Below are 115,343 nucleotides of genomic sequence, written 5' to 3'. Positions count from 1 at the left end.
TTGTGCTGAACACAGACGCTGTTCCTTTTGTGTCCACTTTATACACAGCATAAGCATAACTATCCGTGATATAAGCATTCCCGTCTTTGTCAAAAGCCAGGTCATTAGGAAAATGTTCTCCAGCAATAAGGCCGGCCAGATCAATATCATTTAATTTCTTACCTGTTTTAAGGTCAAGTATAAGAAGCCTTGCCATTTTCTTTTTGGTATCAGGCGTGCTGAATTTGCTATAGTTGGCATCGCCTGCACAGACAAACAGCCTTTTTCCGTCGGGATGTACTTTAAGCCCATAAGTTGATTTCAGGGTTTTATCGGCATATAATTCCGAATACCTGCCCTCTTTGGTAACTTTTCCAACGGTACCCAGTCTTGCCGAGGATACATAAAACACATCGGCAGCCTTATCGAAAGCCACTCCCTCGGGATAACTTTCAGGCGCTTCAAATTCAATGCGTTTTGTCGGCTGCTGAGCCCATGTTAACTGAGCTGCTAACAGTAGTATAATATATTTTTTCATCTTTATTTTTGTTTGAGTGCGTAAATAATACCATTTGCATCATCTGATATATAAACCACATCAGAACCGATCGCCAGTCCGGCGGGTCTGCCAAATCTTTCGTTGCCAATTAGAAATCCCGTTAAGAAATCTTCGGACCCTGTGGGATTACCCTTGCTGTCAAATTTGATGCGTTCCACTTTGTAACCGCTCGGATTTTGCCTGTTCCATGAGCCGTGCCAGCACACCAATGCATCTCCTTTATTTCTGCCGCTGTCGAAAAATGCAAAAGCAATCGGGGCACTGTGCGCCGGGAAATCCAGTATAGATCCCTGGGTCGGTTTGACCCAGCCCTCCTTTGTATTGCCCACAGGGTCTTCCCTGCTCTGGTCCACTACCTTTTTACCGTAAGCGAAAGGAAATCCATAATTGCCTCCCATAATAATCTTATTTAATTCTTCAGGTGGCCAGTCGTCTCCTTTAGTGTCTCCTCCGTTGTCCACACCCCACATTTCTTTGGTCTGCGGCTGCCAGTCAAAACCGATCGTATTACGAAGCCCTGAAGCACAAAGCGTTCTTTTCCAAGTCTGAGGGTCCACCTGCAGCATGGCGGCAGTTTCCTTATCGCTTTCCTTACAGTCGTTGCAGACGCTTCCCACTGAGATATACAATTTGCCGTCAGGTCCGAAATCCATCGTGCGGTTCGCGTGCTGCCCGCCGCTCGGCAGATCTTTAATCAGCGTATCGGCGACTTTGCCCAAAGTTCCATCAGCATTTAATGCATATCTAAGCACTTTGTTGTTATTGCACAGGTACATAAAATCATCTTTGGCCGTAATGCCGTGTACTCCTGGAAAATCAGCTACACGTGTCATATCGTCAAACCTGCCGTCTTTGTCTGTATCGGTCAGCATCAGCACATCTCCAGCATCACGTCTTGTAACATAGAGCTGGCCTTTTTTGCCGATATACAGCATCCTTGGTTTTCCAAGTCCAGTCGCAGCAGGCGCTGCCTGCCAGCCATTTGCCGTTTTAAGGTCCGATGCGAGCGAGGAACTGTACTCAAGATGGGTAGGGAAATTGGTAATGGTCACTTTCTTTGTATCTTCTTTAGGAGGTATGCCTTTCTGGCCGTAGGAAAGCAGCCCCATCACACATAGAAACGCAGTAAACTGGTATTTCGTTTTCATATAGCGTAAATTAATTAGTTGTTAATAGTTACACAAATACTTCAAAATGAGAATATTATACGTTATTTACGTATCCAAAAGTATTACCAATAAATAGTAATCAATTACAAGATATGCTCTAATACTTATAGGATTTACAGCAGATGGGAAAATTCAAGTAGGACTGGAATGGGTAAAATGGTCTGGCAGGCAGAAATGAGTCCTCACCGGCAGTACTAGATAGTGAGACAGGACAAAAATTTTTACAAACTAAATTTCCTCGTCGGTTATTGGATGTATTTAATTTTTGATTTAGCAAATTCGTCCAAAATCAGCTGTACAGATCTTTCCACATCTTTTGCGATAAGGGAAGATTCCAAAAGGTAATTGTCGACGTAATCACAGACAGTCTTTTCTGTTTCGTCCAACTTTCTGATCGGATCTTCCCCATTGGACGATGCAAAAGTACTTTCTAGATGTATTTTCAAATCCTTTTCAAATTTTTCTAATAAATCTTTCATTTAATCTTGTAATTTTTAAATGTTGCATAATAAAAATAAGTATAATATCATATATGGAAAAATACAGTACTCCAAAACTTGCATCAGCTGGACATCTCTTATAAGTTTTTAATACAAATACTATAGGCTAACTGCAGGCCTGACCTGTAAATTTCACCTTCATTTCGATGAGCTGTAGATTATATTATAACCTGCGAGGTTCTGGATTTGTATTTATTAACCGGATTACAACACCTAATCTGAACTTCAGGTAATTTGCATATTAGTAACGCTTATAAAAAAAGCCCGTACTCACAGTACAGGCCAACTTTTATATTATCGTCATTAGTGATATTATTCCTAGGCCTAATCTTCCTCGTTTGCATCAAAATTGATGGTATTATAGGCTGCCTCGGTAAGCAGTGTATCTGCTTCTTTTTCCTCCGCCAATGTTTTCTCCAGCAGCAGTACCGCATCATCTTCGCCAAGTGTAGTAGCAAAAGCTGCCAATGTACCGTATGTTGCAATCTCGTAATGCTCTATTTTCTGAGACGCTGCTATGATTCCTGCGTCACGAACAGGTCCTGCTTCGGTTTCTTCCATAATGCTTTCTCCTTCCTTGATAAGTCCTTCCATTGCATCGCATTTCTTGGCCGTAGCCTTCTCGCCAATTAAAGAAAAAACCTGCTCCAGTCTTTTAACCTGTTCTTCTGTAACGCTAAGATGATCGTTGATAGCAGTTATCAGGTTCTCGGAAGTCGAATTCTTAGCCATTTTTGGCAATGCTTTAGTCAGGGCTTTTTCTGCCCAGTAAATATCTTTCAATGAATCTACAAATAGTTCTCTTAGTCCATCGGCAGCAGTCGATTTTGCTTTTACTTTTCCGTCTGCGCTCTTAGATGCTGTTTTTGCAGTATTTCTTGATGCAGTACTTTTGGATGCCGTACTTTTTACTTTATTCGCCGTAGTTTTTTTTGCTGTAGTTGCCATAATTTTTTAATTTAAGATTATATCCAAATTTACAAAGCCATCAACAGAGAGCCTTACATAATGATGCGTTATATCTTACAGTATTCAAACCTCATAGTAATAAAAATCAGCAGGTTACAGACGCGAATTAATACATCGGCAACAAAAGCTGCCAATAATTATTCGAAACTATTACACTTAAAAACACTAAAGGCTGCTAGTATTTTGAAGAACCAGTTTGCTTGAAACCGCCATCGCGCTTACTACGAATGAGAAAAACTATAAGAAGCATAAAATGTAGCAGCAGGCACCAAGGATGCACGGTTTTTTAAACGTTTAAATTCCAAAAGATAGAAGGATTGTGCACAAAAAAAAAATCTGCATCCAAACAGGATGCAGGTTTAAAGAGAAATATAAATAAAATCAACCTTGGCAACTAGTTACTGCCTTTACTGGTAGATGTCGAATCTTTGTTTATGGTTGTAGTCCCTTTCTGCGTAGTTCCATCCGAACCCGAACCAGTCGAACCCTCGCCGGTAGCACCAGTTGTTCCATTTGTACTTGTACGGGTCGTATCCGAGTCAGCTCCAATACTGTCAACAGCTGCCTGTGTTGAATCTGTTTCATCTGCGTATGGATCTGTGCTGGAATTCTGATTGTTTTTACAAGATAGTACCAGGGCAAAGATCAGTGTAAGGAATGAAGTTTTTAATATCGTTTTCATAATGTACTATTTTAGTTTCAATAAGCTCAAAGTTAATATCTTAGAAGTCGAGATCGTTATATCATTAAATGAAGTATTTACAGATTTAGTACTTTAAACAATTAATAACCAGAGCGATAATTATATTTAACGCAATCGGTTTTTAAATATAATAAGCATGACGCGTTGAAGAATTATTTCTATTTCCATGGATCAAGTACTACTTTTACACATCCGTCTTCACGTTTTTTGAAAATATCGTAAGCATGTGAAATCTCACTCAACGGCAGTCTGTGCGTTATAATGTCATCTAGCTTCACCTTTCCCTGAACCACATATTCTAAAAGTTTATCAATGTGTTTGTGAGCCGGAGCCTGCCCTCCTTTTAGGATTATCCCTTTATCAAAAAACTGTCCTATCGGAAAATTATCATAGTTGACAGGATAAACACCCAAAACAGAAACAATTCCGCTTCTTCTTACGGCGCTCATGCAGGCTTCTAAAACTTTTGTTGATCCTTTTTCGAAATTGATGGTTGCCTTTATACGGTCCGCTAAATTACGGTCCGGTTCAAATCCAACCGCGTCAATGCAGACATCTGCGCCGCGGCCATTTGTTAGAGAACGAATCTGTTCAACAACATCTTTAGGCCCATCCTGCCATTGAATTGTGGTACAGCCCGCTGTAGCTTTAGCTTTATCGAGTCTAAACTGAAGTGTGTCAACTACAATGACCTGCGCCGCGCCTCTAAGCCAGGCGCTTTTGGCCGCCATGATACCAACAGGTCCCGAACCAAATATCGCTACGGTTTCCCCGCCCTTGACTTCCCCCCAGTCGACCCCGGTATAGCCTGTCGGGAATATGTCGGTTAGAAAAAGAAGCTGCTCATCACTTAGGTCTTCAGGAACAACTCTAGGCCCATAATTGGCATATGGTACGCGCACATACTGTGCTTGACCTCCGTCATACCCGCCATAGAGGTCTGTATAACCGAAAAGTGCCCCGCCTTTCTCTGTGAGAATTCCACCCTCAGGACCGTAATGTTCCGGGTTGCTGTGCTCACAGTTGCCCGGAACATCGTGATTGCAGAAAAAACAATTCCCGCAGGCAATCGGGAAAGGCACCACAACGCGGTCCCCTCTTTTCAGGTGTGTGACAGCCGAGCCCGTTTCCTCCACGATACCCATAAATTCATGGCCAAGCACCATGGGAGCTGTTGGCATGGCACCAGAATAAATATGCAGATCCGATCCGCATATTGCCGTGGAAGTAACTTTTAGAATAATATCATCCTGTGCTATGATTTTTGGATCTTCTACCGTATCATATTTAATCGAACCAGGTCCGTGAATAACTGCTGCTTTCATGATGTCCTTTTTAAAATTAATAGACAGCTAAGTAACTATAATTTAAGGCATTAATTTTACAGGATCAGTTGCAATTCTTACAGATAAAACACTGTTGTGCAGGTATGATCCCCGCTCCGCATCACGTATTGGCAATAACCTGCAGACAATTTTATCTTAGTGAATCAGCCTAGAGGGCCCGTCATTGGCACGCGCAAGAAAGCCCAATAGGCATAGTATGTTTCCAATTTCCTTCTACAAGATTTTTATTTTACTGTCTCCGTTCTTTTTCTTGAGACCAGCTTTGGTCCAGATCTATTTCAGGAGAGTAATCATTTATCATGACCAATTCTCGGTCTTTGGAAAATCTTGTAAAAACAAGTATAAATTATGTAAGAAGAAAAATGAGCGATATGCCGAAATTTGATATAAACCAATTGGATGATGGATGCCTTTTTTAGAAATTACGGCCTATTAACTTATTTCCTTCTGCTCTCTGTAGGAGCGGTTGTTACTGGTTTTGTTCTCTTTACTGGGAATAATTTTAATGTGCCTCTAAAAACAGGCTGAATCTCTCATTCGTTATTCACTGGATATCACTTTTTATAAACTAAAAATGATCAATATGCATACAGTTACACCATGGAGCGCAACTGCCCAGGCAGATATTGAAAATAGTGAAATACTTTTGGAGAAAAAAATTCTTTCTTCCATTTATCAACTTTATAATACGGGCGATTCGCTTTGGATTGTTGCTATAATGCCCGGTAATGGGAAAATAGCCTTTCGTGCCGCATTTGCCATGAACAGCTGTTTTGAAGTTATCAATCTTTTTGAAGACCATGATATTGTAATCGTAGTACTGAATTCCAGACTTGGCAATTATGAGGTCCGTATTGAATTTCCCTCTGCCGAAGCACCAGTTTTGCATTACACCACATCCTTCAATGCTAATATTCCTCTTTTGATGCCATTTTGGCCGAGGGACATAATTCCGCTGACGCAAAGCGGGAATATTGCTAACACTTCCGGGAAAATTCACATGGAACAGTTCGGATCCCGCTCCGGACTTCTTTTTGCGAGCATTACAAAACCGCAGACAGGTTCGTTTTTTTATTTTCAAAACCTTACATCCCTATCCGAGTATTGTGAAGCTACGGAAACGGAATCCAAAAATACTGTAGGCGGAATCTGGCCCGAAATCGGGTTTCAACTCCCGACCACTGATAAACTGCCTCTTCCGGCGGGAAAAGCCTTCACTATCTCGAATGCCTATGTCGTTTTTAATACTGAGATATTTGATCAGACAACAACAATATGCGAGCATTTTTTAAATAACCTGGTCACGATATATAAACTGCTTGAACAGCCGCGGATCGAATACCACAACTGGCCGGAAATTGCCCAGAAAGTGGTTTCAGATTTAAAGACTAATAAGGGTTCTTGGACACAAAAGCAAGGAATCCCCTATTTAAATGCCTACTTATGCGGCTACGAAACGCCGCCCGAAAGTATGGTCCAGCTTGCCGTATTGGCTCCTTTTAAAGAATATGAAAAATGGGGCGGCGAAAAACTGCCTATCTGCGAAGATTTAATTAACGGATTACCTGCATTTTATGATGAAAAAATAAACTGCATAAACCGCTGGCTTCCCTCGATGGTTGACAAACTGGATCAGTCCGAAGAGCAGAAAAAAGAAATGGTGATGGATTCCTGGTATCTGCATCATCCATTGATGAATCTGGCCAGACTTGCCTTATGGGGTGATAAAACTTCAGAAAAACTTGTGCTTGACTCGATAGAATATGTTATAAGAACGGCGCACCATTTCAATTATGAGTGGCCTGTATTTTATAATATGGAAACCCTTGAGGTCATCAAAAAAGAAACGGCACCAGGCGCTGGAGGAGAAAGGGATGTTCCAGGGGCATACGCGCATTTAATGCTGCTGCTTTTTAAAATAACTAAAGAAAAACGATACTTGAACGAAGCAGAAAAAGCGGCAAAAAAACTGGAAGGACTCGGATTAAACATTCTGTATCAAGCCAATAACACTGCTTTTGCAGCCGGGGCTTTATTGGAATTATACAAAATTACCAATAAAAAACTTTACCTCGATTTAAGTTACACATGTCTTACGGGATTATTTAAAAATATTCAGCTTTATGACTGCAGATACGGATTTGGTAAAAATTATACCAATTTCTTCTCCATTTTTCCCTTGAATGATGCCCCTTATACCGCCGCATATGAGGAGATGGAGGTCTATGCTGCCTTGTCAGAATATATGGTTCAGGCAGAAGATATTGAGATTCTCCCAGCGCTGAGAACACTAATTCCCGAGTTTATAAAATATGCTGTCGGCAGGATTGCCTATTACTATCCCGCTATGCTCCCTTTTGATATGATTTCTCAAGAAGTTAAAACCGGAGAAGTTCAGGCTGATCTGTGGATTCCACTTGAAGATTTATACAACGGCTGGGAGAAAAGCGGTCAGGTCGGTCAGGAAGTCTATGGCGCCGGAATGGCCTTTGGTGTCGTGCCAAGGCAGTACATCAAAATTGGCGATGAGTTTCTACTTTTTGTTGATTATCCCATTATTCACCAAAGTAAAAGGGGAAATACAGTCACCATAAAATTAGATGGTGATAAAGACTTGAACTGCAATTTAAAAATTATAAAAATTAAAAACAGCAGCATTAAAATGGAGGTCTTGCAGGATAAGCAAACACAAAAACCTTTTACAGCAAATGCGAATATACACGAGTATAAAATTTCAGGCCGGGGTACCGTAAAAATTCAGTGGTAATTTTTGATCCTGCAGTTTAAAGGTCCAGAATGTAAAAATGAACATAAAGATCTACAGGAAAGAATGATCGCAGATATGTTTTTTTTTAGTATGTGCATCAGTATATAGTAATATGGCATAGATAAAACCAGATTTGCGCACCAATTTCATACTATGACACTGTATTACCGTGACATTTCAATTTGGTATGCCGGACAGAATAGATAATAATAACTTTAAAAAAAACACTTATGGAAAAATTAACAAATTACTTTGGACAGAACATCAGGGATAAAAAAATAGTTATAACGGGTGGAACAACCGGAATAGGAAAAGCAATTGCCGATGTCTTGGTTTCTCTCGGCGGGCGCGTACTTATTTTTGGAAGGGATAAGGAAGATTTTGATAAAGCCGTTGCAGATATAAAAAAGCAGTTCCCCGACAGCGAACTTTACGGTACTCCCGCCGATGTTACCAAAAAGGAGGACATTGACAAAATACTGTCAATAGCAGATACCAAGCTCGGTGGAATAGACATCCTTATTAATAATGCGGCCGTTGCAGCCCCGGGACTAACAGAGGAAACTTATGAGGATTACAAATATGCGATCGATACCAACATTACCGGCTATCTTGCCTTTGCTCAGGCAGCTGCTGCACGAATGAAAAAGCACAAATCAGGACATATCATCAATATCGGGTCAATGAGCGCAGAGAGCCGCACGGCGGAAAGCACCATTTATGTAGCCACAAAAACAGCCATTCGCGGATTCAGCACCTCACTTCGCAAGGAACTAAATCCTCTTGGGATCAAGGTTTCCCTTATTGAACCGGGCGCTGTGACAAGCGACATGCAGACCGATCCGAAGAAAGTGCAGCACGAGAAAGTTGAGAAACTGGAGATGCTGGAAGCTTACGATATTGCAATGAGCACTTTGTTTTGTCTCTCGCAGCCAAAAAGATGCGATATCGTTACGATGCAGATCCGTCCGCACCTGCAGATCATTTAATAGAAACGCATTTATTCAAGCTTTTGATAAAGATCCGTAAATATACATTTTATGGATACAGCAGTTTTTTTAATCCGTTCTCAATAATTTCCTCCAATCACCTTGGCACATTCTTTTTGAAATTAAATTTGGCAAAATCAAGTTTAAATAAATATGGTTTCGAATATTTCCAGATTTGGAGTTGCCTTCAATTTTGCCACAAAAAGTTAAGGCGGTTTTTAAAGATATTTCACCGGTCTAAGTTCTGTGGCAAAATCGTGGCGTATTGCCTTTCCATAAAATAGGAATCCAGGAAAATCAATTGCTAAAAAGCTTAGGTTTGAAACTTATACAAATATTTACAAGGCAATGGCTAAGCTGGAAAAAATTAAAAAGCCTGCAGAAATTATATTTCTGCAGGCTTTTCGAATTAATAATCACCATTTATTTTAATTAAGAACCTACTTTGCTGGCGGCGGAGTCATGGTATTAGAGGTATCGGTCCCAACAGTATCGGCTGGAACCGTACTGATGGTATCAGCCACAACAGCAGAGCTGTCTGCATAAGTATCATTGGTTTCAGCAGGAACTGTCTCATTTTTTTTACACGAAATGGAAAGCCCTGCAAGCACCAGCAGAACTGCAAACCCAGATTTAAGATTGATTTTCATAACAATATATTTTTTTAGTTTGAAATCCCAAGTTAAAAGAAAACCTGCTTATATTCTTACATAATTTAAGTGTTTTATTACAAAACTTTATGGTAAAATCTAAAAATCAGCAAGTTTTTTTTAAATAGACCGCCGTTACACTATTACTGAAACCAGCAGCACGGCAATAAAGAATACTATTGAAATGACCATTGCATTTATTATAGCTCCTTTTCTCTTCTGTGATTGCTGTGCACGGTCGATGATGTGCTTTTTATTGCTTTTAAATAGTTTCATTACGCTGTGGTTTTATAATTTTTAAAGAAAAAGTAAAAATACTGCCCCATGATTTAAAAAGCTTACAGCTTTAAAATCAGGTTTTTCATAATTGGAACATCCTGCATTCCTGTTTTATAAAATAGCCAGCTGGGAAAGAAAGCCCTATTTTTTTGACAGAATGCTTACATAATTAAAAATCAATAAATTAAATCCTTCCGTATGTGCAGAAAAAGATCCTTGTTTCAATGAAAGGCCGAAAATTGAAAACAAAATATTTAATCGGCTCTAAAACTGCTGTTTCTGCAGAGCATCAGAACAAGTGTTACCACAATACACGAAGCGCTTCCTTCAAATAAAAGGCAAAGGATATAGATGGGAACCGAAGGTTCCGCTCCGAACATAAAGGTCTGGGACAAGGATTCAACGTAATGGTCGCCTCCCCGGGCATAACTGTAGATCATAAGTGCAGCAAGACTAAGCACTACGCCTATAAAGGAAGTAATCATGGCTGATACCGCATTAAAAAGAAAATTATTCTGTCCTTGGGCAAGGTTAATGTTTAAAATCCTGTTTACGCCGTAAAATATAAAAAACACATTTAATAAACGCAGATAAAATACATGGGAGAGATTCAAAAACTCCATGAGTAAAAAGAAAAGCGCAACTCCTGCAAAAATGATCAGGCCGCTGCTTAATTCCTTAGGAACAGTGGATGAGTATGCTGTTTTCATAATAATTAAATTTTATTCATATAAACTTCAAATTTAACACAGCTTTTCCCCGCTGCGTTATAAAATTAAAATACAGCTCTTACAAAATACACAGCAATAAACCACTGATAATCTAATAATTGCACTTGAAATAAATACAATACTAAAATAAAAAAAATGAAAGAATTGCAGTTTTCTGATTTTCTTTGATGCGCATAAAGTTTACAGCGCACGTCCGCCGACAAAAAAAGCCCCTCAAAATTCAAGGAGCTTTCTGGCAGCCGGCGGGTGCCTGAAATGGTATGCGGTAACTAACTAAATCATTGTACAGAACCTTCAGACGAACCCCGCCGGTCCCCTGTTTTTTTTCTGACTGATTAAATTGCTGTTTACCTTTACCAGTATATAGCAAATTTACCAAAACCTAAGGCAGATCACTTACAGTATATCCTTTTAGAATTACAGCTTTTTAAGGCTTAAGCCCATTCTTTTGACAATTTGATTTAATCATTCTCCGGATCTGGCGGCGTACAAATGGTATTTATACGTCCTTAAAAAAAAAGGCAGCACGCTTTGGCCTTAACGATATAAAACCAAATCATTCTGGCAAAAAAGTACAGGTCAAATACGGGCAAAGGGCTGGGCTCCAGAATAGTGAAAAACCCTGATCGAAAATAGAAGCCCGGCGGGCTGTAAAAGCAATGCCTGCCTTGTCTGTTATATGGTTTTGGATTATTTTTGCAGCATGAATTACGAAGATATAAAAAGACATTTTGAAGCGTTTCCTCCTCCCCTTGAGGTGGAATGGAAGCCCTGGGCAAAGATTACAGATACGCAGCTTTTTTTGAAGAGCTGCTACATCGGCATCCGCAATTTCAACGGTCCTGTAGAGAGATGCCCGGCCTGGTGGCATCTCAAGGATTTTTACCTGCACATCAAACGCATCATGCCCAGTCAAGGGAGCTCTGAAAAAGAAACTGTACCTCAAGAATAAACCCCCGTCCTGTAAGATCTTGTCTGATTAAAGATCCGCAAGCATTCAGATCCCTCATCATTATTTTTATCTTTAACAGGCTGGCAGTTTTTTTTCCATCTCTTTTCTTAAGGTCTTAAGGTCCCTGTCCAAAATCCCCTTTAAAAGATCTTTCAATTCCATAAAGGTAGGCGGTTTTACGGCATAATAATCCGCCCCGAGATTATAGGCGGTCCGGATATGCATCGCACTGCTGCTGGTGGATAGCATGATAATCTTTATATTTTTGAAATCGCTGCCGCTGTTTCGAATTTCTTTAAGGCATTCAAATCCGTTTTTTCGGGGCATATTGATATCCAGAAATATCGTTTCAGGAAGATGCTTCGCCTTTTCAAGGGTTTCCAGCAGTTCGCAGCCGTCTGCCGTCTGCACTACCAGAACAGGCAGGTTTAATTCTTCGACAGCATCAGCAAACAGCAGTCTGTCATCTTCGTCATCTTCGGCCAGATAAATAATCTTCTCCCAATTCTGCTTTTGTGACATAGCTTTTAAATTTATAGTGCGGCAATTAAAAATAGATCTGAAAGCCGCAGCGGTTAAAAAAACTTAGGTCTTAGACTATTGAAAATAGAATTACATTTTTTGGTGGTAACTGTAAAGATAATTCTTTTTTTCTAAAAGAAAAAACTTTCAAAAAAAGATGATTTCTGTGGGCTGAAATGCCTGTTTGGAAAAATCAAAATATGCGGCGCCGGTTTAAAAAAATCCAAAATAAAGACCTGCCGTAAATTCTGAATAAAGTCTTTCTGCTTAATTGCAGCATAATCCAGACCGCCCGTAAAATCAGTATTTTGATTTTTTGTTACTATTTAGAACATAATATTTTTAAAAATTGTTATCATCTGTACTAATTTTGACAGGTATAAATGATAAAGATTATGAACCGGGCTATTGTGCACATTGATATGAACACCTTTTTCGTCTCCTGCGAAAGGCTTACCAATTCAGAGCTTAATGGGATTCCGCTGATTATCGGCGGGGGCGAGCGCGGCGTTGTGGCTTCCTGCTCCTATGAGGCGCGCCGTTTCGGGGTGCGCTCGGCCATGCCCATCCAGATGGCGCTCAGGCTCTGTCCGCAGGCCAAAGTCATGAAAGGCGATATGGAACTCTATTCAAGGCTTTCCCATGATGTGACCGAAATCATTCAGGAGAAAGCTCCTGTGGTGGAAAAAGCTTCCATTGATGAATTTTATCTGGACATCACCGGAATGGACAGATTCTACGGCAGCTACAAATGGACCGATGAACTCGCACAGCGCATCACAAAGGAAACCGGCCTTCCCCTCACCTTTGCCCTTTCAGTCAATAAAACCGTATCCAAGATCGGAACCGGTGAAGGAAAACAGAAACAGAACCTCGAGATCCCCGAACATCTGGTGCAGTCTTTCTTGAACCCGCTCTCAGTGCGCAAAATACCGATGGTGGGCGACAAAACCTTCCAGCTGCTCTCCCGCATCGGGATACGCACCATCAAGACCCTTTCTGAAATGCCCGCCGAAGCGCTCCAGCGCATGATCGGACAGAACGGGATCGAACTATGGAAAAAAGCAAACGGCATTGACAACAATCCCGTGGAGCCCTACACGGAAAGAAAGTCGATTTCCACAGAACACACTTTTTCTCAGGATACAATCGATATAGATAAACTGGGAAGGGTTATCCTTGGGATGGTCGAGAAGCTTTCCTATCAGCTGCGCTCCGAGCAGTGGCTGACCTCAACGGTTACGGTCAAGATCCGGTATGCCAACTTTGATACAGAAACAAAGCAGTGCAGGGTGCAGTATACCTCAGCAGATCATATCCTGACCCAGACCGCAATGGATCTTTTTGGCAGGCTCTACCAGCGCCGGATGCGCCTGCGCCTGATTGGGGTGCGTTTCAGCGGACTGGTGCGGGGGACCTATCAGATCGACCTTTTTAACGATACCCAGGAAATGCTGGCGCTCTATCAGGCTATGGACCGGATGAAAAACCGTTACGGCTTTGATGCGGTGATGCGATGCGCCGGCGCTTCCTTCAAACCCAATACCAAAAATGAAATCTTAAAACGCAAAAAATAAATCATGTATCTCAACTGCCATTCCTTCCACTCCCTGCGTTATGGCACCATACCGCTTGAGGATCTGATATCCAAGGCTGCTGCCCTAGATGTCAAAGCTATGGCATTGACTGACATCAATACAGTAACAGATATCTATGATTTTATAAAACAATGCCAGAAAGCTGGCATTAAGCCTATTGTGGGGATCGAATTCCGCTCACAGCATGAACTGCGCTATATCGGACTGGCGAAAAATGCAGCAGGTCTTGCTGAGATGAACCGTTTTCTGACCCATCATAATTTTGAGAATACCCCGCTTCCTTTGTCGGCTCCGGACTTTGAAAATGTTTTTGTGGTTTATCCCTTGGAGAATGTGCCCGCCGTTCTAAAGGGACATGAATTCATCGGCCTGCGCCCCGAACAGACCCCTATGCTGATTCTCAGTGACTGGAAGACCAAAACAGACAAGATGGTCGTGCTCCAGCCGGTAACCTTCCGCACCAAAACGGAATACAAGCTCCATAAGATACTGAGGGCTGTTGACCTGAATGTGATCCTTTCGCGCCTTTCTGCTACAGACTATTGCAGGCAGACGGAGGTTATGGTGGATCCCGGCAGGGTCCTTAAATGTTACGAAGGATATCCGCAGATTATTTCCAATACGGAAATGATTATTGAGCAGTGCAATTTTGAGTTTGATTTCAAAACGCCGAAAAACAAGAAATACTACACCAACAATAAAAAAGACGACTTGCAGCTGCTCACAACCCTTGCCCAGCAGGGGCTGGAATGGCGCTATGGAAAAAATAATGCAGAAGCAAAATTAAGGATGTTCCGCGAGCTCAAGGTGATTGACCAGCTGGAATTCAGCGGCTATTTCTTAATCACATGGGATATCATCCGTTTCAGCAACTCTCAGGGGTTTCTGCATATTGGGAGAGGAAGCGGCGCCAACAGCATCATCGCCTACTGTCTAGGCATTACCGATATCTGCCCTCTGGAGCTGGATCTGTATTTTGAGCGTTTTCTGAACCTGAACCGAAAAAGCCCTCCCGATTTTGATATCGACTGGAGCTGGAAGGAACGCGACGTGATCCTCGAATACATCTTTTCCCGCTATGGCTATGAGCATGTGGCTTTCTGCGGCACCAATGTGGAGTTCAAATACCGATCTATCTTCCGTGAGGTCGGCAAGGTTTTCGGGCTTCCAAAGGAAGAGCTCGATGCCTTGGCCAAAAACCCGATGACGCTGCATCCGACAAATGAAGTGGTCCGAGAGGTGCAGCACTATGGAATGATGCTGGAGAAATACCCCAACCAGAGAAGCATGCACTCCTGCGGGATCCTGATTTCCGAAGAGCCCATCACCAATTATTCCGTACTGGAGATGCCTCCCAAGGGATTTCCAATAGTGCTTTTTGATATGCATACGGCCGAAGATATCGGCCTTGAAAAGTTTGATATCCTGAGCCAGCGCGGCATCGGACATATTGACGACAGCGTAAAACTGATTGAGAAAAATCGCGGCATAAGGCTCAATATTCGTGACACCACGATTTCAAAAGATGAAGCCAGCTGCAACAGCTTTCTTTCAATGGGAAAAACCATAGGCTGTTTTTATATCGAGAGCCCTGCCATGAGAGGGCTGCTGCGGCGCCTGAAATGCGACAATTATAAAACCCTTGTGGCTGCCTCCTCCATTATCCGTCCCGGTGTGGCGCAGTCGGGAATGATGAAGGAATATATCTTCAGGCACAATCATCCCGACAGGTTTGAATATTTCCATCCGGTGTTCGAAGAGCAGCTCGGGGAAACCTACGGCATTATGGTATATCAGGAAGATGTCATTAAAATTGCCCTGCATTACGGCGGGCTTCCGGCCGCCGACGGGGATATCCTGCGCCGTGCCATGTCTGGAAAAGGACGCTCCAAAGCCGCATTGCAGAAAGTAAAAGACAATTTTTTTGCATCCTGCGCGGCCCAGGGGCACCCCTTGGCGCTCAGCCAGGAAATATACCGCCAGATCGAGTCCTTTGCAGGCTATTCTTTCTGCAAGGCGCACTCAGCCTCCTATGCCGTGGAAACCTACCAGAGCCTGTATCTGAAAGTGCATTATCCAATCGAATTTATGGTGGCGGTAATCAACAATCAGGGTGGTTTCTACCGCACCGAAGTGTATGTCCACGAAGCGAAGATGTCAGGGGCGGCAGTGCACAATCCCTGCGTGAACAAAAGCGAGTTGGAAACCACTTTGTATGGTTCTGATGTCTATCTGGGGTTCATGCACCTGCAGAGCCTTGAATCCAAAACAGCTGTTTTGATCCAGCAGGAACGGGAAAAAAACGGGCTTTACAAGTCATTGGAAGATTTTATCAACCGCATACCCATTGGAATTGAAGCCATACAGATTCTGATTTTCATCGGCGCATTCAGGTTCACCGGGAAAACAAAAAACCAGCTGCTGGTCATTGCCCGTCTAATTCTGGTAAACTTCAAGCCCGAGAACCGCGCACCGATGCTGCTTCATGAGCCTGTAAAGGAATTTGTTCTTCCCCAGCTGGAACGTTCTGCTTTTGAAGATGCCTTTGATGAGATTGAACTGCTGGGCTTTCCGGTCTCCTGTTCCCCCTTTGACCTGCTTCAGACTCCTTTCAGGGGCAGTGTCATGGCAAAAGACCTTTTGGACCATCATAAAAAACAGGTGCGAATGCTGGCCTATCTGATCTCGCGAAAGCATGTGCCCACAAAGATGGGCGCCATGTATTTCGGAACCTGGATTGATGCTGAAGGGCAGCTTTTTGATACGGCGCATTTTACCGACAGCCTGGCTCTATATCCTTTTCAGGGAGGAGGGTGCTACCTGCTGCTGGGCAGTGTGGAAGTGGATTACCATTTCCCCACCATAACGGTTACCAAGATGGCTAAAATGCCCTTTATACCGGATCCGCGCTATGAACAGGAGAACGACTGGAAATACAGGGCGCAGCAGAGAATACGCGAAGATGTGAGCATGACCCATCGCGCTCCCTATCCGCAGGAACATGAAATCAATATTCCAAGGCTTAAAATGAGCAATTAACAGGCTTCTTTCGGCTTTAGGCCTGCACTGAGTATGAACTAAAAAAATAAAGAACATGATGCTTTTTAATGACACCGAAATTTTTTCATCAGGCAATGGCGGCAGGAGAATATTTGACGTCCCTGATGCCGACCTGCTGTTGATTGATAATTTTTTCAGCAAAGCTGAATCTGATCATTACTACAATGTTTTATACCACGGCACACGGTGGAGGGAATATGAAATGCCCATGTATGACAAAGTGGTTACAGCCCCCCGCATGATCTCCTGGTACGGGGACAGCAGCAGGCCGGAGCGAAAATCCAATCCGGATTGGCCTTTGGAACTGCTCCAGATCAGGGAGCGCGTGGAAAAGGAAACCCGCATAAACTTTAACGGCGTACTGCTCAATTTGTACAGAGATGGCACCGATGGTGTAGGATGGCACAGCGACAAGACCTCATCGAGCAATAAGAATATGAACATCGCTTCTGTGACTTTCGGAGAAACGCGTTTGTTCCGTCTGCGCCATAAAATGCTCAAAGATATGGCGCCAATCGAGATTCCGCTGCACCACGGAACCTTTCTTCTCATGGCAGGCAGCACCAATACCTACTGGGAGCACCAGGTGCCTAAGACAGCCCGTCCCGTACTGCCTAGGATCAACCTTACCTTTCGTCAGGTCAGGTAAATATAAAATAACGACTCCTTTCTAACCAACTGAAAACCATAGCAATCCTATAATAATAGGGGCTTAAAATATAACAGCTTTATTTTTCTGTCATGTTAACTTTGGAATTAACTATTAAATTTTAAAAATCATGGAAAATCTACATAATAACGGACAAGAGCAGAACGCTCATATTGATATTTCACAGCAGGCTGAAATCCAGCAATGGGCTGAAAAGTTAAATGTGCCTGAAGAGATATTAAAAGATGCAGTAAGGGCAGCAGGCACTACTGAGGAAGAAGTAACCGGGCACTTGAATGAAACACCTCCTTCCAGAGAAAGCGCCTCAGAAACCGTCCGTTTGAAAGACGGTCCCTGGCATGATGAAAAGGAGAATAGTGAACATCACAATCAGGAAGGAAAAAGCATTGAAGAGGCAACAGACCCTTCAAAACTATCACAGCTTTAAGTTGCAAAAAACGTATCGGCATCCCTATTAATCATTGCTTTATAAAAAGTAAAAACAAGAAGATGGAAAAGATCCTGAAGGGCATTTTTTTGATTAAGCAGTCAAATGATGCTCTTCAGGATTTTATTTTAAGATAACCGCTTACCGCATTGAAGGATAGGTAAAGCATCCTGAATATAACAATTACTTCTCACCTTTCTTTTGAGTTAATTGCATAAATTTGTGCTGCAGACTCTTTGATCTGCCCCTCTGCTTTAAAAAATAAATAGAGATCAAAAACATTCCGTTTTAAAAATGAACGATCCAATACTAGAGAACCTTAATCCCAGCCAGCTCCAAGCCGTGAAGACCACGGAAGGCTATGTGCGCGTTATTGCAGGAGCCGGCTCAGGAAAAACAAAGGCCCTTACCTCCCGCTTTGCCTACATTGTGGACAGGCTGGGAATCAATTCTTCCAATATCCTCTGCGTGACCTTTACCAATAAAGCGGCGCAGGAAATGAAAAGACGCGTCAAGGCGCTCATTGGCGACCTTTTTGATGTCAGCTTCATCACAACCTATCACGGTTTCTGCGTGCGTTTTCTGCGTGAGGAAATCAACAAAATCCATTACCCGAAAAATTTTATCATACTGGATGCCGAAGACCAGAAAACCATTTTAAGGGAGGTGTTCAACGAACTGGATATCAATTCCAAAAACCTCACTTTCAAACAGGTGCTCCGCTTTATCTCCAAACAGAAAAGTACCTCCGATTATCTGGGATATATGCTCGAGAATAAAAGCTTTGAGCCCGATGAGAAGGAATCGCTCTCCAGCCGCGTGTATCAGAAATACCTCGACAAGCAGAAACGCAATTATGCGCTGGATTTCGATGATCTGATCCATTTTACGGCTTTCATACTCGACAGCAATCCTGATGTGCTTTTCAAATGGCAGCAAATGCTGCATTACATACAGGTCGATGAGGCGCAGGACAGCTCCGACAGCCAGTTCCATCTGGTGGAAATGCTCTCGCGTGTGCACCAGAACCTGTTTCTGGTAGGGGATCCCGACCAGACGATCTATGAGTGGCGCGGCGCGAAACCCGAATACCTGGTGGAATTCGACAGGATGTTCCCGGATACGGAAACCATTATCATGAACCAGAACTACCGCTCTACGCCAAACATCCTGAAAGTCGGCAACCATATTATCAAAAACAACAAGGTAAGGGTGGACAAGGATATGGTCACGGATAATCCCGAGGGGGTTGAAGTGGTGCATTTCCATGGAAAAAATGATTTTGAGGAAACCTTCTGGGTGGCTTCCGAAATCAAGGAAATCCTGAAGACCCAAAATGCCGCCTATTCTGATATCACTATCCTATACCGTTCCAATCATCTTTCCCGAAATATTGAACAGGCACTGATCAAAGAAAACATTCCCTATGCCATATTTGGCGGCGTACGTTTTTTTGAACGCAAGGAAATCAAAGATGTGCTTTCCTTTTTAAGGCTTATCGTGCAGGGCGATAATTTCTCTTTTCTGCGCATGCACAACCACCCTTCCCGAGGACTGGGGAAAAAGTTTCTCGAAAGGCTCAGCCTTCTGGCAGGCGAACAGAACCTGTCCCTGCTGCAGGCGCTGCAAAATAATATTGAGGATAAAGAGCTCAATAAAAAAGGGGCTGTAGATTTTCTGGCTCTGGTTGAAGAGCTGAAAACAGATGCCCAGACAAATTCCATTTCCGATCTGGTTAAGATAATACTCGATAAAAGCGGACTGTCAGAACTCTACCGTAAGGACGGTGATGAGGACAGATTGGAAAATATAAAAGAGCTCGTAAGCTCCATGCTGCTTTTGGAAAAAGAAAACAACGGCCCTGTAAATATTGCCGAATACCTGCAGGAAATTGCACTCTATACCGATCTGGACAAAGACACTGAAAATCAGGATAAGGTACGCCTGATGACCATCCACATCTCCAAAGGGCTTGAATTTCCCTATGTGTTTCTCTGCGGTTTTACCGAAGGGGTACTGCCAAGCGCCCTTTCCATAAAAGAAAGAAGAAAACGGGCAATCGAGGAGGAAAGAAGGCTGATGTATGTGGCAGTCACCCGCGCTGAGAAAAGGTTTTATATGACCGACTCGGAAGGCTTTAATTTTACCACAGGACTGAGCAAGTACCCGTCAAGGTTCCTCTTTGAAATCAAGGAAGAATTTTATGTGCGTAAAGGGAAACTGTCAGCAGAAATCCTTCAGGCGGCGCAGTCATCGGCAGCTGCGGCTCAAAACAGTGAAGATACCGCGTTCAATGAGGGAGATATTGTAATGCATCCTGTCTGGAACAAAGGAAAAGTGCTTGCTGTGGACAGGGAGAAAAACCAGTACACGGTGCATTTTTTTGAAATGGGAAAAGAGAAACCCATTGACTTTTCGTTTCGTTTCCTAACTGCCGCATCAGATGCTGAACCTGAGGGTTCTTCCCCTGCCGAACTTCTGGATATCCAGGAAAACTTAAAAAATGCACCGGATCCCTTTGCAGACCAGGAGCAGCAGAACGGCTTTGCTGACAGTGAGGATAGCCGTATTTTTAATGATTAAAATACAGACAGTAAAAAGGAAGAATGGTAAAAACCGGCTCATCAGAGCGGTATTGCCGTATCGGTACTTAAATCATTTTTTATACAAAAGCCCATTGTTTCAAACAGCAATGGGCTTTGTCTTGTATCGGCGTATAATAGGCAGTACCTGAAACTTTTTCATAAAAGGCATGCATGCGGTGTTATCTGAATGTACCTTAAACTATAACGCTGCAAAGCTGTATTTTAGTGTGCATCATCCTGTTTTACTCCTTGCTGTTCTCCATGCCGCTGATAATTTTAGCCACTTCAGTTTCGGTCGATTTTAGTTTTGCCTGGCAGAACTCTATCAGTTCAGATGCCCTTTTTACTTTGGCAGCCAGTTCATCCACAGAGATGGTTTCGTCTTCCATCTCTTTGGCGATCAGGGCCAGCTCTTTGGCTGCAGCCTCATAAGTCAGTGTGTTTTCCATCATATTCTATTTTTTCGTTGACCGTACTTTTCAGTACGGCATCTTTTGTTACTATTTCAATCTCTTCGCCTTCCTTTATGCTCCCTGCTCCGTTTACAATTTTATTGTTTTTTCGGATCACGGCATATCCTCTGCTGAGCACATTCTGCGGGGAGAGCAGCTTTATAGTTTTATGGTGGTCCTCCAATTGGAGTCTGCGGCTTCGCAGGTACTGGCTGGTAAAGATCTTCAGGTTCGCTTTTAAATGCTGAAGATTGCTGTTTTCCTGCTGGATGATGCTCTGCGGCCTTTGCAGTGCTTTTTGCGCAGCCAGCAGAAGATGCTGCTTTTTTTCTGCCAGCAGGTTTCGGCTAGCCTGCGAAATATGCTGCTTTTGCAGCATAAGCCCTTCTTTCTTCGCGGCAATCAGTTCCCTTGCATTATGGCTGACCAGATTTTTGATCTCGCTGAGTTCCTTGTAATGCCCGAGGAAAAGCTGCTGGGATTTGATGGCTATGGTCCTTTGCAGCGAGAGTATGTGCTGCTCGAAACTGCGGTTGTGCGCTATGATGAACTCCGCCGCCTTGGTTGGGGTTTTGGTATGGGTATGGGCCATCAGATCGGTAATGCTGACATTTTTCTGGTGTCCGATGCCGGTTATCACAGGGATCGGGAATTTTGCGACAGCCCTTCCGATATTGTAGTTGTCGAAAATCAGAAAATCAGACTGCGATCCGCCTCCCCTTGTAATGACAACGGCATCATAAGGAATTCCGGTATTATAGACTTCTATGAGTTTATTTAGGAACAGCTTGGCGTTATTGTCCCCCTGCACAACGGTATGATAGTCATCAATCTGAAAAACATAGCCAAAATCATTATGCTGCATCGTATGGCGGAAATCCTCATTCCCGGCAGAACTGCTTGAGGAAATCACCGCAACCCTCTGGATTACTGCCGCAAATTTAAGACGGCTGTTCAGCGTGGAGTATCCCTCGCCTTCTTTGTGTATAAAATCATTTTCCCTTACAAGCCTTGTAAGGGTAGCGTTGCGCTGCTGTTCCAGGATGCCGAGCATGAAATTGCTGTCGATATCCAGAAGGTTTACCGAGAGACCGTACAGCGGATGGAAATCCACGCTCACCTGAACAAGAACATGAAGGTTGTTGGTAAAACGCTGTCCGGTGATGATTTCAAAATCAAGGATCTTCAGCGCTCCTGCTCCCCAGCTCTTGCCCATTATTTTAGCAGTGATCACACTGCCTTTCTCTGATTTCTCCACCAGTTCAAAATAATGGATCTTTTTATCTGCCTTGAAGGAATGGTTGGTGATATCAGCCACTACCCAGTACGTCTGTCCCTTAAAGCGGGAATGGATCGTATCCTGGATCTGGCCGGTGAGCTGTGAGAGTCTGATATACTGGTCTGGTCCCATATTGTTTTTAGGGGTCTGCTGCTGTTTGTTTTTTCTTCTTCACCGCTAAGATAGCTATTCTCAGGCGGATCTCAAAAACAGAAAAAAGAGAGGTTAATTTTCAATTCAAAACGGGTTAAAAGGGCAGCCAAAGTAGTGCCCGCCCTCACCTGCATGCGCATAACGGCCCCTGGCCGCCCTTCGGGACTTATAGCACTCCGGTTCGGTATCCGGACACTTTTCTTCTGCTTTCTTTTTTCCCGTTTTTTCTTTTGAAAAATTTCATTTGGGAAGCAGGGGAAAAGAAAACTTAAAAGAGTATTCACTAAAACTTTATTGTCATGGAAATCACAGGACGAATTGTAAAAGATGCCTCCGTTTTCAAAGTAAAAGAAAACCGTGAGGTCGTAAACTTCTCCATAGCGGTCAACGACAGCTATAAACCCAAAGGAAGCACAGAGGTCAAAAAGATTGTAACCTATATCGACTGTTCTTACTGGCTCAGGTCGGGACTGGTGCAGTGGCTTAAAAAAGGTACTCTCGTCCAGCTCTTCGGACGCATCGGACTGAATGTCTATATCGGAAATGACGCCCGTGCGCACGGCGCTTTGACCTTTCACACCTCGGATATTAAAATCCTTGTATTCCCACAGACGCAGAGCACAAAAGCAGTACCCGCGGCTGAAAAGGACAATAAAAACGAAGAGCCTGACGACCTGCCCTTCTAATTGTTATCTCCATTAAATTTTTATACACGCCTAAATGAAATAGTATGAAAGCCTTAGAAAGATCAAATTACAGTGGGTACCGTGTAAGCGATGCCTTTAATGAAATTATCCTAAAAAGCATTACTTCCTACAGCGGAAAACGCAGGGAAAAGCTCAAATCCTTTTTCCTTGATTTGCAGCAGGGAGGATGCGTGAGCGGCATGATTTCAGAATTTATCTACCACACGGACTGCAAAGCGTTTTACATCGAACATATCGATGACCTTGAAAATATACGTACTGAATTGGAAGAAGCTGTCGGCGAGCCGATCGAAAACCGATTTGGGGCACCGCATTACACCTTTGTCTGCTGGCTCTGCTTCGAGGAATATTGTTATGAGCTCTATTCTAGGCTCTTTGAATAGAAATTTTCAACCTTAAATCTATTCTTATGAAAGCTTCTGAAAATTTTAAAAATGCCATAGAGAAATACCTCAGCACTTTGGCGCAGGGCGATGCCGCCTTTGAGACAAACTATGCCAAAGCTTCCAAAAACTTGGAAAGCTGCATCCATTATATCTTCGGCGAGGTCAAAAAAACAGGCTTGTGCGCCTTTGACAATCAGGAAATCTTCGACATGGCAGTAAAGTACTACACCGATGATTCTATCGGCAAGCCTGCATCGATTGCGTGCAGAGCCGTGGTGCAGACCCCTGCACCGTCCGACCTTTTTACGCAGCCCGAAATCCCTGCTGCGCCAGTCAAAAGCGAACCTGTTCCAACCGTAAAAAAAGACGTAAAACCTGCGGTGCAGACCACTCTGAAACTCTTTGACCTATGACACCCAAAACCATCATCGAAAAGCAGCTGACGGCGCTGAGCGCCTCTCTTGCGCCTATCAGAGAAGAGGTATTTACTTGGGCAGAGCAGACTATTTTTCTCAAATGGGGTGTGTTGTCCCGCAGCAGGTTCTACTGCCTGGACTGCGCCCACGTTTGGAAACCCTCCTGTCCAACCACCTGCGCCAAGTTCACTTCCTGCCCTGCCTGTGCAGGCAGACTCAAAATGATGCCTTATAATCAGGTGCATTTCAAAGAAAGCGAATATTTTGCCGTAGTGCAGCAATGTGCAGGGTATCAGGTGGTGCGCATGGTCATATCTCATAAACACATGAAAAAGAATTTCCTGCCCTGCTATTTCCATAAGGAAGTCATGCAGCATTGGATAAACCCCAAAGGGGAAGTGCGCACCCTTGCGCTCAGCACCAATGTGTTTTCCAGTAGCCTTGATGCTTGGAAATTCTATTCCCCGCTTGAAATAAAGCCAAAGGACTTCGTCCGCAACGCCCGATTCTATATCAATCCTTTCAAGGTCTATCCGCAGATGAAAGTGCTTCCGATTTTAAAACGCAACGGATTCAAGACTTCGGTATATGACATTGCACCGCACTTATTGTTTTCATCGCTTCTAAGCGACCCCATCGCCGAGACCCTGCTAAAGGCAAAACAGCTGAACCTGTTGCAGTATTACCTGTGCGCATCACGGCAGAACATCCGCCGCAACTGGCAGGCGGTCAAAACCGTCATCCGAAACCATTACAAAATTTCAGATGTCCCCGTTTGGGAGGATTATCTCGAACTGCTGCGGTATTTCAAAAAAGACCTTTCGTGTGCGCTCTATGTATGCCCCGATAACCTCAGTGAAGCGCACGACCATTTAGTAAAAAAGAAAAGGGACTTGCTTCGCAAGAAAAAACTCCGCGACCTGCGCCTTGAAATCGAAAAGGCGCAGAAAAGATATGCAAGCGACAAAAAGCGCTTTTTCGGGCTGTCGTTCCGCGATGGGCAGCTCAGCATTTCCGTTATTGAAGAAGTAAAAGATTTTATGGCCGAGGGCGACGACTTGGGGCATTGCGTGTTCACCAATGAGTATTATGTTAGAAAAGATTCGCTGATACTCTCGGCAAAGGTCTGCGAGAATTCCGTAGAAACCATCGAAATTTCACTCAGCCGTATGGAAATCCTGCAGTGCAGGGGAATGAAAAACAAGCCCTCCAGACATCACAGACAGATCCTGCAGCTGCTGAGCCAAAACTTGTATCAGATAAAGGAGCGCATGAAAAAAAGAAAACCCAAAATTATAAGCCGATAAGCATATCGGCTTTTTTTATGCAGTGAAATCAAAGCCCGAAAGCCCGCCGTCCTCCCGGACGGCGGGCTCTGGATTCCAATGCCTGCCAAAGCCGCATTACTTTAAGGTAATCGCATCGGCAAGGTTTTCCTGATCGATAAAGGCCGTTATATACTGCCGGGCTTCACCGCGCTTCTCCAGATCCGTTTCAAAGGTATTGAGATGATACTCCTCGTCCTGGTCCAGGATATGGATGATCTCGGTATAGCCTTTCGAAATCAGGCTCCCTTTGAGCTTGATCACGGTGAGCTGCTGGTGCGGGTCCAAATCTTTTCTCACCTTTAATTGTATTGCTTTTTCCATTGTGAAAGATCTGTATGTTAGGGTAGTTGTAATTCTCCTATCAAATATAGCAATTAAGACCGCAGCCGCAGCACCGGGTACTGTTAAAAAAAAGACAAGCAGCATTTTACCGTACATGTTAATTTAGTAAGAAAAATAAAATTTACTGTAAGAAAAAAATAAGGAAATGATTTAATTTTAGGAAGGCAGAATCTTAAAAACGTTTAGCCCTCACAATGGAAAATCAAAACTGGACAAAGCTAAATTACTTAATTTAAAGCGCATCTTTAAGACATGAGAAGTAACGGAGAAATAATAATAATAATCGAAGATGACGAGGATGACAGGCTCTTCCTTAAGGATATTTTTGAAAGCCTGGACTATCCCAACAAAATAAAATTCATTGAAGACCCAATGGATGCCTTTTCTTACCTTTCCAATTCGAAGGTGAGGCCTTTCCTTATTTTGTCAGATATCAATATGCCCAAGATTAATGGCTTTGAACTCCGCGAACAGATACTTGCCCTGACGGAAATCCGCGAGAAATGTACTCCTTACATCTTTCTTTCCACCTCGAAAAACCCAGAAAATGTGCTCAGGGCGTACCGCTGCCAAGTACAGGGATACTTTAGGAAAGAAGAAGACTTCTCAGTCTATCAAGCCATGATAAAAAACATTGTGGAATACTGGCGCCTAAGCCTTACTCCGGGATCAGCATTGTAAAAAGCACCTCTGCTTTATTTATATTGTACCAATCCGCCCGCTGAACTTCAGGTAAAATCTGTTGAGGCTTTCTATTTTTTTTCTTGCTCGAAACATCAAAATGTCTATGGCTGCAAAAGCGAATCCAGCTGGGAAAGAAGCTCGCCAAAACTGTTGGGCTTGCTGATATAGGCAAGGATGTTATGCTGCCCGATTTTGCTCTTCATGAAATCCGCTGAGGGGGTCGAGATCATCACTACAGGAATATCCTTCAGCCTTGCGTCATTTTTTAAAGAGACCAGCAGCTCCAGCCCATTGATTCTGGGCATATTATAATCTAGAAAAATCAGTTCGGGCAGCTTATCAGACCCCCTGAGTTCTTCCAAGGCAGTCTGCGGACTGCTCTCCCATCGCAGCAGTATGTTTTTATTGAGCTGGTCTACCGCTTCCATAAACAGCTCGGCATCTTCACGGTCATCATCGATAAGCAGAATATTTCTATATAACATGGCACATACATTTTTAAGCTCCTCGGCTGCAGTTAAATACGGTTTTTAGCCCGATGCGGTTTGGCGCGGCAGGCAAAAAAAGATAAATCACCTATAAAGCCGCCTTAAAGGTACGGCGATTTTCTGCGGCAAATGGATGCTGGCCTCCAGATGTGGAAATTTTACAACTCTATTTTGGAATTATATAAGAACAATGCTGCCGTGAAGATTATTTTTGCGTTTTTATAGGATTTTTCATCCTTGCCTATCTGTATTATTTTGGTTTTAAATTAGAACTGCAGACTATGAGAACCCTATTGCTCCTTTTTTGTGCACTGGCTGTCTGGGGGTGTTATCCGCAGCAGCACCATGATCCTAAAGTGCTTCTTGCCATGGAAACCTATGCTTTTTTGAAAGGACAGAGTGCCGCCCTGAAAAAGGCCGCCAGCCAATTCCCTGCCTTTGCAAAAGAAGCGGCCGACCTTCAGCAAAAGGCTCAGGCGGTATTTGGAAGGGCAGAGAAAAATGCGGAACTCTTTCTGCGGCAGCAGCTCGCTGATCCGCAGTTCAGCAGCTTTCAAAAACACATTGACTCCCTGATAAACCAGCAGCTGCAGCACCCTATTGAAAAGAAAGAATATACGGCCAAATTTCTTCAGGCCGTCAAAGACAAAATAGGGTTCAGCCCGGCTGCCGCTCTTCCCAAAGGCCTGCTCGCCTTTGCCTACCATGACGCGCCCCATCAGGAAATAATCGACGGCCATACGGTAAAATTCTCCACAAAGGGCCATCCCAAAGCAGACCAAAGCGTGGTTGTGCTGCCGATACCCAAAAGCTGGGAGGCGCAGGAAGCCCAAATGCCCGCAGCCGTGCAGCAGTTTACCAGCTGTGAGGGAAAAGGAAATGAAAAGATACTGATCGTAATTCATGATCTGCCCCAAGAATACCAAAACCTTGCACTTAATGAAAAATCCATGCAGGAAATGATACCCCCGCAAAGCAGGCTGATCCGCACAGAGCCGGTTACCATCGATGATATGCCGGGCATAATGGCGGAAATAGAGGAAATTTTGGACGAGCCCCAAAAAAACATGAAGGTGCGCATGCTCCAGTTTATGGCGGCAAGTGGGGGCAAGTTATACTGCCTGCAGGGCAGCATCGGCCCTGCTGCTGCGCACCAGAATCTGGATCACCAGCTGAGAAAATACGAACCTCTGTTTCGAATGGTGGCCCAAGCTGCCCGGATAGAGAATTAAAAAGCGGGACAAAAAACACAAAACGCTGTAAAAGAGGACCATCTAAATTTTGAGCTTCCCAAGAAGCGGCTGATCGCAATGCACAGCTGAAAACAGCAGATTACCATTCGATACTCTATATCTTGCAAAAAATTGCTGTAATCTTATAATAATGAAGGCTGGTTCGTTTTTTAAATTTGATTCCATTTTTTTTAGGAAAAAAGAAGATGATTTTTAAAAATGCAAAAAGTAAATGATTATGGAAAGCAAAAACAATATACCGCAGAATGCTGAGCAGACCGGTGTGGCACCTGCACTTGGAGAAAGCGCGCTGCACAGCGAAAACACCTTAAATCCAGCCGCACAGCAAAACAGCCATGCTGCTGAAATGCAAGACCCTGTCACCAAATATGCAGTACCGCCCTTCAATGAGCAGTCGCAGCCATGGCCGGGTCTTGTCAGTAAAATGGATCCGAGACCGGATCATGGTGAAGAAAGCTACAAAGGCACAGGACGATTAAAAGGCCGTAAGGCCCTCATTACAGGAGGCGATTCCGGTTTGGGAAGAGCCGCCGCAATTGCTTATGCAAGAGAAGGAGCTGATGTTGCCATAAACTATTACCCTACCGAAGAGGAAGATGCAAAGGAAGTGATCCAGCTCATTGAAGCCGCAGGAAGAAAGGCTGCTGCCATTCCCGGGGATCTCCGCGATGAGACGTTCTGCAGATCTCTTGTCGATCAGGCAGCCCAAGCCCTTGGCGGATTAGATATAGTAGTCAACAACGCGGCAAGACAGCAGGCTCACCAATCCATTTTAGATATTTCCTCAGAAGAATTTGACTGGACCATGAAAACCAATATTTATGCTCCTTTCTGGATTATCAAAGCGGCGCTGCCTTACCTGAAACCGGGATCATCCATCATCGGAACAAGTTCTGTGCAGGCCTATGCTCCCACCGAAGATTTATACGATTATGCCCAGACAAAAGCCGCCACTACAAATTACATCAAATCACTGGCCAGACAGCTGGCACCAAAAGGAATCAGAGTGAACGGTGTAGCCCCAGGACCAGTGTGGACTGCATTGCAGGTAAGCGGAGGTGCCAGTATGGAAAAACTCAAAGAATTTGGATCCCAAACTCCTTTGGGGAGACCAGGACAGCCGGCCGAACTGGCTTCCATTTATGTACAGCTCGCCGCTGAAGATGCCAGCTATGCAACTGGGCAGATTTATGGCTCAAGCGGCGGTGAAGGCAATCCATAATCAATCAGAGAGAGGATTTATAAAGTACAAAACCTCTGCAATAGCAGTCTGCAGAGGTTTTTATTGGCTGCAATAAAAATTTACATCAAAATACTCTATTTTTTATAAAAGCAATCAGAGACTGATAATGAGATACTGCAATTCTATATGCCGGCGATTTGATTTTGATGATAAAAAGTAAAACTAAATTAAATCTTCTCCATTTTTTTACCTAACCAAGTATTCCTGTAACAAGTCTTTTCTAAAAAAACATTTCCTATATTTAAAAAAACATCCCAGGAGGTTCTTTAAAAGAGTACTGTCCATCAAATGGAGATGTTCTGTTAATATTTTCCTGTTTCAGTACGTTTAAAAGTTTTCGCGGCTATCTGCTCTCCTAAATCATTGACGCTCATCAGCAGGTCCTTAATCTGATTGGCATAGAAGAGTTTAGCCTCTGTATTGTTGATAGGCAGAATAGCTAAAAAGTGGGACCATCTTAATTGCCGGGACAGTCTCGCGACAATTTCTTTGTCTGCAAACTCATCAGCAAACCGCATCATTGTCCGAAGATTTTTTTCTTCAAAATTGCTGCCGAATTTATCCGTTAGTTCCAACGACAAGGCAGTCACGATCTGTCGTGCGTTTTCTGATAGTTTTTTATCAAGTATTGTTTCATTAATTTTAAATCCAATTTCCCAAAAAAGCAGCACTGAAGAACTGTTAGCCTGCTGTTTGGTCTGCTCGGCAAGGCGGGATAACTCGCTGATTAAATCCGCTTCAATAAACGCTGTATTATTTATATTTTCCGCCATAGTATCCCATCATGCTTAACCAAATTACAGGGCTTCTAATTTAGTTGAAATCATCACAATTTTTATTAAAAGTTTCAGCTAAAGGCCTAAATAAAAATTGAATATTTCAAAGATAAAAAATCTAACAGCATCCGCCCTGCGTTTTTTTTAGAAATAAATAAGCAGTAAGACATCAGACACTCTTTAAAAGCGATGCGGATCAATGCTTTTAAAACAGCCAGGATTCTAAATTAACACATCCAAAAAAATGGTTAAAAAAAATAGTCGGCTCCGGCTTCCCACAGACAAAACCTTAAAATGCCAGTACAGTATGCAGATGTAGTGTTTGGCATTATTTAACTAAATTTTTATGCCGCAAATGCAGTTGAAAAACTAAAGACTTAAAAGTGACAATTTTAAAATTTTCCATAAAAATTGTATAAAAGCTGCCACAGCGGAAAAATTAATTTTACGCATGACAAAAACTATTTTTTTACGCTGGCTGTTAGGCAGAAACAGCATACCGGATGAAGAAGTCCGTTCCATCGGAACCGCAACAAAAAATAAAATTGCTTACTTTTACAAAAACCAAAACTGTTATCCTGTATGCAGCAGCCCTTCCTAAAACTAGAAAATTGAATCAAGAACCAAATACTTCAGACTTTTACTTTCTTCAAAATGGAGGTGAAGCCGCCGAGCTAATTGAAAAAATTGACTGGGAAAGCCATACTTTGGGCACTCCGGACAACTGGCCGGAGAACCTCAAAAACACCATTGCCACAATCGTGTGCTCAAAATTTCCGATGTTTCTCTGGTGGGGTGATCAGCTGATACAGTTCTACAATGATGCCTATCGTCCCAGTTTCGGAAATGAGGGCAGACATCCCAAAGCCATGGGACAGAAAGCCGTGGACTGCTGGCCTGAAATATGGGATTTTATCCATCCGCTGATTCAAAAAGTGCTGTCAACGGGAGAAAGCATCTGGTACGACGACCTGCTGCTGCCAATATTCCGAAACGGCAAAATGGAAGACGTATACTGGACTTTCAGCTATAGCCCGATAAGGGACGACCGCCGCCAGATCAAGGGTGTATTGGTAATCTGCAATGAAACCACTGAAAAAGTAAACAGCAGACTTCATCTGCAGCAAAGCAGCGACGAGCTGGAATTTGCCATCAACGCAGCCGAATTTGGGACTTATGACCTGGATCCAAGGACACGGAGCTTTTCTTCAAATGCAAGGCTCAAGGACTGGTTCGGGCTCAAAGCCGATCAGCAGGTGAAACTCGAACATGCCCTGGGGGCAGTCGCAGAGAAGGACCGTCAGCGTGTCACTGAATCAATTAATTATGCCCTCCGATACGAATCAGGCGGGCGATACGATATTGAGTATACCATCATCCACCCCATTACCAAAATACCGCGGATTGTGCATGCCCTTGGAAAGGCATGGTTTGACAATACTAAAACCGCTTACCGCTTTAACGGCATTCTGCAGGATATCACCCAGCACCGCAAAGCGGCTCAAGAGCTTCAAAAATCAAGACAGCTCACCGATCTTACCATACAGAGCATGGCTCTGGGACTTTTCAGCGTGGATTATGCCGCTGATACCCTGGAGTATTCCGCTGAATTCAGCAGGATACTCACCGGGAATTTTAAACCCGGCCTGGGCAGGAAGGATTTCCTCAAATACGTGCATCCCGATGACCTGCATCTGAGAACCGGCGCCATCAAAAGCGGCATGGAAAATGGCACCTTTAACTATGCCCCAAGGGTTATTTGGGACGACGGCAGCATACACCACATTGCCATATCAGCGGCACGCATCGTCAATTCCGAAGCAAAAGCACCGATGTTCTCCGGAACGGTCGCCGACATCACCGAAAAAGAAAACAGCCGTCTGGCCCTTGAGCAGGCACAGTCACGACTTGAGATGAACAAGCGGGAGGCAGACCGCCATTTTTCAAATGTAACCGACAGCTCCCCTACCGGGTTATGGCTTTCCAATCCGCAGGGAATGTTTACCTATTTCAACAAAACCCTTATTGATTTCACAGGGGTGCCCTACCAGGAACTGCTGGAGGGAAAATGGACCTGGGTCATTGCCGAGCAGGACTATAAAAAAACCAAAGAAGCATACCTTAAGGCCCTGGAGCAGAAAAGCCATTTTGATGTGCTTTTCCGGGCAAGGAAAAACAATGGGCAGCTGATCTGGTGCCGCGCCGCCGGCGACCCTTTTTATGATGCCGACGGACAGTACGGCGGCTACGCCGGGTTCTGCATGGACATCGATGAAATAATTTCCGTGCGCCAGGCCGTTATTGAAAGCCAGAACCAGCTCACCTCGATGATCGAGCAGTCCCCCGTGGGGATCTGCCTCTTTACAGGACTGGATATGAAGATCGAAATTGCCAATGATATCATGATTGGATACTGGGGCAAGGACAGCTCCGTGATAGGGCTGCCCTTGGAAGAAGCCGTTCCCGAATTAAGGGGGCAGCCTTTTATGGATATCCTGCAGCAGGTCTACCGTACAGGCGAAACCTATTACGGCCATTCCGTACCGGCGGACCTGAAGCTCGACGGAAAAATCAGCACCTACTACTTTGAGTTTACCTATACCCCGATCCGCGACTCCAAAGGCACGATTTACGGAGTTATGGACATTGCCATTGACGTTACCGATCAGGTCATCGCCACCAAAAAACTCGAAGAGACAAGGATGGCGCTCGCAGGGGCTATTGAACTGGCCGAACTCTCCACATGGACGCTCGACGCCGAAACTAAAACCATTACCTGTTCGGACCGTTTTAAGGAGTGGCTCGGTTTAAGCGCCGGCACCGCAGACCGGGAAGAGTTCCTGCAGCGCATCAGCGAACCCTACAGGCATAAAGTTGCCGCGGCCCTGGAAGAGGCCCTCAGCGGTTCGGCCGAACAATTTTATGATTATGAATTTCAGATTGTAAACAAAATAACAGGACAGCAGCGCATTATCCATGCCAACGCCCAGGTGCAGTACGGCAAGGATGGTGTGGTAAAATCACTCAGCGGCACGGCGCAGGACGTGACCAAAGAAAAGGAACTCCAGCAGGAGCTTACCTTCAAGGTAAAGGAACAGACCGCCGAGCTGCAGACTAAAAATGCCGAACTGGAGGCCAACAACCGCGAGCTTTCGCAGTTTGCCTATATCGCCTCCCACGACCTGCAGGAACCCATAAGAAAGATCAGCGTTTTTACCGATCTGCTGCAGAACAATCTGGGAAAGAACCCCGAGAAGGTAAATACTTATATCGACAAGATCAGCTCTTCTTCCAGAAGGATGGAGAACCTCATTAAGGATGTGCTGCAGTTTTCAAAGCTCACCCATATTTCACATCAATTTGTACCGGTAAACCTCAATACAGTGCTCAGCGAAATATTGGCAGATTTTGACCTGGTCATCGAACAGAAAAATGCCCAGGTAAGCATCGGGCAGCTTCCCCTCGTGCAGGCCATACCGCTTCAGATGTCACAGCTTTTCGGCAATCTGCTCTCCAATGCCCTGAAATATACCAAGCCCGGCACCAGGCCCGAAATCAGCATTAACGCACAGCCTGTTCCAGAAGCTCAACTCAGGCTGCATGCACTGGATCTGGAACTTCCCTATATCAAAATAGAAGTGCGCGATAACGGCATTGGATTCTCACAGCAGTACGCCGAACAGATTTTCAATATCTTCCAGCGCCTGCATGGAAACGACCAGTATTCAGGCACCGGAATCGGCCTTGCCATGTGCCGCAAGATCATGCAGAACCATAATGGTGAAATTACTGCCGCATCGCAGGAAGGCTCAGGCACTGTTTTTACTATTATTATGCCTGCAGTGCACGAAAAAAATGGGGGATGATAAAAAATTAGGAGGGAAAATAGTATATTTACACTCCATTATTACACATATGACGACCATTTTTTTAATTGATGATGATCCAGACGACCGCGAAATCTTTGCTGAACTGCTTGCCGAAGACCATCCCTCAATTGTTTTGCAGCAAGCCATAAATGGCGCAGATGCCTTTGAAAAACTTAAATCTGAAAACTTTACAAAGCCGGATTTGATTTTTCTGGACCTCAATATGCCCATAATGGACGGGCGTACCTTCTTGCAGCACATTAAAATGGATCCCGACCTGAAGGATATACCGGTTATCATATATACGACATCTTCAAGTGATTTGGACAGGAATTTTGCCATGGAAAACAAGGCCGCATTTTTCCTTACCAAACAATATTCGCTGCAGCAGCAGCGAAAGGATATTATGGCAGCCATAAAGAATTTCTAAACTGCAGATTTCCATTGCATTGCTTACAACTATTAAAAAGGGATTGTTTTTTATAAAACATGCCCTTTTTTAAATTTTGAACTCTTCACATGGGGTTTAATTCATTAAATGCAGACTCTTCTCTGCTGCAAGCCGAACAGCGGAAAGCTTCTCTCAACTTTGCGGCAAAAAGTTAAAGCTGTTTTTTCAGCGGCCCAAAAGCAAGAATTCATCCCGTCCTATTTGAGATTACCGATTCAAAGAATTTTAAAAGCAGATTCATAACTAAAGCATAAAAACTAAGCAGATTTAAAAAAATCTCCTTAGTTTTATTAGTTTTTTTGAATTCAGATGCAGCCCAGTAACAGCTGGAATTCTACATCCATCACACACAAGGGTCCAAATGGCTTTTTATTTTGAAAAAAAATAAATAAATGTCCAAAACCGGAACACCCAGATGTCTTTAATGAAATTTTAAAAATAATTTATTATGAAAAAGTTCCTATTATTACTTCATGAAGACATTGAAAAACTAAACGAGCTCTCTTCAAAAGAAATGCAGCAACTGGCTGATGCGCATATGAGGTGGGCAGAGAGATTAGCCGCGGCAGGACATTTGATTTCAGGCGACGGACTGCAGGAAAAAAGTGTTTTGATCAGCGGGAAAGACTGCATCATCAAAGACGGGCCTCATCTGGAATCCAAAGAAATTATTGGGGGATATTACTTACTGCAGGCAGAGGATTTAAAAACGGCTGTCGAACTGGCTAAGGAATGTCCCACGCATCTTTGCGGAGGCACTACCGAAATCCGTCAGATAATGGAAATGGAAGATTATGGGCAATGAAATGTTTTTCGGGGAAGAAAAGAATTACCGGGTCTTGTACGGAAAGCTGTTTGCAGCGTTATTAAATAAGTTTGGTGCAGATTATATTTCTGAAATTGAGGATGCCATTCATAATTCCTTATTAAAATCCTTAAAAATACGCAGCCAGAATACCATCCTGAACAATATGGAAAACTGGCTTTTCATCGTTGCCCGAAATGACCTTCTGAACCAGATCAAAAAGGACAAAGAAAAAAACAGTTTTTCTGCGGAACATATTGAAGGTTCTGCGGCGGAAAGCTGCCAAACTGACCTGCGGCTTCAGACCGTTCTCTTTATATCTGCTGTAGAAAATATTTCCAGCCAAGCCAAAATACTCTTTGTTCTTAAAGATATTTTTGGGTTAAGCCTATCTGAAATAAGCGGCTGCACCTTGATGGGTAAAGAAGCCGTTTACAAAAGCATTAACAGGACAAAGAAAAACATCCAGTCCCAATTTAAGGGCAAAACTGTCGAACTGGATTCAATAGCAGCGGTCAGGGAAGATATCGCCAGGGCAGAAGAAATATTTTACGCTGTTTTTAATATAGGCTACGACTGTTTTGATGAAAAGGCCCAAGGGGTTTTCAATGAAGATTTATGCCTGGACGCAATGGCTCTGACTAAACTTTTATACGGCCGCTATAAGTATGGCTCCACAGGCAGTCTGATGGCTCTTTTCTGCTTTCATGCCGCAAGAAGTGCAGCCCGGGTTGTCAATGGCAGGCTCATTTCTTTTTTCAGCCAGGACCGCGAAAAATGGAATACGGAACTGATAGCTTTAGGCTTTCATTATCTTAAAAAGCCCAAAACCTTAAACCGTTTTTATCTTGAAGCGGTTATTATCAGCAGGTACATTTCCATTGCGGAGCTAACACAAAATGACTGGCTTGATATTGTGAAATTACATGAAATCATGCAGCAGGTCTACCTGTCTCCTATTGCAAGACTGAACTATTGCTTTTGTCTGGCTAAAATTGGAAAAACGCAGCAGGCGTTGCAGATTCTTTGTCAGATTGAAAAAGAGCTGCCGGCCGAACATATCTATTTTTCTCTTGTAAAAGCTAAAATCTTAAAAGAAACCAGACCTGAAGAGTCCGATGATCTGTTCACATCGGTGCTAAGTAAAATGAACCAGAAAATAAGGAAAGAATACCTGCTGGAAAACGAGTCAGTCGGATTATAAAATAAAAATATTTCAATTGATATGTCTTTTTTGATTTCTACCTTTTCCGATAAGAAACATGATCTCCAGCCGCAGGCTTTAGAACTGCATAAAATTAAAAAAGCGGCATCATTTAAAGCCTGCCGGTCTTCACTTCTTTCCGCCGGGAAATCCAAACACTGAAAAGCATAAAAAAGCCCCTTTAAAAAAGGGGCTTATCACATACAATCTCTTTACAGTATTACATCTTTGGAAGCAGGACAGTATCAACCACATGGATTACACCGTTTGACTGGTTTACGTCCGCTATGCTAACTTTAGACTTATTGCCGTTCTCATCGCTGATATATAAATCCTTACCCTCCATCCAGGCTGTCAGCGTACCCCCGCTTACTGTTTTCAGCACTGCTTTTCCTTTTCCTGCTTTTATAACTTTTTCAATATCGGAACTGTTCATCTTTCCGGCAACCACATGGTAGGTCAGAATAGTCTGCAGCATTTTCATGTTTTCCGGTTTCAGTAAATTGTCTACTGTTCCTGCAGGAAGTTTGCCGAAGGCTTCATTTGTCGGCGCAAATACGGTAAAAGGGCCTTTTCCCTGAAGCGTCTCTACCAGTCCCGCAGCTTTTACCGCCGCCACAAGTGTGGTGTGGTCCTTAGAGTTGACTGCATTTTCTATTATGTTTTTATTTGGATACATTGCTGCCCCTCCCACCATCACGGTTTTCTGAGCGTTCATCGTAAATCCGAATCCCAATGCTAAGACTGCCAAGGCTAAAAAATTTCTAGTTTTCATAATTACATTTTTTTTAAAGTTATAAAGTCATCTACGCTTTAAACTGCTTTCTGGTTTTCATGAAAAAAAAATAATATTGAAAAAAATGAAATAAAAAAGCACAAATGCTTTAAATCCTGCTTCTTAGGCTTATAAAAAAAATAATTTTTCTTCTATTTTTCCAGGCGATATTGAAAAAGGCTCAAAAATTAAAAAACCCATCTTCTAAAATTTAGCTGGAATGTTCAAGGCCGGCAATATCACCAATATCTTTAGGCCTTACCTATCTATAAAAGCAGCATCATATGGATGAAGCTGTTTTTATCCAATAAATCTGGCAACTTCTTTACGCAGGCACCTTGAGTCCTTTATGAAAATGCATCAGTTTATTGCTGAACTGCTGGTGGTTTTATCGGCACATATGTAAAGGCCTTTCAAAATTGGTATTACATTAACATTATATCCTAGAGAGAACCGCGCTGGCGGTTTATATTTGCATTTCCACACCATTCCATTCAGGACAATGCTCAAAAAACAACTTTTAAAAACAAAACAGCTTTTACTGCTGGGCCAGCAGAAGCTGTCCCGAAAACAGTTTATATTTCTCTCAAGCGTACTCATTGGAATTACCGAAGATGAGCGGAAAAAATGCATAAATATTTTAAGGTTATCAGTTTTGTCATATTTACAAATTTAAAACTTAAAAACTGTTATTCCAACTCTAAAAACAACGTAAGCAACTCAAAAAATCAGCAATTCAAAGGATGTCCTCAAAATATAAGAAGGAGATCAGTTCAATGCCGTTGTGCATCTCTAAAAGCAATAATCCTATTTGCATGAAAAAAAATCAATCTCTAATGGAATGTAACTCTCTACTGAAAGGAGCCGCAAAAAAATGGATGCAGCTAAACAAGACAAAAGTTCTGCATCCGGCATTAAGAAAGAGGCAAAATTATCGATTTCTGCAAGATTAAAACAGCAGCACAGCATACACCCTCGAAAATTGGGATTTTTTAAAGTGATGCCCTTTATTTCTGCTTTTGGATTATTTGCGTAAAAAATAAATTACCTTTATCCGGCATTACCACTTTATACGAAATTAAAATTTATTTAAGCTTTAAATCCAATCCTATGAGCCAAGAAGAATTATTGGTATTAATCCGCAAAAAAGATGAAAGAGCTTTCACCCATCTCTACGATATGTACTCAAAAAGCTTGTTTTCGGTCATAAATGTTCTGGTAAAAAACCGGGAAGAAGCCGAAGATGTCCTGCAGGAAGTCTTTGTAAAAATCTGGAAAAACATCGATAGCTACAGTGAAAGCAAGGGCCGGTTCTACACCTGGATCCTTAATATTGCTAGGAATACATCGATTGACAAGCTGCGATCCAAAAATTTCAACAACACCCAAAAAAACCTTTCTTCGGATAATTTCGTAAATCTGTTAGATGACAGCAATAAATTAGCTAATAAACTAGATGCAATTGGTATTCAGGAGTTCGTTAAAAAACTGAAACCAAAATGCATTGAGATTATTGATCTGCTGTTCTTTAAAGGATATACCCAGCAGGAAGCTTCAGAAGAGCTAGCTATACCTCTGGGAACTGTAAAGACACAAAATAGAAACTGTATCAACGATTTAAGAAATTATTTAAAGATATAAATGGAAGCGAAGCAATATATTGAATCAGGCATATTAGAACTGTACGTTTACGGCCTGCTTACAGAAAAAGAAAACCTGGAAATTGCCGAATTGGCCAGAGAAAACCCCGAGGTTGAAAGTGAAATCATTGCTATAGAAAAAGCTGTTTCAGCCTTATCATCAAGCTTCTCGCCTTTCCATTCGGTTGCCAATTTCGACAAAATAAAAGCGCGTTTAGAGCTTAACGATGGTAAAGTTATCAATATAAAATCACCATCTAACCGTTCGCAGTACTTGAGCTGGGCGGCTGCCGTATTACTGCTCTTAGGTTTTGGATACCAGACTTTAGAACTGTCAAAATCTAAACAGGCACTCTCTGAGGCTGGAGGCGAAAAAAATAAAATTGAAAGAGAATATGCTTTTTTAGACCAGCAGAATAAACAGACTGAGAAAATCCTCAGCATTGTGAGAGACATTAAAAACACAAGCGTTGCTCTGGGCGGACAATCGGTATCTCCGGCATCATTTGCAAAAGTGTACTGGAACAAAGAAACAAAAACGACTTATGTCGACGCGGCAGGTCTGCCAAACCCTCCAAAAGGAATGGTTTACCAGGTTTGGTCTTTAAAACTAAGTCCGGTGCTTACCCCGACAAGTATTGGTCTGCTGGATAATTTTGAAGAAAACTCTCAAAAAATCTTCGCTGTAAGCCAAACCGATTCAGCTGAAGCTTTTGGCATCACGCTGGAACCTGCAGGGGGAAGCCTTGCACCTACAATGGAGCAGCTTTATACTTTAGGAAAAGTCTAATTCCATAAAAAGTCCTGACTAAAAAGCGCATATTGATCCTTTTCAATATGCGCTTTTTGGGATTCAATACTGCACTTTGGCGGAACTTTACCCAAATCCGTTAGCCGTAGTAAAAAAATCTAAAATCATCGTCAAATTTTGATTTGAATATTCTCTATGGTAATAGTTTAAATTTGTGCCGCCAAAGTAGAATTTTAAAGCCTGCTTTCAATAATTACATACTTTCCACTGATACTTTATTTGATTAAAAAGTTTAAGTTTAACGTTTTTAACGTTTAATGCCGACGATGCTTATAAACTATTTTTGACCAGCAATTTTAAATAATCATATTCCAAATTCACTTTAAAATAAGATAAAATTGAAGCTTGGCGTAAGTTAAAAGTCAACAGGATTCGAACACCAAAAATGGAATAGACTCATACTCCTTTTATTTGAATTTCTATTTAATTGAAATAATGAAAACCCATTAAAAATGGTTAGCTATTCATGATTTATTGAATTTTCCGCTCTCATTCTCTGATTATCAATTATTGCTCAGCTGAGGCAGAAAATTAGTTTACTCCTGAAGCGTTTGGTACGCCGGCCCGATTCTTTTATAAACATAAATCAATGATGTGAGGCAGTTTATAGTAAAAAAGGCTAATTATAAAATTAATTAATAATCATGTAATTATCACCAAATTAATTAGTATAACTTTACCAAATGAGGAATTGATTACTCCCATGCAGAATTAAGTAAACATTTTTTGGAAGATTATGTTTATGGACAAGCCCGTCGCAGCGTGCAGCGCAGCTGACGGGTTCTATTTTTGCATCACTTCCTTCAGAACTTTGCTGTAAGTTTGAAACTGAAGGGGATTAAGCATTTATGACAGATTGATTTTGTATTTTTCTTCTATTGGTGAAGAAGCCTTATTCGGTGCAAGGTGTCCTATCTGAAATACTTTTTCAATGAATTCAATACTTTGATCCACTGAAGTGTTTTCATTTTTTAAATGGCTGGCAAAATGGTTTGTTAATTTTTGAATAATTCTTGAACTGATTAAATCCATCTGTGCATCATCAAAATGGGCTGTTTTCTTTTTTTGAAAAGCAAATTCTGCCGATACAATATCATTTAGCTTGGATTTTAAGGCATGGATAGTTGGAGCACATTTTCGGCCGTTCACCCAGGTATTCAGTTCTAATTTCAGATCATCAATAATGGCTTCTGCAGCAGGAATATGCTGTTTTCTCTTTTCCAGCGTGTCATCAGTAATTTGAGATAAATCATCCAGTTGTATTAAAGTTACGCCGGGTATTTCTTCTACATTGGTATCTACATTGCGCGGGATGGATAAATCCAGAATCAATAAGGGTTTCTGTAAAGCAAGAGATGTTTTGTCAATAGTGGGATTTTGTGCTCCTGTAGCTACAACAAGCACATCGGCCTGCTGCAGTTCCTGTTTTAAATCAGCATAATCTTTTACAATAACATTCAGCTTACCGGCCAATAATTCGGCTTTGTTTTTTGTTCTGTTTATAAGGGCAATATGGCTGTTTTTAGTATGTTTTACTAAGTTTTCGCACGTATTTCTTCCTATTTTCCCTGTTCCGAATAACAAAATATTTTTGTTTCCAATATCCGCCACATTTTGGATAATATACTGCACTGATGCAAAAGAAACTGACGTAGCACCAGAAGAAATTTTCGTCTCCGTTTTAACTTTTTTGCTCGCCTGAATAACTGTATTGACCAGCCGGTCCAGAAATGTATTGACCAAACCTTCCCGTTTACTATTGCTAAAGGCGGTTTTAATCTGGCTGATGATTTCAAAATCACCCAAAATCTGACTGTCTAAACCTGTCCCTACCCGGAACATATGGCTGACAGCTTCTTCATTCTTATATATATAAGCAGCCTGCTGAAATTCTTCTACAGAGCCATTGCTGTTCTCGCAAAGCAGTTTGATCAGTTGATAAGGATGATGGGCAAAACCATAAATTTCAGTTCTATTGCAGGTAGAAGTAACAACCAATGATTCTATGCCTTCTGCCTTAGCCTGCAGCAATAAATCAGATTGTGCCTGGGCATCTAAACTAAATTTTCCTCTTATAACTGCATCTGCTTTCTTGTAGCTTAGCCCTAATGCGTAAAAAGTAGTGGATCCGGACATAGTAAAATTTTCCATATTTATGGTTTCCTTAAAAAGTTCAAAAATTAGTAACTGCAGATTTATATAACAGCGCCGGAAGTGCTTTTTAGATCACTGTGGAATAAATGGATTTAAACTGCGGTTTTATATAATTTACTTATATTATAAAGCTGACAGATTTTGAAAAATATTTATGTACTTCAAACAGTATTGAAATATAAAACGCTGCCTGAAAAAGGCAGCGTTTTTGAGAATAAACTTATTTTTGAACTATAGGGGTTCTCAATGATTCCAAAACAGCAACTATATCAGTATAAAGTTCTGTATTTGAAGCAACGCCATTCGCATTGGCAGCAGCTCCAACATATCCTTCAAATTTTGTATAATCTGCATTGCTGGATTTTGTTCCCATACGAGGATTTTTTGCAGGATCATGAGCTGCAACCATGTTCAAACCAGAATATGTATTTACAGCATTTGTTCCTCCCGTATTAAACGAAAAGAAATCAGTCAGATTATCTGATAATTTAGCAATATTGGTAGACTGGGTAGTTCCCGTTTCTGCCAGTAAAGGAGCAAAATGTGCCTGCAGATTGCCTGATGCGTTCGATTGGATATCAGCAACAATCAATCCGATAGTTGAATTTACCACTTTGCGGAAACTCAAACGTCCCTGTTCAATCATCTGGCCGGAATTATCAGGATCAGAAACCATTTTAGTTCCGCCTAATCGCTCATAGATAGAAGCCTTAACCGGTGCAGGGCTTTCATCGTCATTACTGCTGCAGGAAATCATAGCTGCCGATGCAGCAATTAGTACACTAAGTGTAAGTTTTGAATAAACTTTCATAAATTTAAAGTATTAAAGGGTTAATTAAAAAAACGATTTATTTTTTGAGACAGTCTATAGCTCAAACTATTTTGATTCATTGGGCATACTTCTTTGTCTGCTAAATTTGCCGGCAGTATATAACGCTGCGCATCATAACTTCCTTTAGCCATCAGCTCATTGAAAACTTTCTCCGAGTTTGTAATTTTATTATTATGGAAGTACACCACAACATTTCTTTTAACAATGATAGAGTCTGATGTCAGACCTTTTATGCTTCTCAGGTCGGCACAGATTTTTCTGGCCTGCAGAGAATCGATGTCTGATTTAAAATCGATTCTGCTTACCTGAAGATTTGGGGTGTCATAAACTGGGGGTTTGGCCGTTATAATGTGAAAAAGCAAAATCGCGGCAAACAGTACAAATATTCCGCTGAGAATTAAAAGTCCTTTTTTGATTATTTTATTAGTTTTCATAATTTTTATGGTTTTAAAATTATCTACGTGCACTTCATCGCTGCGGTTTTAGAAATAATAGAAAAACAATCAATTTAGAATCATTTTAAATACAGAAATTACCTAATAATTTAATTATAAAGAAGATACTAGAAAACCCTGGCAAGATTAAATCCAAAAAATATATCTCCTTTTGTCCAGTCGCCAGTGGTTCTTCCCAGATACCCAGCCTCATCAATTGCCTGTGAACTGGTAAAATGCATTTGGAAAACATGTCCGCCGGTTTCTAAATCAAAACCTATAGACAGCGGATTTTTATAAAGTGAATTTGGCGCTCTGTTTAAATGCGCCGCATAATCCATATTTAAGGACCAGCGCTTAGCGAATTTATATCTTCCTCCAAATCCTATGGCATATTGGGAATTGCTTTGGTCTACATCATCAACAAAGTTTTGATGAAAGAATGACGGCACAATTTCTAAAGACAGCTTTTCAGAAAATTTTCTGGAAATTAACAGCTGTGCTACATAAGTCAGCCTGTCTTTAAATTGAAGCTTCGGATAAAGGCTTTCTTTTAATGTGTTATTAATAGACAAACTATTAAATCCGGCAATAGTAACAGGAAAGCCGTCTTTTATTTGAGGAAACAGCATATATTTTGTTGCAAAGTCATAAGCAAATTCACTTCGGGCTGCACTTACATTAAGTCCATTTGTTACACCGTAAATAAATTTAATCTGCGTATTGGCATTATCGAGTCCATAAAAACCTTCAAAACCATCTTTAATAGAGCCGAATCGGTGTGCAACAACAAAATACAAATCGCCTTTTGCGGCCAATTTTGTAGATTCGAGATTAACGATTTTTAAGGCTTTGAATGCAGATGTCACTTTTTCTTTTGCAAAAGGAGTTTCTACTCCAGACAATAAATCGGTTTGGGAGAAGGTTAACAGCGGAAATAAAAAAAATAATAGAATAAAGTTTTTCATGAGGTTAGTTTTAAATTGTTATTTGTATTAGTGTACAACTGAAGATTGGTCTATTTTAAATTCCTGGAGCAATTCGTCATATCCTAAAAAACGCCCTTTAATTTTTAGGGTTTTTCCAGATATAATATTTTGCGGCAAACATTTTTTGAATGTCACAAATACTTTTTCGCTCATAACAATTCCATTACTGGCTTTATCAATACTTGTTACTCGTGCACATAGTTCAATTGTTTTGTCCTGATATTTGATGTAAGCCAGCCTGTCGTTTGAAGTAAACTCTCTTTCCAGTTCGTTAACGGTTACAACATAATCGGCAGTTTCTGATTCTATATTTCTATGCCCTTTGTAGATGTAGAGGTACGCTGAAATTCCGATTATTATAAAAAGGAAAATTGTAATTAGTATTTTTTTTCTCATAACTGGTTTTTAGTATTTCAAATTATCTACGTTAAAAAATACCTATTGGATTTAAATCATTAAATATGCCTCTTGCCAAATCTGTATTATTCTTTTCAACGTATATAATTTTGAAATGCCTGATGATCCTTAAAAAAATCATGCATTTATTTATAACTAAAAACCAATCTTATGAATTTAAAAACCCTTCTGGCCATCTCATCATTAGCTTCAATTTTTGTAAGCTGTGCCAACGATGATCCAAGTACTTTAATTGACTCTACACCAATTAATGGTTTGGCAACATACAACCAAAATGTAAAATCTATTATTGATAATAACTGTGTTGTATGCCATGCGGCAGTTCCTAAAAATGGAGCGCCGATGTCTTTAGTTACTTATGAACAGGTTAAAAATGCAGTTTTAAATCGTGGACTGCTTACACGAATTTCTTTAGAAAATGGAGATAGTTCCTTAATGCCGCAAGGTGGCCCAAGATTGCCTCAAGCGACTATTGACATTATAAATAAATGGAATCAGGATGGATTATTAGAAAAATAATCTATAACAGCAACATGAAGAAAATCATAATAATGCCAATGCTATTGGCTTCTTTTATTGTTTTTTCACAAGAAAAAATAGTAACCAAATCTGCAACAATAACTCTGGAAGCTTCAGTACCTTCTTTTCAGCCGGTTGCAGGAACTAACAGCAATGTAACTTTTGTTTTGAATCCCGCAACTGGAGAAGTAGCAAGTCTGGCTTTAATGAAAGGATTTGAATTTGAAATGGCATTAATGGAAGAACATTTTAATGAAAATTACATGGAAACCGATAAATATCCGAAAGCTATTTTTAGAGGGCAAATAGAAGGATTCGATATTAAAAGTCTTACAGAAGATTATAAAGATTACACCGTAAAAGGAAAGTTAGAAGTGCATGGAAAATCCAAGGATATAAGTGCCGATGCAAAAATTACAAGATCGGGTTCCCGAGTCACCTTTATATCTGATTTTGAAGTAAATGCGAGTGATTTTAACATTCCAATTCCAGCGCTTATTAAATATAAACTGGATAATAAAGTCAAAATTCAAATTATTGCAGTTTTAAAATAAGACTGCATAAAACAGAATGATTTTATAAAAAAATAAAGGCAAAATAATGAAAAAAACAATACTTATTGCAATGCTGTGTTTTTGCGCCATTGGCGTATCACAAGAAAAAATGATCAGTAAATCGGCAAAAGTCATTTTTGAAGCTTCCGTTCCTTCTTTTGAAGAAGTTAAAGCAGTAAATCAGAATGTTACTTTTGTTTTGAATCCAGCAACAGGAGAGATTGCAAGTTTAGCCCTGATGAAAGGTTTCCAGTTTAAGGTTGCTTTAATGGAAGAACACTTTAATGAAAATTATATCGAAAGTGACCAATATCCAAAAGCCGTATTTAAAGGAAAAATACAAGGGTTTGATCTTCAAAGCCTAACAGTAAATCCCAAAGATTTTATTATTAAAGGCAAATTAGAACTTCACGGTAAATCCAGGGATATAAATACTGCTGCAAAGATAAGCAGATCACCATCAGGTGTCAGCATTTCATGTAATTTCAGCGTAAATGCCAGTGATTTTAATATTGAAATCCCAAATTTGGTTAAAAGCAAGCTTTCCAATAAAATAAATATCCAGGTTGCCGCAGTCTTAGAAACCAATAGACAATAACCTCCTGAACACTATCTTGAAAAGTCAGTAATTTTTATATAAAAAAAATGGAGGAAGAAATACAAATTGAGGACGGCCTTACCCTTATCCGTTTCCAGAACGACAGCTCAGAATCTTTTTCTGCACAGCACGAAATAGATGCCGGCCTAATACAGTTTCATTTCGGACTAAAAGGCAATGCATTTTTTTTGTCCAGTCAGGATCATTGCACTTTAGAATTGAAAGAGGAAAAATCACTGATTTTGTGCAATCTGCAGCAACAGTCATTGCTTAAGTTAAAACTTTCTCCAAATTCATGGGTTATTTCTGTTATTGTTTCGATTAATAAATTTCACTCGTTATTTTCCGTTCAGGCAGATTATATTTCTATTTTAAGCCCCGATAGGAAGAAAAAAAAGTATTATACCGAAGGGAACATCAGTCCTTCTATGGCTGTTGTTTTGAGCCAGCTGTTTCATTACAGCCTTCATCCTTCCCTAAAGAACCTTTATTATAAAGGAAAAGGATATGAATTATTGAGCTTGTATCTCAATAAAATGGAAGATCCAAACGCAGTGCAATGTCCTTTTTTGATTGATGAAGATAACGTTCTGAAAATCAAAAAAGCCAGAGAAATACTTATCGCCAATATGGCCGAACCGCCAAGACTACAGCAGTTGGCAGATGAAATTGGACTGAATATGAAAAAATTAAAAATAGGCTTCAAACAAATTTATGGTGATACGGTTTATGGTTTTCTCTTTGATTACAAAATGGATTTTGCCCTAAAACTATTGGACAGCGGTTCTTACAATGTAAATGAAGTCGGCCTGAAAATAGGATATAGCACCGGAAGCCACTTTATTGCGGGATTCAAGAAGAAATTTTCCACAACCCCAAAAAGATATCTGATGTCCATTAATACCCATCATAAAAACAGTATCGCTTTTATAGATTAGAGCATAAATAAAAATATATTAATTAATTTCTAAGAAGCGGCAAGCACTGAGTTTGAGGAAAAATTAGAACAAATCTTAAAACAAAAAAGATAATGAAAGGAGTATTATTAGTAAATTTAGGATCTCCCGAAAGTCCCGCGCCAAAAGATGTCAAACCGTATTTAGATGAATTTTTAATGGATAAATACGTGATCGATGTTCCGTATTTATTAAGAGCTTTACTAGTTCGCGGCATTATTTTAAGAAAAAGACCAGAAGAATCTGCGCACGCTTACGCAAAAATCTGGTGGGAAGAAGGTTCTCCATTAGTTGTTCTTTCAGAAAGAATGCAGCAAAAACTACAGCCTTTAGTAAATGTTCCCGTTTCCTTAGCAATGCGTTACGGAAGCATGACCATCGAAAAAGGACTTCAGGAATTGAGCGATAAAGGAGTTACAGATGTAATGCTTTTTCCACTATATCCACAATATGCGATGGCTTCGACTTTGACTATTTTGGTAAAGGCTGAGGAAATTCGCAAGAAGAAATTCCCGCACATGACATTTACTGATGTTCCAGCATTTTATAATAAACCAGATTACATCAAGAATTTGGCCGATTCAATTCAGAAACATGTAGTTGGTTTTGAATATGATCATTTGTTGTTCTCGTATCACGGAATTCCAGAACGTCATATCCGCAAAACCGACGTAACAAAATCGCATTGTAAAATTGACGGATCCTGCTGCACCACGCCATCTCCGGCGCACGAATTCTGCTATCGCCACCAATGTTATGAAACTACAAGACAAGTCGTTAAATTATTAGGTCTTTCCGAAGATCAATACAGTCTGACATTTCAATCGCGTTTAGAAGGAGATAAATGGTTAGAACCTTATACAGATGTTGAAATTGATAATATGCCGGCAAAAGGAATCAAGAAATTGGCCGTTGTTACTCCGGCTTTTGTTTCAGACTGTTTAGAAACACTCGAAGAAATCGCTATGCGTGCCAAAGAAGATTTTGAAGCAAAAGGAGGAGAAGAGTTTTTAGCAATTCCATGTTTGAATGACGACGACCAATGGTGCCGGACATTGAGTAAATGGATTAGGGACTGGTCTGAATAATCCTCAAAGGGCACTTCTATCAATCCATTAAATTAATCTGATGAGATTTGAAATATTTCTGATATGCTTTATACAACTGATTAATTCCTAAACCTATAAAAAATAAAGAGATCATATTACAAAATAAAGACTGCAGCTGCCTTCAATTTTGCCACAAAAGATTAAAGCGGTTTTTAAAGATATTTTACTATTCTAAGTTTTGCGGCAGAATTGTGGCACATAGCACTTTTGAAAACCAAATAGTCAACAAAACCAAAGATTAAGCTGTTTAGGTTCGAAACTTTTAGATAACACTGGTAAGAGCACTTAGGAGTCCCCGCGAGATATATTCTTTTCAGAAACAAAAAATAAATTTTTAACCGGACCCAATAAAGCTTTGGCCCAGTGCAGAAAGAAGACCTTCTTTAGTACCAGTACAAAGCCATTAAAAGAATTGGGCTTCTGGACATAGAGGTCCGCCCCCTTATCAAAGGTATCTTCAATATCTGCAGGATGATCCCAGGTGGACAGCATAACGGCAGGAATGTCCCGAAGCTCTTTATCTCCCTTTATTTCTTCCAGCGCCTGCTTTCCTCCTTTAACGGGCATATTGACATCGATAAAAATAATATCGGGATCGCTCTGGGATTCATCCCTGAGGGTATCGAGGAGCTCCTGCCCGTTTTCAACGGTCGTTACCTCAGAAGCAATCTGCGCTTCATCCAGGGCATCGATAAACAATTCCTGGTCGTCTTTATCATCCTCGGCCAGCAGAATTTTTACCGGCTCTTTTTCTTTTGGGCTTTCAGCATCCGGATTCTCAGCACTTATCATATCAAGCGGTTTTGTAATGTCCAAATGTACTAAAAATGTCCAAATGAAATTATATGCTGCAAAAGATGCTCCCAGGATCTCATTTTACAAACCCTTTTAAACTGCAGAATATTAAAAATAAGACTATACCAGTACAATTCCCTGCCGTAATACAGTCCGGTGCCAGCCCATGTTGTCCGCTGTATCCTTAAATTAGTTTTTTAAGCATTCCATCAAATATAAAACCATGGAATGGCAAGACAGAATACCAATATATTTTGCCCATAAGTCCGCGCGGCTTAAAAGTAGCAGCCTGATATAAGGTATTGTTGATTATTTTAAATTCCAGCCAGGCTTCACCCGGAAGTTTCATTTCGGCATATAAAATCAATTTACCTTCCTTTTTATTGGCGTATACAACCCTCCAGAAATCGAGTGCATCTCCTGCATGTATTTCCTTTTTATGTGTTCTTCCCCTTCTGGTCCCCACACCGCCAAAAATCTTATCGATGAACCCACGCAAATCCCAAAGCCAGTCGGCATAATACCATCCTGTTTCTCCGCCTATTGACCAAATTCTTGCAATTGTATATTCCCTGTTTATAATTGTTCTTTTTCTTCTGTCTATATAACAGCCTTTTTTAGGAACCTTTAAATATTGAGAAACATTTCCTTTGAATTGCCCGCTTACTTGTGAATCTTTCCAGCTTGAAATAATATCATCATCACTAATCTTTTTCAAAGCCCTTTCTAATGCCTGTCTGTAAGAGATAGGTGTAACTGCCAGTAAACTATTAATCCTGTTATCGCTGCAGACGACTTCCACTTTCATACTGCTGACCAACGCCGAGGCCAGCTTAAAAGAAGTTGACGTCACAAAATACAGCCAGTAAGACGATAATTTTGGAGTCATCACCGGTACTGTATAAATATATCTTTGGAGTTTTTTTGCTTTGGCAAACTCCAGCAGCATTTCTTTGTAGGTCAATATATCAGGTCCCCCGATATCAAAACTTTCATTATACGTTAATGGATTTAACAGTGATCGGATTAAAAATTCTAAAACATCGCTGATCGCAATCGGCTGGCATTTCGTATTGAGCCATTTTGGGGTAATCATAATGGGGAGTTTATCCACCAGATCGCGTATTATTTCAAAAGAAGCACTTCCTGATCCTACTATAATTCCCGCTCTGAGTACAGTTGATGGAACTGCTGCGGTTTTTAAAATTTCTTCTACAGCCTTTCTTGAGGATAAATGTTTGGATAATGATTGGTCATTTACAATTCCGCTCAGGTAAATAATTTGTTTTGCATTTGTCTGGTTTATTTTTTCAATGAAATAATTTGCAGAAATACTTTCCAGTTCATCATAATTAGAAGCTCCTGACATCGAGTGGATCAGGTAATAAGCGGCATCTATATCATTGGGAATATTCTTCAGACTTTCCGGATCCAGAAAATCAACTTCGATAACCTTTATTTTATTTTTAAACTGTTCAGGAAAACAAAACCTGTTTTTATCCCTGACACAGCAGATTACTTCATTTCCATGATCAAGTAACAAGGGCAAAAGCCTCTTGCCGATATAACCTGTAGCGCCTGTTAAAAGAATTTTCATTTTTGAGCTGTTTTACAATTTAAAGCTTACCAAACCATAATCCATTGAGAGAACCTGACCTGAAATTGATGCTGCATCTTCAGAGATAAGATATCCTGCCATACGGGCAACCTCATGGGGTTTGAGGTAATTTTTCAAAGGGTGTCGTTCGATCATATTTTCTTTCATCCGGTCGTTTCTTAAAATAGATCCGGACAAAGAAGTTTCTGTAATAGTCGGCGCAATACCATTGATTCGGATTAACGGGGCAAGTTCAGCGCCGAGTGATTTAACGAGTCCCTCAACGGCAGCTTTCGCTGTTGCTACACTGGCATGAAAAGGCATTCCTAATTTTGCCGCAACAGTACTGAATAAAACAATCGAAGGATTTTTTCCTTTCTTTAATGCAGGCAGATAATGCTGAATCACTTTGACGGCGCCCACCACATTAATTTCAAAATCATTTCTGAAATCATCAAGACTTAAGCTCAAAATGGGTTTCAGGTTTATGGACCCCGGACAATACACCAGGGCATCAATACTTTCAAATTCAGGCAAAGGATCCCGGAGCACATCAACTGAAAAATGAATTAAGTTTGGATGGGTAATATCGGGAGCTGCCCTGCTGATATTAATAACCTTATAATTTTCCAGCTGCTGCACTAAAACACCATTACCGATTCCTTTACTGCCGCCAACAATTACAATAGTTTTCATTTTTTAAAGATTAGAATTAAAGAACCGTTCTGATTGTTTCTGCTATGATTTTCAAGAAAATAAGATATTATTTATTAATTATCAAAAAAGCTAAAGGGGTATTTCATATAAGATGATATCTTAATGTTAAAGGTAATAATTGTTTAACTATTTTAAATAAATATTAAACAAAATAAAAATTATTTTATCTAAATTAGCTATGCTTTGCTTAATTCCCTATTGGGAATCCCTCAAAAAATACAATTATGAAAAAATTAAAACGGCAATTTCCCGATCGTGACCTGGACCGAATCATTGAAATGGCATGGGAAGACAGAACCCCTTTTGAGGCCATTGCATATCAGTTTGAGCTTCAGGAAGCTGATGTAAAAATTTTAATGAAGAAGGAACTCAAACCCGGCAGCTATATACTTTGGCGTAAAAGAGTAGAAAACTGTCAAACAAAACATAAGCGGAAACGCAGTGACGCAACTAAACGCTTTAAGTGCAGCGAGCAGCGGGTCATTTCCAATAACAAAAAATCGAAGCAGAAACAATAGAAACAATCAGCTGTATTATTGGAATTATGATACAAAATGCAGAATTCATGTAACCATAAACATTTAAAAGCCAATAGCTTCGCCATTAAAACTATACCAATCAAATCTAACGCTATGTACCGTAATCCAGGGCTTCTACAAAATATAATTGATGCTATCCCTCTTCCCGTCGGAGTGTATGTGGGAGATAATTTAGAAATTGCACTGGCCAATGATGCCATGATCAAAACATGGGGCAAAGGAAATGATGTACTTGGAAAAACCTATCTCAGTGTCGTTCCAGAAATTGAAAACCAGCAGATTCTCGATGAGGCGCTTGGCGTTCTTAAAACCGGAACTGCCTTTCATGCTGTAGGAAAAAAAGTAGATTTGGTCATGCAGGGGATTATGACCGAACATTACTTTAATTATAGTTTTATTCCGCTCTTTGACGAGCATGGAAAAGTCTATGGCGTGCTTAATACCGGCGCCGACATCACAGATCTGCACAAAGCAAAAGAAGAAACCCTGAAATCGAATGAAAAATTAACCATAGCCATAGAAAGCTCCGGGATAGGAAGTTATGAAATAGACCTTGAGACCAAAAAAATCAAGACTTCAGCAAATTTCAATACGATCTGTTCCATTGGAAGCGAAACAACCAATGACGATTTAATTGCAAAACTTCATCCAGAGGACCTCCCGGCGCGCGAAAAAGCACACCAGCAGGCTGAGGCAACCGGAAAAATATGCTATGAGGCGCGGATTTTAAATGATGACGGCTCCTACCGCTGGGCTAAAATCAATGGAAAGATTATCAAGGACAAGGACGGGTCTGCAAAGACCATCATCGGGATTGTTCAGGATATACACGAGCATAAGGAATTTCAGGAGGAACTAAAAAAGCAGGTCGCAAGCCGTACAAATGAGCTCACGCGTTCTAATAGCGATCTGATGCATTTTGCCAGTGTAGTGAGCCACGATCTTCGCGAACCGTTACGAAAAATTAAATTTTTCAATACCCTTTTACGAAATGATATTGAAGACAATGTTAATGACAAATCTAAAAAATACCTTCATAAAGTAAGCCAGTCTGCCCAGAGAATGGAAAACATTATAGAAGGAATTTTGAACTATTCGACCCTGGATAAAACTTTACAGCATATCGAAACCATAGATCTCAATGAGGTGATTGAAGATATAAAAATAGATCTAGAACTGATTATAAAGGAAAAAGGTGCTATTTTAGTTACTTCTGATCTTCCCGAGATTCAGGGAGCGCCGATTTTAATTAACCAGCTTTTCTATAACCTCCTGCAAAATGCCTTAAAATTTTCCAAAGCGGACCAGCCTCCAAGAGTTATAATAACAAGCAGTATCATCAATAGTAACGGCCATGATTTTGTACAGATAAAAATAAAGGATAATGGTATTGGAATTGATGCAGAATTTGCAGAAAAGATTTTTACGGCATTTGAAAGACTTCATTCCAAAGATGAGTATGAGGGAAACGGCCTTGGACTTGCCCTGTGCAGAAAGATTGCCGAAAGGCATAATGGTAAAATAACTGCAGCCGGGGAAAAGGACAACGGCGCTGAATTTACGGTTACCCTACCCTTAAGGCAAACAGAGGATACAATTTAAGAAACTTTCTTTGTATTTATTTTTCATTGTGCATTATTGCTAACTTCAGATGGAGTTTATAATGGTGATGGTCCAATATTGGTTAAGATGTGTTTCTACAAATTATGTAAAATAAATTTATTTAGCTTTACAGCTAATCACCTAACACCATTTTCATATATCAAAATATTAGGATCTTATAAGATACAACTGGCAGCATAGATCTGAGATGATCTTCTGCATTTTAAAGAAACCCTAAGCCATAGCTTGACGAAACCGGTAAACAGATCTTGAGCTCATCATAAAAGCAGAAAGGAGAAAACTAAAGCTCATCAGCAAATCTAAATGAGCAGTTAGATCCTTAGCTCTTTATAAATTACAATTTTGCCTATGACATCAAAATCTAATTTATAATCAACAGTAAATTGGTAATTTTTATACGTTAATACAATGTCCATAGCATTATAGATAATAAAGTCTAAATTTAAGACTGGTTCTTTAGACAAGATGAGATATAAAGGCAAAGAGTTTTTTTGGTAATTACTTATTAATTCGTATGCCAATATTTTCTGTATGACTTCTTTCCACAAATTGATTACTTGGAAAATTTATTGGTCTTTCAATTATATAGGATTGCTATTGATGTAGTTCTACCTTATCAAATGGAATTGCCTGAATAGTTAATTACGCTTCTGGAAGCTCAAAAAATGCTTAATGATTAAGGAATGAATGTGACATTTGAAGAAGCAACAGATATTTTGAAATTTCTTGCTAAAATAGCAGATGTAGCAGTACGAAAATTTTTAAATGAAAAAGAAGAAAATTTATAACCAATTTAGATTTTTAGCAATCTATTTTAATATTTAAAATCTTGATATTAGTAATATTCGTGAGGATCGGTCGAAATTTTATTAGCATAAAAAGTTCGTCAAGTTATTGCTTTAAGTTTTGTGGCAGAATCGTGGCACATTTGGATTTTAAAAAGTTAAAACTTCAGCAAAATAAGGCTCTAAAAAGCTTAGGTTCGAAACTGTATTAACATCCTATTGTCTTATATATTTCTTGTTGTTCAACCGATGCCAGAAATTGAGTTATTTCATGGCTTGTTTTTTTGAAACTATAATTATAAGGAAAAAAAGGAATTAAATTTATAGTTTATGAAAAAGACAAGAAACAAGCACACCGGAAATTAAGATTCTCATGTCCTCCTTGAGCATCATCCACCTTCAGACGAAACCCGCAAGTTCCATCTTTTTTTCCTGATTAAAAAAGCTTTTTTACCTTACTTACTATAGGACAAATTTACCCTAATGCTGCTTCGATTCCCTACAGTTTATGATTTTAAATTACATATTTTTTATATCCATCACACTGGCACTTCAAAACAGGATACAGTATCAGCTGCGGATCCGCACCCCGGTTAATTCTTTTTTGCCTCTCGCTGAAAGTCCCAGTTCCCGCATATAATTTCTAACCGTTTTACTAGATATCTTATGCCCTGCATGCCTTAGTTCCACAGCAATTCTTTCGCTCCCGTAACGTCTTTCAAATGCAAAGAAGAGTCTGGTTATTTCCTGATGCATCAAGATCTTTCTGCGCTTTGTTTCATTAAGCGGATTTTTTTTCCATTTATGATACCAGTACCTGCTGGCCCCTAAAACTTCGGTCATTAACCGGATGGAGTAGCGCTTTTCATTCTGCAGGATGAAATCATGAAGCACGTCTTTCTTCTTCGAAATGCAGCTGCCGGCATTTTTCAAGATTTCAAACTTCAGTTCTGCTTTTTTAATCTCTAGTTCCAGACTGGCAGCATAAAGATCTGCAGCACTTTTTTTATTGTCCTGCTTCATATTCTAATCCCTGTTTCTAAGTAATAATCGTTATTAAACTGCTCTATCGTTTTATTATTCAGAGAGGTGTGAATTCTCTTTGTATTATACCAGTTTTCAATAAATTCATATATTTCCTGTCGCATCTTTCTGCGGGTAAATAAGCTATTTCTCGGATCTATTAACTCTCTTTTCAGCGAACTGAAAAAGCTTTCCGATACAGCATTGTCACAGCTGCATCCTTTACGGCTCATGCTTTTTATAAACTTATAGGAAGACAGCTCCTTAGAAAAGGCTCTGTTGGCGTACTGAACACCCCTGTCAGAATGAAAGATGAGGCCCTCAGCTGCAGTCCGGTTTGCCACCGCCATTTTGAGAGCCGGCAGAGTAGTATTTTTACCGGCGAGACTTGAGCCCAGGTTCCAGCCTATTATTTTACGGTCATACAGATCAATAATGATGGTGAGATATAAAAAACCTTTTGTAGTCTGAAGATAGGTAATATCAGATGCCCATACCTGGGAGTGGGAATGCACCTGAAAGTTTCTGTCCAGGATATTTGGAGCTGTGTAATAAGTATGCTTAGAAGCTGTAGTAGGCTTAAATTTTCTTTTTTTAATGCGGCGCAGGCCTAACTCCCGCATGTAAAAAGAAACCCTTTCCTGACATATAACATAACCAAGCTTATGAAGTTCCTTTGTAATTTTATTGCGTCCGTAATGTTTTTTAAAATAAAAGATGAATTAAGTCTAAATTGACTTATAAAGAGCAGATTACAGAAGTAGATAAACCTATCGGTAACGATTTAGTAATGGTGCTTATTACACTCGATTTCACCCGATTACCTTGTAAATCATTGTAACAAAGGTACTAAATAAATGGTTAACGTATAATAAATAAAGAAGAATTGGATATAAAAAACAATTGAATAAGAGAGGTAAATTGCAGAAATATAATAAACAAAAAGCTCCGAATTTATTCGGGAGACTGTAACGTGAGCTGTGTCAACGGAATAATTTTATAATTTTTTTTATATTTAATTATTCAGATTTCTATGTCTACAGTAAATACATATATGACTGTTGCACTTAAATCCATAAGAGATCATATTATAAAAAAACCATGATATAGGGATTCTATTAATAAGTGCTTACGCAGTTTCTAAAATTGTAAATTAATAAGTTTTTACATCCTACAAGGTGATAAAGTAAAAATAAGAATCGGATATTAATCCTATTGAGAGAATGGAGTTGATTTTGTATATAAATAATGTATTTTTACGATAATGAAAATTCTTGAATATAAATCAGCTTTCAAAACGTCTTGCATTAATATTTTTGAAAGTAATAGACCTAAGTTTTTTGCTGAGGGTGAATTAGAATTATTTGAAAAATATCTGGATCAAGTTACAGATGGTTATTACTTCGTTGTAAAAGAGGAAAACCAAATAATAGCCTGTGGTGGAATATTTTTTGATAAAAGTACAGATAGCGGTGGCTTATCATGGGGAATGGTCCACAAAAAATACCATGGAAAAGGAATAGGGTTATCTTTTTCAAATTATAGAATAAAGGAATTACAAAGAAAATTCCCAAATAAAAGTTACATAATTGAAACTTCACAACATACGGCTAAATTCTACGAAAAAATTGGTTTTAAGCTAAACAATATTGTTCCAAACGGCTTTGGTGATGGAATTGACAAGTATACAATGTACTATTCCAATTAGCATTATCATATTGTACAATTTTTACCAACTCTTACTATGTACAATCAATTTAAACCTAAACATTAGTCGAAAAAATAGTATTTAATTATGTGTTTAAATGAAAATAGTGTATTTCTTCGGGAAAATTTGTCATTTACCGGATAACTAAATTGACCCAATTTTGCAGTATAAATTTTATACTTCAAAAATATGGAACAAAAATCATTAACTGGAAAATTTCAATCGAAATTATTAAATCAAACCGCTTTTATTGAAGCGAAAAACTTACCTTTTAAAGCTGGGGTAGCTACTTTAGCGATCATGCTCCTGTGGGCAGGAACATATAAAATGACAGCTCCAGGTGCGGAAGGAATTATTCCTTTGGTAGAAAACAGTCCTTTAATCAGCTGGCACTTTAAACTCTTTGGGCCGTATATTGGTTCTGATTTAATAGGTGTTACAGAATGGGTTGGTGCTATCCTAATCTTAATCGGACTCAAAAAACCTAAAATAGGAATTTTCGGTACTTTCGTTACTATGCTGATGTTCTTTGTGACGGGCTCCATGTTGATTACTACGCCTGAAACAATAGTTAATGTGAACGGTATTGGTTACATGACCTTTTTAGGACTATTCTTGTTCAAGGATTTAATTGGTTTTTCATTGAGTCTGTTTATTCTACAAACTTTTAGAAAGAAAGCAATTGCTGAAGAATCAATCCAACCTTTTATAGCTTCGGAAGAATAGTTAATTAATTAATGTTTCTTACGTATTTAGCAGTGCTTATTAATGAGGTTAATAGATCATATTTGAATGGGCTGGAAAATTAAATATTTTTTCCAGCTCCACAAATGGCTCGGTCGAATATTAGGAGTAATCTTCGTAGTTATAAGTTTAAGTGGTACTCTTCTTTTATTTAGAAAAGATGTTGATCGGTATGTGAATAAAACTATCTATCATCGTGAAAGTCACAAAGTGAAATTATCTGTAGACAGTGTCTATCGAATAGTACAAGAAAAGTATCCTGATATTAAAAAAATTGTGCTTCATGATTTTCCTGAAAATCGCTATGAACCTTATGAATTTATGTTATACAGGTTTCAAAATGATTTATTCGATAACAGTTTGGCATACGTATTTATAGATCAATACACCGGGCAGGTAATTCGAGATGGCAATTATGAGGAATCCGTAGGAATGTTCTTTAGATGGCTTTATAGTTTACATTACAATCTTTTATCAGGACGTTTAGGAGAAATGATTGTTGTTATAGTGGGAGTACTTATGATGATTTCAATTATTTCCGGAGTAATCGTATATAAAAAGCATTTTTGGAAAACCCTCACATTTCAGATCACATTTAAAAAAAGAAAAAATAAGGCTTCTTTATGGCACAGGGTGTTAGGCGTATGGTCGATTGTTTTAAATAGCATTTTGATTATTAGTGGCATTTGGATCAATTGGCCATCTTTAACAGCTAGTCATACAAGTCATCATCAAAGGGATTACAGGACGGGTTCCATTGGAGCAAACCTGGATAGTATTTTAAAATACACGAAAGCATCATATCCTAGTTTTGCAGTAATTGCAATAGATATTCCCCAATTAAATAACATGCCCATTGTGGTTAAAGGACATATTTCCACAAATAAATTTCCGTTGTATGCAGGTAAATCCAGTTTTATTCTGTTTGATACTAAAACTGGCGCACCTATAGAATTTAAAAACATAGAAGAATCAAGCTTTGATAAAAGAATGTCATGGATAAACTACCAGCTCCATATAGGCGCTTGGGGAGGCTACCTAGTAAGATTTTTTTATCTCTTTATTGGTATGTTTCCTGTTGTCTTGGGCTTTACAGGTCTATACATATGGTATAAAAAAAAGGAAAAGCGTTAATGTCTATTATAAGACATTAACGCTCTTTCATAATGTTCAGCTATTCGGCTTCACCGATCATTGCTGTTTATTTCAATCCTACTAATTCTTGTGCGAGTTCTAGCAGGTTGGCTTTATCAAAATGTGGCTTTGGTGCTAACGGAAACAATGTTTGTCCAGGTCTTCGTAAGAATGCCCCTTGCCAATCCGCCCATAATGCTCCTGCTATGTCCCATCCATGAGCTGCAACGAGTAAACATTTGTTATTTGGCGTCTTCATTTTACGTGCGGCCCATTGATAAACGTTCATATCAGGCTTGAACTTACCAAAATCTTCAACACTTATACTGTCATCAAAAAACTCATTGATTGAAGCATTTTTTAATTGTTGCTGTACGCCAAAGTTAGAAGAGTTCGTAAATGATACCATTTTGTATCCTGCATTTTTCAAAAGTTGCAACCCTTCTTTTACATCTGGGTGTGGTTTTAAATTCAAAATATGCTTAACCACATTTTGTGCTTGCTCTTCAGTAATATTGATATTATTTGTATCTGCAACCATTTGTAAAGCTGATACTCCAATTTTTCCAAAATCAAAATATTGATTGGAAAGCGATGTTACAAAGGAATATTGTAGCATTGTAGAAAACCATAATGTTCCTAAATCGTTACTTTTAAGTAACGTATTTACGGATTTCTTTAGCGGTTCCAAATCTAAGATTGTTTCGTTTATATCAAAAAATAATACTTCCGGTTTTAAGATCTGTGTAGATATATTAGGTTCAGGTTTTGCAACACTAGCTGTTATCTGACTCGGTAACATCATTCCCATAGCACCTAATGAAAGACTGCTTTTAATGAATTTTCTTCTATTATTATTCATGAAATTTTATTTTCTATTACTATTTTGAGTGTCAATATTTTACTTAGCATGACGTAGTCTGCTAAAAATAGGCAACAAGAAAAGAAGATAACGCTTGGATTTTTTTTAGCAATTTGGCTGTATGGATTCCTGTTGTATTAGGATTCATAAAAGTTATGCGCAAATACACGTTGTCGTTTATTGTAGTTTGCACAATGTAAAAATCTCCTTCTTTTAATAAATATTCTCTTATTGCCCGGTTCAATTGATTCAACCTGCTATCTGTCCAGCCTTCCACTAAGTATCTAAAGCATACAATATTAGCTTGTGGCTGCAGCAGTAACTCAAAGTCTTGCCTTACCGCTACGTCAGTTGCAAACATTTTAGCTACATCATATAATCGGGTCACAAAATCATCGAATACTCCTTCACCATAAAACTTAAGTATGGCGTAAAATTGGATACTCATGATATTTTTTGTGCATTCAAAAGTACGCTTAGCTAAATCTTGCCATTCATTATTTTTTTCTTTGTCCCATAGATACGCAGCCCTTTGTTTAAAGGCTGCGTAAGAATCTGAACCGTTCTTAAAAAATAGAAAACTCATAATGGAAGGCATCATTAACATTTTATGCCCGTCTATGGTCACCGAATCTGCTTTTTCCAAGCCCGCTAATAGGTATCTGTATTTGGTCGAAAAAATAGCACCACCACCATGTGCTGCATCAACATGGAACCAAATACTATGTTCATTACAAAACCTGGCGATCTCCTCTAAATTATCATGTGATCCAGTAGACGTTGACGGAGCACTACCAACCACCGCAAATATTTTTTTACCATTTGCTTGTGCTTCATGATAAGAATCCTTTAAAGCACTGGTTTTCATATTGAAATGCTCATTTATAGGGATTTTAATAATATTTTCTTCTTCTAATCCCATAATTCTAAGAGCCTTTTCGATACTGTAATGGGCTTCGGAAGACACCATTACAGCTTGATTTCCGATTGGACTATCAACACATATTTTCTTCCTCGCAGTAAGTAAAGCAGTTAGATTAGCCAGAGAACCTCCAGAGGTTACAAAACCATCAGCATTTTCATCAAAGCCAATCTTTTTTGCAATTTTATTGATTATGACTTTTTCAATTGCTGTACCTGCAGCTCCCATTTCATATACAGCTGCACCATTATTAACTATGGATACAACTAAACTAGATAAAGCAGCCAATGGCGCGGTAGGTGAAATCTGATGCCCCATGTATTTGGGATGGTGAACATTGATAGATTTTTCCAATATATCGGCAAAAAACTGCTTTGGAGATGAGTTTGAGGTATCGTAATTCTCCCAGTACTCAAGTTGCTCTGATGGAGGGAGCCAGTTATTCACCTTGTTTTCTGCACGCTGAGAGTCTGTAAGAAAGTCTGCAAGCAAATCAATTAAATCGTAGCCGTTTTCCCGAAACGTTTCCGCGTTATATAGCTCTTTTAGCTTTTCGTTCATTTTTTATTGATTATATTCTTGTTAAAAATCTACTATTTCATTGAACCCATATTCATATTCATATTCATTCCCGCCATAGGATCACTTCCATTCCTAAAGACATACTCGCTCTGCAATAAGTATGCACCTGATATAACAATGACTTCGCCTTTTTCTACACCTGAAAGGACTTCAATCAAGCCATTACCTTCTTCACCTATTGTTACCATTTTGCTCTTAAATTTATCCGGTGCAATCTGGACCCAAACCGAAGCCATTTTTCCATTTCTTAAAACCGCATTAATGGGGAGAAATATTCCTTTTCGACTAGGGGATTGGATTGTAACATATGCGGCCATTCCCGGTTGCAACTTGTGATCGCCATTAGGGATACTCACCCGAATTAAATTTATTCTGGTTGTAGGATCTATCTCAGGATTAACGAACGTGATATTCCCATTTATGGTTTTATCTGACAGATCGGGAATGTTCACAATGGCTTTTGTTCCCTTTTCAATCCTTGGTAATTGCGAGGTGTATGCTTGTGCTTCTACCCAAAGAGAGGACAAGTTCGATAATCGTATAACAGTTGTTCCTTCAGACAGGTAATCACCTTGCATGATATTGATTTCAGTAATATAGCCCGACTCCTTACTATAAAAGCTAGTTAGGATATTGGACTGCTTCGATTGGTCGATATCATGTATCTGATTTTCAGAAAGTCCCCATAACTCCAGCTTGTTCTTTGCCGCTTGAATTAATTGCTTATAATCAACCATTGTATTGCCAAGCGTGCGTTCTTTTTCTAGTAGATTGCGATATTGCTCTTTTGCATCGTTCAGTTCTTCACTATATAAATCATATAATTTAGCACCTGCAGGCACAAATTCACCTAAAGCCTTGTAATAAAGTTTATCTACTCTTCCAGACACGCGCGCACTTACAGCACTTGCAGTCGTTTGATCATAAGTCAGGGTTCCAGTTAATACCTGCTGATTATTACCGGTACCCTCTGAGAGGGTATCGGTTTTAATATTACCTAATTGTATCTGTGATGGACTCAGCTGAACTTCTGTTGTCATTTGTTGCTGGCCTTTTTTTACGGCAATTAAATCCATATGACAAATTGGACAATGTCCAGGATGTGATTCATTAACCTGAGGATGCATTGAACAGGTATAATAGGTATCACTATCTTTTGAGCCTTCTTTTTTTTCGTGGGTACATGCCACAAAAAGGAGTGCTATAGTTGCAAAGACCATTAGCACTATAACAAGATATTTTGTTTTCATTGCTATGATTTTGAATTTTATTAATTTTCTGTTTTGATAAAGCTTTCACTATCTATCAGATATTGCGCATTAATCGCAACATTATCGTCTGATTCAAGTCCGCTCAAGATCTCCACTTTACCATTTATTGTAACACCCGTTTGAACCTGTTTTACCTGAAATCCTCCGCCTTGTTTCAAGAAAACAACGTGACGAAGTCCTAAAGATATTACGGCTGTTTCCGGAAGCCATCTCTTACCTGTGAGTGTTACATTCAGCGATGCTTTCACCTGACTTCCAATAGGAATTTTTAATTCGCTGTTATTGAAAAATGCTCTGGCAGAAAGGGTCTTACTGTTCTGTCTGTAAAATGGTTCAATAAAATCTATTTTGGCTTGAAAACTGCGGTCAGGCGCTGTTTCGGCTACGACTTTAATAGGCATTCCTTTTTTTATCAGTGAAGCCTGTTCTGCAAAAAAGTTAAGCAGAACCCAACTACGATCTGTATTAAAAAGCTGAAAAACAGTTTGACCACGCTGAACGTACATTCCTTCTTTAATGGGCAATTCTTCGCTCATACCTGATTGTCCCATAGCATTCGAATTACTTCCGCCCATATTTCCAGCCTCATGGACATGGCCAGAATAATTGCTATACACCGTTACAACGTAAGATGGTTTCCCTTTTCTGACCAGATCATTAATCTGAGATTGCGTCATCCCCAGCAACATTAGTTTGTTCTGAGCGACTTTTATCAAAGCACTATTTTCAGGATCACTTTTAATTAGAAATAGGTATTCTTGTTCTGCGGTAACCAGTTCAGGGCTATATATATCCATTACGGGCATTCCCTTATGGATATGTTGGTATCTATATTTTACATACAGCTTTTCAATTCTCCCTGCTATTTTAGAAGAGATTGTATTATTAAGCCTTGTGTCATAATCGATACGTCCTAAGGATTCTAAAGTCACTTCCTGATCCGCTGTTGAAACATTGGTTACAGGAACCTGCGAAACGACATAATCATTTGTTGGCTTTAATAAAGTCGCTAAATCAACATCTTTTACCGTTGCGCTCCCTTTTCCTTTTTTGACCAAGGGCATTCCACAGATGGGACAACTTCCTCCTTTATGTTCATGCACATGCGGATGCATAGGGCATGTATAAACGTCTTCTTCTCCATGATCAGCGTGCTGTTCATGTGAATTTTCTGTTTTTAAATTACTTTCTTTATGTTCTTTTTTCTGATCTGTACAGCTGGTGAGCAAAAGTGTCGAAAGTCCAATTGCTATCAAACTGCCATAAGATATCAGATGTAGAGATTTAAATTTTCTCATGATTCTTTTATTTTTGTTCCAGCACCCGGTCTAATTCAGCTTGCATATCTAAGAGCGACTGCAATTGCTCAAAATATTCCAATTGGGTCTTATTTAAGGTATCCCAAGCATCAAAAAGCTCAAATAGATCACCCGTATTCTGCTCGTAACTAAGTTGGGTTGTTTGAAAATTTTTCTTTAATGCAGGAACGATGTTTCCTTCATACAAAGCAACCTGTTGCTTTTTGTTAGTTATGGCTACCATCAAGCCTTCTGATTGTCCGGAAGCATCATTAAGCATCATTTGTTTCTGTGCCTGATATCCTTCCATTTTCCATTTTAGGCTTTCTATGTTTGCTTTGTATTGTTTAGATGACCATCCTGCAATAGGTAGTTTTACCATTGCCATTAATGTATATTGGCCAGGTACACCTCCAAATCCAAACATATGGTCATACCTGAAACCAAATTGCGGCTTCAGCTTTGTCCGCTCCAAATTTTGTTGCAGGCCAGCTAAACGAAAGTTACCATCAATGGCTTTAATATCACTTCTATGTTCACTGAAGTACGAACTGTCTACTTTATTGTAGTCTTTTAAACGGTATTCGGGATCTATCTCAAAATTTTCATTTTTATCCCTGTTCATCAGTGTGTTTAACAATATTTTTCGCTGCTGGATCTCATTTTTTAACATAATGCGTTGGTTTCCCAAATTTCCAACAGCGGCCTTTGCTTTATAGTAAGCATTTATTTTACCTAAACTATTTTTATACCTGATTTCTGCACTTTGGATCATGAAATTCAAAGCCGTTTCGCTTTCATCAATTACTTTTAACTTCTTATCCAGTAATATCCAGGCATAATAACTTTTCTTGGCAGCTGCATAAAGCTCGTTCAAGGAAGCCTTTTTAGCTTCACGGTCGTACACCGATACAGCCGCCATATATTTCGCATTAGCATCTAATTCACTTTTATTGGCAATCATCTGCTGAACAGAAATCATATATTGACCGGCTCCACTTGCTCCTGATGGATCACGTTTCCATAATCCCACATTGTAAGGTACCATATATAGTCCGGTACCAATTTCAGGAGCCATCCAGCTTCGAGCGCCTTTTGCAGCTTCATCTGAAGCACGAATGTTTGCATCGTACATTTTAGCCACCGGATGATTTACAGCTATTTTATTTAAAATGCTATCTAAATTCATGCGTGATTGGCCATATCCAAAAGCACTAAAACTTATTATGGAAATGACCGTTATAAGTATCTTTTTCATCGTCTTAATGTTTTACGTCCAATACTTCTATTTTTCCGTATTTCCTCAACTCGTACTCTTTACTCATTAAGAAAATAATTGGGGTGACTAACAGGATATGTATAGAAGATGTAAATACGCCTCCGATCATAGGTAGAACGATAGGTTTCATCACATCACTACCGACTCCGGAACTCCATAAAATAGGCACCAAACCAAACAATGCTACGCATACGGTCATCAGCTTAGGACGTAGTCTTTTTGCTGCACCATGTAATACATATTCACGGATATCTTCACGAGTAATGGTCTCGCGTGAATTCCCTTTTAGAGCAACCAATTGTTGCATGGCATCATTGAGATAGATCACCATGACAATACCGGTCTCGACCGCCAGGCCAAACAGTGCTATAAAACCTACTGCCACAGCTACCGACAGATTTACGCCCCAGAAATATACCATGTACGCCCCACCGATAAGCGCAAAAGGAATTGTAATTAAACTTAACAATGCTTCACGTGCGGAATGAAAAGCAAAATACATGGATACAAATATGATCACAAGCACTAAAGGCATAATCATCTTTAAGGTTTTCTCTCCACGAATCAAATTCTCATATTGTCCGCTCCATTCCAGAAAATAACCTTTAGGAAGTTTCGTCATCATATTATTTAATCGGGCCTGTGCTTCTTCGACAGTACTACCCAAATCCCGATCCCGCACATTAAACAATACTGTTCCTCGTAATAATGCGTTTTCAGAATTAATCATAGGAGGACCTTCCGACAGGCTAATGTCGGCCACAGCTTCCAAAGGAATAGGTCCAAATTGACTGGTCTGCACCTGGAGTCTTTTTAAAGCACCGAGATCATCGCGAAAATCCTGCGCAAATCGTGCATTTACAGAAAAACGCTGTCTTCCTTCGACCGTTGTAGTTAGACGAACACCTCCCAAAGCGCTTTCCACAATGTTATTTACATCATCTACAGTCAGGTCGTATCTTCCGATTTCCTCACGTTTAATCGCAATATCGATGTATTTACCACCTGTGATTGGTTCAACATAAAGGTCTTTAACACCTGTTATCCCTTGTAACTCCTGTTTGACCTTTTGTGAAAAAGCAGCTATGGTATCCAAGTTCTGTCCATATACCTTAACTCCGACATCGGTGCGGATACCGGTAGAAAGCATATTGATCCTATTAATGATTGGTTGTGTCCAACCATTTGTAACACCAGGCATTTGTAGCTTGTTGTTCAGCTCATTGATAATATCCTCTTTTGTCTTTCCTTTTCGCCATTCACTTTTAGGTTTCAATAGGACAATCGTCTCAATCATACTGATTGGTGAATTATCCGTTGCTGTATTTGCCCGTCCAGCTTTACCCAATACGTTCTTTACTTCCGGTACAGATGCTATTAATTTATCTTGCACCTGTAGTATTCTTTTAACCTCAGAATTGGAGACATCGGGCAGTGTTACCGGCATAAATAAAATTGACCCTTCATCCAGTGGTGGCATAAATTCTCGTCCTAGACTCATAATCATAGGAATACTGATGATTAAAGCCAAAATATTAATACCAATGGTGGTTTTTCGCCACTTCATACAGATTCTTAGTAAAGGCTCGTAAACACGTTCCAGTACGCGATTCACTGGATTGGCATTTTCGCTTCTGAATTTACCTTTCATAAAAAAGGAAATTAGTACAGGCGCCAGTGTAACAACCAAAATCGCATCCACCAATAGGATAAATGTTTTGGTATAAGCCAGCGGATGAAATAATTTACCTTCCTGACCAGTTAATAAAAACACAGGAAGAAAAGACGCTATAATAATTATCGTAGAAAAAAATACTCCTCTGGATACCTGTTTACAGGATTGTTCAATAATTGCTAAACGTTCTTCCTTGGGTATTTTATAATAACTATTGTCTCTGATTTTTCTAAACAAATTTTTCATTCTAATCTTTTTTAGGTGCGTGTTTAGCCTGCCAATCTGCCAGGTTTCGATAGGAGTTCTCAGCCATGATAATACCATTGTCCACAATTACACCAATTGCCAAGGCAATACCGGTCAGCGACATGATATTCGATGATAATCCAAATGCGTTCAATAAAATAAAACTGATCGCTATTGTAATTGGGATTTGTATAATGATACTAACAGCACTTCGCCAGTGAAATAGAAAAACAATCACAATTAAGGATACGGCAAGCATCTCTTCACCAAGCTTACCTTTGATGTTCTCGATTGCAGCTTCGATCAGTTCACTGCGGTCATATGCTGTTTTAAAATGAACGCCTTCCGGCAGTCCTTTTTCGATTTCCTTCATCTTGGCCTTAACAGCGCTGATTACTTTGTCGGCGTTTTCACCATAGCGCATCACAACGATTCCTCCGACAACCTCTCCATTTCCATTTTCATCAAAAATACCCAAACGGAGATCTCCTCCCATCTGAACACTGCCGATGTCTTTTACACGTACCGGAATACCGTTGTTATTGGCAACAGCTATATTTTCTATATCTGTTTTGTTTTTTATATAGCCCAAACCGCGGATAATATAACCGGCATCGCTCATCTCAAATTTCCGGCCACCGACATCGTTGTTGTTCGCTTTGACTTTATCTATGATATTTGTTAAGGAAAGATGATAGAATTGAAGCTTTGCGGGATCGACGATAAGTTGATACTGCTTTTCAAATCCACCAAATGAAGAAACTTCCGAAACTCCAGGAACAGTTTGGAGTGCTAATTTCACATACCAGTCCTGGGTAGCTCGTTGTTCACCTAAATCCATGCCTTTTGCATCCAATGTATACCAAAAAACATGTCCAACACCAGTTCCATCAGGACCCAATGTTGGCGTTACATTTTGAGGTAGTAGTCTCTGCGCATAGTTTAGTCGTTCCAGTACACGGGTTCTGGCCCAGTATATATCGACATCATCATCGAATATGATGTAAACAAAGCTCATCCCAAACATGGAAGTACCTCTGATATTCTTTACCTTGGAAATCCCTTGGAGATTCGATACTAAAGGGAAAGTCACCTGGTCTTCCATGATCTGAGGACTTCGGCCCATCCATTCTGTAAAAACAATGACTTGATTCTCTGATAAATCAGGAATAGCATCTATCGGATTTTGTTTAACTGCAAATACACCCCAGACAAACAGGGATAGTGCTATTGCTAGCACTATATACCTGTTTCGGAGTGACAGTTCAATCAATTTTTGAACCATGACTTTTTTATTTTAGTTTTTCCTGAACAGAACCACATGACAACATTGCACTACCGTAGTAAGGGTTTTTGATTTTGTTTTCACTACTTAACCAAATTGCTCCCTTTTTATCATTGTACATCGGGCAATGTGCTTTGTACATTGTTTTTCCTATACCTACATTTTTCGCCAGCTCGTAAAAACGCTCACTTAGATGACTAAATGCCTGTCTTTGTTTAGCAATATCAGCCTGATTGTTGATGATTTCAGTACTGTATTTTTTCAATGCCTTTAATTGCATTTCTACTGCAGCTTTTTTGGACGCTTCGACATCCTTTACTTTAACTTGATTCAACGCTTCTAAAATTCCAGAAGCTGCTGTTGATGCTTCTTTTGCATCATCGGACGCCAATGCACCAGAAAGGTGTTCATAGTGCATATATAAACCTGAGAAACTATTTGAACTTGCCATGTGGTCATCACTCATCTCCATATTTTCCATACTTGCCATGTGAGCATCATTTTTGTTGCTCATTTCATCAGTCTTCATGTTAGCCATTTCTTCTGCGCTCATAGATGCCATAGCGGTATCCATTTTTGAAGTTTCTTTTTGTGAGTTATTACTGCACGAAGCCAAAAAAGTTAACGTGATGATACTTAAGATTAGATATTTCATTGTATTCAATTTTTAGTTATTTGTTTATTGATTTTTAATTTTAATTGAAGAATTTTCTTCTTTTTTTAGGGCATAAAAGTCCCTGTCAATATGCATTAGCCATTGAAAGAGAAGGTAATTTGAATACCTTCTTCAGATTTAGGAAAAGATGATCTTTACGACTCGTTTTTTCCTATATCTACAAAATATCTATCTTGGGAGGCACCCATATCGGAATCACATGGGAGGTAAATTGCGGGTATATATTTTTACTCAAAATCTGATTACTATCAATAATGATCGAAGAGTTCTTCGCATCTGATTGAAAAATAAAAAAATGAGTTCTATGGCATAAACTCAAACAGCAATTTGAGTCACAGGTGCTTGGGCAACTTTTCCCCTGATGTGAATGTGGCTTACAACAACAATCCAAATCACAGTTTTTTTCTTGACTGCAATCTTTCATTGTTTGAGACATTCCACATTCAGAAACATCATTATGATGATCAAGCTGATAATGTGCAGAGAAAAAGAATATCTGACTTGAAAACGCAAGAATACATATCATCCAACTCATTGATCGAGCTAGTTTGTTTTTGATGGATGATATGAATTTAAAATGCGCCATTTTTAATAATAGAGAATCTATATGTTATTTGAAGTTATTTCGATACACTTCGGTCGTCATTCCACAGAACGATACCTAAACCTAGGGGAATCAGATCTTTTAGAATAAAAAAGTCCGTCACTGGAACGCCATCGACACTTTTCCACACACCTGGTGTTGTAAACAAGAAGCTAATCGTGATTACAAAAGTTAAGATTAATAAAGCACCAGCATACTTCAACAGTTTGTTTATTTTCAGTCCTACAATAAGCAAAACTGCGGTTGCAATTTCTACCAAACCAATGAAGTTGGAGACTCCTTGAACACTCAACACACTATACATCCATGACAATAATGGTTGATTTTCCATCAAAGGTTTTATTCCTTTAGCTTCAGTCGGTGTAAATTTGAATATACCGATCCATAATAGTACGAGTGCTGTCCCTAAGATCATCACAATCATACCGGCATTCTGTTGTTTTTTAGCTGGTGTTTTCATAACTATTTATTTTTAAAATATTTTAGTCCAATCGTTAGAAACGTCTTAAATTCATCCTTAGACATATAACCCGATACAGGTTTATTGATTACCTGTCCCTCAGGTGTAAGTAAAACATAATGCGGTTGCGAGTTATTATTAAAATTAATCTGCTGGAATAAGGACCATTTATCGCCTATGGTTTTAATCTTTTTCTTTTGACCATTACCCAGATCAACAGCCTTTTGCTCGGTTTTTGGTAATTCTTCCCGGTCATCCACATAGAGTGATACAAGAACTAAGTCATCCTGCAGAATGGGCAGTATATCATCTTTACTCCAAACAAACTCTTCCATTTTACGGCAGTTTTCACAGCCGTATCCTGTAAAATCTAGTAAAACAGGCTTATTTTCTTTCTTTGCAATTTCAAGACCTTTGTAGAAGTCATGCTCCGGATGTAATCCCAAAATACCATCACTCGGATTTGAATAGAGGCTGACATTAAGTGGAGGAAGAATTCCGCTTAACAAGGTCAAATTAGGTTTTGTTGTAGGAAATAGCCCTATTGTCAGATATGCAATGAAAACCGCTGTTAATCCTCCAATTATTTTACGGGTTTTTCCAATCTTTTCATCCTTCCGGTCATATGGGAACTTTATTTTACCAAATAAGTACAACACTAATGCGATTCCAATCACGACCCAAATCGCCACAAAAACCTCTCTTTTCAATAAAAGCGTTTTGGATACCAAATCGGCCTTAGAAAGAAATTTCAATGCCAGTGCAAGTTCAAGGAATCCCATCACTACTTTCAATGTGTTCATCCAGCTTCCTGATTTTGGCAAAGACGACAATACCTGTGGAAATAGCGCCAGAAACCCAAAAACCAAGGCCCATGCCAGTCCGAATCCTCCCAACGCAAACGTCAATAATAACGGAACATTGGTCGAGGTCGATGCGACACCTCCCAATAAACTGCCCAGAATCGGACCGGTACAAGAGAATGATACAATAACCAGTGTCAAGGCCATAAAGAATATACCTACGATTCCACCTGCTTCCTCTGCTTTTGAGGATTTGTTCAGTAACCAGCTCGGTAATGTAATGTTGTAGTATCCGAAAAAGCTCAGGGCAAAGAATAAGAAAACAACAAAGAATACCAGGTTTAACCAGACATTGGTTGCAATCTCGTTAAATACACTTCCACTGACACCCTGCAATAAGTGAAATGGGATACTCAGACTCAAAAATATACCTAAAATAAATACACCATAAATAATAGCATTTCTACGGCCTTTTGCCTTGTTTTCACTACCTTTTGTGAAAAATGATACCGTCAAGGGTATCATCGGAAAAACACAAGGCGTTAATAGTGCTATTAATCCACCTAAAAAACCTAGTATAAAAACCAATCCATTTCCTGATTCAGTTACAGATTCGACAGCGCCCTCCGTAGTTAACGGATGCGTAATATCTATACTTTGCACTTTAAGTTCAGTAGAGTTCAGTAATTCACCTGAACTTGCATTTTCTTGCTTTATCGCATCTTTTCCCTGTAATGGTGCATTAATGGTTTCTTCAAATTCTAGTGTATTAGGAGCCAAGCAGACTTTATCATCACAAACCTGATAAGTGATCTCGCTGCTGACTTTCGCTAAGGCATTCGGATTTTTTAATTTAAACTTTTGAACAAAATCAACTTTATCCGAAAAATAGACAATTTCGACACCAAAAGCTTTGCTAAATTCCCGTACTTTCTTACCCGCTTCTACGGTATTTCCAATCAGCTCGATATCAGGAGAATTAGTCTTAAATTCCGTCGGAATTCCACTATTCTTGGGCAAATCTTTTGAATACATGTGCCATCCTTTATCAATGCTCGCTGAAAGTACTGCCTGGTATTCATTGGCCCCGTTTTTTTCAATTTTATATTCCCATTTTACGACATTCTTTATCTGCGCATTAGCGAATGATATTGAAAAGATCAGTAAAATAATTGATAGCCAGTTTTTCATTTAATGTTAGATTTAGTTTTGATACTGTTTTTAGCTTGATTGAAAGGCTGAAAATCCAGTACATTTGAATTCATACAGAATCTTTTATGATTAGGAGCCGGACCATCATCAAAAATGTGTCCCAGATGAGAATCACATCTCGCACATAGTACTTCTGTTCTATGCATTCCATGCGAATTGTCTACCTTATATAATACGCTGTTTTTTCTCACTGTTTCAAAGAAGCTTGGCCATCCACAGGTACTTGAAAACTTTGCATCAGATCTGAACAGTTCATTTCCACATACTGCACAGTAATACGTCCCTTTGACATCACTGTCCCAGTATTTTCCGGTAAAAGCTCTTTCAGTACCTTTTAACCTTGCCACCTCATAAACACTAGGTTTTAATATTTTTTTCCATTCCGCATTCGAAACGTTTAGCTTACTTGTATCTGTACGCGAATAGTATGGATTTTGCGTCTGTGAGCTATTTGCCTGCGCTTTTGATTCAAAAGAACCCAAAAAACATAAGGCCATTATAATAGCTAAACTGTTGATGATGTTTTTCATATCCTTTATTTTAATTTTCCAGCGAAAGCCTTTTTAAATTTCTCTACCTTCGGTTTTATAATCAGCTGACAATACGGAACCTTAGCATTATTTTCGTAGTAATTCTGATGATAATCCTCTGCTTTATAGAATTTTTTGAATGGGCTCACTTCTGTAACTATTTTTTTCTGGTATGCCTTTTCTGTATCCAGCCTTGAAATATAAAACTGTGCTTCTTTCTTTTGTTCCTCATTATGGTAGAATATCGCCGATCGGTACTGCGTACCGATATCTTCTCCCTGACGGTTAAGCTGAGTCGGGTCATGTGCTACAAAAAACGCTTGTAAAAGTTCTTTATAACTTATTTTAGTTGGATCGTACACAATATTGCAGGCTTCAGCATGTCCTGTGATTCCTGTGGTCACATCTTTATATGATGGATTTTCTACATGTCCGCCTGTAAAACCAGAAGTCACTGAAATAACCCCTTTTAGCATTTTGAATTGTTCCTCCACACACCAGAAACAGCCTGCGGCAAATGTTGCTGTATCCACCTTATTTTTGTCCATCTTCAGTCTTTTGGATTTGGGGTTTCCACCACTCTGTACACTACCGTCTTTTTTTTGGGCGTTTACAGCTACTGAAAAACCCAGGATAATGGCAAATATGCCAATCATATATTTATAGCTAATTCTTGCTTTCATGGCTGATTCATTTTTTCCGCTATAGGAAAGTCTATAGGAACGTTAAAAACTTTAGTTGTGTAATTTGTAATATAGCTGTCACCTATAATATGCAGTATATCTATAATGTTTTCCTGACTGTATCCAACATTGAAACAGTTTTCCAGAAGATTTAGCTCTTTTTCTTTACCTGTGATCACGCCTTTAACAAAACTTACCAATACATTTAATTTATGGTCAAATTTCACTTGACCTTGACGTATCTGCATGATCTGCTCATCGCTGAATCCATTTAACTTACCAATCATCGTGTGTGCACTTAAACAATACAAGGATTGGTTCTCCTCAGAAACAACTAACATAATAGCTTCTGTTTCCTTCTTGGTAAGTGATACCATTCTCGTATGAAATTGATAATAATTACTGAGTGCATTTTTTGAATGCATCATCGATGCATATAGATTTGGCACCCTTCCTAATCGCTCTTTGAAATACAACCAGAAATTTTTGTTTTCTGTGTCTAAATCTTCTCCGTTGGGTATATCTATCGTTATCATTTTATTCCTTCGTTTTATTTTTTTGAAGCTTTATTTCTTTAAATTCGGATATGCTTAATCCTGTTTGGAGTTTAAAGAAACGACTAAAATGTGCGGGACTCTCAAAACCGATTTCGTAAGCAATTTCCTTTGCTGTTTTATCAGTATAGTGTAAGTATCTCTTAGCTTCCAGTATGACCCTTGTGTGGATAATTTTGGAAGGAGATGGCTGACCCAAGATCGCAAATATGTTACTTAATGTCTTGGGTGATTTGTTAAGTTGTTCAGCATAATATTTGACTCCGTGCTGGGTTTTAAATTTCTCTTCAAGCAGTAGTGAGAATTTTCGAACAATATCCATCTTTTCATCAGAGAACTTTTGGTAGCTATCATTCTGTAGTTTAGCCGTTCTAGTTACCTTTATGATGAGATATTTGAGTAATGTCCTAAGCATCTCTCCCTGAAAATTATCTTTGGAAGGCCACTCTAAGCTGAACATTTTTTGCAATTGTTCCATTTCATCAATTTCAGCTTGATTCAGCTGAATAAACATCGGATGCTCAATGCCATAAAATAAAAAACCAACACATCCCACCTCTGCATCATGATCTACAATACAATAAAACTCTCTGTTAAATTGCCAGGCGACAAGACGGTCTGGGTGTTCGAATACAAAATTTTGATTCGCCACTAGTGGCAAAATTGAACCGGCAGGCATGGTGTATGTAATTTCATCTATCTTCACCGATTGCTCTTGCCCCTTATTGTAGACAAAGGTATTTATCGGCTTACTCGGTTTCGTTAAACCTGGACCTTTAAACAGATTACAATTGACATGCATCGAGAACTGAGCCAGTGTATTATCTTTATATTCGCTTAACATTGTTTATAATTTGTATTTAATATTATTTTCAGTTACTATGTGGAACTTTTGACTTATTAAAAGATCTATCTATAGTATCTTTTCATTCTAGGGGTAGCTATTGGGGCTGAAATTCATTGCGTTATACTAAATTTACAAAATTGCAGCCGAAGCACCTCCATCAACGACAATATTTTGTCCATTTACAAATGAAGCCTTATCCATCGCTAAAAAAGCGATAACTGAAGCTATTTCCTTGTCATTAGCAACTCTCCCTAAGGGCGTTCTTGAAATAATTTTTTCAAGTTTTTCTTGATTTGTCAGCACACTTTCTGTTGCTGGTGTTCTGGTAAACCAAGGTGATACTGTATTTACTCTTATGTTATCTGTAGCCCATTCATTTGCCAAACTTCGTCCTAAATGAATTAAACCACTTTTTGAAATTCCGTAAGGAGCCCCTGTGCGGGCATCCATGATGCCCGCTACTGAAGCCACATTAATCACCACTCCCACAGTGGTCCCCTTTAAATATTGATGTAGTAACCTAGATAATTCAAATGGTGCAATTAGGTTTACCTCCAACAACTGTCTGTATTCACTCTCCAGGTAGTCTAATGTTGGTTTCCGAATATTTATTCCGGCATTATTTACTAAAATATCCAGTGATTTCCATCTGCTGTCAATCCAATCCTTCACTTTATGACGATGATCTGTGCTTGTCACATCGGCTTTTAATCCAAAAACCTGATGCCCCAATGCTCGCAGTTCCTGTTCTACCAGTTCTACGGTTTTCTCATCTCTTCCAGTAAATAATACCTGAGCTCCTAATTCAGCCAACTCAATTACCGTCGCTTTCCCAATTCCTTTAGTTCCACCTGTCACTAAAGCACGTTTATTGTTCAAATCCCAATTGCCCATCTGTTCTAGTTTTACATTTTTGCTAATGATTGTTTTCCAATTTCGATAAGTCTTGCTCCATCTACAAATCCCAAATGCTTCATAATAAGCTTTCCTTCAGGATTAAAGAACAATAATGTAGGGTAGGCAGTTACATCCCAGGTCTGGGCTAATGTCAAACCTTCACCTTTCTCCATATCTACGGATACATTAATGAAGTTTTTATTAAAGAAACTGATCACCTCTTTCTCTCTAAACGTTTGTGATTTAAGCAGCTTACATGGTCCGCACCATGTGGTATAGGCATCAACAAACACATATTTTTTATTCTTTTTTGCCATTGCTGCAATGTCTTTCCACTTACCGTCAGAAAATTTGATCTCTTTGGCCATAGTATCCATATGCTTTTTAGACATCTGTTGCGCCATAGCCATATTTCCTAAAGCGGTCAGTAAGAAAAACGCAATTGCCATTGGCAGTATTAATCTTAAACTTTTCATCTTCTTCTTTTTTATAAATCGTTAATAATAGTTTCCGCAACTACTTTCAAAAGCTGTGGTTTCAGTCTTTGCGTTATATCCGGATTGATGTATTCAAAATTTATTTTCCCTTTACGATCCAGTATAAATACGGATGGCACTGGTAATAATAATTCTGTGTTTTTACCACCACTTGATTTCGGTAATAAATCCCAGTATCCTTTTGGTGCTTTAAATGCAATACCGAATTTTTTCGCAACTGATACATCCGCATCTGACAGTAAAGTATATTTCAAATTTTCTTTTTGCGCGGATTCCATTAGCCCATCTGGCTTGTCGGTACTAACAGCCAATAACTGATACCCGATCTTGTTCAGATCCGCAGCGATTTCCTCCAGACCTGCTAACTGTTTTGAGCAGTAAGGACACCAGCCACCACGGTAGAAGATCAATATGGTGGGTTTTTCCGCAACTAGCTTATTTAAATCAACCATTTTTCCATTTTGATCCAGTAACATGGCCATTGGAATTTTTTCTCCAGCTAACAACGGACTGATATCTTCTGCTTTTTGAGGAATCATAGATGCTGTCATTTCCATATGCTCCATTTTCATCCCTTCTTGCATAGCCATCTTTTTCTCTTGGGCATTAACAGTTTGCCCTAACATTAACAGGGACAAACATCCCATCAATGCAGTGATTTTTTTTGCTATCTTATTCATGTTTTTAAACTGATTTTGCAATTGGGAAATCGATAGGCACCTGTGTTACTGCATATAGTAGATTACTGATCGTTCTGTCTCCAATAAGTAATATCAGATCAACCAGATTTTCTTTTGTGTAACCCACTTCGAAGAATTTTTCTAATGCATTGTCATTGACATGACCTCTATTCAAGGTGATTTGTTCCGTTAATTTTACCAATGCGTCAATTTTCTCTTCTGCTGAGAATTTACCCAATCTAATTTCTCGCGAATCTTCTTCTGTAATTCCTGTTGTGCGGGCAATTATGGTATGTGCACTTAAACAGTACAAACACTGATTTACTTGGCTTACGACTAAGTTCACTGCTTCAACCTCTTTTGGAGTGAATGAATTTGGTGTTTCTTCAAGCTTTATGTACGCATCCAACGCATGTTCTGAGTATGCAATAACGTTGTATAAATTTGGAACTTTACCAAAGTTTTTTTCCATTTTTTCAAAGACTTCTCTGTTCTTTGATGATAATTGCTCTTTATTTAAAAGACTGAATTGATTTTCCATTTTTTCTAAATTTTATAAATGAATAATTGTACTACAGTATCTGCTTACTGTAGTGTTACTTTGATTATATTTGGTATTGATGGCAATGTTGTGAACGCATTCGGATTAGGAACCTCCTCAATATTTTTATCTTCTGCGATTGGAGTTCCAGCTAGATTAAATTGGGTTATACTTGCACCCGGAAATTGATTTACTGCCGTTCCATTGTCAAATAGACCGATGGTATTTGAAATATCACCTTTTAACATTGCATCTACACCATTTCCTTTTGAAGCAAAGAACCAGTCATTCGATAAACCGTACATAGTCGCAATTGCGATTCGATCTCCTTTAGATACGTCAAGTTTTTGTGATACTTTACTACCTTCTTGATTACCAATTTTTGGTAACAACACAGTACTTCCTTCGGCACTTAATACGTAAACATTTTTAACACCTTTAGCGGTTTTCAGGTAATCAGCAAGGTCTGAGGCATTTCCCATTTGTGCTAGTTTTTTCAAACCTTTCCCTGCATCTTTTTGCCCCAATGTATATATCGGGTTTTCTATTCCATTATAAACAACCACAAGAACTGGGGATAATGGTGTAAAAATTCCAGTTTGTTCCTTTACATAGTTACCGATAAGACTGTTATCGCCCATTTCTGAAAGATTGGTCAGTCCATTTGCTGTTGGCTTACCAGATTCAAAAAGAATTTTTGAATTCAAAAGATTGCCTCCTGCTATATAAGATATAGCCCATACGCCTGGACTAAACGGTGTAGGATTAGTTGTACTACCAGATGTATTTTTTATTGTCAGAGTAAAAAGGGAATTACCGTCATAATGCAGTGTGGCATTTAGTAGATCTTTAGCTGGCGCATAAGTATTTCCTTGATCGTCAGAGCCGTTAACCTCTTTAATGTTTTTAGTACTGGTTTCAGCAACCCCTGGATGTGTTACAGACGCACCTGGATGTTGATTAATTCTAGTTCCGTTATCCCAAAGTTTAATTTGAGCAGACACATCGCCTTCAATTGGTGTTCCATCTGCTTTGTAAAGATTTATACCAGGGTTCTCCGGTGCAAAAAATAAATCATTTGACCAGCCATACATCGTTGCAAATGATATCGCCTGACCTTTACCCGCCGAGAATTGAAAAGATACTGATTCTCCAGGCATAATTAATGGAGATGCTCCTGTGTTTTTGAAAGTACCCGATTCTACAAGTGTTTTTGAATCCAGTACATTTTGAATGGTGATGCTATTGGATGTAATCATATTATCCATTTCATCCTCATTTTTACTACATGCCGCTAATAATAATGTTATACCTAATATTGAAAGCATGCCTAGTGATTTTCGTTTCATACAAATCTTGTTTTAAAATTATAAAGCAAAATTACCATGAACACCTGTTGCGATCGATGTCAGTTTTTCCCAAGAACATGACAGTTTTTCCCGAATATGATTTTTCTTTCTAATTTTCAATTCGAAATACATTGCAGAAGATGTATTTTTTCATTTAAGCCTTTCATTAAGTATTTGTATATTCTTAATAATTAGGATATGATCTAATTAATGCTTTTTTGACAGAGGGAATAATTGTCATCTCTTCGGGAAATTCTGTCATCAACAAATTCCAATGTCAGTTTTACCTTTGAAAACTATTACAGGTGATCTCGTTTTCCAAGTTGAGATTAAGATTTTCTGGAGAAAAATAATGAATTAGAATATTAACATTTAACAATTGAAAAATGAAAAAAATTAAGTCCTATTACGAATTAGCACCATTATTTTTGAGAGTGGCTATAGGTATTGGCTTCATTGTCCACGGTTGGGCTAAAATAAGCAGAGGTACTGGTGGTTTTGAAAAACTATTAACTTTAGTTGGTGTACCTTTTGCTCATTTGAATGCGCAATTTGTTCCTTATTTGGAATTACTGGGGGGTATAGCAGTTTTAATCGGACTGTATACAAGGTTTATTTCAATCCCTCTATTAATTACGATGTTAGTCGCGATGTTTACTATCCATATTAATTATGGCTTTAGTTCGGTAAATACGATAGGGCTAACTGAAATGGGTCCGAAGTTTGGTCCTCCAGGTTATGAAATTAATGTCATATACATTGCTGGGTTATTGAGTTTGATATTGACGGGAGGAGGTCAATATTCAGTGGATAATTTCATATCCAACTCTAAGAAAAAACTAAATAACTAATACATGTTTTAGGTATCAAAATAAAGAACCAGTTTGTGTTTTTGTATATTTGGAATCGGAATGAATATTCTGATTCCAAATTAATATCATATCGTGTTTAACTTCTTAATGGGCCGTCTGGTTCATTTAAAAACCAAAAAAATAGATGCAAAAAGTAATAGATGAAAAGACACCTGTAAAACCACTATTTTCAGAAGCCATAAAATTCTGGTTCATTTTAGGATGGATTAGCTTTGGAGGTACTACAGGACATATTACAATAATGCACGACTTCTTAGTCGAGAAAAAAAAATGGGTAAGCAATAGTAAGTTTTACCATGCCTTAAACGCATGTATGGTACTCCCTGGACCAGAAGCACATCAATTAGCCATTTATTTGGGTTGGAAACTTCATGGGAAAAAAGGAGGCATTGTGGCAGGATTATTTTTTATTCTCCCGTCCATGTTAATTTTATTAGGACTCAGTATTATTTATGCTCGTTATGGGAATACTTCACTATTGACCTCAATATTCAATGGGCTAAAGCCTGCAGTGTTAGCCATCATTTTATTTGCAACATGGAAAGTAGGTAAAAAAGCATTAATAACTCCATTTCATTTCTTCATAGCAGCTCTAGCATTTGTGCTATCTTATTTTTTTAAAATCCCAATGCCATTTATAATCTTTGGCATTATTGGTATGGGTATCTTAATTTATCTAACTGTCCCTAATTTCTTACTTCCTAAAGATAGGCTTCAACAAAAAAATGAAGAACGAATATCTGAAGATCTTTTCTACATTAATTCTAATCAGAGCAACCCAAAGATCTCATTAAAGAAATTGGGAATGCAAGCAATAGTTTTTATTGGCTTATGGCTTGTGCCTTTTTTGGTGGTCATAAACTTTTTAAATGATTCAGATTTTTGGAAAAGCTCATCCTTATTATTCACTAAAGCAGCTTTTTTTACAATTGGAGGGTCGTACACTGTTATTCCCTATGTAGCAAATGTAGTGACCAATAAAGTTATGTGGCTGACCAAAACGCAGATGATTGATGGTTTTGCGCTAGCAGAAACTACACCCGGCCCGTTGGTAATCGTATTAGCTTACATTGGTTTTATGGCAGGGTTTAATCATTTTGATGGGTCATTAATTATGGGAGTTATCGGGTTATTAGTGGCGGGGTATTTCACCTTTTTGCCAAACTTCATTCTTATTTTTATGGGAGCCCCTCTTATTGAAAGGAGTCAAGACAATCTTCTAATAAAAAGCGTGCTATCATTAGTTACAGCGGCCGTGGTGGGTGTAATAATAAATCTGGCCTTTTATTTAGGTGAAGATATTTTATTTCATAACCATGCAGTAAGCTATTTAAACATTAATGTCCTCTCATTAATTTGGGTGGTACTATCCTTGATACTGCTGTACAGATTTAAGCTAAGTATGATCTATCTTATAGTTTTAAGCCTTCTATTTGGACTGCTGAAATATTTTATAGGATTATAAGTTAGCTTTTTGAAATTTAAAGATCAGTCCGCCCAAGTGTAACTATATAGGAGTTATACTTGAAACAGCTTCAAATATACCTGCTTTGCTTTTATTGGTTTCTCATTAATATTATCTAAAGAGCAGAGGTTTCTTGGTTGATCGGCAAGATCGAACGTTTCTCATTTAAAAATCGGAAGAACAGTGAATAAATACTATAGAGAGTTAATTAAAGACTTACACGATACAACTTATTCCGACAGCGAATATGAAAGTAGCTTAATTGAGCTGGAAGAAAAAATAAACCTCATTGTTTCTAAACTTAGAGATGTAAGAAGCATAGTTCTCAAAAATGGATTTAAAGATATTAATGAGGAAATTTATTTTTTTAAACATATTAAACCTCAATTCGTTGCAAAGTTGATTTACTATAATTCGATCTATCGAATTTCGGTGAACTTGCCATTGAATAATCTTAAAAAACAAAAGAAATACATTAACAAAGAAATTTTCTACATAAGGAGGTTTTTAACTGAAAACCTATCATTTTATGGTTACTTCAGAAACAATGAGGTGAAATTTGATCATGAGTATTTTGTTCGGAAAGAATATAGTATAGATTTTCCGGTTGAGATGTACCATCTACACATAGATAATGAGTTTACAACACCATTGGATTATAAATTAGCCAAAATTATTTCGAATGATTTACTGCTTGTGTTTTTAGAGAATAAATTGAAAGAACTTAATTATATTTCTAAAAGTCCTGAAGGTCTACAGAATCAAAAAAGTAAGTTAGTATGGTCCAGCAGTAAATCAGCATTAATTGAATTAATTTATGCACTACATGCGAATGGTTCTTTTGATAACAAAAAAATAGACCTTAAAACTATCGTCAATGAAACAGAAAATATCTTTGGGCTTAGCCTAGGAGATTTCTATCATACATTCATCGAAATAAAACACAGAAAGATTAATAAAACAAAATTTTTGGACGAGATCAGAGAATCTTTATTAAAGAAGATCGAGTCTGAAGAAGATAGAAAATTTTAAAATACTCCATACTATTTCCTATAGTTTATAAAATTTATTTTTCCCAGTATATCCCAATATGGGGATAAATATTTGTTTTTAATTATAAATTTTGTCTAAAAACAACTCTATAATTATGATAAACAATGTTTTTACAATTAGAAATAAGGTACTAAGTATGGAGAATAAATTAGGCTTAGAATCTTTACCCGCTTTTGATGAGGCCTATAAGATGGTACTGTTTTTACAGGAACTTTTGGTTGAACTTAAAGCAGAAATAATACAACAGGGTTTTGTTAGTATACAAGATGAAATTGACTTTTTTAAAATAGTTAAACCAGAAATCTTAGGTAAACTAATTTATTATAATAAAATTTTTAGAATTGAGACGGGGTGTCCAGTCAGTAGTGGAAAAATGTATTTTAGGTATTATTTGAACGAGTTTAGATTGCTCAAGCAAGAATATAAAAATCACATTTCAAACTCAAATTTTTATAGGTATTACCGATCTGGAAGAACTGATAACGATGATACATACTTTCGACTGGGAAAAATTAATATTCATGATGGCCTAAATAGTTTTGTTTTTGAAGTAGAATCTAATTTTTCTACATATTACGACTATAAAGTAGCAAGAATTATCGCGAATGAATTCCTATACTCATATTTATTATCAAAAATAAATCAGAAGGACGAGCTTCATCATAAGTTTAAAAACTCGTATAATTCAAAAGATCTTCTTTGGACAGATAGTAAATCAGCCCTTGTTGAATTAATATACGCCCTTTATGCATCAGGAGTACTATCGCATGGAAAAATAAGTGCAAGGAAAATCGGTTCAGTTTTTCAAGCTTTGTTTAGGATTCCTATAAATGATCTTCACCATGCTTTTCATAGGATGAAGACTCGTGCTGGGTCAAGAACAATATTTCTTGATCATCTTAAAAACTCTTTGGAAGAATATATGGACAAAGAACCTTAAATAGTATTTATTTAAGGATAATAAAAAAAGCAATACAGAAACGTATTGCTTTTTTTTATGCCTAATGCCAATTGGCAGATACTATCTCTGGATTAAGTGGAAAGTCGTTCTGAGGAAGGAAACTGGATTTAATTTATAATTATACATATGAAAATAAATGCAAAACCAATTGGCATAGATTGGCAAATTAAATCATTGATGTGTATCAATTTTGTATAGCAATCTTAAAAATCGCAGAATGAAAATTATAACTATTGATGAAGAAATCTGGCAAAAGCTTAATAATGATATTAATGCAATTGCAGACTCGGTACGAAAACGAGAAGATCATAATTATGATGATTTATGGCTAAACAACCATGAAGTATGCCAATACCTGCATGTAAGCGAAAAAACACTTTGGCGAATGAGAACTAACGGTGATCTGGCCTATTCAAAAATCTATGGACAATATTTCTATACAATTGGAGCCATTAAGGATATGTTAAATGCTAATGCAGTACAGACCAGTAATGAGTATTTAAAAGAACTTATTGATAAAGGCAAAAGCTACGTGGAAAAAGGCAGAAAGTTAAAGTCTGATAAAAAATAGTATGAACCAATAAAAATATATCCTTATGAATATTGATCGAATCGAGTTTATAGCTTGGATGGAGCGTATTATGGATCGTCTTGACATCCTTGGCGACCATATGGATGATTTACAAAAGAAACGTAATAGTATTGATGGAGAAGAATTACTGGATAATCAGGATCTTCTTCAAATGCTTAAAATTAGTAATCGCTCTTTGCAACGGTATCGTTCCGTAGGAAAACTACCATACTACACCATTAGCGGAAAACTATATTATAAATTATCTGATGTACACCAGTTCATAAGAGAAAGCTTTACTGCTCCTTTACCTAAGTTGACAGCCAATAAGTGACAAACGCGGCCTTCAAGAGCCATTTAGCGCAAAACGATGTATGATTCCTTTACTTTCGGTTTTGAACTATAAATTTTTAGAACATGACTCAACAAACTTTAGATAAGCAAGAAAGTCCTGATCAATTATCTGATATACTATTAGTACTGGATAGGGACAAAAAGAAAATCCAGGCGGTAAAAAGTATTGATGAAAAAGGAAACATGGAAACGGTAGAACCAACAAAGAAAAATCAGAATCAGTTTATGCGCGTGGACAAAAGTGGTGATTTCTTCTCCAATTTTTTTTCAAACTTTTTTAGCCAGTTGAAAAATCCGACCAATTTTTCCTTTTTCAAAGTACCTGCACCTTTAGCAATTGATACCGCTAGTGCCATGCAGCAGCAGGTTATTAATCCTACGCCTGAAGGGAAACAATTGATGAAAAACCATGAAGTAAAAATAGAATCACAACAGGAAGAAAAACAAGTAAATCAAAATAATATGGAAACAACACAAGCAACACCGGAAACTAACGAATATCGCTATAAACCGGAGCAGATTGATTGGGAAACAATGAACAATCTCGGTTTGAGTAAGGATAAACTCGAAAAGATGAATCTACTTGATCCTTTGCTGAAAGGTTACAAAACGAATGAACTTGTACCTGTCAGTCTTAATCTTGGTACTGCCGTTACTAGAATGGATGCCAGATTATCACTTCAGGTAAATGACGATGGACAAGTAGTAGTAGCGATCCATGGTATTCGTAAGGAACCCAACTTGAACTTTGAGTTTTTTGGTCACAAGTTTACCGAAGAAGATAAAAATAATTTGCTTCAAATAGGTAATATGGGACGTGTAGTAAATCTGACTAATCCTAAAACAGGTGAAACTATTCCATCAATAATTAGTGTGGATAGACTTACTAACGAACTGGTTGCATTGAGAACCGATAAAATCAAAATTCCTGATGAAATAAAAGGAGTTAAACTTGATGATGGACAAAAACAAACTCTAGCGGAAGGAAAGCCACTTTACATAGAAGGAATGATTTCTAAGAAAGGCGCAGAGTTCAATGCTACTGTACAGTTTAATGCAGATAAACGTTATGTCGAGTTTCATTTTGATCGAAGTGGGTCTAATCAACAAATGCAGAGCCTCGGCCAAACTAATCAACAAAATGAGGTGCGAGAAGTTCCGAGAAAATTTAGAGGTAAAGAGTTGGACGATGACCAATACAATAAATTCAAGGATGGTCAGACTGTTTATTTAAGTGGATTAGTTGACAAGAAAGGTAAAGAATATAATGGCTATATCACCTTTAATAAGGAAGTAGGAAAAATAGATTTTTCTTTTCAAAATCCAAATAAGCTAAAAGAACAAGCTAAACCAACTGAAGCCCATAAAACACAAACAGCGGTTAACTCAGAAGGTAAAACGAACGAGGCAACTAAGCATATTAAGGAGCCCTTGAAATCCGGACAGAAAAGCCCCGATAGTAAGAAACAACAAGAGCAACAAGAACAGCCGAAAAATCCTTCTAAATCTAAAGGAGTAAAAAGATAACAACTAAAGACTGGTTAATATGAAAGTAGTAATAGCAGAAAAGCCCAGTGTAGCGAGAGAAATAGCAAGCTTGTTGGGAGCCACAGAGAAAAAGGAAGGTTACCTTACAGGTAATGGCTATTTTGTTACCTGGGCTTTTGGTCATTTGATAGCGTTGGGAATGCCCGAAGATTACCAAATTACTGGATTTGACAAGGCATCTTTGCCAATACTTCCAAATCCCTTTGTGCTTACTGTCCGAAAAGTAAAGAAAGATAAGCATTATACAGTTGACACAGGTGCATTAAAGCAACTAAAGGTCATAGAGCAAGTAATAAAACTGAGTGAAAGTATTGTAGTAGCTACTGATGCAGGTCGTGAAGGTGAACTCATATTCCGTTATATTTATGAATATTTGAAATGCAATAAGCCCTTTGAACGCCTTTGGATTAGCTCGTTGACTGAAAAAGCTATTAAAAATGGTTTTGAAAATCTAAAAGAAGGAAAAGAATTCGACGGGTTATATCATGCAGCACAAGGCAGAAGCCGTGCAGATTGGTTGGTAGGAATCAATGCTACCCAAGCTTTAAGTATAGCTGCTGGAAGTGGTGTCTACTCACTTGGCAGAGTACAAACACCTACATTAGCTTTAATATGCAAGCGTTACTTGGACAATAAGAACTTTTCAGTACAGAAGTATTTGCAGATAGAATTGTTACACCATAAAGAATCCATTGATTTTAAAAGCCTTTCTAAAATAAGATGGGAAGATAAAAACAGCGCAGATGAAGTCTTGAAATCAATTGAAAGATCCGGTATCGTTGAGGTCACATCTGTTGAAAATAAAAATATTACCGAACAACCTCCTTTATTATTTGATCTCACAGGTCTTCAAAAAGAAGCTAACAAAAAGCTCAACCTTTCTGCTGATAAAACACTAAATATTGCTCAAAGTCTGTATGAAAAGAAGTTTATCACTTATCCACGAACAGGAAGTAAATATATACCAGAAGACGTATGGTCTGAAATACCTAACTTGGTAAGAGCATTGCAAGATAGAGAAAATTGTAAGCAGGCTGTAACTAAAATGAAATGGGGAAGATTTAGTAAGCGTATCGTTAACGATTTACGAGTTACTGACCATCATGGATTGCTGATTACTGACAAAATCCCTTCGGCACTATCAGCAAAGGAAAACGCGGTGTATGATATGATTGCCTTTCGATTATTGGAAGCTTTATCTCAAGCATGTGTTAAAGAGATCACAGATATAGGGTTGCAAACATTGCATTATGATTTTACAGCAAAGGGTTGTAAAATCATTGAAGTTGGCTGGCGTGGTATAAAAGGTAGCTTCACAGATGAAGATATAGAGCCGTTAAAGGATATACCGGTACTGAAAAAAGGTGATGAACTTAAAATCAAGGAAGCATCTGTTCTGGAAAAGAAAACAAAGCCACCAGTGCTATATACCGAGGCCGGACTTTTATCAGCTATGGAATCTGCAGGAAAGGAAATCGAGAATGAAGATGAACGCAAAGCATTGCAAAATATCGGTATCGGTACCCCAGCTACAAGGGCATCAATTATAGAAACTTTGTTCACCCGTCATTATATTCAAAGGGATAAAAAATCTTTAATTCCAACCGAAAAAGGATTACAAGTTTATGAATTAGTTAAAGACAAAAAAATTGCTGATGTGTCAATGACTGCAGAATGGGAATTGGCTTTACAACAAATAGAGAATAACGAAAGTGATGCTGGTAATTTTCAAATTAAAATGGAAACCTATGCCACAACCATAACTCAGGAACTGTTACAGTCAGTTATTGTTCAAACCAATTTACCAAAGCTTATCTGTCCAAAATGTAAGTGCAAGGAGCTTGTAATTAAAGATAAGATTGTTAAATGCCCTGATGATACTTGCAATTGGTTGCAGTTCCGTAATGTGTGTGATGTACAAATCAGTATAGGCGATATAGAAAGCCTTATCAATAAAGGAAAAACTTCGCTCATCAAAGGAATGAAAAGTAAGGCAGGAAAGAAGTTTGATGCCTATATCATACTAAATGAGAAATCAGAAAGCTCATTTGAATTTGTGAACAATAAAAGCTCTAAAAAATAATGGATAATAAAACTATGATTAGTTCCCAGGAGATCAGGAATCTAATATATAACATACGTGGTAAACAGCTGATGCTAGACAGTGATTTAGCAGCCTTGTATCAGGTAGAAACAAAGAATCTCAATCGGGCTGTAAAACGAAACATTGAAAGATTTCCTGAATCATTCTGTTTCCAATTGACTGAAGAAGAAGTTCAAAACTTGAGGTTCCAATTTGGCACCTCAAGTTTAAATCACGGCGGTAGACGTTATTTACCAATGGCTTTTTCTGAATCAGGAGTAGCAATGGCTTCTGCCGTTCTACGATCTGAAATTGCTATTAAGGTAAGTGTACAAATTATGGAAGCTTTTGTAGAGATGCGAAGGGTGTTAATTAGCAATTCCCCTCTTTTTGATCGCTTGGATAGAATTGAATTAAAGCAACTTGATACGGATCAAAAATTCGAAGAAATCTTTAAGATATTGGAAAGCGATAAACTTCAAAGCGAAGGAGGTATTTTTTACAACGGGCAAGTTTTCGATGCTTACACTTTTATTTCTGATATTGTGAGAAGTGCTAATCATTCGATTATTCTCATTGACAATTATGTTGACGACACTGTACTAACATTACTAGGTAAGCGTAAGCCATCGGTAACCGCAACAATTTATACTAAGAATATCAATAATCAGCTACAATTAGATTTACAGCGTTACAATACTCAATATCCGACTATTGATATCCATCTTTTCACTCAGGCCCATGATCGCTTTATAATTATTGATGGACTAGAATTGTACCATATCGGAGCATCATTAAAAGACCTGGGTAAAAAGTGGTTTGCATTTTCAAAAATGGATATTGAGGTTGGGAGAATGTTACAGCTTCTAAACGGCATTTAAGTCTATTAAGATATTGTTCCCCAATCTTTCAGACCACTGGCTTAGAAATTTATAAGCTACATTTTGCACAATAGGAAGTTTGCTGATTACATTTTCAACATACTGAACATCTACAGTAATTCCGCCGTGAGCAATTTTATTACGTATGTCATTATTATCATTAATCCATCTTTCATCCCCGTCTATAAATTGCCAGTCCACACATTCACCCCAAAGAGTAATAAAACAATCCCATATTTTATTAATTATACCCTGTCTTGTTCTTTCATTGTCATTGCAGTAGCCATCTGCAACAACGCTAATGGCATTCCACAATGCTAAAAACTTATCGAATGGGTCTTCTGTATATAATCCCTTTCTATACCAACTAAACGCCCTCAAAAGCCTATTTTCGTTTAAATTTAGATCGCGTGCTATCCTAAAGCAATAAATAAATTCTGCTCTGTCAATAACTGCTCTAATATTATTTCCCCCCTCAATTTGCCTATATTCATTTAAGCTAACATTTAGGGGAGAATTTGTTCTCATCGCTAAAATATCAAGCATTTTACCTACAAAAAGTAATGCGACCTTATATGCACGGTCCTGATCTGCGGTAAACACCGTAGTGGATATTAGAAATCCTTGTTTACTAGGTCTTATCGAAATGTCGCTTTGAAAAATATTTCCAAGATCAAGTTCTTTCTCCGTACTAAAATCTATTGCCCTTTTTATCAAAACCGATCCATATACTAATAATTCAACATTAAATACTCTCATTCTTCCTCTCTTTTTTGAATTGGTTCTCTAAAATAATAGTGTCAAATAAAGGTGTGATTTCACTAAATGGTTTAACGAAAACTGATTTAGTACCAGCATTTACTGAACATAAAACCCCGATGCATTGTAAATTTTGATTTAAAACTGGAGAACCGCTAAGACCAGCCCAGTCCTCCGAATCAGTAATTTCTTCTTCGGTGTTTAAAAGCATATATCGACCATAGGTATCTATATATTTTAAATTATTCTTGAATGTGTTTTCTCTATGTAGGAAAAGCCCCTTAAACGTAGGTTTTATCTTTCCATAAACATAATAAGTATCTTCTAACGTGGGCTCTACAATGTGCTGATCCAAAAACTCAAATTTTTGTTCGTGTGGAGCCACCAAAAAATTACCGTTTTCGTCCCTAAAGCCTTCATCAGTTAAGAATGGAGCCTCGAATTTGGTGTTGTCAACTAAACTGACGGCAACATCAATTAGTTGAAAATTTAAATCCTTCTTTGAAATATCAAAACTCTCCATATAATAAAAGCCCCCTATTGGAGTCATTACAGTAGAAAAGTTCTCCTTGTTGCTTATATTATTAAATATACCTACAAAATTATCGACCCCGGTTCTTGCATTTATTTCATGATCTTCGATATGAATGTTATGGTCAGCGGTAACAAAGAATAAATTGTTTTTATAGTTTATAAAAAAACCTGCGCCAAACGCCAATGGCTTTGATTCAAAAGAATTCTCCTTTGAAATTGCAATCTGATAAGTTGTCTTTACTAGTACTTCAGTGAGTTGGAATTTCTTTTCAATTAGATTACTCATTATTCATATAATATTTAGAGAATTAAATCAGAACTTATTTTCTGTCAAGTTCGAGAAACTAAAAATACAAAATATTTCCCGACGTCTCGTGTTTTACGTCAAACCCTACCTTTCAAGGCCAAACCATTCCATATCTGTAAAGCCGTTTAATACTTACTCTAATTTTATGATTTAGGCAAAAATGCTAAACATAAACTTTATGAATACACAGCAAAAAGATCTATCGTATTTCAGATTACGATTACAGGAATTACTAAATACCAGCTTTCCCGAAAAAGCATATGATCAAAAGTTTATTGAACAACGATCATCCTGGGCTGCCAATGCCTATGAAGGTGCTTTTCGTTCCGGAAATGATACTGAGCAATGTGATGAGATTGCTAACTATATCCTTTTTGAAGGACTGTATTTTTCAAAATTTGATACAGTTTTTCAAGTAGTTTGTGGTGAGTTTGATACAATCATGGCAGACGAAGAATTGAGGCCGTTTGCCTTGAAAATGTTTCCTGTTTGTGAGTCTGTTTTCTCCAGCTACGAGCTAACTGATGACTTTGCTTACCATACAGCTTACGATCTGCTTTATACTGAACTGACGGGAACTATCGCAATCTGGATAGAGGAAAATGGGCTTCAGTAAAAAGCAACATCTCCAACAGAATATTGATGCCTTACGAATTGCTTTTAAACTAGAAAAGGAGAAACGACAAGCCACCGTAGGTGAAAGACTGCTAATGAAGCAATACAGCGGATTTGGCGGTCTTAAATTCGTGTTAAACCCAATCCAGAACGCAATAGACATTAATCACTGGAGAAAAACAGAACATGACCTTTTTCCTCTCACACAAGAACTTCATTCATTACTCAAAGAAAATTCCGAAGACGAGAAGCAGTACCGAAGGTATGTGGATAGCATGAAAAGTTCTGTACTAACGGCTTTTTATACACCACCACAAATCATAGATGCGATTTCGGCAACATTCCGTGAGAATGGCCTCGGTATTCAGAAATTCTTAGAACCCTCTGCAGGTATAGGCTCTTTTATACAATCATTTTTAGAAAAACAGGAAGTAACTACTACTGCATACGAAAAGGATCTGCTCACTGGTAAAGTTTTAAAACAACTCTATCCCGAAAGTAATGTCCGTATAAGCGGTTTTGAAGAAATTTCTGAAAAGGAACATAATAGCTATGATATTGTCGCCAGTAACATACCATTTGGTGATACATCTGTATTTGACATTTCTTATTCACGAGGCAAAGACGCGACCAAGGTACAGGCTGCCCGAAGTATACATAATTACTTCTTTATCAAAGGTATTGATATGCTTCGTGATGGTGGTTTATTAGCATATATCACTTCACAGGGCATTCTTAATAGCCCAAAGAATGAACCGATACGTAGAGCGCTGATGCAACATAACAATTTGGTTTCAGTTGTTCGCTTACCTAACAACCTCTTTACGGAGTATGCAGGTACAGAAGTTGGCAGTGACTTAATTATTTTGCAGAAAAACTCAGCAAAACAAAACCTGAGCGAAATTGAAGAACTTTTTTGTCAAAGCAGGCTCACCGAATATAATACTCCGGGAAATGCACTCTTTCAGGATAACAAAAGGATTGTCCATACCGATCGTAAATTGGATACCGACCCTTATGGGCAACCCGCCCTCATCTATACACATAATGACGGTGTTACCGGAATTGCTAAAGAGCTTAAACGGATGTTATTGGAAGATTTTGCAAAGCATTTGGATTTCAATTTGTATAAAGGACAGCAGAATGATGAAACTTTTATACAAATTTCTAAAACACTGCAACCTTTGATTGTAGAACCTATAATTATCAATCAGGAACGAGAGTTATTAAACACATCAACAATTATTCAGGAAAAAAAGCTGGAATTAAAACAGTTAAGTATTTTTGATCTGTTTGAAAATATAGATGAACCTACAGCGGTTCCTGCTTATCCAAAAAAAGCAACGCAAGCGAAAAGGAAAAGTACTAAAACAAACCGTCGTGCAATAAGTCGCCAGAACGATCTGTTCAGTGTGATGCAACAACCTTATACACCTCCAATTTCTAATAAGGATGACAGTCAAAATAAATTAAACGATGGAATTAAACAGGAAACTATTGGCGACCTGTTCTCAAGTATTAACGTCTATGACCAGATCGGTCAGAACAGCACTCAGATTACTATTCCCACATCTGCTCCGTATAATGGTGAATTGCAATCATTTCATAGAAACGACTGTCTTGTAACAGATAATGGTTGGGTTGGGCATTTGCAAGATGTAAATATATCAGGTGGCACGGCTGTTTTCCACCCTTTACAATTACCGCCTTTACAAAAAGCAAGAGCCGAGGCTTACATTGGTGTGCGTGACATTTACCACGGGCTTTACTACAAAGAGGCAATGCTTCATACTGAAAACAAGGAAGAAAGGGAAACCCTTAACCGTTTATACGATGCTTTTGTTAAAAGGTATGGTAATCTAAATAGTGCTGATAATATCAAACTTATAAAAACTGATAGTTCCGGTAAGGAAATCCCTTATCTGGAACGTGTTATTGGAGGTGTAGTTCACAAAGCGGATATCTTCAGCCATCCTGTAAGTTTTTCTACCATAACTATTGAAACTGATAATCCTGACGAAGCATTAGCGGCTTCGCTCAATAAATACGGAAAGGTGGATTTGAGCTATATGTCCGAAATCAGCGGTATGACCGATGATGCTTTAAAAGAAGCATTACATGGACGTATTTTCTACAATCCCCTGCGAAAGGAATATGAAATATCCGAACGATGGATTTCGGGTAATGTCGTCGAAAAGGCAGAGGAAGTTAAAGCTTATATCGAACGCTACCCAGATGATGTGTCGGCCAAACAAAGCCTTGCGGTCCTAGTAGAAGCTAGGCCGGGACGTATCGAATTTGAAGAACTAGATTTTAACCTTGGCGAACGCTGGATACCTACAGGTATTTATGCCCGCTTTGCTTCGCATCTTTTCGATACGGATGTTTTAGTTCATTATTCTGAAAGCTCCGATGACTTTTCTGTAAAATGCGATCAGAAGAATGTGCATATATGGGATAAATATGCTGTAAAAGCTGAAAGCCGGACGTTTGACGGTGTTGCGTTGCTTAAACACGCACTGGTTAATACCACACCGGATATTACCAAAAAAGTGATGATTGGTGATCAAGAGGTCAAGGTACGTGACATGGAAGCTATACAAATGGCAAATACTAAGATTGATGAAATCCGAACAGCCTTTGGCGACTGGTTTCACGGACAAAACGACGAATTTAAAAAGCGGTTGACGGATCAATACAACAATACTTTCAACTGTTTTGTACGGCCTAATTACGATGGAAGTCACCAAGAATTTCCGGGGCTTGATAGAAAAGGATTAAATATTGAAGATCTCTATTCAAGCCAAAAAGATACCGTTTGGATGATAAAGCTGAACAACGGTGCAATCTGCGACCACGAAGTTGGTGCAGGGAAAACCTTAGTAATGTGTACAGCAGCACAAGAGATGAAGCGATTAGGCCTAGCTCACAAGCCTATGATTATTGGATTGAAAAGTAATGTTCACGAAATAGCCGAAGCTTACAGAACTGCCTACCCACACGCCAAGATTTTGTATCCTGGGAAAGAGGATTTTACTCCCAAAAAGAGGATGCGGATTTTTGGCGATATTAAAAACAATGATTGGGATTGTGTTATACTTACACATGACCAATTTGGCATGATACCACAGTCACCAGAAATACAAAAAGAAATACTAGAAATAGAACTTGATAGTGTAGAGCGGAACCTTGATGCTTTGCAAGCTCAGGGCAAGGAAGTTACGAGAGGTATGCTGGCCGGAGTAATTAAGCGCAAAGAAAATCTAGAAGTAAAGCTCAAAACGCTGGAATACGATATTGAGAACCGTAAGGATGATGTAGTGGATTTTAAGATGATGGGTATTGACCATTTGTTTGTGGACGAAAGCCACCAATTTAAAAACTTAATGTTCAATACAAGGCATACAAGAGTTGCTGGTTTGGGAAATGTAGACGGGAGCCTAAAGGCAATGAACCTACTTTTTGCAATACGTACCATTCAGGAACGTATCAATGCTGATATGGGAGCTACTTTTCTATCGGGTACAACCATCAGCAATTCATTGACGGAACTCTACCTGCTCTTTAAATACTTACGCCCAAGGGCTTTAGAAAAACAGGGGATCAATTCTTTTGATGCCTGGGCAGCCATTTATGCAAGGAAAACCACCGATTATGAATTTTCTGTAGCAAACAACATTGTAGCTAAAGAGCGTTTCCGCTACTTTATTAAAGTACCAGAATTGGCACAATTCTATTCAGAAATTACAGACTACAGGACAGCCAAAGACATTGGGATAGACCGCCCCAATAAAAATGAGGTATTGTACAACATCCCACCGACACCTGATCAAGATGTATTTATTAAAATGTTAATGGAGTTTGCAAAAACAGGAAACGCAGAACTATTAGGAAGACCTCCGTTAACAGATCGTGAGGAAAAAGCAAAAATGTTAATTGCTACGGATTATGCCCGGAAGATGTCGCTCGATATGCGTATGGTAAGTGGAAGATACGAAGACCACCCTGATAATAAAGCTTCTCATTGTGCAACTAACATTGCCAAATATTATCAGAAATTTAGTGCGCAAAGAGGTACTCAGTTTGTATTTTCTGATTTAGGAACCTACAAACCCGGAGAATGGAATGTATATTCTGAAATCAAACGGAAACTTGTGGAAGATCACGGTATTCCTGCTCATGAAGTCCGCTTTATTCAGGAAGCCAAAAATGATAAGCAACGTAAAGATCTTATCAACGGTATGAACGAAGGTAAAATAAGGATATTATTTGGCTCTACAAGCATGTTAGGTACTGGTGTAAATGCACAGAAACGAGCTGTTGCTATTCATCATCTAGATACACCGTGGCGACCAAGTGACCTTGCTCAACGCGATGGGCGGGGAATCCGAAAAGGAAATGAAATTGCCAAATTTTTTGCAGATAATAAAGTGGATGTGATTATCTATGCTGTGGAAAAATCGTTGGACAGTTATAAGTTTAATCTGTTATATAACAAACAACTTTTTATAGACCAATTAAAATCTAATAACCTTGGTAAGCGCATAATTGATGAAGGTAGTATGGACGAGAAGTCAGGTATGAATTTCTCAGAATACGTAGCCATCCTTTCAGGGAATACAGATCTTTTGGATAAAGCCAAATTGGAAAAACAGATTGCAGGACTGGAGAGTGAAAAACAAGCGTTTAATCGTTCGAAATTCAGCTCCAAATATAAATTGGATGATATGACCGCTATGCTTAGCAGTACACAATCCCGTTTTGAACGCATGAGTCTTGATTGGGGAAACTTACAGAAACGTATACAGAAGCATTCAGATGGTACTATTGCAAATCCAATAGAGCTCAATGGCTTATCCTCAGATTCAGATGTAAAGCATATAGGAGCAAAACTTAACCAGATTGCTGATGTGGCTCGTACTGGAGGTGAATATCAAGAAATAGGCAGTTTATATGGATTCCAATTATTGGTTAAAACAGAAGTATCGGAAAAGGAAGATATAGACATTCGTGTTAATCGTTTCTTAATACAGGGCGAAGGTAATATAAAATACACCTACAATAACGGTATCATGGCTAAAGATCCGGAAACGGCCGCGATAAATTTTTTGAAAGCATTGGAAAAGTTACCTGGCCATATTGAGCAGGAGCAAAAGAAAATAGCTGAACTTCAAAAGGATCTCCCCGTACTTCAGGAGGTTGTTAATGGTACATGGGCAAAGGAAAGCAAGCTTGGTGAACTGAAGACTGAACTTGCTTCTATCGAACGAAAAATACAGCTATCTATAGCGCCAGAACCTCAAAACGAAACTATCGAACAGACTGAAAAGCAAAAGGAAGTATTGATAGATTCAGAGAGTATTGTACGGACTAAATGTATTCATTTACCACGATAGATACTATAATTCTGATTCTGCCCATGAATTTAAAAAGCGTATTTGTTATTTTAATTTCAGCACCAAAATTAAAATAACAAATACACTCTGCAAAAACGATATGTAAATTAATTTATTAAAGGTTGTTTATAGTGATTATCTTATCTTTTGGTTGTAGGATCAGGTTCTATCAGACCGTTTAAATCTTCTGAATAGGTTTTGACATTTTCAAATCCGTTTTTTTTCAAAATAGAATATGCCATTGCTGCCCGTGTCCCGCTTTTACAATGCACAATGACCTGCTTGTCTTTCCTAACTTTATTTAAGTTGTTTTTAAGGTCTGCCAATACGATATTTTCAGCTTTTGGGATATGACCTGATTTGTATTCGTCTTTACTTCTTACATCTATAATCTGAACATTTTTATCATTTAGATAAGGTTTGAAATGTTGTTTGTCCAATACGTCAGATTGTTGTAAGGCTAGGCCTAAAGACGTTACATCAGTTACAAAACCGTAAATGTTATCCATACCTATACGCATCAACTTTCGGGTCAGTTCGTCTGTATGTTCCGCATCTGCAATCAGTACAAATTGTGTCTGATAATCCAATAACCAACCCATAAAAGTTGAGAATGAATTATTATCTTCGATATGCAGGGTTGAAGGAATATACCCTTTTGCAACGAGCTCTTTTTTACGTGTATCAATTATCGTTAATCCGTTTTCCTGTGCTGTCAGAAATTCTACTTTGGTCAATATAGAATGTTTAGGAACCTGAACCAATAATGGGCGTGGCATTCTATTCCAATTTTTCATCGTGGCAAAATATTTTGGAGGTTCGGGTTGTCCGTCCAAAATGTATTTCACAAAACCATTTTCATTATCTGCGAACTGAAATGCTTTATTGGTCAGCATCTCTTGTTTCAATGTAGATGAAGGAACATCACTCAAAGCCTTACCGCAAAATGAACCCGCTCCGTGTCCGGGAAATATTTCAAGGTTATCAGGAAGTTTTGAAAAACGTTGGATAGAAGCAAATAATTGTTTAGCCCCTATATCCTGTGTACCTATCTGTCCTGCAACTTTCTCCAGTAAATCGGGACGACCAACATCCCCTACAAAAACGAAATCGCCAGTAAATGCTTTTTGTGGCTTGTTGGAAACCGATAAATCTGTCAGCAAAAACGTAAGGCTTTCAGGTGTATGACCAGGCGTGTGCATCACTTCCAAAACGATGTTACCCATTTTGATTTTATCGCCTTCTTTCAATGGAGTGTGTGGGATTTCGTATTTCCAATTAGGATCTGTTTCTCCCGAAAGCATCAATTTTGCCTGCATAGCATATGCTAATTCGCGTGCTCCGCTGAGGTAATCTGCGTGAATATGCGTTTCTGATACCCTTGTGATTTTCATGTTATTTTCTTTAGCAATTTTCAAATAGGTATCAATGTCCCTTTTCGGGTCAATTACGATAGTCTCCTTGGTTTTGGTACTTCCTACCATATAACTTGTCTGTGCAAGGCTCTCATCAAATACACGCTTTAAAAATAATTCCTGAGCATTTGAAGCTGTCGGAAGCATAAGTAATACCCCAAGTGTCTTGATAATATTTGATTTTTTCACTGTACTTTTCATACGTATTTATAATTAGAAATTAATTGGTTTCTTGCTTTGTTTCTTTCATTCTTATCCATACTACAATGCCAGATAACAGTGTAATAATTCCGGCAATATGTACTGCATACATCAACCCGAAGAAATTACCGCTAATACCTGCCATTAATGCTCCTATGGCATAGCCCATATCTCTCCAAAAGCGATATACCCCCAGAGATGAAGCACGCCAACTTGGGTGTGCAGCATCGCTTACTGCAGCTAATAAGGCGGGGTAAACCATTGCTGTACCTAGTCCTAACAAGACGGAACCGAATAATCCTGCAGTTAATGGGTTGTAGATTTCTAAACTGATAACAATATGTCCCAAGACCTGCACAAACATTCCCCATACAATTAAGGGTTTTCTACCAAGTTTGTCGGCTAATGGTCCTGTAAAGATTTGCCCGATACCCCAAACAACGGGGTAAATAGCCTTAATCCAACCTACGCCCTCCAAACCAACACCCATTGACATAAAGAGTAACGGGAATACACCCCATGACATCCCATCATTTAAGTTGTTTATCAGTCCTGCTTGAGAAATGGAAAACAGATTTCTGTTTTTAAATGAAGTTTCTTTGAATACCCACCATAAATTGGGCTTATGTGTATACTCGCCCGATGCAGTTGCTTGGATTTGTTGAACCTCTAATTCTGCGTGTTTTCGGGTATCTTTTATTACAAAAATGGAGAGAAGCAGACCAATAATCGTGTACACTATACCGATATAAAAAGGCTGTGGTCGCAATCCGTAATGTGATGCAAGATAGCCTGTAAGCAAAGCAGTCAGTCCAACTGCACCATAGCCTGCGGCTTCGTTCAATCCCATTGCCAGACCTCGGCTTTTGCGACCTACAAGGTCTATCTTCATATTGACGGTCATAGACCAGGCTAATCCCTGACTAACACCCAGCAATACATTGGCAAATAAAATCCAATTCCAAGAGGGAGCAAAAGCCAATAAAAATGGGACAGGTAAACCTACTAGCCACCCCAAAATCAACACTTTCTTTCGTGTATATCGGTCTGCCAAAACACCCGAAATCAGATTGGTAAATGCCTTTACTACGCCAAATGCGATGATAAACGAAAAGACAACCACATCTGATTGTATGTTAAATTCTTCTGTTCCTACTAATGGCACTACAGTTCTTTCCAAACCAACCATACCGCCCACCATCATATTGACAAGGACAAGCAAGGTAAATTGCTGCCAGTTTTCTTTTAATCCTAATCTTATTTGTTCCACTAGATTATTATTTTAAAATGTTAAGGTCTGTCGGACTTTGAAAATCCAATTGCTCATTTTTTTCCTTTGATGATTAGCTCTTCTTTCAAAACTCTCACATCGGAGTAACTGCAACAGAGTGATCACTTGTTCTAAATTTGATCGTTTAAAACGTTCTTATGAAACAGCACATCTGTTTGCTCCTGCTTCCAAATCGGCAGGATCAAAACCTTCATAGTTTCCACTTTTGTTGAGGGTTGCAATTTGGATATAGTTTGGTGGGGTGGGTGGAATACGTTTCATAGTCTGCTCTATGAATGCTTCTTTCTCCAATTGAAGCAATTCTATTTTTGCAGACAGGTTAGAAAGTTTATCTCCGATGATTTTTCTATCAAATGCGATGGTAGTCGAAGTGTGGGCTGGAAGGATAAACGGGTCGTTGTTGCTCAGCATTAGAATCCTACCCAATGAATTAAATAACTGTTCTGCTTTTTGTAATCCTTGTTCATAATCAGCTTTTAAATCTGGTCTGCCCACGCCATCGGTAAATAAGGTATCTCCTGTAAGGAGGTATTCATTGTTTATAAGGTAAGAAGTACTTTCGGGCGTATGACCAGGTGTAAATACTGCGGTTAGATTAGCTGAACCAAAAGGTACAATATCCCTGTCGCTAAGTGGTGAAAATTTATAATCTACATCTGCATTTTCTGCAAACAAATGTGTTGCTCCCGTGGCTTTTGCCAAGTCAATAGTTCGAGAAATGTAGTCTGCGTGGATATGGGTGTCCATTACATATTTTATTGTCCAACAGTTCTTTTGTGCTAATGCTAAATAAATGTTTGGGTCTAAGGAAGCATCAATTACAATGGCTTCGCTTTCAGAAGCAACGATATAAGAGATACAGCCTTTAGCTACGCGTCTTATTTGCATTATAATTACTTCTTTAGCTTTTATTTCTGCGATATTCCAGGCGTAGTTCCAAGCTTTCATTCCACCCTGCAAAGAGTAGGCTTCGTATCCCTTTTTATTCAATATTTCGGAAGCTATGAGGCTTGTTTTTCCACCTGCACATACGGTTACAATAGGAGTTTCTTTAGATAAGGAGATGCCATCTAATGCATTTTTATCGCCTGCTATAAGACTATTGTAAACATCTTTGTAAACGCTTTGCGCTATTTTCCAGTCTTCTCTTTGCTCTTGTGGTCTAATGTCTAGTACTACAATATCTTTATTATCCTCAAACATTTTTTGAAGCTCTGCCACGGTTATTTCGGATGTATCCATTTTTAACTGATTTTATTTAGTGCAAAGCTACGTAAACAAAAACAACTATTCAATAATTCTATTGAATAGTTGCATGTTTTTGCAAATACTCCTTCAAAAAATCAAGAAGAAGGAGAAGATGTTTTGCCAATTAAAAAGGGTATCCCAATAAATTGAAATACCCTTTTACAAACTTTTATATGTATTGTTTATGAAACTTAGATGTGTTCAACAGGATAACCTTTTAATGCCCATTCAGGATAACCCTCTTCCAATCTTACTGCATTGTAGCCCTTTTGTGTCAGTATTGCAACTGCTTCATCAGCATAAACACAAAACGGACCACGGCAGTAAGCTACCAACATTTTTCTTTTTGGAATTTTTTTTAACGAATTACCTAATTTATCTATAGGCGTGGATAATGCCCTATGGATATGTCCTCTACTATATTCTTCTTCAGGTCTTACGTCCAATAATATTACTTCGTCATTTTCAAGCATTGTTACCAATGTTTCCGCATCAATAGCACGCATATCTTCCTGTTGACCATTACGAAAATCGCTTATTACCTTTTTTACTTCAGCATTAAAGGTCATACCCAACTCCCGAACGCATATCAAGGCATTATAAATTTGTTCGCTGGCCAATGAGTAGTTGATGAAATTACCTTTACGGTTTATCTGTACAAGCTTTGCATTTTTAAGGTTCTGCAAGTGTTGTGAAGCGTTTGCTACGGAAAGCCCCGTATTATTGGCTATTTGTTCAACAGTAAACTGACCTTGTGCCAACAAATCTATAATTTCCAACCTATGTGGATTGGCTAATGCTTTTACTGCTTTTGATAACTCGATATATACTTTATCTTTAAACTCTCGCTTGTTCATATGGATGATTTATAAATCATTTTCTTAAACAAAGGTATGAAACACCTTTGTCTATTCAATAAATAAATAGAATAGATGTATAGGAGATATTAAATAATGTTTGGTTTATTCCTTTTGAACTAAATGCTGTAGATCAGGATCATTTTTGATACGTTCAAGCTCTGCTTCGATAACTTGTACAATGTCTTTTTTTATCTGCCGGTAATTACTTTCGATTTCCTGTTTCATGTTATCATTACCTTGCTCATCAGTAAAAGATAATATTTCAGGTATTTTTTTATAGGTTTTAGTTTCAGCAGCAACTCTTTCATTATCTACCACAATTTCAGCATGAAATATTTTTTGTTCAATACGTTCATCAAAATTGTCGGAAACTGCGCCAACAAACATACCTTGTGTAAGCGTGGAAATTTTAGAAGCAGGAATAAGACTATCCAATTGGGTAGATATGGATGTGGACTTATCATTCCGATTGATGGTAAGGCTTTGGCGTTTTTGCAATACTTTACCAAAGCGTTCAGATAAGTTTTTTGCTGTTTCTCCAACAACCTGACCACTAAAAATATTACCAACCGTGTTTTGAATTACTTTACTTTCTTTATCGCCATAATCCCTTATTAATTGCGAATAATCCTGGAAGCCTAAGCAAACTGCAACTTTATTACTTCTAGCAGTTGCGATAAGATTATCCAGTCCCCTAAAATAAATGGTAGGTAGCTCATCTATTATAACCGAACTTTTTAATTGTCCTTTTTTATTGATGAGTTTTACAATCCTTGAATTGTACAATCCCAATGCTGCAGAGTAAATATTTTGGCGATCAGGATTATTACCCACGCATAAAATCTTAGGTTCGTTAGGATTGTTAATGTCGAGTGTGAAGTCATCCCCGGTCATTACCCAATACAGCTGGGGACTAATCATTCTTGATAATGGAATTTTTGCTGATGCAATTTGCCCCTGTAATTGATCTTGCGCTCCTCCCTGCCAGGCATCCATAAACGGTGAAAGATAGTTTTCCAAATCAGGGTAAGAAGTCAGGATGGTAAAAACATCCGAATATTTCTTGTTCAATAATTCAATGGCGTGTGGAAACGTACAGTATTTGCCGTTGTCATAGATTTTTAAAAACCAGATGATAGCTGCCAATAAAATAATTGGCGACTCCACAAAGAAATCGCCTTGTTTCTGAATCCAGCTTCGGTTAAGATTCAACATAATTGTATAGGCTGATTCATAGGCATCGGATATATCAGTCATGAAATTGGGGTTAATAGGATTACATCGATGGCTCCTGCGAGGGTCGTCAAAGTTGATAACGTAGAACTTTGGCTTTACTTTATACTTATCTGTATGTTTCAACAAATGGTTATAAGCGATAGTAGATAGATCGTCAAATTTGAAATCATAGATGTACATCGAAAATCCCTTTTCTATTTGCTGCTTGATGTAACTATTTACAATAGCATAAGATTTACCTGAACCAGGGGTTCCCAAAACAATAGTTGCCCTGAAAGGATTCACAATATTGATCCAACCTTTATGTTCTTTCTTATTGTACCAAAATTTAGTAGGCAGGTTAATGGAATATTCGTTCTCCATTAGTTTAGTTTCCTGCATAAAACTTTCGTTTTCATTATTGAACACATCGTCCATCAGATTAGTACGAAGCAAACGGGTAATCCAAACGCCCGCCATCATCAGAAAAATATATCCTAGAGAGGTTGTTAGAATATATAGCGTGGTTGCCATCTCCACTGATAATTTGAGTAGTGGTGTAGCGAAGAAGAAAAACAGTATTCCTATGGTTAAGGATGTGTAGATCTTTGGCCAGGTAATTTTTTCATCTTTTACCCCTTTTGTGCCCAAACAACTTAATGCCAGCAACACCAACGCAAATATTTTGGTGTAGATTGTATTAGAAAATAAGCTCGCGGTACGTTGAAAGTTTCCTAATATTTTATTCACTATTTCTAGTGTCCAACCTCTTTCTAAAAAGAACCCATAACAGAACCAGTAAAAGTGCATTAGCATCAGGAGGATGCTTACTGCTCTCATAAAGGCCATAATCTTTGCTAGGCCTCTCAAATCGTCTTCTCCCTGCATTTTTCATTTTTTTAATGTTCGGGAGTTAAATTAAACGCTGTAAAGACTAGCTATAAGAATATGGCACTCAATGGCGCTGGGTGGTATTGTTTGGCTTGATTGTTACTTTTGACCTCTTTGGCGTTTTCTTTTCTTTTTCATTTTATTGGCAAAATCTTTCTCTTCATAATCTTCTCCTTGGGCATCTGGAATTAAACCACCTAATGCTTCAATAAGGCCATCTTCATGGTTTTCTGAAGTATTCAAAAAGTCGAACAAATGATGTGGTTTTTCCGAAGGAAGATCCTCATCATTTGATGCAATTATTTTAGATTGTAGTTCAATTGGCGCTTTAATCTCCGGTTTGATATTATTGTTCCAATAGTCATTGAAGATATTGGCAGAAAGCTCCTTGCTTAAACGTGAACCATTATAGACTGTCTTAGAATTGTGGTCTATAAACGTCATTCCATAAATACGCCCTGCATCATTTCGGCGTACTACCACGTTAATACCCTGGTCACCTAGTTGTTTTTTAAAAGCCTGTTCATCACTTGTTGATCTCAGTGCAGTAGTAACGGCAGCTTTAATGGTCGGCTTTGTTGGATGATCTTTTAATGCCTCTTTGCTTTTTGCAAAATGCAGTTCCAGTGCTGGAAGCCCTGAGTTCTTCCCGAAAAGTGAAGCCTTGAACGGGTGACCGGCCCTTTCGCCCTTTTCATTTAAAGGGATATAAAGTAATCCCTGCTTCATCTTTCCTTGCAATTCGCCCTCCACTTTTTCAATGGTAACATTGAAAAGAGAGAGTAAAGCATTATATTCTCCCAAAGTTTGGTATTGATAATAGTTTGGTAGGTGTCTTACTACGGAAGCTATCTGACTTTTCACATCTCCTGCCCGATAATCTACCGGACGGAATACTTTATCATTTTGCTTATGCTCTTTATCCGTGACTGGTATCAATCCGTGTTTTCTTTCGAGTTCACGGCATATATTCATAGATTGCATTTTCTCGAACTTGTCCGAAATTTTTTTGCCATCTTCGTTTACACAAACCGATACAATATGTATATGGCTGCGGTCAATATCAGTATGTTTAAATACCACAAATGGCTGTTCGGCATAACCCATTTCGCGCATATACTCTTCAGCCATTTCCCTAAACTTGTCATCATTAACCTTGTCATTTGGGTCAGGATTGAGCGAAATATGTAACGTATGCTTTTCTGTATTGCGGTTAGCTATCAGGTAAGGTGCAAAAGATTGAGCTAGTTGTGCAACAGAATAATGACCGTTAGCCGTTTCGATCATCTTATTAGCAAACAAAATTTGTCCATTCTCATTCTCTACTTTTAGCTGATTGTACGCCAATGCACCGTATAAATTTCCGCTTCTTCCAATTTTTGCTATCATTTATAAGGTTATTTTTTTAGATAGTTTGTCTCAAATTCCTCACTTATCTGAATGATTTTTTTGCAAAGAGCAGCCATTTCTGCCGTATGTTTTTCCAATTTGTAGAGAAAAGCAGAAGCCTTTTTCTCGGAAAAATGACGGTACAACAGCTTCACAATCTGATTGTAATTCACACCTATAGAACGGAACTGACTATGAAAAGAAGTCAAGCGCATATAAAAATCAACCGTTCCTTTGTCAATTTTCACTGATTTCATTTCCTTACTAAATAGCACAGAAATAATAAATCTTGCTTTGTTAGGCATCCCAGATGCTTCAAAAAGCGATAAAAGTTTAGCATTTTCCTCGTCTGTAAGACGGAAAACGTGGCGGTGGATGCTTGGGTCTGTTTTGGGTGTCCTGCCGCCTTTATTCTGTTTTTTCTTACTATTATCATTCATCACTTATCCATTTTTAATCTACACAAAACCTCGACTTCGGAGAGCGTTTTCTGCCCCCTGCAAAGGGCAAGTTGTTTTGAGGCACTAACTCGGTTTCGAGTGCCTCAAAACACAACTTGCCGTGTTCTGGTGAACACAAGAATCCGCCCTGCGGGACGGATTAAATGTAACAGGGAAAAACGGCTCGATGCCGTTCTCGTTACGCTCCATTTTATCAAGATGCTTTTGCATAAATCTGTTCATAAAAATCATTTTACAAAGTAAAAGCCTCTTTTTGAAAGCACTGTACTTGTCACAGTGCCAAACACTTCCTCTAAGCGCCAAGTAATGCCACACCGCCATCAGAGGCCAAATCAATTGCTTTATTTGCGTATAGTTTTAATGCAGGTAATAAAAAATGGAATCTGGCAAAAAGATAATCTGGGTTTTAATACAAGAAGTTTTGAGTAAAAGCATAAGGTTTTAAAAATATAAAACCAGCTAAGTGTAAAAGCATAAAAGCGGTTAAGCAGTTTACCTGCTGCAAGTTTTCCCTTTTTCCAAAAAGGAAGCTTGGCAAAGTAGCCATACAAGTATGCAACAAAGAATAAATACACACAAAAAGTAACCTATGAATATAGGAAAAAGACAATATACTGGTATCCGAATATGCAAACCTGCCAAATAAATAAAATTTATAACTGTAAAATTTTAAATAATGGAAACAAGAAAAAAAACTTTAAAAATCAGTCTCTCAACGCCTAAGGGCGGTGTTGGAAAATCTACAATGACGGCACTACTTTCAAGTGTATTGCATTATCGTTTAGGATTTAATGTACTTGTACTGGACTGTGATTTTCCACAACACAGCTTAGCCAATATGAGAGAGAGGGATTTGAAAATGATTATGCAAAATGAATATCATAAAAGAGCTGCCATGAAGTTGTATCAAAGCATCAATAAAAAGGCATACCCCATTATCAGTTGCAAAGCGGAAGATGCTTTGTCAAAGGCTTTGGAATACGTCAATCAATCGGCTGTAGAGCCTGATATCACATTTTTTGATCTTCCAGGTACGGCAAATACGAAAGGGGTGCTTACAACTTTAAGATCGATGGATTTTATTTTTTCTCCAATCAGTGCAGACCGTCTGGTTATGGAAAGTACACTGAGCTTTGCTAAGGCATTTCTTAGTTTACCCGAAACAGACGAGAGTAATAAGGATCAGAAAATGTGGATGTTTTGGAACCAGGTAGATGGCCGAGAGAAAACAGGGATATACGAGGCTTATCAAAGTGTGATCAACGAGCTCGATTTATCGGTGATGGATTCTCGGATAATGGACAGTAAACGTTTCAGAAAAGAGACGGACGATACCCCCAACAGTGTATTTAGATCAAGCTTGTTGCCTGCCGAACCTCAGCTACTGAAAACAACCAAACTGGATTTATTTATTGAAGAGTTTTTAAAAATTATTAACCGCTAAAACAGTTAAATATGTCAACAGATAAGAGAAGAAAAGACTTTGATAAGCCCGTTGTTGATGAAGAATTAATCATGAATATCATGAGTGGTAATCAGTCTGCGGCTGTACCCGAAGTGATTCAACAACAGGAAATACAGCAAGAGATTAAGCCAAAAGAAAAGACACGCAATACGACCTCAAAGAAAATCGATTATGAAGAGACCTTTTTGGTTAATCGCTTTCCTTCAGGCCGAAGTGGAAAGGTTGTTTACATACGTCCCGAATATCACGAAAGGTTGTTACGGATCGTACAGTTGACAAGAGAAGAAAAGACCACACTCTATTCTTACATCGACAATATTCTTGAACATCACTTTAAGGAGTTTGGCGATGATATTACGGATTATTTTAACGAACGTTTTAAACCTATTTTATAAGTTATGGAAATCGTAATTGTAGTATGCCTGCTGATCGTGATTGCTTTGCTTTTACAAGACAAAATTATCATAAAAACAAAGTCGAAACATAGCCCAAAACAGGAGAAGACCAATCCAATTCTGCCTGATATTATGGGACAGCCAAAACCTAAAAGAAGTCAATCTCTACCAAACACTGCCACTGAACGCCAAATTGATGAATCAGAGATAAATCCCGATAATTTATACATTGCATACGACGAAAATGAAAACGTCAGTATTCAAATTCCGCAGGAAGAGCTGGATGAAGTTTTTAGTAATATACCTGATTTTGAAGAAGAGGAAGAAGAATGGAACAGGTACGGAATGTCCGATGGCGATACTGGTTTAGCCCAAGGGGTTACTTTTGAAGAACTAAGCACCGTGGGGATGTTGCTCCAAAAAGAAAAATTGGAACGCACCCAAAAGGAAACAGCGGTTGCTTTAGTTCAAAAATTGCAAGGAACCGAATTATTCAGCGTACTGGAAAATTCCATAGACGGTGCATCCAGAAAAATTGCCGAGCTTTTGGATAGCACACTCTCAACTGAAATGGAAAACAGTTCTTCCTCCTTGCGGAAAAGTGATTTGAGTGATTTTGACATTGGGGAGTTTGTGTAAACAAACTCCTTTTTATTTTGGTATAGGTTTCTAAAGTTAATTGCCAGCACTTAATTTTAGAAACCTGTATCAAACGCTTTGTTTGTATTGTTTTAAAGCTTAAATTCGCATGAAATGCGTATTAAATAGTGTTAAATGAAAATCAACAGACTGAAAATCATATTGGTTGAGCAATCAAAAACTAGTAAGTGGTTGGCTAAAGAGTTGGGGAAAAGTGAAAGTACTGTGTCTAGGTGGTGTACAAATGAAATACAGCCATCCGTCGAAACATTCGCACAAATAGCCCGGCTTTTGAAAGTAGATATCAAAGATTTTTTTAACTCAACTATTTTAAAATAAATTTATCTCAAACTAATAATTCTGAGGTAAAATGCATAATCAAGATCTGTGAAAAACAAATCTTTTGCAAAAGATTTAAAATGAAAGAACAACAATTAACATATGTTTTACCAAAGGGATGGGCTTGGACAACGCTAGACAAAATCTGTTATAAAATAACAGACGGGTCACATAACCCTCCCCCAAAACAAGACAAAGGTATTCCTATGCTTAGTGCTAGAAATATTGAAAATTATACTATAAATTTTGATAAAGATGTACGCTTTATAAATGAGGAAGATTACATAAGAGAAAAACAAAGAACCAACATAGAGCAAGGAGATGTATTGCTAACAATTGTTGGTACAATAGGAAGAGTATCTGTAGTTGAACAAACTCAAGAATTTGCTATACAAAGAAGCGTCGCATTACTTAAACCTATATTTATATCGAGTAGATACTTAATGTATTATCTGTCTTCTCCTTTTTCCAATAAAATGCTTGTAGATAATTCAAAAGGATCTGCTCAAAAAGGAATTTATCTTTCGACTTTAAAAAGCATAAGTATTCCAATAACGAATTTACATGAACAACACGCTATAGTATCTCAGATTGAAACACTATTTAGTAAAATTGATGAGTCTGAAAAAATTTTAAAAAAGGCAAGCTATAGTTTAAAAATTTATAAACAAGCATTATTGAAAGATGCATTTACAGGAAAATTAACAAATAAAATTATTAAAGAAGGTAAACTGCCTAATGGTTGGGAAATAATCAAAATTTCAAATATTTCAAATGTAGTTAGAGGTGGTTCGCCTAGACCCGCAGGCGATTCTAGATATTATGAAGGTAATATCCCATTTCTCAAGGTAAAAGATTTGACTAAAGATGAAAAAGTACATTTAACTACATTCGAATATACTATTAAAGAAGCTGGACTTGTAAAAACCAGAAGAATAAGGCCTAGAACCTTACTATTAAGTAATAGTGGTGCTACATTAGGTGTTCCTAAAATATGTCTAATTGATGCAACTATCAATGACGGCATAGCAGCATTTTTAGATTTAGATGACAGAAGTATTTATTACCTATATTACTTTTTTCTATTTAATACTCAGAAGTTGAGAGACATCAGCATGGGAGCAACTCAACCAAATCTGAATACAACGATTATTAAGAATATAGAGTTACCGTATTGTTCATTCGATGAACAAAAACAGGTGGTTGAAATCATTGAGTCGAGATTTACTTTAGCTGATAATTTAGGAAAAACAATTGACAACGTTTTAAATGAAATTATTGCACTAAAACATTCAATCTTAAAAAATGCATTTGAAGGCAAATTAGTCAACTATACTTCAAATGAATCTGTAGAAAAACTGTTGGACGATTTAAAAGAAGAAAAAAGATTATATCTTGAAAATCAAAAACAATTAAACCTTAGTAAACTCAAACCGAAGAAGAAAATGGAAGAAAAACAATCTATTATTGATATTTTAAAAAAATCTAATTCTCCTATATCTGCTCAAGAGCTTTGGGAAAAATCTACAAGTGAAGGAGATATTGAACGTTTCTACAGCGAAATAAAAGAAATCTACCATCAAATTGATGAGTTGAAATCTAAAACAGAATCACTTTTAACTTTGAAAGATGAAGATAAATAACGTACACATAAAAGGAAGATTTAAAAATCTAGAGGATTTTCATTTTGATTTTGGTGAAAATTCCATGGAAACGGTATTACTCGGACTGAATGCTACTGGTAAATCTAACTTTATGGAAGCAATAGTTATAATCTTTAGGGATTTAGATTTAGAAAGAGCTCCAATTTTGCATAAGCAAAGTCAATCTTTCGAGTATATTATTAATTATACTTGTCGTGATAAAAGCATAGAAGTTGATTATTCCGAAAAAAAAGGATACATTTTCTCTATTGATGGAGAAAAATTGAAATCAAAAACTCAGTTTTTCAAAAATAAAAATGAATATTTACCTAGCCATGTTTTTGTATACTACTCTGGGTTGAGCGAACGCCTAAGGTCTTTGTACGCAGATCACAAAGTTCAGCAATTTAAAAAAATGATGGATCCAACATCAAAGTATGAGGACTTTAAAGAAATGCCTCGTATTTTCTTAGTGGAGCCAATCCATGCCAGTTTTGCTTTAATCGCCTTTTATTTATTTGATGAAAGAGAAAAAGAAACTATAGATTTTCTAAAAAAGGAACTTAACATAGTTGATTTTGGCTCCGCCCTTTTTATGTTGAAGCAACCCAATTGGTCAAAATCTCGTAAGGATCCAGATCATTTTTGGAATACCGCAGGCTTAGTCCGCAGGTTCATTGAAGATTTATGGAATTTTTCTATTGTACCTATGTTCTACAAAGAAACTGTAAGAGGGGCATTAAACAAAAGGGAAACATTAAACAGACTCTTTCTTTTCCTCAAAGACAAAGAAGCTATAAGAGCGTTTGTCGAAATGAAATATGAAAACAAAATTACGTTGTTTAATGCTTTATGCAGTCTTCATTATTCTGAATTGGTAGAAGATCAGGATGTTAGAATAAAAGTTCTAAAAGAACATGTAGAAGGCGAATTGGCTATGGGTGAATTAAGTGAAGGTGAAAAGCAATTGATTACGGTGCTTGGTTTGCTTAAATTCACAAAAGACGATGAAGCGCTTATTCTCCTTGATGAACCGGACACACATTTGAATCCCTTGTGGAAATGGAAATACCTTGAATTTTTAGAAAATGTGGTTAGTAAATCTGCTAAAACTCAAATTGTTTTTTGTACGCATGATCCATTAGTTATAGGTGGTATGGAGAAAGAACAAGTGAGAGTGTTTAAAAGAGATGCTGATTATAATACTGAAGTAACAGAACCGGATGTAAGTCCAAAAGGTCTTGGTGTGGCAGGCATATTAACCAGTCCTTTGTTTGGTCTTCCTACGATATTGGATAAAAAAACTCAGGAAAAATTAAATCGTAAAAGATACTTGCAAGGTCGTTTAATGAGAGAAAAATTAAATAAGGCTGAATATGATGAGTACCAGAAATTAAAAGCAGACTTAGAGGATTATGGTTTCTATGAAGAGGTTGAAGACAAGTGGTTTAAAGCATACTTAGCCGAGATGTCAAAATTAGAAGCTTTTGGAAAAACTGAATTAACCGAATCAGAAAAACAGTTATTAGCCGATGAAAGTACTAAAGCAGCAGAACGTGTTCTAAAATTAATTCAAAAAGATGGGCTATCATGAGAGTAATAAATTTATCTGACTTACGGGCTAAATTCGATAGTCTTGAAGGAAACCACGCTGGTAGCTTTGATGCTTGGGTTCAACGAGCAGAACAATGTTTGGATACCATTCGCCCGATGACCAAAAAACAAAGGAGCAATTATTGGTCTACAAATAATATTTGGAGAGAATTATATCCAGCATTATCTGAATTATCAGGACATAAATGCTGGTACTCCGAAGCGCCTGAAAGTTCAAGTGAATGGGAGATAGAGCACTTCCGACCTAAAGCGGAATCTAAATCTGAAGATGGGGCTGTAATTCTTGAACATGGTTATTGGTGGCTCTCATATAGTTGGACTAACTTTCGTTTAGCAGGTTCATTAGTTAATAAGCTAAGGAAAGATAGATTTGACACTGGGAACGAAGTTTATGGAAAAGGAAATTTTTTCCCATTAGATGGTGATGGTTTGGCTCAAACAGATGACGAAGAATGCGATTGCGAAAGACCTCTTCTTATTGATCCGATAAAACCAAGAGATGTAACGCTAATATCATTTGATCAAAATGGAGATCCATATCCAACTTATAATGAAGAAGACAGTCCATTATATAATAAAAAGGCTACACTTTCGATAAAATTCTATGGGTTGGATCATACCCCATTACGAAGAGGAAGAAGTAAGATTTGGTCAAATTGTGAAATGGCAGTGAAAAAAGCACATAATTATATAAAAAATAATATTAATGATCCTGTAAGAAGAGATGAGAAAATAGATGAATGTTTTCTACTCCTTCATAACTACTCGAAATACACAGAACCTTATTCAATGATCGTAAGAAATTTTGTAAAAGAAAAAATTAAAGATGATGAATATAGCTGGCTTAAAGATGTAGAACGAGTATTAGTATAATAAATTGAGAAATAATGGCATCAACAAACATATTAGTAGCAAAAATCTGGTCATTTTGTGATACCCTTCGTGATGACGGATTGGGATATGGAGATTACTTGGAGCAGCTGACTTACTTGCTGTTTCTTAAAATGGCAGATGAAAATAAGAGTCAGTATCAAATTCCAGATGGTTGTGATTGGCAAGAATTAAAATCATCTAGTCAAATAATTGAGACCTACGAATTAATATTAAAAAAACTTTCTAATTCAGGAGGTATGCTAAGCAAAATATTTGCAGGAGCACTAAATAAAATACACGATTCAGTTAAGCTTAAAAGATTAATCTATCTAATTGATGAAGAAGACTGGACTTCGCAGGAGATAGATGTTAAAGGAGAGATTTACGAATCCTTATTGCAAAAAAATGCTGAAAACAGTGGAGCCGGACAGTACTTCACACCTAGATCAGTGATTAATGCAATGGTTGAATGTATACAGCCAAAAGCTAAAGAAACTGTTGCAGATCCTTCATGTGGGACAGGTGGCTTCTTTTTAGGAGTCCTTAATCATCTAGCAAGAACCAAACTAACCACATCGCAACAAGAGTTTTTAAAATTCCATACGTTCAAAGGTTGGGAAATTGAGAAAGCTACAGCTCGACTTTGTTTAATGAATCTCTTTCTACATGGTGTAGGTGATTTAAAAGAAACTCCGGAAATAGAAGTTACAGATAGTTTAAAAAGGGCTAATGGAGAGGTTTTACAATCAGAAAAAGTAGATATAGTACTCGCAAATCCTCCCTTTGGGATAAGTAGTAGCGATATACCAACTATTGATAAAAAACAAGCTGAGAAGGATGGCTACTTCTTTAGAAAAGATTTTTGGGTAACTACAAGCAATAAACAACTTTCATTTTTGCAACATATAGTGACAATGTTGAAAGAACATGGAAGAGCAGCTGTTGTTTTACCAGATAATGTATTGTTTGAAGGAGGTGCAGGCGAAACAATCCGGAAAAAACTTCTTGAAAATACAAATTTACATACAATACTTAGGCTACCCACAGGTATTTTTTATGCTCAAGGCGTAAAATCAAATGTATTGTTTTTCCAAAAAGAATCTGAATCAAGTACTCCTTTGACTAAAGGGGTTTGGATTTACGATTATCGAACAAATGTAAGGCATACTCCTAAGAAGAATCCATTAAAATTTGAACATTTAGAAGATTTTATATATTGCTATAAGGCAGACAACATATCGAAAAGAACAGAAACTTGGAATAAGGAAAATGAAGTCGGTCGTTGGCGTAAATATTCTTATGAAGAGATTATTGAGAGAGATAAGACAAATTTGGATATTTTCTGGCTTAAAGATGATAATTTGATTGACTTAGATAATCTTCCTGACCCTGAAGTCATGATTGACGATATAATTGAGAATATCGAAAGTGCATTAGCTAACTTTAGAACAATTAAGGATTCTCTGAACTAATCTCAGATTTGAAAATTATAGTATAATTAGGCTGTTTCTAGAAATAGAAACAGCCTAATTTCGTTTGTGGTAAAGCCACCCACAGCCAAACAATTCCTCTAACTGCCAAATTATTACAACCCCTCAATTTCCGAAACACCTTTGTTCCCAAAGCCCGCAAGGCGCGGGAAATCCTAACAAATTAATGTGTTTCAATTATGGAAAAACAAAGAAAAAAAGTTTTGTTGGCAGCCTTGGCTGTACTCTCAGGACTTAGTGTGCTGGCACAAGGAAATGGTTCGGCAGGTATCAACGAAGCGACCCAAATGGTAACTTCTTATTTCGACCCTGCTACAAAATTAATCTACGCCATCGGTGCTGTTGTCGGCTTAATCGGAGGTGTTAAAGTTTATAACAAATTCAGTAACGGTGATCCCGATACCAGCAAGACCGCTGCGAGTTGGTTTGGTGCCTGTATTTTCTTAATCGTTGCAGCGACCATCCTGCGTTCATTCTTCCTTTAATTCCTTGCCTTATGAATAGTTATAACATAAACAAAGGCATTGGACGGACAGTAGAATTTAAAGGATTGAAAGCACAATACCTGTTCATCTTCGCTGGCGGACTGCTTGCTACACTGATCCTGGTCATGATTATGTACATGGCTGGTGCCAATTCCTATATCTGTCTTTTCCTTGGAGCTGGTGGATCTACAATAATTGTGTGGCAGACCTTTTCGCTAAATAAGAAGTACGGTGAACATGGACTGATGAAAATTGGTGCGAGCAAAAGGCATCCACATTACATCATTTGTCGCAAGGCTATACACCGCTATTTAAAATTCACTCCAAAATCAAAAGCCGTATGAAGAATGTAGCAAAAACCAGTACACTGGAAAGCAAATTTCCACTCTTGGCTGTAGAAAATAACTGTATCCTTTCTAAAGATGCGGATATTACCGCCTGCTTTAAAGTACAGTTGCCCGAACTCTTCACGATAGCATCGGCGGAATATGAAGCCATTCATTCTGCCTGGCATAAGGCGATTAAGACTTTGCCTGATTTTACTATCATCCACAAACAAGATTGGTATATCAAAGAGAATTATGCGCCCGATTTGGCAAAGGATGATCAAAGCTTTTTGGCAAAATCCTACCAGCGTCATTTCAACGAACGCCCTTTTTTAAACCATTATTGCTATTTGTTTCTGACGAAGACCACCAAGGAAAGAATGCGGATGCAAAGCAACTTCAGTTCGCTTTGCAAAGGTTCGCTGATACCCAAGGAAATTAGAAACAAAGAAACAATACAGCGCTTTATGGAAGCGGTAGCACAGTTTGAGCGTATTGTGAACGATAGTGGATTTATTACTGTTCAGCGTCTTAGCGAAGATGAAATTATCGGAACGGACAAGCATCAGGGATTACTGGAGCAATACCTTACGCTCTCAAGAGAAACAGGAACCCCAATGCAGGATATCGCTCTGGGGGCTGAAGAAGTCCGTATTGGCAATAAGAGATTATCACTGCATACCTTATCCGATACGGATGATTTGCCAGCAGCGGTATCGGCAGACACCCGTTTTGAAAAGCTATCTACGGACCGGAGCGACTGCCGTCTATCGTTTGCTGCTCCTGTAGGCTTGCTGTTAAGCTGTAATCACATCTACAACCAATATTTGTTTTTAGATAACAGCGAAGAGAACCTTCAAAAGTTCGAGAAGTCTGCAAGAAACATGCATTCTTTAGCTCGTTACAGCCGTGCAAATCAAATCAACAAAGAGTGGATAGAAAAGTACCTGAACGAAGCCCACAGCTTTGGACTCTCTTCTATTCGTGCGCACTTCAACATTATGGCCTGGTCGGAAGATCCTGCCGAACTGAAACAGTTGAAGAATGACTGCGGTAGCGCCTTGGCACTCATGGAATGTAAGCCTCGGCACAATACTACAGACGTAGCCACTTTGTATTGGGCAGGAATGCCAGGCAATGCGGGTGATTTTCCTGCAGAAGAAAGTTTTTACACTTTTATTGAACCAGCCTTGTGCTTTTTCACGGA

The 115,343-nt window shown here is 38.5% G+C and carries 107 protein-coding genes and 1 pseudogene (2 of these 108 only partly in view); 54 read left to right on the top strand and 54 right to left on the bottom strand.

Going from position 1 to position 115,343, the window contains the following annotated elements; all coding sequences use genetic code 11:
• The 6 genes from HNP35_RS09135 to HNP35_RS09110 form a co-directional block, all read right to left on the bottom strand.
• Positions 1–517, bottom strand: the 5' portion of a protein-coding gene (locus HNP35_RS09135; protein ID WP_246453420.1) for a gluconolaconase. Its footprint begins 209 nt before the window's first position; only the first 517 of its 726 coding nucleotides appear in the window; its start codon is at positions 515–517; the stop codon falls past the left edge of the window.
• A gap of 2 nt (positions 518–519) precedes the next feature.
• Positions 520–1,686, bottom strand: a complete 1,167-nt coding sequence (locus HNP35_RS09130; protein ID WP_184160547.1) for a PQQ-dependent sugar dehydrogenase — start codon at positions 1,684–1,686, stop codon at positions 520–522.
• 266 nt (positions 1,687–1,952) lie between these two features.
• On the bottom strand, positions 1,953–2,186 hold the full coding sequence (locus HNP35_RS09125) for a hypothetical protein (protein WP_184160545.1): 234 nt from the start codon (positions 2,184–2,186) through the stop codon (positions 1,953–1,955).
• A gap of 345 nt (positions 2,187–2,531) precedes the next feature.
• A complete protein-coding gene (locus tag HNP35_RS09120; RefSeq protein ID WP_184160544.1) occupies positions 2,532–3,155 on the bottom strand; it encodes a ferritin-like domain-containing protein in 624 nt (207 codons plus the stop codon).
• A 415-nt stretch (positions 3,156–3,570) separates the two neighbouring features.
• On the bottom strand, positions 3,571–3,858 hold the full coding sequence (locus HNP35_RS09115) for a hypothetical protein (RefSeq protein ID WP_184160542.1): 288 nt from the start codon (positions 3,856–3,858) through the stop codon (positions 3,571–3,573).
• A gap of 179 nt (positions 3,859–4,037) precedes the next feature.
• Positions 4,038–5,204 carry a zinc-dependent alcohol dehydrogenase gene (locus tag HNP35_RS09110; protein WP_184160540.1) on the bottom strand — a complete coding sequence of 389 codons (1,167 nt, stop codon included), beginning with the start codon at positions 5,202–5,204 and terminating at the stop codon, positions 4,038–4,040.
• 604 nt (positions 5,205–5,808) lie between these two features.
• Here HNP35_RS09110 and HNP35_RS09105 point away from each other — a divergent pair.
• Entirely contained in the window at positions 5,809–7,992 is a 2,184-nt protein-coding gene (locus HNP35_RS09105) for a hypothetical protein (RefSeq protein WP_246453418.1), read from the top strand.
• A 230-nt stretch (positions 7,993–8,222) separates the two neighbouring features.
• A complete protein-coding gene (locus tag HNP35_RS09100; RefSeq protein ID WP_184160536.1) occupies positions 8,223–8,981 on the top strand; it encodes an SDR family oxidoreductase in 759 nt (252 codons plus the stop codon).
• 440 nt (positions 8,982–9,421) lie between these two features.
• Here HNP35_RS09100 and HNP35_RS09095 read toward each other — a convergent pair whose 3' ends face one another.
• From HNP35_RS09095 to HNP35_RS09085, 3 genes are all read right to left on the bottom strand, one after another.
• Positions 9,422–9,631 carry a hypothetical protein gene (locus tag HNP35_RS09095; protein ID WP_184160534.1) on the bottom strand — a complete coding sequence of 70 codons (210 nt, stop codon included), beginning with the start codon at positions 9,629–9,631 and terminating at the stop codon, positions 9,422–9,424.
• Between the two features lie 135 nt (positions 9,632–9,766).
• On the bottom strand, positions 9,767–9,907 hold the full coding sequence (locus HNP35_RS09090; protein ID WP_179005270.1) for a hypothetical protein: 141 nt from the start codon (positions 9,905–9,907) through the stop codon (positions 9,767–9,769).
• Positions 9,908–10,164: 257 nt separating this feature from the next.
• On the bottom strand, positions 10,165–10,620 hold the full coding sequence (locus HNP35_RS09085; protein ID WP_184160532.1) for a hypothetical protein: 456 nt from the start codon (positions 10,618–10,620) through the stop codon (positions 10,165–10,167).
• A gap of 724 nt (positions 10,621–11,344) precedes the next feature.
• Between HNP35_RS09085 and HNP35_RS09080 the strand changes: the two genes are divergently transcribed.
• On the top strand, positions 11,345–11,593 hold the full coding sequence (locus HNP35_RS09080; protein ID WP_246453416.1) for a DUF6965 family protein: 249 nt from the start codon (positions 11,345–11,347) through the stop codon (positions 11,591–11,593).
• A 72-nt stretch (positions 11,594–11,665) separates the two neighbouring features.
• On the opposite strand, the gene HNP35_RS09075 is transcribed toward HNP35_RS09080, so the two are convergent.
• A complete protein-coding gene (locus HNP35_RS09075) occupies positions 11,666–12,115 on the bottom strand; it encodes a response regulator (RefSeq protein ID WP_184160530.1) in 450 nt (149 codons plus the stop codon).
• Between the two features lie 395 nt (positions 12,116–12,510).
• Between HNP35_RS09075 and dinB the strand changes: the two genes are divergently transcribed.
• The 5 genes from dinB to HNP35_RS09050 all read left to right on the top strand — a co-directional run bounded on the left by dinB (position 12,511) and on the right by HNP35_RS09050 (position 20,453).
• Entirely contained in the window at positions 12,511–13,692 is a 1,182-nt protein-coding gene (gene dinB, locus HNP35_RS09070; RefSeq protein ID WP_184161242.1) for a DNA polymerase IV, read from the top strand.
• 3 nt (positions 13,693–13,695) lie between these two features.
• A complete protein-coding gene (locus HNP35_RS09065; protein WP_184160528.1) occupies positions 13,696–16,752 on the top strand; it encodes a DNA polymerase III subunit alpha in 3,057 nt (1,018 codons plus the stop codon).
• A 55-nt stretch (positions 16,753–16,807) separates the two neighbouring features.
• Positions 16,808–17,422 carry an alpha-ketoglutarate-dependent dioxygenase AlkB family protein gene (locus HNP35_RS09060; RefSeq protein WP_184160526.1) on the top strand — a complete coding sequence of 205 codons (615 nt, stop codon included), beginning with the start codon at positions 16,808–16,810 and terminating at the stop codon, positions 17,420–17,422.
• 130 nt (positions 17,423–17,552) lie between these two features.
• The gene (locus HNP35_RS09055; RefSeq protein WP_184160524.1) at positions 17,553–17,870 is read left to right on the top strand and encodes a DUF3606 domain-containing protein; all 318 of its coding nucleotides are present in this window, start codon (positions 17,553–17,555) and stop codon (positions 17,868–17,870) included.
• Positions 17,871–18,164: 294 nt separating this feature from the next.
• On the top strand, positions 18,165–20,453 hold the full coding sequence (locus tag HNP35_RS09050; protein WP_184160522.1) for an ATP-dependent helicase: 2,289 nt from the start codon (positions 18,165–18,167) through the stop codon (positions 20,451–20,453).
• A gap of 244 nt (positions 20,454–20,697) precedes the next feature.
• Here the strand turns inward: HNP35_RS09050 and xseB are convergent, their stop codons facing one another.
• Both xseB and xseA read right to left on the bottom strand, forming a co-directional pair.
• Positions 20,698–20,907 carry an exodeoxyribonuclease VII small subunit gene (gene xseB, locus HNP35_RS09045; protein ID WP_379786629.1) on the bottom strand — a complete coding sequence of 70 codons (210 nt, stop codon included), beginning with the start codon at positions 20,905–20,907 and terminating at the stop codon, positions 20,698–20,700.
• Positions 20,882–22,318 carry an exodeoxyribonuclease VII large subunit gene (gene xseA / locus HNP35_RS09040; protein ID WP_184160520.1) on the bottom strand — a complete coding sequence of 479 codons (1,437 nt, stop codon included), beginning with the start codon at positions 22,316–22,318 and terminating at the stop codon, positions 20,882–20,884. Before xseA ends, xseB begins: the two co-directional genes overlap by 26 nt.
• A gap of 320 nt (positions 22,319–22,638) precedes the next feature.
• On the opposite strand from xseA, the gene HNP35_RS09035 reads away from it, so the two are divergent.
• The 4 genes from HNP35_RS09035 to HNP35_RS09020 are packed head-to-tail and all read left to right on the top strand — an operon-like array spanning position 22,639 to position 25,155.
• Entirely contained in the window at positions 22,639–23,025 is a 387-nt protein-coding gene (locus HNP35_RS09035; RefSeq protein WP_184160518.1) for a single-stranded DNA-binding protein, read from the top strand.
• 44 nt (positions 23,026–23,069) lie between these two features.
• Positions 23,070–23,429 carry a DUF7222 domain-containing protein gene (locus tag HNP35_RS09030; RefSeq protein WP_184160516.1) on the top strand — a complete coding sequence of 120 codons (360 nt, stop codon included), beginning with the start codon at positions 23,070–23,072 and terminating at the stop codon, positions 23,427–23,429.
• Positions 23,430–23,455: 26 nt separating this feature from the next.
• Positions 23,456–23,845, top strand: coding sequence for a Cas9 inhibitor AcrIIA9 family protein (locus HNP35_RS09025; RefSeq protein ID WP_184160514.1), 390 nt, complete (start codon positions 23,456–23,458; stop codon positions 23,843–23,845).
• Positions 23,842–25,155 carry a PcfJ domain-containing protein gene (locus tag HNP35_RS09020; RefSeq protein ID WP_184160512.1) on the top strand — a complete coding sequence of 438 codons (1,314 nt, stop codon included), beginning with the start codon at positions 23,842–23,844 and terminating at the stop codon, positions 25,153–25,155. Before HNP35_RS09025 ends, HNP35_RS09020 begins: the two co-directional genes overlap by 4 nt.
• Before the next feature lie 96 nt (positions 25,156–25,251).
• Here the strand turns inward: HNP35_RS09020 and HNP35_RS09015 are convergent, their stop codons facing one another.
• A complete protein-coding gene (locus tag HNP35_RS09015) occupies positions 25,252–25,497 on the bottom strand; it encodes a hypothetical protein (RefSeq protein WP_149207808.1) in 246 nt (81 codons plus the stop codon).
• Positions 25,498–25,770: 273 nt separating this feature from the next.
• On the opposite strand from HNP35_RS09015, the gene HNP35_RS09010 reads away from it, so the two are divergent.
• On the top strand, positions 25,771–26,199 hold the full coding sequence (locus tag HNP35_RS09010) for a response regulator (RefSeq protein WP_184160510.1): 429 nt from the start codon (positions 25,771–25,773) through the stop codon (positions 26,197–26,199).
• Between the two features lie 104 nt (positions 26,200–26,303).
• Here the strand turns inward: HNP35_RS09010 and HNP35_RS09005 are convergent, their stop codons facing one another.
• Positions 26,304–26,687, bottom strand: a complete 384-nt coding sequence (locus HNP35_RS09005; protein WP_184160508.1) for a response regulator — start codon at positions 26,685–26,687, stop codon at positions 26,304–26,306.
• A 284-nt stretch (positions 26,688–26,971) separates the two neighbouring features.
• On the opposite strand from HNP35_RS09005, the gene HNP35_RS09000 reads away from it, so the two are divergent.
• Positions 26,972–27,922 (top strand): hypothetical protein, encoded by a 951-nt coding sequence (locus tag HNP35_RS09000; RefSeq protein WP_184160506.1) that lies wholly within the window; start codon positions 26,972–26,974, stop codon positions 27,920–27,922.
• Positions 27,923–28,160: 238 nt separating this feature from the next.
• Positions 28,161–29,165: an SDR family oxidoreductase gene (locus HNP35_RS08995; protein ID WP_149207812.1), complete on the top strand. Its 1,005-nt coding sequence runs from the start codon at positions 28,161–28,163 to the stop codon at positions 29,163–29,165.
• A gap of 323 nt (positions 29,166–29,488) precedes the next feature.
• On the opposite strand, the gene HNP35_RS08990 is transcribed toward HNP35_RS08995, so the two are convergent.
• Positions 29,489–29,959: a DUF1016 N-terminal domain-containing protein gene (locus HNP35_RS08990; RefSeq protein WP_184160504.1), complete on the bottom strand. Its 471-nt coding sequence runs from the start codon at positions 29,957–29,959 to the stop codon at positions 29,489–29,491.
• Between the two features lie 506 nt (positions 29,960–30,465).
• On the opposite strand from HNP35_RS08990, the gene HNP35_RS08985 reads away from it, so the two are divergent.
• The 4 genes from HNP35_RS08985 (at position 30,466) to HNP35_RS08970 (ending at position 36,291) form a co-directional block, all read left to right on the top strand.
• Entirely contained in the window at positions 30,466–33,828 is a 3,363-nt protein-coding gene (locus HNP35_RS08985; protein ID WP_184160502.1) for a PAS domain-containing sensor histidine kinase, read from the top strand.
• Positions 33,818–34,261, top strand: coding sequence for a response regulator (locus HNP35_RS08980; RefSeq protein WP_246453413.1), 444 nt, complete (start codon positions 33,818–33,820; stop codon positions 34,259–34,261). Before HNP35_RS08985 ends, HNP35_RS08980 begins: the two co-directional genes overlap by 11 nt.
• Before the next feature lie 469 nt (positions 34,262–34,730).
• Entirely contained in the window at positions 34,731–35,087 is a 357-nt protein-coding gene (locus HNP35_RS08975) for a YciI family protein (protein ID WP_184160500.1), read from the top strand.
• Positions 35,077–36,291 (top strand): DUF6596 domain-containing protein, encoded by a 1,215-nt coding sequence (locus HNP35_RS08970; RefSeq protein WP_184160498.1) that lies wholly within the window; start codon positions 35,077–35,079, stop codon positions 36,289–36,291. The genes HNP35_RS08975 and HNP35_RS08970 overlap by 11 nt, the downstream gene beginning before the upstream one ends.
• Positions 36,292–36,511: 220 nt before the next feature.
• Here the strand turns inward: HNP35_RS08970 and HNP35_RS08965 are convergent, their stop codons facing one another.
• Entirely contained in the window at positions 36,512–37,066 is a 555-nt protein-coding gene (locus HNP35_RS08965) for a fasciclin domain-containing protein (RefSeq protein WP_184160496.1), read from the bottom strand.
• Positions 37,067–37,940: 874 nt separating this feature from the next.
• Between HNP35_RS08965 and HNP35_RS08960 the strand changes: the two genes are divergently transcribed.
• From HNP35_RS08960 to HNP35_RS08950, 3 genes are all read left to right on the top strand, one after another.
• The gene (locus HNP35_RS08960; RefSeq protein ID WP_184160494.1) at positions 37,941–38,102 is read left to right on the top strand and encodes a hypothetical protein; all 162 of its coding nucleotides are present in this window, start codon (positions 37,941–37,943) and stop codon (positions 38,100–38,102) included.
• 74 nt (positions 38,103–38,176) lie between these two features.
• Positions 38,177–38,707 carry an RNA polymerase sigma factor gene (locus HNP35_RS08955; protein ID WP_109193296.1) on the top strand — a complete coding sequence of 177 codons (531 nt, stop codon included), beginning with the start codon at positions 38,177–38,179 and terminating at the stop codon, positions 38,705–38,707.
• Positions 38,708–39,496, top strand: a complete 789-nt coding sequence (locus HNP35_RS08950) for an anti-sigma factor (RefSeq protein WP_184160492.1) — start codon at positions 38,708–38,710, stop codon at positions 39,494–39,496. It abuts the gene before it with no gap.
• A gap of 867 nt (positions 39,497–40,363) precedes the next feature.
• Here HNP35_RS08950 and hemA read toward each other — a convergent pair.
• The 5 genes from hemA to HNP35_RS08925 form a co-directional block, all read right to left on the bottom strand.
• Complete coding sequence (gene hemA, locus HNP35_RS08945; protein WP_184160490.1) at positions 40,364–41,668, bottom strand: glutamyl-tRNA reductase; 1,305 nt, start codon at positions 41,666–41,668, stop codon at positions 40,364–40,366.
• A gap of 223 nt (positions 41,669–41,891) precedes the next feature.
• Complete coding sequence (locus HNP35_RS08940; RefSeq protein ID WP_184160488.1) at positions 41,892–42,482, bottom strand: hypothetical protein; 591 nt, start codon at positions 42,480–42,482, stop codon at positions 41,892–41,894.
• A gap of 20 nt (positions 42,483–42,502) precedes the next feature.
• Positions 42,503–42,937 carry a hypothetical protein gene (locus tag HNP35_RS08935; RefSeq protein WP_184160486.1) on the bottom strand — a complete coding sequence of 145 codons (435 nt, stop codon included), beginning with the start codon at positions 42,935–42,937 and terminating at the stop codon, positions 42,503–42,505.
• Between the two features lie 128 nt (positions 42,938–43,065).
• Positions 43,066–43,905, bottom strand: coding sequence for a DUF5777 family beta-barrel protein (locus HNP35_RS08930; protein WP_184160484.1), 840 nt, complete (start codon positions 43,903–43,905; stop codon positions 43,066–43,068).
• A gap of 27 nt (positions 43,906–43,932) precedes the next feature.
• Positions 43,933–44,322, bottom strand: a complete 390-nt coding sequence (locus HNP35_RS08925) for an OB-fold protein (protein WP_184160482.1) — start codon at positions 44,320–44,322, stop codon at positions 43,933–43,935.
• A gap of 171 nt (positions 44,323–44,493) precedes the next feature.
• Here HNP35_RS08925 and HNP35_RS08920 point away from each other — a divergent pair, with 171 nt between their 5' ends.
• The 5 genes from HNP35_RS08920 to hemH all read left to right on the top strand — a co-directional run bounded on the left by HNP35_RS08920 (position 44,494) and on the right by hemH (position 48,058).
• Entirely contained in the window at positions 44,494–44,862 is a 369-nt protein-coding gene (locus HNP35_RS08920; RefSeq protein WP_184160480.1) for a hypothetical protein, read from the top strand.
• A 14-nt stretch (positions 44,863–44,876) separates the two neighbouring features.
• Positions 44,877–45,416 (top strand): YceI family protein, encoded by a 540-nt coding sequence (locus HNP35_RS08915; RefSeq protein ID WP_184160478.1) that lies wholly within the window; start codon positions 44,877–44,879, stop codon positions 45,414–45,416.
• Between the two features lie 46 nt (positions 45,417–45,462).
• Entirely contained in the window at positions 45,463–46,014 is a 552-nt protein-coding gene (locus HNP35_RS08910) for a YceI family protein (protein WP_184160476.1), read from the top strand.
• Between the two features lie 47 nt (positions 46,015–46,061).
• Entirely contained in the window at positions 46,062–46,952 is an 891-nt protein-coding gene (locus HNP35_RS08905; protein ID WP_184160474.1) for an AraC family transcriptional regulator, read from the top strand.
• Between the two features lie 92 nt (positions 46,953–47,044).
• Positions 47,045–48,058: a ferrochelatase gene (gene hemH, locus HNP35_RS08900; protein ID WP_184160472.1), complete on the top strand. Its 1,014-nt coding sequence runs from the start codon at positions 47,045–47,047 to the stop codon at positions 48,056–48,058.
• 306 nt (positions 48,059–48,364) lie between these two features.
• Here the strand turns inward: hemH and HNP35_RS08895 are convergent, their stop codons facing one another.
• The 3 genes from HNP35_RS08895 to HNP35_RS08885 form a co-directional block, all read right to left on the bottom strand.
• On the bottom strand, positions 48,365–48,871 hold the full coding sequence (locus HNP35_RS08895; protein ID WP_184160470.1) for a response regulator: 507 nt from the start codon (positions 48,869–48,871) through the stop codon (positions 48,365–48,367).
• A gap of 187 nt (positions 48,872–49,058) precedes the next feature.
• Positions 49,059–50,471 carry an SDR family oxidoreductase gene (locus HNP35_RS08890; RefSeq protein WP_184160468.1) on the bottom strand — a complete coding sequence of 471 codons (1,413 nt, stop codon included), beginning with the start codon at positions 50,469–50,471 and terminating at the stop codon, positions 49,059–49,061.
• A 12-nt stretch (positions 50,472–50,483) separates the two neighbouring features.
• Entirely contained in the window at positions 50,484–51,167 is a 684-nt protein-coding gene (locus HNP35_RS08885) for an SDR family NAD(P)-dependent oxidoreductase (RefSeq protein WP_184160466.1), read from the bottom strand.
• A 245-nt stretch (positions 51,168–51,412) separates the two neighbouring features.
• Here HNP35_RS08885 and HNP35_RS08880 point away from each other — a divergent pair, with 245 nt between their 5' ends.
• Together HNP35_RS08880 and HNP35_RS08875 are read left to right on the top strand one after the other, a co-directional pair.
• Positions 51,413–51,706: a TIGR03643 family protein gene (locus HNP35_RS08880; RefSeq protein ID WP_184160464.1), complete on the top strand. Its 294-nt coding sequence runs from the start codon at positions 51,413–51,415 to the stop codon at positions 51,704–51,706.
• Positions 51,707–51,742: 36 nt separating this feature from the next.
• The gene (locus tag HNP35_RS08875) at positions 51,743–53,329 is read left to right on the top strand and encodes a sensor histidine kinase (protein WP_246453411.1); all 1,587 of its coding nucleotides are present in this window, start codon (positions 51,743–51,745) and stop codon (positions 53,327–53,329) included.
• A 1,376-nt stretch (positions 53,330–54,705) separates the two neighbouring features.
• On the opposite strand, the gene HNP35_RS08870 is transcribed toward HNP35_RS08875, so the two are convergent.
• Together HNP35_RS08870 and HNP35_RS08865 are read right to left on the bottom strand one after the other, a co-directional pair.
• Positions 54,706–55,158 (bottom strand): IS3 family transposase, encoded by a 453-nt coding sequence (locus tag HNP35_RS08870; protein WP_184160462.1) that lies wholly within the window; start codon positions 55,156–55,158, stop codon positions 54,706–54,708.
• Positions 55,155–55,868 (bottom strand): annotated as a pseudogene (locus tag HNP35_RS08865) (IS3 family transposase); the annotation flags it as partial. The pseudogene HNP35_RS08865 and the gene HNP35_RS08870, both read right to left, overlap by 4 nt.
• Positions 55,869–56,422: 554 nt before the next feature.
• Here HNP35_RS08865 and HNP35_RS08860 point away from each other — a divergent pair.
• The 3 genes from HNP35_RS08860 (at position 56,423) to HNP35_RS08850 (ending at position 58,744) form a co-directional block, all read left to right on the top strand.
• On the top strand, positions 56,423–56,866 hold the full coding sequence (locus tag HNP35_RS08860) for a GNAT family N-acetyltransferase (RefSeq protein WP_184160460.1): 444 nt from the start codon (positions 56,423–56,425) through the stop codon (positions 56,864–56,866).
• A gap of 189 nt (positions 56,867–57,055) precedes the next feature.
• Positions 57,056–57,592: a DUF417 family protein gene (locus tag HNP35_RS08855; protein WP_184160458.1), complete on the top strand. Its 537-nt coding sequence runs from the start codon at positions 57,056–57,058 to the stop codon at positions 57,590–57,592.
• Positions 57,593–57,658: 66 nt separating this feature from the next.
• Positions 57,659–58,744, top strand: coding sequence for a PepSY-associated TM helix domain-containing protein (locus HNP35_RS08850; protein WP_184160456.1), 1,086 nt, complete (start codon positions 57,659–57,661; stop codon positions 58,742–58,744).
• Positions 58,745–58,811: 67 nt separating this feature from the next.
• Here the strand turns inward: HNP35_RS08850 and HNP35_RS08845 are convergent, their stop codons facing one another.
• The 19 genes from HNP35_RS08845 to HNP35_RS08755 all read right to left on the bottom strand — a co-directional run bounded on the left by HNP35_RS08845 (position 58,812) and on the right by HNP35_RS08755 (position 78,497).
• A complete protein-coding gene (locus HNP35_RS08845; protein WP_184160454.1) occupies positions 58,812–59,606 on the bottom strand; it encodes a haloacid dehalogenase type II in 795 nt (264 codons plus the stop codon).
• 61 nt (positions 59,607–59,667) lie between these two features.
• Positions 59,668–61,089, bottom strand: coding sequence for a pyridoxal phosphate-dependent decarboxylase family protein (locus HNP35_RS08840; RefSeq protein ID WP_184160452.1), 1,422 nt, complete (start codon positions 61,087–61,089; stop codon positions 59,668–59,670).
• A gap of 32 nt (positions 61,090–61,121) precedes the next feature.
• Positions 61,122–62,360: an efflux RND transporter periplasmic adaptor subunit gene (locus HNP35_RS08835; protein ID WP_246453409.1), complete on the bottom strand. Its 1,239-nt coding sequence runs from the start codon at positions 62,358–62,360 to the stop codon at positions 61,122–61,124.
• 20 nt (positions 62,361–62,380) lie between these two features.
• A complete protein-coding gene (locus HNP35_RS08830; RefSeq protein WP_184160450.1) occupies positions 62,381–63,679 on the bottom strand; it encodes an efflux RND transporter periplasmic adaptor subunit in 1,299 nt (432 codons plus the stop codon).
• A gap of 7 nt (positions 63,680–63,686) precedes the next feature.
• Positions 63,687–64,937, bottom strand: a complete 1,251-nt coding sequence (locus tag HNP35_RS08825) for a TolC family protein (RefSeq protein WP_184160448.1) — start codon at positions 64,935–64,937, stop codon at positions 63,687–63,689.
• A gap of 4 nt (positions 64,938–64,941) precedes the next feature.
• Entirely contained in the window at positions 64,942–66,879 is a 1,938-nt protein-coding gene (locus HNP35_RS23885) for an efflux RND transporter permease subunit (RefSeq protein WP_184160447.1), read from the bottom strand.
• Between the two features lies 1 nt (position 66,880).
• Positions 66,881–68,164 carry an efflux RND transporter permease subunit gene (locus HNP35_RS23880; protein WP_184160445.1) on the bottom strand — a complete coding sequence of 428 codons (1,284 nt, stop codon included), beginning with the start codon at positions 68,162–68,164 and terminating at the stop codon, positions 66,881–66,883.
• A 7-nt stretch (positions 68,165–68,171) separates the two neighbouring features.
• Positions 68,172–68,819: a DUF3347 domain-containing protein gene (locus HNP35_RS08810; RefSeq protein ID WP_184160443.1), complete on the bottom strand. Its 648-nt coding sequence runs from the start codon at positions 68,817–68,819 to the stop codon at positions 68,172–68,174.
• A gap of 641 nt (positions 68,820–69,460) precedes the next feature.
• Complete coding sequence (locus HNP35_RS08805; RefSeq protein WP_184160441.1) at positions 69,461–69,904, bottom strand: DUF417 family protein; 444 nt, start codon at positions 69,902–69,904, stop codon at positions 69,461–69,463.
• Positions 69,905–69,906: 2 nt separating this feature from the next.
• Positions 69,907–71,898 (bottom strand): protein-disulfide reductase DsbD family protein, encoded by a 1,992-nt coding sequence (locus HNP35_RS08800; RefSeq protein ID WP_184160439.1) that lies wholly within the window; start codon positions 71,896–71,898, stop codon positions 69,907–69,909.
• A complete protein-coding gene (gene msrB / locus HNP35_RS08795; RefSeq protein WP_246453452.1) occupies positions 71,895–72,416 on the bottom strand; it encodes a peptide-methionine (R)-S-oxide reductase MsrB in 522 nt (173 codons plus the stop codon). Before msrB ends, HNP35_RS08800 begins: the two co-directional genes overlap by 4 nt.
• Positions 72,417–72,454: 38 nt before the next feature.
• Positions 72,455–73,132 carry a peptide-methionine (S)-S-oxide reductase MsrA gene (gene msrA / locus HNP35_RS08790; protein ID WP_246453407.1) on the bottom strand — a complete coding sequence of 226 codons (678 nt, stop codon included), beginning with the start codon at positions 73,130–73,132 and terminating at the stop codon, positions 72,455–72,457.
• Positions 73,129–73,668: a carboxymuconolactone decarboxylase family protein gene (locus HNP35_RS08785; RefSeq protein ID WP_184160435.1), complete on the bottom strand. Its 540-nt coding sequence runs from the start codon at positions 73,666–73,668 to the stop codon at positions 73,129–73,131. Before HNP35_RS08785 ends, msrA begins: the two co-directional genes overlap by 4 nt.
• A 1-nt stretch (position 73,669) precedes the next feature.
• Complete coding sequence (locus tag HNP35_RS08780; RefSeq protein ID WP_184160433.1) at positions 73,670–74,530, bottom strand: helix-turn-helix domain-containing protein; 861 nt, start codon at positions 74,528–74,530, stop codon at positions 73,670–73,672.
• A gap of 132 nt (positions 74,531–74,662) precedes the next feature.
• Positions 74,663–75,427, bottom strand: a complete 765-nt coding sequence (locus HNP35_RS08775) for an SDR family oxidoreductase (RefSeq protein WP_184160431.1) — start codon at positions 75,425–75,427, stop codon at positions 74,663–74,665.
• 11 nt (positions 75,428–75,438) lie between these two features.
• Positions 75,439–75,906, bottom strand: coding sequence for a thioredoxin family protein (locus tag HNP35_RS08770; RefSeq protein WP_184160429.1), 468 nt, complete (start codon positions 75,904–75,906; stop codon positions 75,439–75,441).
• Between the two features lie 11 nt (positions 75,907–75,917).
• Positions 75,918–76,607, bottom strand: a complete 690-nt coding sequence (locus HNP35_RS08765; protein ID WP_221433434.1) for a peroxiredoxin-like family protein — start codon at positions 76,605–76,607, stop codon at positions 75,918–75,920.
• 4 nt (positions 76,608–76,611) lie between these two features.
• On the bottom strand, positions 76,612–77,148 hold the full coding sequence (locus tag HNP35_RS08760) for a carboxymuconolactone decarboxylase family protein (RefSeq protein ID WP_184160427.1): 537 nt from the start codon (positions 77,146–77,148) through the stop codon (positions 76,612–76,614).
• Between the two features lie 44 nt (positions 77,149–77,192).
• The gene (locus HNP35_RS08755) at positions 77,193–78,497 is read right to left on the bottom strand and encodes a spondin domain-containing protein (RefSeq protein ID WP_184160425.1); all 1,305 of its coding nucleotides are present in this window, start codon (positions 78,495–78,497) and stop codon (positions 77,193–77,195) included.
• Positions 78,498–78,883: 386 nt separating this feature from the next.
• Between HNP35_RS08755 and HNP35_RS08750 the strand changes: the two genes are divergently transcribed.
• The 9 genes from HNP35_RS08750 (at position 78,884) to HNP35_RS08710 (ending at position 88,285) form a co-directional block, all read left to right on the top strand.
• A complete protein-coding gene (locus HNP35_RS08750) occupies positions 78,884–79,348 on the top strand; it encodes an HvfX family Cu-binding RiPP maturation protein (protein WP_184160423.1) in 465 nt (154 codons plus the stop codon).
• Between the two features lie 145 nt (positions 79,349–79,493).
• The gene (chrA, locus tag HNP35_RS08745; RefSeq protein ID WP_184160421.1) at positions 79,494–80,834 is read left to right on the top strand and encodes a chromate efflux transporter; all 1,341 of its coding nucleotides are present in this window, start codon (positions 79,494–79,496) and stop codon (positions 80,832–80,834) included.
• 183 nt (positions 80,835–81,017) lie between these two features.
• On the top strand, positions 81,018–81,866 hold the full coding sequence (locus HNP35_RS08740; protein ID WP_184160419.1) for an RteC domain-containing protein: 849 nt from the start codon (positions 81,018–81,020) through the stop codon (positions 81,864–81,866).
• A gap of 115 nt (positions 81,867–81,981) precedes the next feature.
• Positions 81,982–82,827, top strand: a complete 846-nt coding sequence (locus tag HNP35_RS08735) for an RteC domain-containing protein (protein ID WP_184160417.1) — start codon at positions 81,982–81,984, stop codon at positions 82,825–82,827.
• Positions 82,828–83,065: 238 nt separating this feature from the next.
• Positions 83,066–83,419, top strand: a complete 354-nt coding sequence (locus HNP35_RS08730) for a helix-turn-helix domain-containing protein (protein ID WP_184160415.1) — start codon at positions 83,066–83,068, stop codon at positions 83,417–83,419.
• A gap of 25 nt (positions 83,420–83,444) precedes the next feature.
• The gene (locus tag HNP35_RS08725; protein ID WP_184160413.1) at positions 83,445–83,753 is read left to right on the top strand and encodes a helix-turn-helix domain-containing protein; all 309 of its coding nucleotides are present in this window, start codon (positions 83,445–83,447) and stop codon (positions 83,751–83,753) included.
• A gap of 83 nt (positions 83,754–83,836) precedes the next feature.
• A complete protein-coding gene (locus HNP35_RS08720) occupies positions 83,837–85,300 on the top strand; it encodes a DUF3945 domain-containing protein (protein ID WP_184160411.1) in 1,464 nt (487 codons plus the stop codon).
• Positions 85,301–85,319: 19 nt separating this feature from the next.
• The gene (locus HNP35_RS08715) at positions 85,320–87,404 is read left to right on the top strand and encodes a type IA DNA topoisomerase (protein WP_184160409.1); all 2,085 of its coding nucleotides are present in this window, start codon (positions 85,320–85,322) and stop codon (positions 87,402–87,404) included.
• Complete coding sequence (locus HNP35_RS08710; protein ID WP_184160407.1) at positions 87,404–88,285, top strand: ORF6N domain-containing protein; 882 nt, start codon at positions 87,404–87,406, stop codon at positions 88,283–88,285. The genes HNP35_RS08715 and HNP35_RS08710 overlap by 1 nt, the downstream gene beginning before the upstream one ends.
• Here the strand turns inward: HNP35_RS08710 and HNP35_RS08705 are convergent.
• Positions 88,271–89,044 carry a methylamine utilization protein MauJ gene (locus HNP35_RS08705; RefSeq protein ID WP_184160405.1) on the bottom strand — a complete coding sequence of 258 codons (774 nt, stop codon included), beginning with the start codon at positions 89,042–89,044 and terminating at the stop codon, positions 88,271–88,273. The genes HNP35_RS08710 and HNP35_RS08705 overlap by 15 nt on opposite strands.
• Positions 89,031–89,864: a hypothetical protein gene (locus tag HNP35_RS08700; protein WP_184160403.1), complete on the bottom strand. Its 834-nt coding sequence runs from the start codon at positions 89,862–89,864 to the stop codon at positions 89,031–89,033. The genes HNP35_RS08705 and HNP35_RS08700 overlap by 14 nt, the downstream gene beginning before the upstream one ends.
• Positions 89,865–90,063: 199 nt before the next feature.
• Here HNP35_RS08700 and HNP35_RS08695 point away from each other — a divergent pair, with 199 nt between their 5' ends.
• Complete coding sequence (locus tag HNP35_RS08695) at positions 90,064–90,501, top strand: DUF1896 domain-containing protein (protein ID WP_184160401.1); 438 nt, start codon at positions 90,064–90,066, stop codon at positions 90,499–90,501.
• Entirely contained in the window at positions 90,488–95,896 is a 5,409-nt protein-coding gene (locus HNP35_RS08690; protein WP_184160399.1) for an N-6 DNA methylase, read from the top strand. Before HNP35_RS08695 ends, HNP35_RS08690 begins: the two co-directional genes overlap by 14 nt.
• 140 nt (positions 95,897–96,036) lie before the next feature.
• On the opposite strand, the gene HNP35_RS08685 is transcribed toward HNP35_RS08690, so the two are convergent.
• The 7 genes from HNP35_RS08685 to mobA all read right to left on the bottom strand — a co-directional run bounded on the left by HNP35_RS08685 (position 96,037) and on the right by mobA (position 104,846).
• A complete protein-coding gene (locus tag HNP35_RS08685; protein ID WP_246453405.1) occupies positions 96,037–97,512 on the bottom strand; it encodes an MBL fold metallo-hydrolase in 1,476 nt (491 codons plus the stop codon).
• Positions 97,513–97,531: 19 nt separating this feature from the next.
• Positions 97,532–98,782 carry an MFS transporter gene (locus HNP35_RS08680; RefSeq protein WP_184160397.1) on the bottom strand — a complete coding sequence of 417 codons (1,251 nt, stop codon included), beginning with the start codon at positions 98,780–98,782 and terminating at the stop codon, positions 97,532–97,534.
• A 156-nt stretch (positions 98,783–98,938) separates the two neighbouring features.
• Complete coding sequence (locus tag HNP35_RS08675; RefSeq protein WP_184160395.1) at positions 98,939–100,045, bottom strand: MBL fold metallo-hydrolase; 1,107 nt, start codon at positions 100,043–100,045, stop codon at positions 98,939–98,941.
• 197 nt (positions 100,046–100,242) lie between these two features.
• Positions 100,243–100,908 carry an ArsR/SmtB family transcription factor gene (locus HNP35_RS08670; RefSeq protein WP_184160393.1) on the bottom strand — a complete coding sequence of 222 codons (666 nt, stop codon included), beginning with the start codon at positions 100,906–100,908 and terminating at the stop codon, positions 100,243–100,245.
• 105 nt (positions 100,909–101,013) lie between these two features.
• On the bottom strand, positions 101,014–103,014 hold the full coding sequence (gene mobC, locus HNP35_RS08665) for a conjugal transfer protein MobC (RefSeq protein ID WP_184160391.1): 2,001 nt from the start codon (positions 103,012–103,014) through the stop codon (positions 101,014–101,016).
• A 102-nt stretch (positions 103,015–103,116) separates the two neighbouring features.
• Positions 103,117–104,406: a conjugal transfer protein MobB gene (gene mobB, locus HNP35_RS08660; RefSeq protein ID WP_184160389.1), complete on the bottom strand. Its 1,290-nt coding sequence runs from the start codon at positions 104,404–104,406 to the stop codon at positions 103,117–103,119.
• A gap of 8 nt (positions 104,407–104,414) precedes the next feature.
• On the bottom strand, positions 104,415–104,846 hold the full coding sequence (mobA, locus tag HNP35_RS08655; RefSeq protein WP_184160387.1) for a conjugal transfer protein MobA: 432 nt from the start codon (positions 104,844–104,846) through the stop codon (positions 104,415–104,417).
• 697 nt (positions 104,847–105,543) lie between these two features.
• Here mobA and HNP35_RS08650 point away from each other — a divergent pair.
• The 11 genes from HNP35_RS08650 to HNP35_RS08600 all read left to right on the top strand — a co-directional run.
• Positions 105,544–106,311 carry a ParA family protein gene (locus tag HNP35_RS08650; protein ID WP_184160385.1) on the top strand — a complete coding sequence of 256 codons (768 nt, stop codon included), beginning with the start codon at positions 105,544–105,546 and terminating at the stop codon, positions 106,309–106,311.
• 11 nt (positions 106,312–106,322) lie between these two features.
• Positions 106,323–106,727 (top strand): DUF3408 domain-containing protein, encoded by a 405-nt coding sequence (locus HNP35_RS08645; RefSeq protein WP_184160383.1) that lies wholly within the window; start codon positions 106,323–106,325, stop codon positions 106,725–106,727.
• A gap of 3 nt (positions 106,728–106,730) precedes the next feature.
• Entirely contained in the window at positions 106,731–107,366 is a 636-nt protein-coding gene (locus HNP35_RS08640) for a conjugal transfer protein TraD (RefSeq protein WP_184160381.1), read from the top strand.
• Positions 107,367–107,501: 135 nt separating this feature from the next.
• Positions 107,502–107,705 carry a helix-turn-helix transcriptional regulator gene (locus HNP35_RS08635; protein ID WP_184160379.1) on the top strand — a complete coding sequence of 68 codons (204 nt, stop codon included), beginning with the start codon at positions 107,502–107,504 and terminating at the stop codon, positions 107,703–107,705.
• A gap of 80 nt (positions 107,706–107,785) precedes the next feature.
• Positions 107,786–109,348, top strand: a complete 1,563-nt coding sequence (locus HNP35_RS08630; RefSeq protein WP_184160377.1) for a restriction endonuclease subunit S — start codon at positions 107,786–107,788, stop codon at positions 109,346–109,348.
• Positions 109,335–110,942, top strand: a complete 1,608-nt coding sequence (locus tag HNP35_RS08625; protein WP_184160375.1) for an AAA family ATPase — start codon at positions 109,335–109,337, stop codon at positions 110,940–110,942. Before HNP35_RS08630 ends, HNP35_RS08625 begins: the two co-directional genes overlap by 14 nt.
• A complete protein-coding gene (locus HNP35_RS08620; protein WP_184160373.1) occupies positions 110,939–111,835 on the top strand; it encodes a hypothetical protein in 897 nt (298 codons plus the stop codon). The genes HNP35_RS08625 and HNP35_RS08620 overlap by 4 nt, the downstream gene beginning before the upstream one ends.
• A 14-nt stretch (positions 111,836–111,849) precedes the next feature.
• Positions 111,850–113,307, top strand: coding sequence for a type I restriction-modification system subunit M (locus HNP35_RS08615; protein WP_184160371.1), 1,458 nt, complete (start codon positions 111,850–111,852; stop codon positions 113,305–113,307).
• A 197-nt stretch (positions 113,308–113,504) separates the two neighbouring features.
• Positions 113,505–113,810 carry a DUF4134 domain-containing protein gene (locus HNP35_RS08610; protein ID WP_184160369.1) on the top strand — a complete coding sequence of 102 codons (306 nt, stop codon included), beginning with the start codon at positions 113,505–113,507 and terminating at the stop codon, positions 113,808–113,810.
• Positions 113,811–113,821: 11 nt separating this feature from the next.
• Positions 113,822–114,154 (top strand): DUF4133 domain-containing protein, encoded by a 333-nt coding sequence (locus HNP35_RS08605; RefSeq protein WP_184160367.1) that lies wholly within the window; start codon positions 113,822–113,824, stop codon positions 114,152–114,154.
• Positions 114,151–115,343, top strand: the 5' end (the start) of a protein-coding gene (locus tag HNP35_RS08600; protein WP_184160365.1) for a TraG family conjugative transposon ATPase. It continues 1,312 nt past the right edge of the window; the window shows 1,193 of its 2,505 coding nt (coding positions 1–1,193); the start codon lies at positions 114,151–114,153; its stop codon lies off the right edge, out of view. Before HNP35_RS08605 ends, HNP35_RS08600 begins: the two co-directional genes overlap by 4 nt.

Source organism: Flavobacterium notoginsengisoli (genome assembly GCF_014207905.1).
GTDB lineage: Bacteria > Bacteroidota > Bacteroidia > Flavobacteriales > Flavobacteriaceae > Flavobacterium > Flavobacterium notoginsengisoli_A.
Note: the sequence above shows the minus strand (reverse complement) of the source record. Positions and strands in the feature narration are given on the sequence as shown.

Excerpts from the sequence above, each read along its gene's own strand:
- HNP35_RS09130 (WP_184160547.1), bottom strand. The coding sequence starts at position 1,686 with ATGAAAACGAAATACCAGTTTACTGCGTTTCTATGTGTGATGGGGCTG.
- HNP35_RS09125 (WP_184160545.1), bottom strand. The coding sequence starts at position 2,186 with ATGAAAGATTTATTAGAAAAATTTGAAAAGGATTTGAAAATACATCTA.
- HNP35_RS09120 (WP_184160544.1), bottom strand. The coding sequence starts at position 3,155 with ATGGCAACTACAGCAAAAAAAACTACGGCGAATAAAGTAAAAAGTACG.
- HNP35_RS09115 (WP_184160542.1), bottom strand. The coding sequence starts at position 3,858 with ATGAAAACGATATTAAAAACTTCATTCCTTACACTGATCTTTGCCCTG.
- HNP35_RS09110 (WP_184160540.1), bottom strand. The coding sequence starts at position 5,204 with ATGAAAGCAGCAGTTATTCACGGACCTGGTTCGATTAAATATGATACG.
- HNP35_RS09105 (WP_246453418.1), top strand. The coding sequence starts at position 5,809 with ATGCATACAGTTACACCATGGAGCGCAACTGCCCAGGCAGATATTGAA.
- HNP35_RS09100 (WP_184160536.1), top strand. The coding sequence starts at position 8,223 with ATGGAAAAATTAACAAATTACTTTGGACAGAACATCAGGGATAAAAAA.
- HNP35_RS09095 (WP_184160534.1), bottom strand. The coding sequence starts at position 9,631 with ATGAAAATCAATCTTAAATCTGGGTTTGCAGTTCTGCTGGTGCTTGCA.
- HNP35_RS09090 (WP_179005270.1), bottom strand. The coding sequence starts at position 9,907 with ATGAAACTATTTAAAAGCAATAAAAAGCACATCATCGACCGTGCACAG.
- HNP35_RS09085 (WP_184160532.1), bottom strand. The coding sequence starts at position 10,620 with ATGAAAACAGCATACTCATCCACTGTTCCTAAGGAATTAAGCAGCGGC.
- HNP35_RS09080 (WP_246453416.1), top strand. The coding sequence starts at position 11,345 with ATGAATTACGAAGATATAAAAAGACATTTTGAAGCGTTTCCTCCTCCC.
- HNP35_RS09075 (WP_184160530.1), bottom strand. The coding sequence starts at position 12,115 with ATGTCACAAAAGCAGAATTGGGAGAAGATTATTTATCTGGCCGAAGAT.
- dinB (WP_184161242.1), top strand. The coding sequence starts at position 12,511 with ATGAACCGGGCTATTGTGCACATTGATATGAACACCTTTTTCGTCTCC.
- HNP35_RS09065 (WP_184160528.1), top strand. The coding sequence starts at position 13,696 with ATGTATCTCAACTGCCATTCCTTCCACTCCCTGCGTTATGGCACCATA.
- HNP35_RS09060 (WP_184160526.1), top strand. The coding sequence starts at position 16,808 with ATGATGCTTTTTAATGACACCGAAATTTTTTCATCAGGCAATGGCGGC.
- HNP35_RS09055 (WP_184160524.1), top strand. The coding sequence starts at position 17,553 with ATGGAAAATCTACATAATAACGGACAAGAGCAGAACGCTCATATTGAT.
- HNP35_RS09050 (WP_184160522.1), top strand. The coding sequence starts at position 18,165 with ATGAACGATCCAATACTAGAGAACCTTAATCCCAGCCAGCTCCAAGCC.
- xseB (WP_379786629.1), bottom strand. The coding sequence starts at position 20,907 with ATGATGGAAAACACACTGACTTATGAGGCTGCAGCCAAAGAGCTGGCC.
- xseA (WP_184160520.1), bottom strand. The coding sequence starts at position 22,318 with ATGGGACCAGACCAGTATATCAGACTCTCACAGCTCACCGGCCAGATC.
- HNP35_RS09035 (WP_184160518.1), top strand. The coding sequence starts at position 22,639 with ATGGAAATCACAGGACGAATTGTAAAAGATGCCTCCGTTTTCAAAGTA.
- HNP35_RS09030 (WP_184160516.1), top strand. The coding sequence starts at position 23,070 with ATGAAAGCCTTAGAAAGATCAAATTACAGTGGGTACCGTGTAAGCGAT.
- HNP35_RS09025 (WP_184160514.1), top strand. The coding sequence starts at position 23,456 with ATGAAAGCTTCTGAAAATTTTAAAAATGCCATAGAGAAATACCTCAGC.
- HNP35_RS09020 (WP_184160512.1), top strand. The coding sequence starts at position 23,842 with ATGACACCCAAAACCATCATCGAAAAGCAGCTGACGGCGCTGAGCGCC.
- HNP35_RS09015 (WP_149207808.1), bottom strand. The coding sequence starts at position 25,497 with ATGGAAAAAGCAATACAATTAAAGGTGAGAAAAGATTTGGACCCGCAC.
- HNP35_RS09010 (WP_184160510.1), top strand. The coding sequence starts at position 25,771 with ATGAGAAGTAACGGAGAAATAATAATAATAATCGAAGATGACGAGGAT.
- HNP35_RS09005 (WP_184160508.1), bottom strand. The coding sequence starts at position 26,687 with ATGTTATATAGAAATATTCTGCTTATCGATGATGACCGTGAAGATGCC.
- HNP35_RS09000 (WP_184160506.1), top strand. The coding sequence starts at position 26,972 with ATGAGAACCCTATTGCTCCTTTTTTGTGCACTGGCTGTCTGGGGGTGT.
- HNP35_RS08995 (WP_149207812.1), top strand. The coding sequence starts at position 28,161 with ATGGAAAGCAAAAACAATATACCGCAGAATGCTGAGCAGACCGGTGTG.
- HNP35_RS08990 (WP_184160504.1), bottom strand. The coding sequence starts at position 29,959 with ATGGCGGAAAATATAAATAATACAGCGTTTATTGAAGCGGATTTAATC.
- HNP35_RS08985 (WP_184160502.1), top strand. The coding sequence starts at position 30,466 with ATGAAGAAGTCCGTTCCATCGGAACCGCAACAAAAAATAAAATTGCTT.
- HNP35_RS08980 (WP_246453413.1), top strand. The coding sequence starts at position 33,818 with ATGGGGGATGATAAAAAATTAGGAGGGAAAATAGTATATTTACACTCC.
- HNP35_RS08975 (WP_184160500.1), top strand. The coding sequence starts at position 34,731 with ATGAAAAAGTTCCTATTATTACTTCATGAAGACATTGAAAAACTAAAC.
- HNP35_RS08970 (WP_184160498.1), top strand. The coding sequence starts at position 35,077 with ATGGGCAATGAAATGTTTTTCGGGGAAGAAAAGAATTACCGGGTCTTG.
- HNP35_RS08965 (WP_184160496.1), bottom strand. The coding sequence starts at position 37,066 with ATGAAAACTAGAAATTTTTTAGCCTTGGCAGTCTTAGCATTGGGATTC.
- HNP35_RS08960 (WP_184160494.1), top strand. The coding sequence starts at position 37,941 with ATGGATGCAGCTAAACAAGACAAAAGTTCTGCATCCGGCATTAAGAAA.
- HNP35_RS08955 (WP_109193296.1), top strand. The coding sequence starts at position 38,177 with ATGAGCCAAGAAGAATTATTGGTATTAATCCGCAAAAAAGATGAAAGA.
- HNP35_RS08950 (WP_184160492.1), top strand. The coding sequence starts at position 38,708 with ATGGAAGCGAAGCAATATATTGAATCAGGCATATTAGAACTGTACGTT.
- hemA (WP_184160490.1), bottom strand. The coding sequence starts at position 41,668 with ATGGAAAATTTTACTATGTCCGGATCCACTACTTTTTACGCATTAGGG.
- HNP35_RS08940 (WP_184160488.1), bottom strand. The coding sequence starts at position 42,482 with ATGAAAGTTTATTCAAAACTTACACTTAGTGTACTAATTGCTGCATCG.
- HNP35_RS08935 (WP_184160486.1), bottom strand. The coding sequence starts at position 42,937 with ATGAAAACTAATAAAATAATCAAAAAAGGACTTTTAATTCTCAGCGGA.
- HNP35_RS08930 (WP_184160484.1), bottom strand. The coding sequence starts at position 43,905 with ATGAAAAACTTTATTCTATTATTTTTTTTATTTCCGCTGTTAACCTTC.
- HNP35_RS08925 (WP_184160482.1), bottom strand. The coding sequence starts at position 44,322 with ATGAGAAAAAAAATACTAATTACAATTTTCCTTTTTATAATAATCGGA.
- HNP35_RS08920 (WP_184160480.1), top strand. The coding sequence starts at position 44,494 with ATGAATTTAAAAACCCTTCTGGCCATCTCATCATTAGCTTCAATTTTT.
- HNP35_RS08915 (WP_184160478.1), top strand. The coding sequence starts at position 44,877 with ATGAAGAAAATCATAATAATGCCAATGCTATTGGCTTCTTTTATTGTT.
- HNP35_RS08910 (WP_184160476.1), top strand. The coding sequence starts at position 45,463 with ATGAAAAAAACAATACTTATTGCAATGCTGTGTTTTTGCGCCATTGGC.
- HNP35_RS08905 (WP_184160474.1), top strand. The coding sequence starts at position 46,062 with ATGGAGGAAGAAATACAAATTGAGGACGGCCTTACCCTTATCCGTTTC.
- hemH (WP_184160472.1), top strand. The coding sequence starts at position 47,045 with ATGAAAGGAGTATTATTAGTAAATTTAGGATCTCCCGAAAGTCCCGCG.
- HNP35_RS08895 (WP_184160470.1), bottom strand. The coding sequence starts at position 48,871 with ATGATAAGTGCTGAGAATCCGGATGCTGAAAGCCCAAAAGAAAAAGAG.
- HNP35_RS08890 (WP_184160468.1), bottom strand. The coding sequence starts at position 50,471 with ATGAAAATTCTTTTAACAGGCGCTACAGGTTATATCGGCAAGAGGCTT.
- HNP35_RS08885 (WP_184160466.1), bottom strand. The coding sequence starts at position 51,167 with ATGAAAACTATTGTAATTGTTGGCGGCAGTAAAGGAATCGGTAATGGT.
- HNP35_RS08880 (WP_184160464.1), top strand. The coding sequence starts at position 51,413 with ATGAAAAAATTAAAACGGCAATTTCCCGATCGTGACCTGGACCGAATC.
- HNP35_RS08875 (WP_246453411.1), top strand. The coding sequence starts at position 51,743 with ATGCAGAATTCATGTAACCATAAACATTTAAAAGCCAATAGCTTCGCC.
- HNP35_RS08870 (WP_184160462.1), bottom strand. The coding sequence starts at position 55,158 with ATGAAGCAGGACAATAAAAAAAGTGCTGCAGATCTTTATGCTGCCAGT.
- HNP35_RS08860 (WP_184160460.1), top strand. The coding sequence starts at position 56,423 with ATGAAAATTCTTGAATATAAATCAGCTTTCAAAACGTCTTGCATTAAT.
- HNP35_RS08855 (WP_184160458.1), top strand. The coding sequence starts at position 57,056 with ATGGAACAAAAATCATTAACTGGAAAATTTCAATCGAAATTATTAAAT.
- HNP35_RS08850 (WP_184160456.1), top strand. The coding sequence starts at position 57,659 with ATGGGCTGGAAAATTAAATATTTTTTCCAGCTCCACAAATGGCTCGGT.
- HNP35_RS08845 (WP_184160454.1), bottom strand. The coding sequence starts at position 59,606 with ATGAATAATAATAGAAGAAAATTCATTAAAAGCAGTCTTTCATTAGGT.
- HNP35_RS08840 (WP_184160452.1), bottom strand. The coding sequence starts at position 61,089 with ATGAACGAAAAGCTAAAAGAGCTATATAACGCGGAAACGTTTCGGGAA.
- HNP35_RS08835 (WP_246453409.1), bottom strand. The coding sequence starts at position 62,360 with ATGAAAACAAAATATCTTGTTATAGTGCTAATGGTCTTTGCAACTATA.
- HNP35_RS08830 (WP_184160450.1), bottom strand. The coding sequence starts at position 63,679 with ATGAGAAAATTTAAATCTCTACATCTGATATCTTATGGCAGTTTGATA.
- HNP35_RS08825 (WP_184160448.1), bottom strand. The coding sequence starts at position 64,937 with ATGAAAAAGATACTTATAACGGTCATTTCCATAATAAGTTTTAGTGCT.
- HNP35_RS23885 (WP_184160447.1), bottom strand. The coding sequence starts at position 66,879 with ATGAAAAATTTGTTTAGAAAAATCAGAGACAATAGTTATTATAAAATA.
- HNP35_RS23880 (WP_184160445.1), bottom strand. The coding sequence starts at position 68,164 with ATGGTTCAAAAATTGATTGAACTGTCACTCCGAAACAGGTATATAGTG.
- HNP35_RS08810 (WP_184160443.1), bottom strand. The coding sequence starts at position 68,819 with ATGAAATATCTAATCTTAAGTATCATCACGTTAACTTTTTTGGCTTCG.
- HNP35_RS08805 (WP_184160441.1), bottom strand. The coding sequence starts at position 69,904 with ATGAAAACACCAGCTAAAAAACAACAGAATGCCGGTATGATTGTGATG.
- HNP35_RS08800 (WP_184160439.1), bottom strand. The coding sequence starts at position 71,898 with ATGAAAAACTGGCTATCAATTATTTTACTGATCTTTTCAATATCATTC.
- msrB (WP_246453452.1), bottom strand. The coding sequence starts at position 72,416 with ATGGCCTTATGTTTTTTGGGTTCTTTTGAATCAAAAGCGCAGGCAAAT.
- msrA (WP_246453407.1), bottom strand. The coding sequence starts at position 73,132 with ATGAAAGCAAGAATTAGCTATAAATATATGATTGGCATATTTGCCATT.
- HNP35_RS08785 (WP_184160435.1), bottom strand. The coding sequence starts at position 73,668 with ATGATAACGATAGATATACCCAACGGAGAAGATTTAGACACAGAAAAC.
- HNP35_RS08780 (WP_184160433.1), bottom strand. The coding sequence starts at position 74,530 with ATGTTAAGCGAATATAAAGATAATACACTGGCTCAGTTCTCGATGCAT.
- HNP35_RS08775 (WP_184160431.1), bottom strand. The coding sequence starts at position 75,427 with ATGGGCAATTGGGATTTGAACAATAAACGTGCTTTAGTGACAGGTGGA.
- HNP35_RS08770 (WP_184160429.1), bottom strand. The coding sequence starts at position 75,906 with ATGAAAAGTTTAAGATTAATACTGCCAATGGCAATTGCGTTTTTCTTA.
- HNP35_RS08765 (WP_221433434.1), bottom strand. The coding sequence starts at position 76,607 with ATGAATAAGATAGCAAAAAAAATCACTGCATTGATGGGATGTTTGTCC.
- HNP35_RS08760 (WP_184160427.1), bottom strand. The coding sequence starts at position 77,148 with ATGGAAAATCAATTCAGTCTTTTAAATAAAGAGCAATTATCATCAAAG.
- HNP35_RS08755 (WP_184160425.1), bottom strand. The coding sequence starts at position 78,497 with ATGAAACGAAAATCACTAGGCATGCTTTCAATATTAGGTATAACATTA.
- HNP35_RS08750 (WP_184160423.1), top strand. The coding sequence starts at position 78,884 with ATGAAAAAAATTAAGTCCTATTACGAATTAGCACCATTATTTTTGAGA.
- chrA (WP_184160421.1), top strand. The coding sequence starts at position 79,494 with ATGCAAAAAGTAATAGATGAAAAGACACCTGTAAAACCACTATTTTCA.
- HNP35_RS08735 (WP_184160417.1), top strand. The coding sequence starts at position 81,982 with ATGATAAACAATGTTTTTACAATTAGAAATAAGGTACTAAGTATGGAG.
- HNP35_RS08730 (WP_184160415.1), top strand. The coding sequence starts at position 83,066 with ATGAAAATTATAACTATTGATGAAGAAATCTGGCAAAAGCTTAATAAT.
- HNP35_RS08725 (WP_184160413.1), top strand. The coding sequence starts at position 83,445 with ATGAATATTGATCGAATCGAGTTTATAGCTTGGATGGAGCGTATTATG.
- HNP35_RS08720 (WP_184160411.1), top strand. The coding sequence starts at position 83,837 with ATGACTCAACAAACTTTAGATAAGCAAGAAAGTCCTGATCAATTATCT.
- HNP35_RS08715 (WP_184160409.1), top strand. The coding sequence starts at position 85,320 with ATGAAAGTAGTAATAGCAGAAAAGCCCAGTGTAGCGAGAGAAATAGCA.
- HNP35_RS08710 (WP_184160407.1), top strand. The coding sequence starts at position 87,404 with ATGGATAATAAAACTATGATTAGTTCCCAGGAGATCAGGAATCTAATA.
- HNP35_RS08705 (WP_184160405.1), bottom strand. The coding sequence starts at position 89,044 with ATGAGAGTATTTAATGTTGAATTATTAGTATATGGATCGGTTTTGATA.
- HNP35_RS08700 (WP_184160403.1), bottom strand. The coding sequence starts at position 89,864 with ATGAGTAATCTAATTGAAAAGAAATTCCAACTCACTGAAGTACTAGTA.
- HNP35_RS08695 (WP_184160401.1), top strand. The coding sequence starts at position 90,064 with ATGAATACACAGCAAAAAGATCTATCGTATTTCAGATTACGATTACAG.
- HNP35_RS08690 (WP_184160399.1), top strand. The coding sequence starts at position 90,488 with ATGGGCTTCAGTAAAAAGCAACATCTCCAACAGAATATTGATGCCTTA.
- HNP35_RS08685 (WP_246453405.1), bottom strand. The coding sequence starts at position 97,512 with ATGAAAAGTACAGTGAAAAAATCAAATATTATCAAGACACTTGGGGTA.
- HNP35_RS08675 (WP_184160395.1), bottom strand. The coding sequence starts at position 100,045 with ATGGATACATCCGAAATAACCGTGGCAGAGCTTCAAAAAATGTTTGAG.
- HNP35_RS08670 (WP_184160393.1), bottom strand. The coding sequence starts at position 100,908 with ATGAACAAGCGAGAGTTTAAAGATAAAGTATATATCGAGTTATCAAAA.
- mobC (WP_184160391.1), bottom strand. The coding sequence starts at position 103,014 with ATGCAGGGAGAAGACGATTTGAGAGGCCTAGCAAAGATTATGGCCTTT.
- mobB (WP_184160389.1), bottom strand. The coding sequence starts at position 104,406 with ATGATAGCAAAAATTGGAAGAAGCGGAAATTTATACGGTGCATTGGCG.
- mobA (WP_184160387.1), bottom strand. The coding sequence starts at position 104,846 with ATGAATGATAATAGTAAGAAAAAACAGAATAAAGGCGGCAGGACACCC.
- HNP35_RS08650 (WP_184160385.1), top strand. The coding sequence starts at position 105,544 with ATGGAAACAAGAAAAAAAACTTTAAAAATCAGTCTCTCAACGCCTAAG.
- HNP35_RS08645 (WP_184160383.1), top strand. The coding sequence starts at position 106,323 with ATGTCAACAGATAAGAGAAGAAAAGACTTTGATAAGCCCGTTGTTGAT.
- HNP35_RS08640 (WP_184160381.1), top strand. The coding sequence starts at position 106,731 with ATGGAAATCGTAATTGTAGTATGCCTGCTGATCGTGATTGCTTTGCTT.
- HNP35_RS08635 (WP_184160379.1), top strand. The coding sequence starts at position 107,502 with ATGAAAATCAACAGACTGAAAATCATATTGGTTGAGCAATCAAAAACT.
- HNP35_RS08630 (WP_184160377.1), top strand. The coding sequence starts at position 107,786 with ATGAAAGAACAACAATTAACATATGTTTTACCAAAGGGATGGGCTTGG.
- HNP35_RS08625 (WP_184160375.1), top strand. The coding sequence starts at position 109,335 with ATGAAGATAAATAACGTACACATAAAAGGAAGATTTAAAAATCTAGAG.
- HNP35_RS08620 (WP_184160373.1), top strand. The coding sequence starts at position 110,939 with ATGAGAGTAATAAATTTATCTGACTTACGGGCTAAATTCGATAGTCTT.
- HNP35_RS08615 (WP_184160371.1), top strand. The coding sequence starts at position 111,850 with ATGGCATCAACAAACATATTAGTAGCAAAAATCTGGTCATTTTGTGAT.
- HNP35_RS08610 (WP_184160369.1), top strand. The coding sequence starts at position 113,505 with ATGGAAAAACAAAGAAAAAAAGTTTTGTTGGCAGCCTTGGCTGTACTC.
- HNP35_RS08605 (WP_184160367.1), top strand. The coding sequence starts at position 113,822 with ATGAATAGTTATAACATAAACAAAGGCATTGGACGGACAGTAGAATTT.